The sequence below is a fragment of the Sulfitobacter sp. 1A12157 genome, assembly GCF_043557345.1.
Lineage (GTDB): Bacteria > Pseudomonadota > Alphaproteobacteria > Rhodobacterales > Rhodobacteraceae > Sulfitobacter.
On the sequence record NZ_JBIFFV010000009.1, the window covers coordinates 1 to 111,183 of the forward strand.

Below are 111,183 nucleotides of genomic sequence, written 5' to 3' on the forward strand. Positions count from 1 at the left end.
GGGAAGGTAAACGTGACGTCACTGGTGGAGCGCGTCAGCCGCTATGCCGTCGTGATGCGTAATGAAGATCGCCAATCCAAACCGATCATGGAGTCCCTGATAAACGGGCTGGTTCCCCTGCCCGCCGACGCGCGCCAGTCGATCACCTTCGACCGCTGCACCGAGTTCTCGGCCTGGAAATATCTCAAGGCCGAGATCGGAGCGGATGCCTGGTTCTGTGACCCGCAAGCGCCCTATCAGAAAGGCACTGTTGAAAATACGAACAATAGGCTGCGTCGATACCTGCCAAGATCAACCGCACCGACGGCGCTGACAAATCGATATTTGAAGTCGATTTGCCACCGCCTCAACGCAACGCCGCGCAAGTGCCTTGGCTACCGGACGCCCGCTGAGGTCTTTGAAAGCAACCTGATGGAAATACAGAACCGGTTGGAGTAAAGCGACATATCAGGAACTGCACTTCAGCGTGAGTTCACATTGACGCGCCCAACCGCCGCCCCCCTCTGGCCGCTCGCCCCAAAGCCGATTAGAAGCGAGGGCGAAACCGGGGGAGCGAACCGTTGCAAAAGATTACATTGCCCGAAAGACCCGACTGGCGCGCCCATGCGCAAGAGGTCGGCTTTACCTTTGCCGATATGCACGGCGAACCCTATTGGGACGAAACCTCGGCCTATGCGTTCTCGCTCACCCAGATCGAGGATGACATCGAAGACCCTTCGACCGAGCTTCACGCCATGTGCCGCGAGGCCGTGGCCGAGATCATCGCCAGCGAAGAGCTGATGACCCGGCTTGCCATTCCAGAGGCCCACCGTGACCGCGTGGCCGAAAGCTGGCGCCGGGGCGACCCTGAGATCTATGGCCGTTTCGATCTGGCCTATGACGGCACGCGCCCGGCCAAGCTGTTGGAATATAACGCCGACACACCGACCTCGCTCTACGAAAGCGCGGCCTTTCAGTGGCAGTGGCTTGAAGACCAGTTGAAAGCGGGCGTATTGCCTGCGGGCGCGGATCAGTTCAACGGCATCCATGAGGCGCTGGTCGCCCGTTTTGGCGATGTCTTCGAGCAGGACAGCGATCTGCATTTCACCGCCGTGGCCGACAATCCCGAAGACTACGGCACCGTCGAAGCCATGGGCTGGGCCGCACGCGAGGCGGGGCTGGGCGCGCATTACTGCGATCTCGACAAGATCGGGCTGAGCGACGATGGCCATTTCCTTGACGATCAGGACCGCCGCATTGCCGTCCTGTTCAAACTCTACCCTTGGGAAGACCTGCTGCGCGACGACTACGCCGCCCATATCCAAGGCTCGGGCTGCCTGTTTCTGGAGCCTGCGTGGAAAGCGCTTTTGTCAAACAAGGGCCTTCTGCCCGTGCTATGGCAGATGTTCGAAGGCCACCCCAATCTGCTGCCCGCGTTTTTCGAGGCCGATGTCGCCGAGGCACTTGCCGGGCGCGGCCCTGCCGCCCCCGCCTGCGCCGACGCCTTTGACCGGGCGGCGGCGGAACTGGCCGAGGCGCATGTGCGCAAGCCGATCCTCTCGCGCGAGGGGGCGTCGGTCACGATCCACCAGTCCGGCAAGGTGATCGAACAGTCGCAAAACGCCCACTACGCCGAACATCCGCGCATCCTGCAGGCCTATGCCCCGCTGCCCACCTTCGACGGCTTCCGCCCGGTGATCGGCTCTTGGATCGTGGGCGAGACCTGCGCGGGCATCGGCATCCGCGAAGACCGATCGCGCATCACGCAGGATTTGTCACGCTTCAAACCGCACTACATTCTGGCATAGCCCACCGCTCCGCCGCCTCTTGGCAGAAAGACGACCATCATGACCAAACGCTCGAAACGGGTTTCCATCGCCATCGTCGGCGCCGCCGCCTTCACCCTTGCTGGCTGCGAGGAGGAAAAGGTCGACGCCGCCGCCTTCCCCGACCTGCAAAGCTGTCTTGCCGATGCCGCCCGTGGCGGGATGTACAGCGAGCAGGAATGCGAAACCGCCTTTGACGCGGCGCAAACCCTCCATGTGGAATCCGCCCCGCGCTACGACAGTCTTGAGGTCTGCGAAGAGCAGCATGGCGCTGGCGCCTGCGGCTCGGAAGAGGCGGCGACCCAAGGCGGATCGGGTGGCATATTTATGCCCCTGCTGGCGGGCTATCTGATCGGCAATATGATGAGCAACCGCGCCGGCATGGCGGCGGCACAGCCGCTTTACAAAACCTCCGATGGACGCTTCACCAACGCCGCGCGCTCCAGCACCTATTCGACCAATCGCGGCGCGGCCAAGCTCAGCACCTCGCAATTCACCCGCCCCAGCACCACCATCGGCAAAACCCCGATGACCCGCGCCACCGCCGCGTCGCGCGGCGGCTTTGGCCGGGCGGGCGGATCGCGCGGCTTTGGTGGCTGATCGGCGCTGACGCCTTACTTGCGGCGCAGCACCGCCGCGGCAAGGATCACGATCGCCAGCGACAGCATCGCCACCGCCCAAAAGGGATCGGTGCCATGGGGATGCACATGCGCGCCCTCATGCGCCGCCAACGGTGCGGCAAAGGTGGCGAAGGCAACTGTCAGTTTCTTCATCTTAATCTCCTTAATCTATGACGGCGGCCCCGAGGCCGTTAGGCCAGCCCCAGGATCTCACGCGCCTGCTGCGGGGTGGCGACGGGGCGACCGGCTTGGGCGCAAATCTCGGCCGCGCGGGTCACGAGGGCGGCATTGGAGGGGGCGAGGGTCTGTTTGTCCAGCCGGATATTATCCTCCAGCCCCGTGCGCAGATGGCCCCCCGCGGCGGCGCACCACGCGTTCAGCTCGGCCTGATGCCGCCCGATCCCGGCGGCGCACCAAGGGATATCGCCGAACAGCCGTTTGACGGTTTTGATATAGAAATCAAAAACCTCCCGATCCGCTGGCATGGCGTTTTTCACGCCCATGACGAATTGGATATAGGGCCGTGCCGGGATCTTGCCCGCCTCGGCCATCGCCTTGGCCTGTAGAATGTGGCTGAGATCAAAGACCTCGATCTCGGGCAGCACGCTATAGGTCATCATCTCGCCTGCCAGCCAATCGACAAGCTCGGGCGGGTTCTCATAGACGCGGTTGGGAAAGTTGTTCGAGCCCACCGAAAGCGAGGCCATGTCGGGCCGCAGCGGCAGCATCCCGCCCCGGTTCCGCCCCGCGCCCGAACGCCCGCCGGTAGAGAATTGCACGATCATGCCGGGGCAGTGGTCACGCAGCCCCTCTTGCAGCCGCGCAAAACGGTCGGAGTCCGCCGTGGGGGTGCCATCGGCGGTGCGCACATGGGCATGGCAGATCGTCGCCCCGGCCTCAAAGGCGGCATGGGTGCTTTCGATCTGTTCGCTGATGTCGATCGGCACCACCGGGTTGTCGGCCTTGGTCGGCAGCGATCCGGTGATGGCCACGCAGATGATGGCTGGGTTATCGGTCATGGGTGTCCTCGGCTTTCTGGAAAATCAATCGGCGCTGTCGCGGGCAAGGGCGATGACATGGCGCAGCGCGGCTTCCGCCGCCGTGCTATCGCCTTCCTCGGGCCAGTCGTAGAAACCCTTGCCGCTGCGTTTGCCAAGATGCCCCCGCTCGACCAAAGCGGTGAGGCTGGGAGAGGGATCATGCCGGTCGCAAAGGTCCGGGTAGAGGTATTCGGCGATGCTCAGATGGGTGCCCAGCCCGTTCAGGTCGCGCTGGCGGAAGGGGCCGGAAAGCGCCATGCGCACGCCGACGGACCATTGCACGATCTCGTCGATCTCCGCCGGGCTGGCAACCCCTTGGTCCACCAGATGCAGGCATTCGCGCATGATGGCATGTTGAATGCGATTGGCCACGAAACCGGGCGGCGCGTGATCCAGCCGCACGGGCCGCCGGTCCAACCCGCGCAGCAGGGTCATGACCTCGGCGCAAAGCCCCTCGGGCGCGTCCGGGCTGGCGACGACTTCGACGGCGGGGATCACATCGCCGGGGTTGAAGAAATGCGTGATCACGGCGCGTTCGGGCCGGGCCATATCCGCCGTCATCTCTTCCAACCTCAGGCCAGAGGTGTTCGACAAGATCGGCGCGCCCTCCGGCACGGCCCCCTCCAAAGCGGCAAGGACGTGGCGCTTGAGCGCGAGGTCTTCCGGCACGCATTCCAATGCGAGATCGGCCTGCCCTGCCTCCTCCAACGCGGCGCAGGCGGTCGCCCCCGGAACCGTGGCCAAAAATGCCTCCCGCGCGGCCTTGGTCGGGTCGACCGCTTGGACCGTCCAACCGTGCTGACCAAAGAGCCTGCCGATGGATTGGCCCATCGTGCCCGCCCCCACGATGATGATGCCTTTGGCCATATGATCCCCCTCCCGGATATCAGCTGTTTACTTATCACCAGTGCACGGTGATAAGTAAACAGCGAATAGAAAAAAGGATGCCGCCCCGTGACCCAAGACCTCTCTCCGCGCCATGCGCTCGTCACCGGCGGCGCGCGCAACATCGGCCTTGGCATCGCGCGCAGGCTGCGCGAGGACGGTTGGCGTGTTTTTGTGTTGGATATCGAAGAGCCCGAAGACCCCGCGCTTCGGGCGGATGCGGAGCGGGTGGATCTGACGGACATCGCGGCGACCACGGCGGCGCTCCAACAGATCCTCGCGCAAGGGCCGGTCACCTGTCTGGTCAATAACGTCGGCATCGTGAAACCCGCATCTTTCGACGCTGTCGCCCTCGACGATTTCGACCCCATCATGCATCTGAACCTGCGGCCCAGCATTCTGGCGGCGAAACTGGTCGTGCCGGGCATGCGCGCGGGGGGCGGTGGCCGGATCGTGATGAACACCAGCCGCGTGACCAAGGGCAAGATCGACCGTACGCTCTATTCCGCGACCAAGGGCGCGATCCAGTCGATGGCGCGGACTTGGGCGCTGGAACTGGCGCGTGACGGGATCACCGTGAACTGCGTCGCCCCCGGCCCCATCGCCACCACCGCCTTTTGGGAGAACAACCCCGAAGACGCGCCGGAAACCCGTGCCATCGTCGATGCGGTGCCGGTTGGCCGGATGGGAACGCCGCAAGATGTGGCGCAGGCGGTGTCCTTCTTTGCCGATCCGCGCAGCAGCTTTATCACCGGGCAGACGGTCTTTGTCTGTGGCGGCACGGCGGTCGGGTAATCAGCCCCCGGGCGCGAGGGCCGCAAGCAGCCGACGCAGGACCGGATTGCGCGCATCGCGCAGATAGGCCAGCCCGATCCGGCTTTGCACCTTGGCGTCGCGGATTGGCAGGAAGGACACGCCCGCATCCTTCATCCGCGCGGCGGAGGCGGGGACGAATGCCACCCCCAGACCCGCCGAGACGAAATTCACGATGGCGGTGAACTGCGGCGCACGATGGGCCACGCGGGGGGCGAAACCGGCATCGGCGCAGAGTTGATAGGCGCAGGCGGCAAAGCCCATGTCGGGGCCAAGGTGGCTGAAGATGAAACTCTCCTCGCGCAGCGCCGCCATGGCGACCGAAGGCACCTCGGCAAGGCGATGGTCAGGCGGCACGGCCAGCAGGATATCCTCGGTATGAACCGTGCGGGTGGCCAAATCCTCCGGCACGCCGGAAAGCGGCAGCCGCACGAAGCCCGCGTCGAGCCTGCCCGCCACGATCTCGGCGATTTGCAGGTCCATATCCAACTCCCGCAGGATCAGATCCACCTCTGCCGCGCCCGCGCGCAATTCGCGCAGGAGCCGCCCGAGAATCCCCGCGTAGGAGGCCGAGCCGACATAGGCCAATTCGATCCGCCCGCGCTGGCCGCTGCGCGCCGCTTCGGCCAGCGCTTCCACCCGGCGGGCCTGTTGCAGCAGCGCGCGGGCCTCGGGCAGCAGCGCCTTGCCGAAGTCGGTCAGCATCACCCGGCGGCGGTTGCGGTCAAAGAGAAGCTCACCGCCAAAGGCGGTTTCGAGATGTTTCAGCTGTTGCGTCAGCGCCGGTTGCGCCACGCCGAGCGCGGTTGCCGCTTGACCGAAATGCAGCGTTTCCGCGATGGCAACGAAGACCTCATATTGGCGCAGCGTGGCGGTGAGTGGCGTTTTCATGCGGCCCCCTGAACTGACGTCAGAGGGTTTTCACACGCGCGCCGGTGATAAGCAAGTTAGATCACCGACCCACCCTACCCCTCCGCCGCGCGGGCGCGGCTGCGGCGGGCGTGCAGGGTCTCGGCCTCGGCCAGATCGTCGCTTTCGACCTTGATCGTCTCATGCCCGGCCGGGCGCATCGCACGTTTGCGCCGAAGCGGGCCGCTGTCATCGTTTTCCCGGGGGAGGATCAACCGGTCGACCAAAGTGCGGCGGAGGCCGAGGGTCGAGGTCAGATCAAAGACCCGCGCCGCGACCGCCTCAGCCTCTTGCGGCTGCACCAGCAATTCCAGCCGCGTGACGGGGCGGGATTTCTTGCCCTGCCCGCTGAGCATCATGAGATCGACCACACCCACCATGGCGCGCAGCCGGTCCACCGCCGCGCCCAGTTCTTCGCCCGTCATGTCATCGATATCGCAGGCGAATTGCACAAGACTGTCCTGCGCGATGCCAGCCTTGGCGGTGTCAAAGACGCTGACCCGCAGGATATTCGGCAGCCCTTTCATCACCCGCATCCCCGCGCCCGAGCCAGTACAGCGCAGCCGCCCCGGTGGGCGGCTGGCGATGGGGCCACCGCCGGTGAGATGGGCAAGGATCGCGGCCCCCGTGGGTGTCACCCGCTCGCCCGGCACACCGTCGTCATGCCAGTCATAGCCTTGCAAGATCAGCGCCGTGGCGGGCGCGGGCACCGGCAGTTTGCCATGCGCCGTCTCGACCAGCCCGCCGCCAAGAGGCAGCGGCGCGAGCGAGACGGTCGCCCCCGCCAACGCGGCGCAGATGCTGCCCGCGGCGGTCACATCCATCAGCGCGTCCCAATCCGCGATCTCGTGAAAATGCACCCGGTCGATAGGGATGTCATGCACCTGCGCTTCGGCCTCGGCAATCCGGTGGAGGATCGCGCAGGCGGCCTCCGCCGTGCCCTCGTACAGCGGCGCGTTCTCTAGCAAGTCACGCATGGCGCGATAGGTCGTCTCGGCCCCGTGCCGCCTGCCGGCGTCGGGTGCTGTCAGCACCAGTTCAAACCGCCGCGAGGTAATGCCCGAGGCGACATGTTCGCTCAGTTCCGCATGGCCCACTTCGGCGGGGAGCACGGCGGCGACATCGGCCAAGGCGCGCTCGGCCAGATCGGGGAAGGCATGCAGCATTGCCGCGATGAACATATCCCCCGCCGCCCCGCCTACGGGGTCGAGGTGTAGATGAAGCCCCTGCCCCCGCATCAATGCCCCTCCGGCCAAGGGTTGCGCAGCAGGCCGTCGTCGAACTGCATTTCTTGCAGATCGCCCACCACCTCAAGCCCCGGACGGTCGCGCAGTTCTGGCAACAGCGCCTCGGAGGCATAAAGATACTCGAGTTTCAGCGTATTGGGGATGCGCAGCAGCCGAACCTTGGTGATACCCTCGGCCCCGCAGGTCTTGACCGCCGTCTGAATCGCGGTGCGGTCGCAGGGCATGACCATCGGGATTTTCGCTTGTTTCAAAACCTGCGAGGTGATGGCATTGGCATAGACCGCCTCGCGGTCGAAATCCTGCTCCAACCGCTGCGTGATCACATCCGCCCGGGCCGCGCCGTTGCCATTGCCGTTGCTGCGCGGTGAAAGGCCAAGCGCCACCAGCCGTGAGATATGCAGATGCACCTGCATCTTCTCGCTCGAAAAGCGATGGGTGATATTGGGGTCCATCCCGGTGCCGGAGAACTCCTTGCCGATCTCATCCACCACCAGCACGTCCAGATCGCCCGAAGCCGAAGGCGCATCCAGCGGCCCAAGCGGCAGGCGGGGCATGTTGCGCATCGCGTCTTGCAGATAGGGCGCTTCGGCCTCCAGCATCCCGTCACTGTCGAGCGCGACCACCTGCGAGAGTTCGTCATAGGCATTCTCAATCGTGCCGATGCCAAACAGCACCTTGCAGCGTGCCAGCTTCATCCGCGCCATTTTGGCCACGAAGATGCCGACGTTATCAATCCCGCGCGAATGGCAAGTCTCGGCCCCCGATTGCTTGCCCAACCCGATCGAGAGCATCTTGGCCAGCCCGCTTTCGTTCGGCGCGCGGAAAGAGGTATGCGGCTTGATCCGGTTGAACAGGATGATCCCATCGGCGGCATTGGCGTGGCGGTCCATCCTCACCGACATGCCGTTATCGAGCACGCCGATCTCATCGGTTTCCATCGAAGAGCGGATTTCGCAACCAAGGCTCTCTTCGGTCACGCCCAGTTTCGCCAGAAGCGCGGTCTGCCCCTCTGCGGTGGCGCCGCCGTGGCTGCCCATGGCGGGCACGACGAAGGGATGCGCCCCGCGCGCGCGGACCTCGGCCACGATGGCGGCCAGCAGTTCCGGCAGCTTCGCCAGCCCGCGGCTGCCTGCGGTGATCGCGATGGACATGCCCGGCTTGATCTTGCCCGCGCAATCGGCCTGCATCGCCTCTGCCACGGCGGCGCGCGGGTCGTCGATGCGGGTCGCGGCAAAGGTCTGACGGCAAAGCGCCATGCGCGGCAGCGGCGTATCCTCGACCAGTTTTACATAGTTCGGTTTCATCTGCGCTGTCCCCTTCGACATCGTTACCCCGTGACCCCAATCGGCCAAGGCGCGAATTCCTCTTCGCCCACGCCGAGCGCTTCGGATTTGCTCGGCTCCCCCGAGGCGATGGCGAGGATGCGCTCGAAGATCGCTTGGCCCAGTTCTTCTAGACTCTGCTCGCCGTCGATCACGGTGCCGCAGTTGATGTCCATGTCATCCTGCATCTTGGTGAACATCGGCGTGTTGGAGGCGAGTTTGATCGTCGGCGAGGGGTAGGAGCCAAAGCAAGACCCGCGCCCGGTGGTAAAGCAGATCAGGTTTGCACCCCCCGCGATCTGCCCGGTGGCCGAGACGGGATCGAAGCCGGGCGTATCCATGAAGACCAGCCCCTTTTGCGTCACGGGTTCGGCATAGCGGTAGACCTCCATCAGCCCCGTGCTGCCGCTTTTCTTGGCCCCGCCGAGCGATTTTTCCAGCACATTCGCCAGCCCACCCGCCTGATTGCCGGGGCTGACCACGCCGTTGATCTGCGTGTCGCGGCCCTTGGTATAGTCCAACCACCAATCCATGCGTTCGACCAGTTTGCGGCCCACCTCCTCGCTACGGGCGCGGCGGGTCAGCAGGTGTTCGACGCCAAAAATCTCGGGCGTTTCCGACAGGATCGCCGTACCGCCGTTGCGCACAAGGATATCCGCCGCCATGCCAAGGCCGGGGTTGGCCGAAAGCCCCGAAAGCCCGTCCGACCCGCCGCATTGCATCCCGATGGTGATATGTTCCGCCGAACAGGGCTCACGCTGCACGGCATTGGCCTGATCCAACATCTCGCGCACCGCCTCCTTGCCTTCGGCGATGGCGCGGGCCGTGCCGCCGACATGCTGCATGGTAACGCAGCGCAGCATCTTGCCTTCGGCCAGCCCCTCCTCTTCAAAGAACTGGGCGAGGTTGTTGCGCTCGCAACCCAGCGACAAGACCACGGCGCCGGCCAGATTGGGGTGGCGGATATAGCCCGAGAGCGTGCGGCGCAGCAAGTCCATCGGCTCACCCGTGAGCTCCATCCCGCAACCGGATTCGTGGATAAAGGGGATCACCCCGTCGACATTCTCCCATGCCTCCATCCGCTCTTCGTCAAAGTAATTGGCGATTTTGCGCGCCACGGTGGCCGAGCAATTCACCGTGACGAAAAGCCCGATATAGTTGCGCGTGCCCACCCGGCCATTCGCGCGGCGGATGCCCATGAACTGGGCGCGCTCTTGCGGTGGCAGCAACTCGGTGGGGGTGTAATCGCGGGCAAAGGCATAGTCTTTGTCGACCGCGTCGAACTTGATGTTATGGCTGTGCAACCAGTCGCCTGCGGCGATCTCTTCTGCCGCATAGCCGATCACCGTGTCGAATTTCAGGATCGGTGCGCCGCGCTGGATCGGGCGGATCGCGATCTTGTGACCTTGGGGCGTATCGTGGTTGGCACGCGACCCGTCTTGCGGCAATACCGCGCCACGGGGAACCGCCGCGGTTGCCACGACCACGTTATCCGTCGGTGACAGCAACATCACCTTTGCGTCTCTGTCCTCTTGCATGGTCTGGCTGTCCATCGGATGCTCCCCCTCCCTTGGGTGTCGAAAAAACCGCTTCGGTAAGATGTCATTAACTGATATATTAGATTTAACAGCTATGGAAGAGCCCGCATGACCTCATCGAAGAAACCCGCCGCGCAGAGCGCACAGACCCTTGCCAAAAGCATCCTTGGCGGTGGGGCCGACTTGGGACTGTTCGAGGGCGGGCCGACGGGGCGCGGGGTCTACGCCACGCTGCGCGATCAGATCGTGAGGCTCGACCTGCCGCCCGGCACGCCGCTTTTGCGCGCCGAACTGGCCGAAACCCATGGCGTCAGCCTGACGCCGCTGCGCGATGCGCTGCAACAGCTGGCGAAAGAGGGGCTGGTCAAGATCTACCCACAATCGCGCACGTTGGTCACGCCGATCGACATGTCGGCGATCCGAGAGGCGCAGTTCATGCGCATCGCGCTTGAGACCGAAGTCGTGCGCCGTTTGGCCGCCGAAATCGCGCCCGAGGCCCTGACCCGACTGCGCAGCATCGTCGCTTTGCAAAGCAGCATTTCGGACCAGCCCGGCGATGTGCCGACCTTTCAGGAGTTGGACGAAGTGTTTCACCAGACCCTCTTCGTGGCGGCGGGCCATGTGCAAAGCCAGCGCATCATGCGCAGCCATGCAGGCCATCTGGAACGCCTGCGCCGCCTGCATCTGGACGACATTGACGAGGCGGGGCACATTCTGAATAACAAGGACGTGATCGGCGGGCACAGTCGCATCCTCGACGGGATCGAAGCGGGCGATGCGCCTGCGGCGATGGAGGCGCTGCGCGTGCACCTGCAACGCACCGTCGACCGGATGACCGAGAAACGGGCGGCTTTCCCGGAGTATTTCACCCCGGAAAAGCCCTGACTCAGCGGTTGTTGGCCTTGCGCCACGCGTCGAACTTATCGAGGTTCTCTTGCTGGGTGCCGGGGTAGAGCCCGATGATCCCCGCGCCGTCCTTGACCTGCTCGATCACGAAATCCTCATAGGCGGTCATCTCGACGGCCTCTTCGGCCACCTCTTTGGCGATATCCGCGGGGATGATGATCACGCAGTCGTCGTCGCCCACCACGATATCTCCGGGAAAGACCGGGGCATCGCCGCAGCCCACGGGGCAGTTGATCTCGATCGCCTCATGCAGCGTCAGGTTTGTGGGGCTGGAGGGGCGCGCGTGATAGGCGGGGATTTCCAGAGCGCCGATGGTCGCCGCATCGCGCAAACCGCCATCAGTCACCACGCCCGCCGCGCCGCGCATCATCAGCCGGGTGATCAGGATGTCACCGGCGCTGGCGGCGCGGGCATCCTTGCGGCTGTCCATCACCAACACATGGCCCTCGGGGCAGGTCTCGATCGCGACGCGCTGCGGATGCTCGGGGTTGCGGAATTCGACCAGTTGGTTGCGGTCTTCGCGGGCGGGCATATAGCGCAGGGTAAAGGCGGGGCCGACCATGTTGCGCCCCTTCGCGGCCACCGGGCCGACGCCCTGTACCACCTGATTGCGCAGCCCGCGTTTGTACAGCGCCGTCGCCAGTGTCGCGACCGAGACCGCTTGCAGTTTCTCGCGTAGTTCGGGGCTCATGCGGCCTCTCCCTTCAGTTGGTTGTCTTTCACGAATTGATCCAGCACCGCCTGCTGTTTCTCCGTCAATGGCCATGCGGAAGGCGGGCGCGTGGGGCCGCAATCCTGTCCGATGGCCATGAGGGCGGCTTTGACGCCGGTGACATTGGTGCCATTTTGCTCTTCCGCGCGGATGTCCTCAAAGGCGCGCATCCCCGCGATGAGACGGTTCGCTTCGCCGTAGTCGCCCGCGTCGAGTGCCGCGTGGATGGCGACCGACCGCTCGGGCCAGACGTTGATAAGACCCGAGGTGAAGCCCCGCGCCCCCACGGCATAGAGCGGCGGCGCCCAGACCTCGGCCAGACCGCCGACCCAGACGATGTCTTTCGGCGCAGCTTCAATCGCGCGGGCAAGGTTCAAGGGGTTCGGCGTGGCCCATTTGACGCCCTTCACCCCCTCGACTTCGCACAGACGCGCGATGCCCTCGGGCCCCATCGCATCATTGCGCAGGTACAGCATCACCGGCAGCCCGCCCGAGGCATCCCGCACCGCGCGCACATAATCGACCGTGCCACGCGGCGAGACGAAGGGATCGGGCGGTTGGTGGATCATCAGCGCATCCGCCCCCGCCTCGGCGCTTGCCTTGGCCAGCGCGCAGGCATCGCGAATGCCGCGCCCGACACCCGCAAGCAAGGGCGCGCGCCCGTCGACCATCTGCGCCACCTCGCGCACCATGGTGCAGGCCTCATCATTGGTCAGCGCGTAATATTCGCCGGTATTGCCGTTCACCACCGGGATATGCACCCCGGCAGCGAGGGCGCGGTCAATGATCGGCGCCAGCTTGCCCGGCGCGATCTCTCCAGCCTCGTCATAGGGCGTCACGAGGATGCCCGAGATGCCAGTGAGCGCTTTGGATAGATTATGTGTCATTGCCCGCCCTCTCAAAAAATATCCGGTTCACCCGCCGCTTGGCCAAAGGCCGCGGTGAGATAGTCAAAGTCGCAACCCTGATTGGCCTGCCCCACATGGCGCTGGAACATGTAGCCCCAGCCCCGCTCGAACCGCGGCTCGGGCGCCTGCCACGCGGCGCGGCGGGCGGCGAGTTCGTCCTCATCCACCAGCATGTCGAGGGTCCGCGCCTCAAGATCCATCCGCACGATGTCGCCCGTCTTCAGCAACGCCAGCGGCCCGCCCACGAAAGATTCAGGTGCGACATGAAGGATGCAAGCGCCGTAAGAGGTGCCCGACATCCGCGCATCCGAGATCCGCAACATGTCGCGGTGCCCCTGTTTCAGCAGCGCCTTGGGCATCGGCAGCATCCCCCATTCCGGCATCCCCGGCCCGCCCTGCGGACCTGCGTTGCGCAGCACCAGCACATGGTCGGGCGTCACATCGAGGTTTTCGTCGTCGATGGCGGCCTTCATCTCGGGGTAGCTGTCAAAGACCAGCGCCGGGCCTTCGTGGTGGTGAAACTTCGGATCGCAGGCCGCCGGTTTGATCACCGCGCCATTGGGGCAAAGGTTGCCCTTGAGCACGGCAAGCGAGCCTTCCTTATAGACCGGGTTCGACAGGGGCCGGATCACGTCGTTATTATAGACAGGCGCATTCGCGATCCCCTCCTCCAGCGGTTTGCCGGTGCAGGTGATGGCCGACCGGTCGAGCTTGTCGCCCAACTGGTCCATCAGCGCCCGCAGCCCGCCCGCGAAATAGAAATCCTCCATCAGATATTCGCTGCTGCCCAAGGGGCGGATATTGGCGATCAGCGGCGTGCTGCGGCCCAGAGCGTCGAGATCGCTCAACTCCAGCGCCACCCCGGCGCGGCGTGCCATTGCAAGCAGGTGCACCACCGCATTGGTCGAACAGCCCGTCGCCATCGCCACGGTCGCCGCGTTCTGCACGGCGGCGGGGGTGATGATCTTGTCCGGCGTCAGGTCTTCCCAAACCATATCGACGATGCGCCGCCCACAAGAGGCGCTCATCCGTTTGTGCCCCGCATCCGCAGCGGGAATCGAGGTCGCCCCCGGCAGGGTCAGCCCCATCGCCTCGGCAATCGCGGTCATGGTGGAGGCGGTGCCCATCGTCATGCAATGGCCGTAGGACCGCGCGATGCCGCCTTCGACGCCGACCCATTCCTCGGCCGAGATCGTGCCCGCGCGGCGCTCGTCCCAGAACTTCCAGGCGTCCGAGCCAGAGCCAAGCGCCCGGCCCGCGTAATTGCCGCGCAGCATCGGGCCTGCGGGCAAGAAGATGAACGGCACGCCCGCGCTGATCGCGCCCATGGTCAGCCCCGGCGTGGATTTGTCACAGCCGCCCATGAGGACTACTCCGTCAAGCGGATGCGAGCGGATCGTCTCTTCGGTCTCCATCGCGATCATATTGCGGTAGAGCATCGAAGTCGGCTTGGTGAAACTCTCGTCGATCGAGATCGTCGGGATCTCAAGCCCCAGCCCCCCGGCCTGCGCGATTCCCTTCTTCACGTCCTCCGCGCGGTCGCGGAAATGAAGGTGGCAGGGGTTCATCTCGGACCAAGTGTTCAGGATGCCGATCACCGGGCGGCCCTCCCAATCCTCGGGGCCGAGCCCCATCTGCATCATACGCGACCGATGGCCAAAGCTGCGCAGATCGTCGGGGGCGAACCAGCGCGCGCTGCGCAGCTGATCGGCGGTTTTCTTGGTCTCGGTCATGGATTCCTCGCCAGCTAAAACATCATCGCAAAAAGGTTGGAAAACACATCTTGCCCGAACTGATATATTACCGTATCACCCCAATTGTCGATACCATTTGAGGGAGGAGCCGCGAAAATGTCGGGAAAACCACTGAAACACACGCTCCACCCCGGCAGCCGCCTGTCGGGCTTTTGGCTCTCGCTCTGCTCTCCCACAGTGACAGAGATTGCGGCAGGCAGCGGCATCGACTGGCTGCTGCTCGATATGGAGCATGCGCCCAACGACCTGAGCCAAATCACCGACCATCTGCGCGCGGCAGGCAGCGCCAATCCCGATGCGCAGATGATCGTGCGCATGCCATCCTCGGACCAGACGATGACCAAGCGGCTGCTGGATATCGGCGTGCGCAACCTGATGTTTCCGATGATCCAGACGGCCGAGGCCGCACGCCAAGCCGTATCATGGACCCGTTACCCGCCCGAAGGGCTGCGCGGCATCTCGGCCACGATCCGCGCCAATGACTACGCGCGGCAAACCGATTACCTGAGCACCTATGCAGAGGCGCAATGCGTGATCGTGCAGGTCGAAACCTCCGAAGCGGTGGCCGAAATCCCCGCCATCGCCGCCGTGCCGGGGGTCGATGCGATCTTTATCGGACCGGGGGATCTCTCCTCCGCGATGGGCCATACCGGCAACCCGATGCACCCCGATGTCCAAGAGAAAATCCGCGAAGCGGTCGCGGCGATCCATGCCGCCGGGCTGCCTGCGGGCATCCTCGGCTATGGTGCCGATCTTGCGCAACGGTATTTCGACGAGGGTATCGAATTCGTCGCCATCGCGGGCGACGCTTGGCTGCTCACGCGGCAGATGGATGCGCTGGTGCAGACCATGGCGCAGCCCTCCCCCACTTTGACACAGCAAACCCATAAGGATTGATCATGACCGCGGACAGCAAGAGATTTCACCCCCACGGCAAACATCTGATCGCCGGCGAATGGGTCGGCGGCGGAGAGACCTTCGCCAATTCCCCCGCCACCGGCGACAGCGACCAATTCCAAAGCGGCACCCCGGCGCATGTGGACCGCGCCTGCCGGGCGGCGGCGGAGGCCTTTTGGTCCTACGCCTATGCCAGCCGCGAGACCCGCGCCGCCTTCCTCGACACCATCGCGGATGAGATGGAGGCCCGGGCCGAGACCATCACCGAGATCGGCACCCGCGAATCCGGCCTGCCCGAAGCCCGCCTTCAGGGCGAGCGGGGGCGGACAACCGGGCAGTTGCGCCTCTTTGCCGATCATATCCGCGAAGGCGCGCATCTGGACCGCCGCGTTGACGGCGCCCTGCCCGAGCGCCAGCCGATGCCGCGCCCCGATATCCGCATGATCCAGCGCCCCATCGGGCCGGTCGCGGTCTTTGGCGCGTCGAACTTCCCGCTGGCCTTCTCCACCGCGGGCGGCGACACCGCCGCGGCGCTGGCGGCGGGCTGCCCGGTCGTGGTCAAGGGCCACTCCGCCCACCCCGGCACGGGTGAGATCGTCGCCGAAGCGATCCACGCGGCGATCCAGAAATGCGACATCCACCCCGGCGTCTTCTCTCTGATCCACGCCAACAGCCGCGAGGTGGGCCAGACGCTGGTGCAGCACCCGCTCATTAAGGCCGTGGGCTTTACCGGATCGCTCGGCGGGGGGCGCGCGCTCTTTGATCTTTGCGCCCAACGCCCCGAACCAATCCCCTTCTTTGGCGAGTTGGGGTCGGTGAACCCGATGTTCGTTCTGGCCGAGGCTGCCCGCAACCGCGGCGCTGAGATTGGCGCGGGCTGGGCCGGGTCGCTGACCATGGGCGCGGGGCAGTTCTGCACCAACCCCGGCATCGCAATCGTGGCCAAGGGGGCCGAAGGCGACGCATTCGTCGCCGCCGCGAAAGAGGCGCTTGAGCAGGTCGGCCCGCAGGTCATGCTGACCGATGGCATCGCCCAAGCCTACCGTGACGGCAAGGAACGTTTCACCGGGCGCAACGCCGTCCGCGCGCTGGTCAGCAATGACAGCGAAGGCCGGGTCGCCCAGCCGAACCTGTTTGAAACCGACGCCGATACCTACCTGCAAGACCACGCCCTTGGGGAAGAGGTTTTCGGCCCCTTGGGTCTGGTGCTGCGGGTGTCCTCGGGCGATGAGATGCAAGAGCTTGCCAAGGGGTTCGAGGGGCAATTGACCGCGACACTCCAGATGGACGAGGGCGACACCGACGCCGCCAAGGCGCTGATGCCGATCCTTGAGCGGAAAGCGGGCCGGGTACTTGTGAACGGTTTCCCCACCGGGGTCGAGGTTTGTGACGCCATGGTGCATGGCGGCCCCTACCCGGCATCCACCAACTTTGGCGCGACCTCCGTCGGCACCATGGCGATCCGCCGCTTCCTGCGGCCCGTGTCCTACCAGAACCTGCCCGAGGCGCTATTGCCCGAAGACCTGCGCGGAGCCTCGGCATGAGCTGCGCATTGATCGGCCCCGTCGCCGTGCTCGACGCGATGCCACAGGACATGCAAGACAAGGTGCGCGGCTATGCTGAAGGGCTCGACCTGCGCTTTGCGGCCTCCTTCTCGGAAGCGGACTTTGCCAAAGCGGTGAAGGGGGCGGCCTATATCGTCCCCCGCGGGCGGGGGCTTCCGGCTGAGGTCTTGCGGGGGGCCGATAGCGTGCGCCTCGTCCATCAATGGGGCACGGGGTACGATAAGATCCCCTTGGATGTCGCGCGCGAGATGGGTGTTCCGGTCGCGCGCAGCCCCGGGGTCAACGCGCCTACCATCGCCGATCTGACCATCGGCATGATGATCGCGGCGCTGCGCCGCATCCCGCTGCACTACAACAACACCCGCGCGGGCAAATGGATCGTGCCCGAGATCGTCCCCGGGGCGCGGGATCTCAGCAGTCAGAAGGTCGGGCTGATCGGCTTTGGTGCCATCGGGCAGCTTGTCGCGAAACGGCTGACGGGCTTTGACTGCGAGGTGCTCTACTACCGCCGCTCGGGGGAAGCTGAAGGCACCAGCGCACGCTATGCCGAACGCGATGAGATCCTTGAGACCTGCGATATCGTCAGCCTGCACATGCCGCTGACCGATGCGTCACACCACACCATCGGCGCGGAGGAACTGGCGCGGATGAAATCGGATGCCCTTTTGGTCAACACCGGGCGCGGCGGGCTGATCGACGAGGCGGCCCTGATCGACACGCTGACCCACAAACGCATCGCCGGGGCGGCATTGGATGTCTTTACCCAAGAACCAGTAGAGTCGGACAACCCCCTTCTACGCCTCGATAACGTCCTGCCCCTGCCCCATATCGGCGGCCATAGCGAGGACAACCTCAAGCGCATGGTCAGCCATTGGGCGGGCAACATCCGCGCCTTCCACGAAGGGCGCGGCATCGACGAGGCCTGCCTCGTGACCTGAAGGCAGCGCCCCGGCCTGACCCCTCAGGCCGGGGCGCTGCTCAACCCTCAAGCGGCACGGGCATCAGGATCTTGTTGGTCTGGCTCACCAAATACCCAGCCTCGGCGCTTTTCTTGAGATAGGCCTGCCACTCAGGGTCCGCTGCCATCTGCGCCCGACGGGCGGCACGGTCGGCGGCGTCCTTATAGGCCCAGATATGCACGAAGGAATTCACGTCGCCCGTTTCGACCTGCGCATAGATCACCGGCTCGCCCAGAATGCGGCGCTGCGCCGGGAAGCCGAATTCGGCATAGAGCGCGAGGTGTTTCTTGATCGTGCCGGGGCGGCAACAATAGGTCCGGTGGTCGTAGATCATGGGGTGGTCTTTCTGCTTGCTTGGGTCATGCGATACCGGCGTGGTCGGTGATCCGGGCCCGCGCCTGCAAAAGGTGATAGGCCATCGACACGCCCGCGACTTCGCTGTCGCCCGCGCGGATCGCTTCGAGGATTTGGCGGTGTTCGCTGATCACCACGTCGATCCGCGCTTGGGAGCCTTGGCGCGTCAGTTTTTGCGCCACGTCGATCCCCTGCTCGATCGACTCCCGCGCACAGTCGAGCATCTGCACGAAAACCTCATTGCCTGACGCCGCCGCGATGGCGCGGTGGAACTGGTAATCGGCGTCAAAGGACGGGTCGCGCGCCTGCATGGATGCCTCCAGCGTCTGCAAGGCTGCCTCAATCCGGGCGATATCCTTGGGGCTGGCGCGCTGCGCGGCCATGTGGGCGGTGGCCTTTTCGATCGTGATCCGCGCCTCCATCGCGCGCATCAGCCCGGCGACGGATCCCGCCGTGGCATATTCGATCAGCTTTTCCGAAGGCCGGCGCCGCACGAAAGTGCCCACGCCGCGCCGCGCCTCAACGAGACCATCCTCTTGCAGCTTGCGCAGCGCCTCACGCACCACGGGGCGCGACACGCCAAAGGCGGTGGCGATCTGGTTTTCCGAAGGCAGCTTTTCTCCCTGCACCAGCTTGTTGGACACGATTTGCTCAAGAACCTGCCCGTAAAGCTGGTCGGCCAAAGTCTGGCGTTTCTTGATCTTTAACTTCGGTGCTGTCACCGGCTACCCTCCCGCCGCGGCGCGGCGCATCATGTTGGCCAGCCGCAACGCCGATGTTGCAGCCCCATAGCCGTTGTCGATGTTCACCACCGTCACCCCCGGCGCGCAGCTGGCGAGTATCGAATCGAGCGCGACCCTCCCGCCGCGGGCCACACCATAGCCGACGGAGGTTGGCACACCAATGACCACCCCCGGCACCAGCCCGGCCACGACGGAAGGTAACGCCGCGTCCATCCCGGCAAAGACGATCACCACATCCATCTCGCGCAGCAACTCTTCCCGCGCGAGCAGCCGCCACAGCCCGGCGACGCCCACGTCCGAAACCTCGGTCGCTTCCATCCCGCCATAGGCCAGCGTGCGCCGCGCCTCGGCCATGGGGGCGTAATCAGAGGTGCCCGCACTGACGAGCGCGATGCGCGGGGTGCTGGCCAAAGGCCCGATCTCTCCCAGAATGGCGGTGCGCGAGGCGGTGCAGTAATTAACCCGTTGCGCAAGATCGGCGGGCAGCGCAGCGAACTGCTCTGCCGTCAGCCGGGTCAGCAACAGCCTGCGCCCCTCTGCCGCCGCATCGCCGATGATCGCGGCGATCTGCGCCACCGACTTATGCTCGCAAAGCACGGCCTCTTCGATGCCGATACGCCCCCCGCGGCCCCGGTCAAAGGTCACGTCTGGATGCCCGTCAGGGCCGGTCTTAGTGGTGGACAAATGCACTTCCTCTTGAGTAGGCGCGCAGATTGACCGCGCGCCCGTCATCCGTGGCCCGCCGAACCTGCGCCAATATCGCTGCACGTTTCTGGGCGGAGAGGTCTTCATAGACAAGCGGATCAAGCTCCACCACCCAGCCCCCGCGCAGGCGTCGGCAGCGCAGGGTGATATTGCCCAAGACCTCCCGCAGCAGGCTCTCCACCCGGTCGATCACCGCCAGGTCCGCAGGCTCCACCCGCAGACCGGTCTCGATCCGGCTGGCCAAACAGGGGGCGGCGGGCAGTTCCGCCAGGTCCCCCAGCCCGAGCGCGCGGGCCAAGGTGCGCACATCTGCTTTGGACATCTGCGCCTCGACGAAAGGGTGCAACACGCCATGTTCCGCCGCCGCTTGCAGCCCGGGCCGATAGTCCGTCAGGTCATCGGTATTGGTGCCCGCCGCGACCAGCGGCCCCATGCCCGCCAAGGTGCCATAGAGGTTCGACTTGCAGAAATAGCAGCGGTTGACCGGGTTGGCGCGATAGGCGGGATCGGCGAACTCCCCCGCGTCGACCAGCTTCAGCGCCAGGCCCCAAGTGGTGGCGAAATCCTTCACCCGCGCGGTGGCTGCCGCGGGAACGGCGGGTGAGACCGCATGGCAGAGCGTCACGCCCGCCGCCCCGCGCACCTTGGACGCGGCGGCCGAGAGCGTCAGGCTGTCGATCCCCCCGCTGAGCGCGATGGTCAGTGAGGTGGGCCGCGCGAGGGCGGCATGGAGGGCGGCAGGAACGGTCACTCCGCCAGCCCGTTCTCGGTCTTTAGCTGTGCCAAGAGCCGCCCGCTCGACATCTGGAGGTGGTCGCGCATCCGTTGGCGGGCGCGCTCTGCGTCCCCTTCGGCGATAGAGGCGGCGATGTCGTAATGCTCCTGTATCGCATCGCGGCTTTCGCCGCCGCGTTTCAGCGCCTGCAGCCGCCCGGCCAGCATCGTCTCGCGCAGGCTGGCGACAAGATAGTTGAACAGGCTGAGGTAATAGCTGTTGCCCGTCGCCTCGCACACCGCGCGGTGAAAGCCGAGGTCGGCAGCAACCCCCGCCGCGACCGCCGGGCCGCCGATCTTGTTGCTTTGATCATAGGCAGCGGCGGCACGCTTAATCTCTGCGCGGGCCTCGGGGGTGGCACGGGCGGCGGCGATGGCGGCGGCTTCGATCTCAAGCCCCATGCGCAGCTCCAGGATCTGTTCGAGCTTGCGCTGGCTTTCCATATCACGCTCAGGGATAGCAAAGCCCTGACGGGGCCGGTCGCTGGCGACAAAAGCCCCCCGGCCCTGACGGCTCGACAACATGCCTTCGGCCTTGAGGCGCGACACCGCCTCGCGGATCACCGTGCGGCTCACGTCGAAATCGCTGGCCAATGTGGTTTCGGAGGGCAGTACATCGCCCACGTTCCAGACACCGTTCACCACGTTGTGGCGCAGCACCTCGGTCACCTGATCGCTCAGCGTGGCACCATCGACAAGGGGCGCGGTCGCCTGAAGATTTGCAGCCATGATAACAACTTCCTTTCGCCGATTGGACCACCTGTATGACAAGCTGTCAATAATCAGAAGGTAGGGCCGGTCTCAGCATTACAACCAGAATACAACATTACAAGTAAGAGGAAATCCCCATAAATTTGTATTTTTAATTGACAGGCTAGAGATTCCCCCGCAGTCTGCGGATCACGGCAAGAGGATGTCAGGGGGGAGCCCGGAACCCATCCAGTAGCTGCCGACACACAGTTAAAACTCGGGAGGAGTTTCTATGTCACCGTTCTTCAAATCGATCCGCCGCACCACAGCGGCCACCATCCTTTTTGCCGTCGCAGGCGCCGCCGCCCATGCGCAGAGCTTTGTCATGGCGACCGGCCAGCAGGGCGGGTCGTGGTATCCTGTGGGCGGCGCGATCAAGGCGATTGTGGAGCGTGAGAACCCCGATATGGACATCACCGTCACCCCGGGTGCGGGCGTGTCGAATGTGGTTGGCGTGGACGCGGGCCGCTTTGGCATCGCCTTCGCCAACTCGATCTCGACCGTGGACAGCCTGTCGGGCAAAGAGCCGTTCCGCAAGGCGACGACCAATGTCTGTAACCTTGGCATTCTGTATCCGCAGTATTTCCAGATCGTCGCGCTTGAGGATTCGGGCATTAAGACAATCGCCGACATGAAGGGCAAACGCCTGACCACGCAACAGCTTGGCAACACAGGCGAATTCCTGACGCGTGAGCTTTTGTCGACCGCCGACATGACCTTCGATGACCTCGACAGCGTCGCCAACACGTCCTATTCCGACTCCGCCTCGCAGATGAAAGACGGTCAGGCCGATTTCTTCACGCTGGGGTCGTCGCTGCCCACGGGTTCGGTGATGGATCTGGCCTCTTCGCGCAAGATCCGCCTGGTCGACGTGGATGAAGAGACCTTCAAGTACTTCAAGGACAAGAACGCCGCCTTCCAGCGCCGCGAAGTCAAGGCAGGCGCCTACCCCGGTTTCGATGAGACCGTGCATGCGATCAGCTACGACACCCATATGGTCGCGCCCTGCGACTATGACGGTGAGATCGTCAAGTCAGTGCTCGCCGCCATTGCTGACAACAACGACAGCTTTGCCGCGATCAGCAAATCCATGGCGAACCTGACGGTCGAGGAAATGGCCACCGACATCGGCGTGCCCTTCCACCCCGCCGCGAAAGAGTTCTACGCAGAGCGTGGTGTCTCGGGGATGTAATTCCGCCCTGACGAGAAACGGGTCGGCCGGGGCCAAGCGCTCCGCCCGACCCACATCCCCATAGGCCCTGCCGCCCGCGCATCGCATGCGCCACCGCACAAGGGCCGCCTTCCACTCTAGACGCGAGAACCCCCATGCAACTGTCGATCTTTCTGGACAAGATGCCCCTGATTACCCGCATAGCAAGGCTGATCCTGATCGGCATGGCTGCCTGGCATCTCTATGTCGCCTTCGTCGGCCCGCCCAACCCCTATATCATGCGCGGCGTGCACGTCGCTTTGGCGCTTTTGCTGATCTTCCTGACCATCAACTGCAAGGGGCTGCGCAACGATGTGCCGCGCTGGTATGACGTGGTGCTGGGGCTGATCGCTTCGGGGGCGGCGCTTTATCCTTCGTTCAACCTTAATTACATCACGCAGCGCTTCCTCTACGTCGATCCGCTAATGCCGATGGACATCGTGGTGGGGATCACGCTTGTGGTTCTGCTATTGGAAGCCACACGCCGGATGCTGGGGCCGATGCTGCCGATCACGGCACTCTTGTTCCTCGGCTACGGCCTCGCCTTCACCTCGACCCTGCCGTCGGTGATTCTTGAGCAGTTGTTCATGACGCCCGAAGGCATCTTCGGCATCCCGATTGCGGTTTCGGCGACCTATATGGTGCTTTTCATCCTCTTCGGTTCTTTGGTCGAGCGGATGGGCGTGGGCCAGCTCTTCATGGATTTCGCGGTCGCCCTTACCGGGCGTCAGGTCGGCGGCCCGGCCAAAGTGGCCTGTGTGACCTCGGGCCTCTTCGGGTCGGTGTCCGGCTCTGCCGTGGCCAATGTGATGACGACCGGCACCTTTTCCATCCCGCTGATGAAACGCATGGGGTTCAAACCCGCCTTCTCCGGCGCGGTCGAAGCCGTGGCCTCGACCGGCGGGCAGATCATGCCGCCCGTCATGGGGGCTGCGGCCTTTGTCATGGCCGAATACCTCGGCGTGGGATATCTCACGGTCGCGAAATACGCGCTGGCGCCCGCGATCCTGTTCTATGTGGCCCTTTTCGCCGCGGTCCATTTCGAGGCCAAGCGCAAGGGCATCGGGTCGGTCCCGAAAGAGGATCAAGTGCCGCTGAAAACCGTCCTTGTCGAGCGGGGCCACCTGTTCCTGCCGCTGGCGATCATCGTGGGCGTGCTGATGCTGGGCTATTCGGCCCCCTATGCGGCGCTTTGCGGTATCGTCTCGGTCGTGCCCGTCGCGGCGCTGCGCAAGACGACACGGCACTACGTCACCGTCGACAACATCCTCGAAGCACTAGAAGGGGGCGCGCGGAACGTGCTGGCGATTGCCGCGGCCTGTGCCTGTGCGGGCATCGTCGTCGGCGTGATCGACATTACCGGCCTTGGCCTGACTTTCTCGAACTTCGTGATCGAAGCGGCCCAAGACACGCTGGTCATCGCGCTCTTCCTGTCGATGATCGCGGGCATCATCCTTGGCATGGGGATGCCGACCACACCGGCCTATATCGTGCAGGTCGCCCTGCTGGTGCCGGCACTGGTGAAACTTGGCGTGCAGGTCGAAGCGGCGCATCTCTTCGTGTTCTACTTCGCGATCCTGTCGGCCATCACCCCCCCCGTGGCCATGGCGGTCTATGCGGCCAACACCCTGTCACACGCCAAGATCGTCGAGGCGAGCTGGGCTGCGGTGAAACTCGGTGCCACCGGCTTTATCGTGCCCTTCATGTTCGTCTATGAACCGGCGATCCTGATGCAGGGCTCGGCCACGCAGATCACCTTGGTCCTGTTGCAGGCCACCATTGGCGTCATCCTGCTGGCCGCCGCCCTGCAACGCTACTACTTCGGCAGACTGTCCAACGTGCTGTCGGTGGTGCTGTTCGGGGCCTCGCTTTTGCTGATCTATCCCGATCTGCGGTTCACCGCCTCGGGGCTGGTCATCGCGGGCGTTATCCTGGCTTTCCAGAAGGTCAGGAACCCCGGCCCGAAAAGCCAAGCGGCCACACATACTTAAATCTCAGAACGAAACGGAGCCTTCTCCATGCTGCAAAAAACATCCCTCAGGGCGCGGACCGGCGGACAGGTCCTTGTGGATCAGCTGCTGATCCACGGCGCCGACACCGCCTATTGCGTGCCCGGCGAAAGCTACCTTGAGGTGCTGGATGCGCTGCATGACGTGCAGGACCGTTTCACCCTGATCAACGCGCGGCACGAAGCCGGGGCCGCCAATATGGCCGAAACCTATGGCAAGCTGACCGGCACCCCCGGCATCTGCATGGTTACCCGCGGCCCCGGGGCCTGCCACGCGGCCATCGGCGTGCATATCGCGCAGCAAGACAGCACGCCGATGATCCTGCTCGTGGGCCAGATCGCCCGCGACACCACCGACCGCGAAGCCTTTCAGGAAGTCGACTACCGCGCCATGTTCGGCCCCATCGCCAAATGGGCCACCCAGATCGACGACCCGGCGCGGGTGCCGGAATATATGGCCCGCGCCTTCCGCGTGGCGACCTCGGGCCGACCCGGCCCGGTGGTGATCTCCCTGCCCGAAGACATGCTGACCGAGGTGGTTTCCGTGGCCGATGCCCGGCCCTATACGGCCACCCATGCGGGGCTGTCGCCCGATAACCTCGATATGCTCAAGACCGAGATCGCGCAGGCCGAACGGCCCTTGCTGCTGCTCGGCGGCTCGGGCTGGTCGGATGAGAGTGCGGCGGCCATCACCCGCTTTGCCGAGGCCAACAAGATCCCTGTCACCACCTCTTTCCGGCGGCAGGACATCGTGAACAACCTCTCTCCGGTCTATGCAGGCGATTTCGGCACTTCCACCGCGCCCAGCCTTTATGCGCATCAACGCGAGGCGGATCTGCTTGTGGTGATCGGCGCACGATTGGGGGAGATGACGACAAAGACCTACACCACCATGCAATCGCCCAACCCTGACACCCGTCTGGTGCATCTCTACCCCGAGGCGGATGAGATCGGCCGCGTCTATTCGCCGGACCTGGGCATCGCGGCGGCGCCCGTCGCTGTGGCCGCCGCCTTGGACGGTGTCGATCTGGGCCGGGCAGAGGCGTGGGGCAATTGGTGCGACAAGCTGCACGCCGATTACCTCACCGATACCGAAGCGCCCAATGGCGGCGACTGGGATCTCGACATGGGGGTGGCCCTTGCGCAACTGCGCGATGAGCTGCCCGACGACGTGGTGATCACGCTCGACGCGGGCAACCACACCGGCTGGGCGCAGCGATTCCTGCGCTTTGGCCGCCCGGGCCGGATCGTCGGCTCCACCTGTGGTGCGATGGGCTATTCGGTGCCCGCCGCTGTCGCAGCCTCGATCGCAGACCCTGAACGGCTGACGCTGTCCTTCGTCGGCGATGGCGGCTTTATGATGAGCGGCAATGAACTTGCCACCGCCGCGCAATATGGCGGGCGGCCCATCGTGCTGCTGTTCAACAACGGCATCTACGGCACCATTCGCATGCATCAGGAACGCGACCACCCCGAACGCATCTCGGGCACCACCCTGCAGAACCAAGACTTTGTGAAGATGGCCGAAGGTCTGGGCGCCCATGCCGAACGGGTGACCAAGACCGAGGATTTCGCCGCCGCCTTCACCCGCGCCCGAGAGAGTGGACGTCCCGCGCTGATCGAACTGGTGACCGACCCCGAGCAGATCTCGACCCGCACCACGATCAGCAAGCTGCGCGCCGCGGCCCAGAAAAAAGTCGACGCCGACCAGCGCTGAAGGATAACCCAGATGACGACCCTGACCGCGCCACCCCGCGCAGATGATACGAAGGCGCAAGACCAGGCCGCTTTGCTTGATGCGCTGCGCGGTGCCATCGGCCCTGCCCATGTGGTGACCGACGCCAAGGATTTCGACGCGCGGCTGATCGAAGACCGCGGGCTCCGGCGCGGCACGGCGCTGGCGCTGGTCCGCCCCGGCTCGACCGAAGAGGTCGCCGCCTGCATGGGTCTGTGCCATGCCGCTGAGGTGCCGGTCACGCCGCAGGGCGGCAACACCGGCCTTGCGGGGGGCGGTGTGCCCGACGGCGGCATCATCCTCACGACCGACCGGCTGAACCGTATCCGCGCGGTCGATCCGACCAATGCCACGATGACGGTTGAAGCAGGCTGCATCCTTGCCAATATCCAAGCGGCGGCGGATGAGGTCGACGCGCTTTTCCCGCTCTCGCTTGCCTCCGAAGGCTCCTGCCAGATCGGCGGCAATCTTTCGACCAACGCAGGCGGCACGGCGGTGCTGCGCTATGGCAATACCCGCGACCTCGTGCTGGGGATCGAAGCGGTGCTGCCCGATGGCCGGGTGCTGAATGACCTGAACGGCCTGCGGAAAAACAACACCGGTTTTGACCTCAAACACCTCTTTATCGGCGCCGAAGGCACGCTTGGCATCATCACGGCGGCGGTGATCAAACTCTTTCCCAAACCCACCGCCCGTGCCACCGCGCTGGTGGCCTGCACCGGCCCCGACCCGGCGCTCGCGCTTTATGCGCGGATGCGCGGCCAGACCGCCGACACGCTTTCGACATTCGAGTATATCGACCGGCTAGGCCTGCAGATGGTGATGGACCACGCGCCCGGCTGTAGCGATCCGATGGCCGAGACGCATCCCGCCTATTGCCTGATCGAACTCACCGGCAATGGCGCGCAGACAGACCTCGACGCCCGGCTGGAAAACGCATTGGAAGCGGCTTTCGAGGCGGAGGAGATCATCGACGCCGTGATCGGCGCGTCGGAGGCGCAGAAAGACGCGCTTTGGGCGCTGCGCGAGAACCTGTCAGAGGCGCAGAAACCCGAAGGCGCGTCGATCAAACATGACGTTTCGGTCCCGGTGTCGCGCGTGGCGGATTTCATCCGCGAGGCAACCCAAGCCTGTATGGACCACATGCCCGGCCTGCGGCCCTGCCCCTTTGGCCATTTCGGCGACGGGAACCTGCATTTCAACCTGTCGCGCCCGGTGGATATGGCGGATGCGGCGTTCCTTGCCGAATACGGAGCTTTCAACCGGATCGTGCATGATATCGTGCACCAGATGGGCGGCTCTTTCTCGGCGGAACATGGCATCGGCACTTTCAAACGCGCCGAGCTGCGCCGGTATAAAGACCCGGTCGCGCTGGAGTTGATGGCGCAGATCAAGGCCACCCTCGACCCGGGCCAGTTGATGAACCCGGGCAAGGTGCTTTGACCGCTTAACCGCGCCCCGCGAAGGGCATTTTGGTTGCCATCACGGTGACGAACATGGCGTTGGAGTCGAGTGACAGCTTCGCCATATATGACAGCGTTTCGGCCACGTCGTTCACATCCATGCGCGGCTCGGACATGCGGCTGCCGTTGGGCTGCAGGATGCCATCTGCCATCCGCTCGGTCATCTCGCTGGCCGCATTGCCGATGTCGATCTGCCCGCAGGCAATGTCATGCGCCCGCCCGTCGAGCGACAGCGCGCGAGTCAACCCGGTGATCGCATGTTTCGTCGCCGTATAAGGCACCGACAGGGGGCGCGGCACATGGGCGCTGATCGAGCCGTTGTTGATGATCCGCCCGCCCCTTGGGCTCTGCCGTTTCATCAGGGCGAAAGCCGCACGGGCGCAGAGGAATGACCCGGTCAGATTGGTCGCGACGATGTCGTTCCACTCCGCCCCGCTTAAGCCGTCCACCTCAACCGCCGGGCCATTGCGCCCGGCATTGTTGAACAGCAGATCCAGCCGGCCAAAGGTCGTCTCCACCCGCTCGAAAAGCGCGCCGACCTCCGCCTCGATCCCAACATCGGCAGCCACGGCGATATGCCCCTGCCCATCAAGCGTCGCGCAGGCCGCGTCAATCTTATCCTGCCGCCGCCCGGTGAGAACGAGAGTGAAACCGTCCTTCGCCAAACGCTGCGCACAAGCAAGGCCCACTCCGCTTCCGGCCCCCGTGATCAGAGCAATCTTTTGATACATCTTACCATTCCATTCCTGTCATCGCCCTCCGGGCCGTTGTGTGGAAACTAATATATATGATTACGCAAGAATAGGTTTTTTCGTCGTTTTCCAGAATGATGCACTCTTGAATCCGCCCGCCTCACATTCGCGCGAGCGCGCTAGACGACCGGTCTATTATTTCTTAAATGCCCCGATATGACAGAGGCAAAGAAATCAGACCAGACGCGGCAACGCATTTTGGACAGCGGGCGCAGCCTCGTGCTGCGGCATGGGTTCTCTGGCGTTGGCCTGTCGCCATTCTAAGCGAAAGCGGCGTGCCCAAGGGCTCTTTCTACTATTATTTCGCGTCAAAAGAGGCTTTTGGCACCGCGATGTTGGCCGATTACGTCGAGGCCTATCTCGATCGCGTCGATGCGCTGATCGCGGCTTCGGGAACGGCGGGCGCTAAGCTCGACAGTTTCTGGGATGCATGGCTCAGCCAATCCAGCGCCCCGGGGATCGCCAGCGCCTGTTTGGTGGTGAAACTCGGATCCGAAGTCGCCGACCTGTCGGAGACGATGCGCGAAACGCTCGATCAGGGTGTCGATGCCTTAGTCGCCCGGATTGCCCAATTGCTGCGCCAAGGCGCAGAGGATGGGACCGTTCGTGCGCTCGAAGACCCCGAGACCACAGCCCGCATGCTCTATGCCAAATGGCTCGGCGCTGCGGTGCTGGCCAAACTGGCGCGCAGCGATGCGCCCCTGCGCATGGCGCGCGCTGAAACCTCTGCCCAACTCTCCCCCACCGGGGGCCAATTCCCAACCTGAAAGGAAACAGCATGTTCGCTGCCATCCACGACACATTCGGCGAGCCCGCCGAGGTTCTGACCACCCGCGAAACCGACAAGCCCGCGCCCGCCGCAGGCGAAGTGCTGCTGCGCATGGTGCTTTCGCCCATCCACAACCACGACCTTTGGACCGTGCGCGGCAACTATGGCTACAAGCCCGACCTGCCCGGCGCCATCGGCGGCTCCGAAGCGCTTGGCATCGTCGAGGCCGTGGGCGAAGGCGTTGATGAGGCGCTGATCGGCAAACGCGTCACCGCCGCTGGCTTCCACGGCGCATGGGCCGAATATTTCACCGCCCCCGCCGCGGGCCTGCTGCCCCTGCCCGAGGCAATCTCGGACGAAGCGGGCGCGCAGTTGATCGCCATGCCCTTCAGCGCCCTGTCCTTGTTGGAGACCCTCAAGGTCGGCGAAGGCGATTGGCTGATCCAAACCGCCGCCAATGGCGCGGTCGGCAAAATCATGGTCGGTCTGGCCAAGGCGCGCGGTGTCAAATTGCTGAACCTCGTCCGCCGCGAGGGCGCCGCCGAAGAGATGCGCGAAACCGGTGCGGAACATGTCCTGTCCACCGAAGATGCGGATTGGCAGAGCAAAGCGCGTGAGTTGATCGGCAAAGACGGTGCGGTTTCGGCCATCGATTCCGTCGGTGGCGAGTTGGGCGGCCAACTGGTCGAACTGCTGGGCAAGGACGGTGAGTTGATCGTCTTCGGCACGGCGACGGGCCAGCCGCTCTCCATGTCTTCGGGCGAATTGATCATGAAGCACATCACCGTCAAAGGCTTCTGGGGCTCGCGCGTGAGCGGCGAGATGGCGGCTGAGACGCGGGGCCGCCTGATTGGCGAATTGGTGCAACTGGCCGCGAAGGGCCAACTGCCCCTCGACACCGGCGGCATCTACCCGCTGGCCGAGGTGACCGAAGCGATGAAATCCGCGCTGACCACGGGCCGTGGCGGCAAGGTCATGCTGCGCCCGTGATCGGGATTTGACGACAGCGGCGGCCCTCCCTCCCCGGGGCCGCCGCCCCATGCGCGGAATGCCCAAGTTTCAGACAGCACCGCGATTTGTCGCCCATTTTTCAAGCAAACCCGCCGCGCAGGCGGCTCTGAACCGCCTCGGCGATGACTCTCCCCCATCTCTATGGTGATTAAAAAATCATCAGACTTTACCGGGCGGAGCGTTCCTCATTCTCATCGACAGCAGCATAAACAGCCCCCAAGCGACCCCGGTGCAACCGCGCGCCATCGGCGCTGCGATGGTCTCGGCCAAGGCTGCGCGGGGCGGGTCGACAATCGGCGAATTGCGCCAGTCGGGCGCGATGAAACTGCTCTTCCCCCGCCCCGATCCCGCGCTGTTGCAGGCCATCGTCATCAATATCGCAGGCGGCATCACGGGTGGCGATACTTTTGCCCTGAGCGCCCGCGCCGAGGCGCAAGCGGCGCTCAGCCTCACCACGCAGGCCGCCGAGCGCGCCTATCGCGCGCAACCGGGGCAAGTGGCGGCGCTGCGCAACACCCTCATCGTCGAGGCAGGCGCTGCGCTGCATTGGCTCCCGCAAGAGACCATTCTCTACGACGGATGCGCCCTGCGGCGGCATCTGACGGTCGATCTGGCGCAAGACGCCTCCCTCCTGCTGGTGGAACCGCTTGTCTTTGGCCGCGCCGCTATGGGCGAAACCCTTCGTCCTGCCTATTTCCGCGACCGGATCGAGGTTAACCGCGCGGGCCAGCCGCTTTTTCACGACGCGATGACGCTCAGCGGCGATGTCACCGCGCATCTGGCGGCCCCTCATATCGCGGCGGGCGCAGGTGCCCTTGCCACGTTGATCTATGTGGCCCCCGATGCCGAAGCGCGGCTGGCCCGCCTGCGTGGCCAACTGCCCGCCAGCGCCGGGGCCAGTCTGTTCGGCCCGGACCTGCTGGTCGCCCGAATTCTCGCCGCAGATAGTTTCGATCTTCGCCAATCGCTCGTCCCGATCTTGGGCGCGTTAAGCGGTGACACCCTTCCCCGATCATGGATGACCTGACGTGCAACTGACTCCGCGAGAAAAAGACAAACTGCTGATCTCCATGGCTGCCGAGGTCGCCCGCAAGCGCCTTGCGCGGGGGGTCAAGCTGAACCACCCCGAGGCCATCGCCCTGATCACCGACACCGTGGTCGAAGGCGCGCGGGATGGCCGCAGCGTGGCCGATATGATGCAGGCGGGTGCCCATGTCATCACCCGCGACGACTGTATGGAAGGGGTGGCCGAGATGATCCCCGAGGTGCAGGTCGAAGCCACTTTCCCCGACGGGACCAAATTGGTCACCGTGCACAACCCCATCAGATAGGATATCCCATGCCGCGTTTCGTCCCCCTTCTTGCCCTGCCGCTTATGTCGCTTGCCATGGCGGCCTTCGCCCATAGCGCGCCGCTCCCCCACAGCCACGGCGGAGAGGGGGACGGATCGCTCGCCGTCTACCTGATCGCCGCCGCGGCCTTTGCGCTCTCGGGGGTGATCCTCATCCTGCGGCGCTCGAAGTCCGCCAAAGCATGATCCCGGGAGAGATCATTCCGGCGGAGGGCCTGTTGACCCTCAATGCGGGCAGCACGGCGATCACCCTGATGGTCGCCAACACCGGCGACCGCCCGGTGCAGGTCGGCAGCCATTACCATTTCGCCGAGAGCAACCCCGCGCTTGAGTTCGACCGCGCCGCCGCGCGGGGTCTGCGCCTCGACATCGCGGCGGGGACTGCGGTGCGTTTCGAGCCCGGCCAGCGGCGCGAGGTCGCGCTCATCCCGATCGGCGGGGCGCGGCGGGTCTTTGGCTTTAACAGCGCGGTGATGGGAGACCTCTGATGCCTGCACAGATCAAACGCGGTGACTACGCCGCCATGTTCGGCCCCACGGTGGGCGACCGCGTGCGGCTGGCCGATACGGACCTTATCATCGAAGTCGAACGTGACCTGACCACCGGCGAGGGCCGAGCCTATGGCGAAGAGGTTAAATTCGGCGGCGGCAAGGTGATCCGCGACGGCATGGGCCAGTCGCAGGTCACCCGCGCAGGCGGAGCCGTGGACACGGTCATCACCAATGCGCTGATCGTTGACCATACCGGCATCTACAAGGCCGATGTCGGGCTGAAAGACGGGCGCATCGCCAAAATCGGCAAGGCAGGCAACCCCGATACGCAGCCGGGGGTCGATATCATCATCGGGCCGGGGACCGAGGTGATCGCGGGCGAGGGGCGCATCCTCACCGCCGGGGGCTTTGACAGCCATATCCATTTCATCTGCCCGCAACAGATAGAAGACGCGTTGCATTCGGGGCTGACCACCATGCTCGGCGGCGGCACTGGGCCTGCGCATGGTACTTTGGCCACCACCTGCACGCCGGGCGGCTGGCATATCGGGCGCATGATGCAAGCCGCCGATGCCTTTCCGATGAACCTTGCCTTCGCGGGGAAAGGCAATGCCTCGCGACCCGCCGCGCTGGAAGAGCAGATAAACGCAGGCGCCTGCGCGCTGAAACTGCATGAGGATTGGGGCACCACCCCTGCCGCGATTGACTGCTGCCTTGGCGTGGCCGATGCGATGGATGTGCAGGTGATGATCCACACCGACACGCTGAACGAAAGCGGCTTTGTCGAACATACCGTAAAGGCCATGAAAGGCCGCACGATCCATGCCTTCCACACCGAAGGCGCGGGCGGGGGCCATGCGCCGGATATCATCAAGATTTGCGGCGAAGAGCATGTGCTGCCCTCCTCCACCAACCCCACACGGCCCTTCACGGTCAACACGTTGGAAGAGCATCTGGATATGCTCATGGTTTGCCACCACCTTGATAAGTCGATCCCCGAGGATGTGGCCTTTGCCGAAAGCCGCATCCGGCGCGAGACCATCGCCGCCGAAGACATCCTGCATGACATGGGGGCGTTCTCGATTATCGCCTCCGACAGCCAGGCCATGGGCCGGGTCGGAGAGGTCTTGATCCGCACATGGCAGACCGCTGACAAGATGAAAAAGCAGCGCGGACGGCTGCCCGAAGAAACGGGCGAGAACGACAATTTCCGCGTCCGCCGCTACATCGCGAAATACACCATCAACCCCGCCATCGCGCATGGAATCTCAACCCATATCGGCAGCATCGAAGAGGGCAAGCGCGCCGATCTGGTGCTCTGGAACCCCGCTTTTTTCGGGGTGAAGCCCGAGATGGTCCTGCTCGGGGGCAGCATCGTTTGTGCGCAGATGGGCGACCCCAATGCTTCGATCCCCACGCCGCAGCCGGTCTATTCGCGGCCCATGTTCGGCGCCTATGGCCGGGCGGTGGAAAACTCCGCCGTGGTCTTTGTCAGCAAGGCGGCAGAGGCCGCGGGGGTGGGCGGCAGCCTCGGCCTTGCCAAACAGACGCTTGCGGTGCGCAACACCCGCGAGATCGGCAAGCGCGATCTGAAGTTGAACGACGCGCTGCCCGAGGTCGAGGTCAACCCCGAGACCTATGAGGTGCGCGCGGATGGTGAATTGCTCACCTGTGAACCCGCCTCCGTGCTGCCCATGGCGCAGCGCTATTTCCTGTTTTGAAGAGACCGAGATGACCCCAATCCTTTGCCAAGAGATGCGCCGCGCCGAAGCGTGGTCCGATGCCAGTGACCGGGTCGAGCTGAGCTATGACGGGCGCTTTCTGCGCCGCAAGGTGCTGACCACCGCAGGCGGGCTGGCGTTTCTGGTCGATCTGGCGCAGACCACCTCGCTCGACCATGGCGATGCTTTCGTTCTGGCGGACGGGCGTTTGGTCGAAGTTGTGGCCGCCGACGAAGACCTGCTGGAGGTGACCGGCCCAGACCTGCCCCGCATCGCCTGGCATATCGGCAACCGCCATACCCCCTGCCAGATCGACGCCGACCGGCTGGTGATTCAGCGCGACCATGTGATCGCCAAGATGCTCGGCCAGATCGGTGCCACCACGCGAGAGATCACCGCCCCCTTCCGCCCCGAGGGCGGCGCCTATGGCCATGGGCGCACCCATGGCCATGACCACGGCAATGTTCATCACGCTGTTCACAACCACGATCACCCGCATGACCATGCGCATGGCTGACACCCTACAGGCCGACGCGCTTCTGACCTTGGTGCAGATGCTGTCGCCCTCCTACCCGGTGGGGGCCTTTGCCTATAGCCATGGGTTGGAATGGGCGGTGCAGACCGGGGATGTGACGGGGCAAGACAGCCTGGCCGACTGGCTGAGCGGCGTGTTGCGGCACGGGGCGGGACAGGCGGATGCGCTGTTTCTTGCGGCGGCTTATCGCGCGAATGACCCATCGGAGATCGACGCGCAGGCCCGCGCCTTTGCCGCCTCTGCCGAGCGATTGAAAGAGACCGTGCTACAGGGCGAAGCCTTTGCCCGCGCCAGCGCCGCGATCTGGCAACAGGAGATGCCGCCGCTTTGCTATCCCGTGGCCGTCGGGCGTGCCGCGCGGCTGCAAGGGTTGCCGCTGCGCCAAACGCTTGAAATGTTCTTGCACGCCTTTACCGCCAGCCTCGCCACCGCGGGCATGCGCCTGATCCCCTTGGGGCAGACCGAGGGGCAGATCGTCATCCGCGACCTCACGCCGCTCTGTCTTGAGGTCGCCGCGGCGGCAGAGGCAGGCACGCTCGGCGATCTCTCCTCCACCGCCTTTCTCAGCGACATCGCCGCGATGAAACACGAAACCCAATATTCAAGGATTTTCCGCACATGAAACGCAACAATGGCCCCTTGCGCGTCGGCATCGGCGGCCCGGTGGGCGCGGGCAAGACCACTCTGACCGCCGCGCTCAGCCGCGCGCTGCGGGATCGGCTGTCGATCGGCGTGATCACCAATGACATCTACACCCAAGAGGACGCCGAGGCGCTGATGCGCATGCAGGTGCTGCCGCAAGACCGGATCATTGGGGTCGAGACCGGCGGCTGCCCGCATACGGCAATTCGCGAGGATGCCTCGATCAACCTTGCCGCCGTGGCGGAGATGGTGGCGCGGCATCCGGATGTGGAAGTGGTCTTGATCGAAAGCGGCGGCGACAACCTGTCGGCTACCTTCAGCCCCGAATTGGCGGATGTAACGCTCTATGTGATCGACGTGGCGGCGGGCGAGGAGATCCCCCGCAAGGGCGGCCCGGCGATCACCAAATCCGACATTCTGGTCATCAACAAGACCGACCTCGCCCCCCATGTCGGCGCCTCGCTCGAGGTCATGCAGCGCGATAGCGCGCGGATGCGCCCGGACCTGCCGACGGTCTTCTGTGCGTTAAGGTCCAGCGAAGGGATCGACGCGCTGCTGGCGCATCTGGCGCAGGTCGGGGGGCTCGACCTCTCCCCCATGAACCCGGTGAGCGCGGCTTAACCGCGGTAGACCTCTGCCATCCGGTCGCGAAAGGCGGCAGAACTGCCGTCACCCCGGTGCAAAGCCCCTCTGCGCGCAGGTCGTGACTGCCCACGCGCACCCCCGCGACATCGCAGATGGGGCTTCGCGGCCTCCTTGGCAGGGTCCACCAGTTCTTGCTGTCGATCGTATTGCGCGTTTTGCCTTTGAGAGTTTGGGGGGCCGCTGCGGCATCAATCCGCGCCGAACAGATCGCGGGTGAAGACTTTGTCGGGGACATCCGCCAGATCGGGGTGATTCCGGTTGGCCACGATCACATCCGCGCGCGCCTTGAACGCCTCCAGATCGCGGGTGACCTCGGAGCCGAAGAAGCGTTCCTCTTGCAACACTGGCTCATAAACGATCACCTCGATGCCCTTGGCCTTGAGCCGTTTCATGATCCCTTGGACCGAGCTTTGGCGGAAGTTGTCCGACCCGGCCTTCATCACCAGCCGGTAGATGCCCACCCGCTGAGGGCCAAGCGCCAGGATCTGCTCAGAGACGAAATCCTTGCGGGTGCGGTTCGCCTCGACCACGGCGTTAATCAGGTTTTGCGGCACGTCGGAGTAGTTGGCCAGTAACTGTTTGGAATCCTTAGGCAAACAATAGCCACCATATCCGAAGGACGGGTTGTTGTAGTGCCCACCAATGCGCGGGTCGAGGCAGACGCCGTCGATGATCTGCCGCGTGTCCAACCCATTGGTCAGCGCGTAGCTGTCCAATTCGTTGAAATAGGCCACACGCATGGCGAGGAAGGTATTAGCGAAGAGCTTGACCGCCTCTGCCTCGGACGGGCCTGTAAAGAGCATGGGAATGTCGTCGTCGATTGCCCCCTCCGCCAGCAGTTGCGCGAAGCGCCGGGCACGCGGGCTGTCTTCGCCGACGACGATGCGTGAGGGGTGCAGGTTGTCGTAGAGCGCGCGGCCCTCGCGCAGGAATTCCGGGCTGAAGATCACTTGGTCGCTGTTCAACGCGGCGCAGAGGCCCGCGGTATAGCCCACCGGGACGGTGGATTTGATAACGATGGTGGCCGTTTTCGTGACCGCCAAGACATCCCGCACCACCGCCTCGACACTGGAGGTATCGAAGACATTGGTGCGGGGGTCATAGTTGGTTGGCGTGGCGATAAGCACGTATTCGGCCTCGCGATATGCCGCCTCGGCGTCGGTCGTGGCCCGGAGGGTGAGGGGCTTGTCCGCGAGATATTGCTCGATCTCAGGATCGACGATCGGGGCGCGGCGGGCATTCACCTGCGCCACCCGTTCGGCGTTCAAATCGACCGCCGTCACGTCGTTATGCTGCGCCAAAAGCACCGCGTTCGAAAGCCCGACGTAGCCGATACCGACAACGGCGATCTTGGTCTTTGACATAAGCGTGGGCCTTTCTTGCGCGCCTTAGCTGTGATGTTAAACTGCGGCTTTCGTTTTGAAAAGGCACCGCCTGACAGGGAGTTAGGGCGCTTTGGCGAAAGTGAAAGCCGTGTCGCGCACCTTCCGCCCGCGCCGTGCGATGGGGCAGAACCGCCGCTTGTTGCGCGCGGCGCGAACGGTGGGTTGTCAGGCTGGCAAGACTTCCTTTTCACAGTCTCAGGCGACCCATAACGCGGAGAGCCCCGATGCCCGACACCTCTGAGCGCCTGTCCCTGCCCTATCTGATGCCCGCACAGGCGCAGAAACATGTGACCCATAACGAAGCCCTGCAACGGCTCGATCTTTTGGTGCAGCTTGCGGTCGAAGGGTTTGACGCCAACACCCCGCCCGCCCTGCCGCAGGCGGGGGAGATTTACGCCCTCGGTGACGCGCCGACAGAGGTTTGGGCAGGTCATCCCGGTGAATTGGCCGCGTGGGTCGGAGAGAACTGGCAGTTCACCGCACCGCAAGACGGCTGGATCGCCTTGGATAAATCGACCGGGATTCTGCACCGTTGGGGCGCAGGGGCTTGGGCCGAGGTCTCGCCCCCCGATCTGGCGAACCTTTCCGGGCTGGGGGTCAATACGGACTACGATAGTGGCAATCGCTTGTCGGTCTCCTCCCCCGCGAGCCTTTTCACCCACGAAGGGGCGGGGCACCAGCTGAAGCTCAACAAGGCCAGCGCCGCCGATACCGCGAGCCTGCTGTTTCAAACCGATTGGTCTGGCCGGGCTGAGATGGGCACGGCGGGGCAGGATGATTTTGCCATCAAGGTCAGCGCCGATGGCAGCAGTTGGACCACCGCGCTGGCCTTTGACGCGGGCAGCGGCATCGCCTCGGGCGCGGCGCTGACGCAGGCGGTGGATGATACGACCGTGGGGCGTTTGCTGCGGGTGGGGGATTTCGGCATCGGTGCTGACGCGGGGCCGCTGGTGACGGACCTCGACGCGCATGATCTTTCGGGCAGCTTTTCAAGCCATGGCGGCGCCCATGCGCAGGCGCCTGCCGGGGCCAACCCGTTCCCGGCGCTGGACGGGGTTTTCGGTCTGCTTTGCGGCAATAGCACCCTGGGCGGGCAGAGTGCCTATCTGTGGCAGATCGCAGTGGGGATCGACATGCCGGGTCTGGCCTTTCGTGCCCGGGCGACGGGGGCATGGGGCGCGTGGCAACCGCTGTGGTCCGGGGCGAATACGACTGTGGATGCCAATGGCTTCATCAAGGAAGCCAGCCCGATCGTGCGCCTGTTCCGCGATGGCCGTGAAGAGCCTGCGGTGCCTTTGGGTGCAGGGTTCGAACGGATCGGGCCGGGCCATTACCGATTGTCGAACGTGCCACCCCTCGCCAGTCGCGGCTGGCAGATCGAAGCGCCGCAGGATGCGAATGGCAACCGGCTGGTTCATGTCGCGTGCAGCTATGAGGCAGGGGCGCTCGATATCCGCACCCGCGAGGTGATCTGGCAGGACGGCTGGGCCGGCGGTGCGCCGCGGGACATTCCCGAGGGCCGTTGGGTCGACCTGCGGTTCGACATGCGCTGAGGGGGAAACGGACCCGGTCCGCAGGATCGAGCCGGGTGGCCGTTAGATGATCCTGCGTAATTGCTCGACCTCATAATTGCCTCCGCAAAGCAGAACGACAGAGGTCTGGCCCGCGTCGTTCTGCGGCCCTGCCAGATAGGCCGCCAGCGCCAAAGCGGCGGCCCCTTCGACCAGCATGTTCTCTTCCCAAGCCAACACCCTCAGCGCTTCGGCGATCTGATCCTCGTCGCAATGGACGATCTCATCAATCACCGCGCTTGCCATCGGCAGGGTGAGCGAGCCTTCATCCACCCCGCCCGCCACACCATCTGCCAGCGTATCGAGATGTTCCGTTTCGACGATCTCGCCCGCCTTGATCGAGGCGGCCAGCGCGCAGCTGTTGGCTGCACTCACACCGATCACGCGGGTCTGTGGTGAGAATTCCTTGATCACCGATCCCATGCCCGAGATCAGCCCGCCACCGCCCATCGAGATAAAGACATTGTCGACCCCTTCGATCTGGTCGAGCAGTTCCAGCGCGGCGGTGCCCTGCCCCGCGATCACCTCGGCATCGTTATAGGGCGAGATATAGGTGTAGCCCTCAGCCTCGGCCAAGCTCTGCGCGTGTCGCTCTGATAGCGAGGCATCGGCCCCATGGATCACGACCTTGGTGCCGTAGCTTTCGATGATCTTGCGTTTCTTGGCGACGACGGTTTCAGGCAGCACGACGATCAACTCATGCCCCGTGGTCTGGGCCGCACGCGAACAGGCGATGCCGTGGTTGCCGGAAGAGGCGGTGATGACAGGCCGGTCGAGCGGCACCGTCGTCAGTTTCGCACTGGCGCCGCGCAGTTTGAACGACCCGGTGTGCTGGAAGTTCTCGGTCTTGTAAAACAGCCGCGACCCCTCAGCCATTGGCAGGCGCGAGTCGATCACCGGGGTGCGGTAAACCGCGCCCGCGATTTTGCGATGGACCGCGCAGGAACGGGCGGCGCTTTGGGCGATCAGGTCTGAGGCGGGCGGCATGACGGGCTCCATCTAGCTTGGCTGTGCCGCGCCGTGACGCGCGAGGAAAGCCGAGACACGCGCCAATCCGTCGCGCAGGTCCGCCGTCGAATTGGCGAAACCGATGCGCAGCCAGCCCTCCATATCCATGGCGCTGCCGGGGGTGAAGAGAACGCCCTCCGCCTCCAGCAGTTGCGTGCAGAAATCGCGGGAGGGCAGCGGCAGGTCGTATTTGAGCAGCGCCGTGGTGCCCGCTTGCGGTTTCACCCATGAGATCAGCGGCTCGGCCTCGACCCAATCCGACAGGATCGCGAGGTTCTCGCGGGTGATCAGATGCGCGCGGTCGAGGATCTGGGCACGGTTTTCGAGGGCAAGGGCCGCGAAATACTCGTCAATCCGCCCGACAGAGATCGTATTGTAATCGCGGTGAATCATGATGTCTTCGAGCAGGGTCTTCGGCCCGGCGACCCAGCCCACGCGCAGCCCGGCCAGCGAATAGGCCTTGGACATCCCCGCAGTACTGATGCCGCGCTCGTAAAGGTCGCAGATCGAGGCGGTATAGCCGTTCCCGGTCTGATCGGTGCCGCGATAAACCTCGTCGCAGAGCACCCATGCGTCGCTGTCCCGCGCCATCTCGGCGATCTCCGTGAGCATTGCCCGGTCCATCAGCGCGCCGGTCGGGTTGTTGGGGTTGTTGGTGGCGATCATCCGCGTGTCGGGGCGCATCATCGTGCGCAACTCATTGAGGTCGGGCAGAAAGCCGTTCTCGGGGCGCAGGTGCAGCAGTTCGACCTCCGCACCGACGCTTTCGGGGATCGAATAGTGCTGCTGGTAGGTCGGCACGATGGCGATGACATGGTCGCCGCGCGACACCAGCGTCTGATGCACCAGCGCATTGGCCCCGATGGTGCCGTGGGTGGTCAGCACGTTCTCGCGCGACTGTTTCTCGTAGAGCCCCGCCACTGCATCGCGCAGCCGGTCCGAGCCTTCGATGGCACCATAGCCCATGCGCATGCCGCGCAACTCGCCCAGCACGGAATTGTCGACGCCCGCCATGTCGATCAACGCGCCCAAGGAGATCGAGTCGACGCAGGTCTCGGCGAGGTTGTAGCGGCAGTGGTTCTCGAATTCGTTCATCCACATTTCGACGCCGAAGGTCTTGATATGCATGGGGTTTCCTTTCGTATCAGCTCTCAGTCAACGCGGCGAAAAGCCGGCGGAGGAATTGTGGCGTGGCGGTCGGGGCGAGCCAGCGCATCACCGCGACGATTTGCTGCTCGGGCGCGATCCAGATCGTATGGCCGCCCGCGCCCTGCGCGCTGAAGGCGGTCGCGGGCAGTTTCGGATCGGCCTCGGTGCCGCGGTTCAGCCACCACAGGAAACCGTATTTGTCGAGCGTCGGCGTGGGGGTCAGGGAGCGCTGCATCCAGTCCTCGGGCAGGATCTGTTCGCCGTTCCACGCGCCGTGCTGGCAGATGAACTGGCCGAACTTGGCATGATCCTCGGCGCTGATGAAAAGCCCGCCGCCCCAATGCCCACCGCCGGTCACCGATTGCATCCGGGTGCCATTTATCTCGACCCAAGAGGTCGAATAGCCCTCCCACCGCCAGTCGCTTGATGCCCCGATAGGGTCCATGATCCGCGTGCGCAGCACCTCCGGCAGGGGCTGCCCAAAACGCATCATCAGGGCATAGGCCAACGCGTTCACGCGCACGTCGTTGTATTCGTAATAGCTCCCCGGCGCACCGACCTGCCGCAATTGACCCTTGCGGCTGTTGTCCGCCCCCGGCCCGATCTGGCGGTAGTGGTCGACCTGATCGTCCTTACCAAAAATCTCGCCGCGCCATTCGCTGTTCATCTGCAACAGATGCCGCCAGGTGATGCGCCCGTTGTGGTCGCCCGCGAAATACGGCCCCGGGACACTGTCGCCCACGGGCGCGTCGAGGTCCGCGATCAGACCGTCCTTCACTGCCAGCCCCGCCAGCACCGACAGGTAGCTCTTGGCGATGGAGAAGGTCATGTCGGCCCGCGTCGTTTCGCCCCAATCGGCCACCCGCTCACCGCGGCGCAGGATCACCCCGGCGGGGCCACCGCGCGGGCGCACCGGGCCGACGATCTCGGTCCAGGGGCCGCTTTCGTTCCACTCGCGGTTGCCGACGTAAGCGCCGTCGGCGTGGTACATCGAGCGCGGCCAATCGGTTTCATGCGCCAGCGCATGGTCGACGACGGTTTGCAGGGCGGGGGTGGCGGCGAAAGTCATGCGGTCTCCTCCGGGGGTTGGGCGCAGATTTCCCAAGGGGGGCGGGATTGTAAACCGGTTAAATGTCTCCGGTCGCTCAATTGCCGATGTCGGGGTAGACCTGAGAGCGTTTGACCACGCCGTAAACAAAGCTGGTGTCGATCGACCCGATACCGCCGATGGGATGCAGCCGCGCGCGCACGAAGCGCTCGTAGTCCTCAAGATCGCCCACCACGACCCGCAGCAGGTAGTCCGACAGGCCGCTCATTACGAAACATTCCAGCACCTCCGGGATCGCCCGGATCTGGTTCTCGAAGCGTTTCACCGTGCCCTCGTCGTGACCGTCCAGCGTCACGCGCACCATGACCGTCACCGGCAGCCCGTAGGCCTTGGCATCGACCTCCACGCTGTAGCCCCGGATCGCGCCACTTTTCTCCAGCGCGCGCAACCGACGCAGGCAGGGCGAGGGCGACAGGCCAACCTCCTCCGCCAGATCGAGGTTGGTCATCCGGCCGTTGCGTTGCAGGGCGCGGATGATGCGACGGTCAGTGGCGTCCAATCGGGGTATTTGGGGCATGATATGCCAAATCTCCTGCAATCTGAGCATACATTAGCAACCAAATGCCCCATGCGCCATCGGATCATGCCGCAAAATCAGACAGGGGCCAGCCATGACCGAGAACCACAAATCCTTTGCCACCCGCGCCATCCACCACGGCTATGACGCGCAGGACGAACAGGGCGCGTTGAACCCGCCGATCTACATGAGCTCGACCTTCGCCTTCGAGACCGCCGAGGCGGGCGGCGACATGTTCGCGGGCGAGCGCGCGGGGCATTTCTACACCCGCATCAGCAACCCAACGCTGGACCATCTGGAAAAGCGCATCGCCAACCTCGAGGGCGCCGAGGCCGGGCTCGCCACCGCCTCGGGCATGGGGGCGATCACTTCGACACTCTGGACCTTCCTGCAGGCGGGCGACGAGATCATCATCGACAAGACGCTCTACGGCTGCACCTTCGCCTTCATGACCCACGGCTTACCGCGCTTTGGCGTCAAGGTGACGCTGGTCGACATGACCGAGCCCCAGAACCTCGCCGAGGTAATCAGCGACCAGACCAAGGTGGTCTATTTCGAAACCCCCGCGAACCCGAACAACCGTCTGGTGGACATCGCCGCCATCTCCGCCATCGCGCATCGCGCGGGCGCCAAGGTGGTGGTCGACAACACCTATGCCACGCCGGTGATCACCCGCCCCATCGAACATGGCGCCGACATCGTGCTGCATTCGGCGACGAAGTTCCTCTCGGGCCATGGCGACGTGGTGGCGGGCCTGATCGTCGGCAGCGCCGAGGACATGATGCAGGTCCGGCTCGTGGGTCTGAAGGACATGACCGGGGCGGTGATGTCGCCGCTGACCGCCATGCTCCTTCTGCGCGGGATCAAGACGCTGGAGCTGCGGATGGAGCGCCACTGCGCCACCGCCGCCAAGGTGGCCGAGGCGCTGGAAGCGCATCCGGCGGTGCTGCATGTCGCCTACCCGGGGCTGGCAAGCTTCCCGCAGGCCGAGCTTGCGCGGCGGCAGATGGGCAACTTCGGCGGCATGATCCCCTTCGAGGTCAAGGGCGGCAAGGCCGGCGGCATCGCCTTCATGAACCGGCTGACCCTCATTCAGCGCGCGGTGAGCCTTGGCGACGCGGAAAGCCTGATCCAGCATCCCGCCAGCATGACCCATTCCACCTATTCCCCCGAGGAACGCGCCGAACACGGCATCGCCGAGGGGCTGGTGCGGCTCTCGGTCGGGCTGGAATCGGCGGAAGACATCATTGATGACCTTTACGCCGCGCTTGGGGCGCATAACATGCGCGCAGCCTGATCCGGCACGAACCGGACCAGTCGCGGGCGGTGTCGAGGAGGGCACCGCCCAAAGGATCCTCAGAATGAAAGACCTGCCATGACCGCTCTCGCCCCTGCCCAGCTCAAGACCGTCGAACAGCGTCTGCTGTGGCTGTCGCACTGGATGATCCACAACGCGAACCACATCCGGCCCAAGGTCGACGGCATCAAGGTGGGCGGGCATCAGGCGTCTTCGGCCTCGATGGTGTCGATCATGACGGCGCTTTATTTCAGCGCCCTGCGGCCCGAGGACCGGGTGGCGGTCAAACCCCATGCCTCGCCGATCTTCCACGCGATGCAATACCTGATGGGCAACCAGACCCGCGAGAAGATGGAGAATTTCCGCGGTTTCCAGGGGGTGCAGAGTTACCCCAGCCGGACCAAGGACGTGGACGACGTGGATTTCTCCACCGGCTCGGTCGGCCTTGGCGTGGCGATCACCTCCTTCGCCTCGCTGGTGCAGGACTATATCACCGCGAAGGCTTGGGGCGAGGATGTCGATCTGGGCCGCATGGTCGCCCTGGTGGGCGACGCAGAGTTGGACGAGGGCAACATCTACGAGGCCCTGCAGGAGGGCTGGAAGAACGACCTGCGCAACACATGGTGGATCATCGACTACAACCGCCAGTCGCTCGACGGGGTGGTGCGCGAGGGGCTGTTCAAGCGCATCGAGCAGATTTTCGACGCCTTCGGCTGGGACGTGGTCAAGGTGAAATACGGCGCCTTGCAGTGCGCCGCGTTCGAGGAGCCGGGCGGTGACAAGCTGCGCGACTGGATCGACAATTGCCCCAACCAGCTCTACTCGGCGCTGACCTATCAGGGCGGCGCGGTCTGGCGCGAACGGCTGATGGAGGCGCTTGGCGATCAGGGCGATGTCACGGCGCTGATCGACGCGCGCAGCGATGATGAACTGGCCGAACTGATGGAGAACCTCGGCGGCAATTGCGTGGAGACGATGGCCGAGACCTTCGCCGCCATCGACCACGACCGCCCGGTCTGTTTCCTTGCCTACACCATCAAGGGCTGGGGCACGCCGATCGCGGGACACAAGGACAACCACGGCGGTCTGATGACCAAGACCCAGATGGCCGATTGGCAGAAACACATGGGCGTGGCCGAGGGCGATGAGTGGGAGCCCTTCGCCACTGTCGCGGACCCGCAAGCGCTGCAAGACGCGCTTACCCGCGTGCCCTTCTTCGCCAAGGGCCGCCGCCGCTACAATGACGCCACACTGCCGGTGCCGCAGATCGAGCTTTCGAGCGACCGGGAGATCTCCACGCAGATGGCCTTCGGCAAGATCCTCGACGACCTGTCCAAAGGCGACAGCGATCTGGCGCAGCGCATCGTCACCATGTCGCCGGATGTGACCGGCACGACGAACCTCGGGCCTTGGGTAAACCGCCGCAAGCTTTTCGCCCGCAAGGAACAGGCCGATACGTTTATCAACGAGAAAATCCCCTCCACCGCGAAATGGGAATTCACGCCCGAGGGCCAGCATATCGAACTTGGCATCGCCGAGATGAACCTCTTCCTGCTTCTGGGCGCGGCGGGCCTGTCGCATTCGCTTTTCGGCAAGCGGGTCATTCCCATCGGCACGGTCTATGACCCCTTCGTCGCCCGCGGTTTGGATGCGCTGAACTACGCTTGTTATCAGGATGCGCGTTTCATGATCGTCGGCACCCCTTCGGGCGTGACGCTGGCCCCCGAGGGCGGCGCACACCAGTCTATCGGCTCGCCGCTCATCGGCATGAGTCAGGATGGGTTGGCGAGTTTCGAGCCCGCCTTTGCCGATGAGTTGGCCGTTATCATGAGCTGGGCCTTCGACTACCTGCAACGTGACGGCGAGGGCGACCCGGACGAGCGCACATGGCTGCGCGACGAGACCGGCGGATCGGTCTATCTGCGGCTGACCACCAACCCCATCGAACAGCCCGGCAAGCGCGTCGACGAGGACTTCCGTCAGGGCGCCATCGACGGCGCCTATTGGCTGCGCAAGCCGGGGCCGAACTGCGACGTGGTGATCGCCTATCAGGGTGCCGTGGCGCCCGAGGCGATCAAGGCCGCGGGCAGCATCGCCGAGGGCCGCCGCGACGTGGGCGTGCTGGCGGTGACCTCGGCCGACCGTCTGAACGCGGGCTGGACCGCCGCGCAGCGGGCACGCGCCCGTGGCAATCACGCCGCGCAGAGCCACATCGAAACGATGTTGGGAGGGTTGCCGCGCGACTGCAAGCTGGTGACGGTGATCGACGGCCACCCGGCGACGCTGTCGTGGCTGGGCGCGGTCGTCGGGCATCAGACGGTGCCCCTCGGCGTCGAGCATTTCGGCCAGACCGGCACCATAGGCGACCTTTACCGGCATTTCGGGATCGACGCGCGCTCGATCGTGGAAAAGGTGCAGGGGCTGACCCAGGGGCGCCAGATGCTGCATCGGGTGGGGTGATGGAAATGACCTATTCCCTTGCCATCCATGGCGGTGCCGGAACCATCCTCAAGGAAAACATGACACCTCAGAAGGAGGCCGCCTATCACGACGGCCTCGCCCGTGCCTTGGAGGCTGGGGAAGTGGTGCTGCGCGACGGCGGGAGTGCGATGGACGCGGTGGTGGCCGCGGTCTGCGCGCTGGAGGATGAACCGCTGTTCAACGCAGGACGCGGCGCGGTCTATACTTCGGAAGGCGTGCAGGAGATGGACGCCGCCGTGATGGATGGCAGCGATCGGCGCGCGGGATCAGTGGCCGGTGTCTTCGGGCCGAAGAACCCCATCAAGCTCGCCCGCGCCGTGATGGAGCGCACCGAGCATGTCACGCTGATCGGCCCCAACGCGCTGGAGATCGCGCGGCGGGCGGGCTTGGAGTTCGGCGACCGCGACTATTTCTTCACCCAGTCCCGCTGGGATGCGCTGCAAGAGACGCTTGAGATGCGGGCACGGGGCGAGGTTTCGGACGATCCGGCGCGGCGGCATGGCACCGTGGGAGCCGTAGCGCGCGACGCGGCGGGCAATCTTGCGGCGGCCACCTCCACGGGGGGCATGACCGCCAAGGCGCCGGGCCGGGTTGGCGACACGCCGATGATCGGCGCGGGCACCTTCGCCGACAACGCGACCTGCGCTGTCTCAGCCACCCGGCACGGCGAGATTTTCATCCGCTGGAACGCCGCCGGAGAGATCGCAGCGCGGATGCGCCATGCGGGCGAGGATCTGGCAACCGCCGCCGAACATGTGGTGATGCAGGATCTGGCAGCCAATGACGGCTCAGGCGGGGTCATCGCGGTGGATGCGGCGGGCAATATCGCCATGCCGTTCAACTCGCAGGGCATGTACCGCGGGATGGTGCGCGGGGGCAGCGCGCCCGAGATCAGTATCTATTGAGCGGCGCGGCCCTTCGGTTGCCTTCCTGCCACGGGAAGGCGACAAATGCCGCCGGGAAGAGCCGCCCGTCATCTAAATCTTGACATTTTGCCCCCTCCCTTTGATTGACGGTCAAACGAACTTGACGGGAGAGGGGACAAGGTGCGTTTTTTAGCAGCAATTGCCAGGGTGATCTGCGCGGTGAATTTGGTCATCGGCCATCTCTTCTCATGGCTCGCACTCGGCATCGTGTTGGTCTGTTTCACCGTGGTCGTGCAGCGCTATGTCTTCGCGATCAGCTTCGTTTGGATGCAAGACCTATATATCTGGCTGAACGGCGCGATGTTTACGGCGGTGGCCGGTTTTGCGCTGCTGCGCGATGACCATGTGCGCGTCGACATTTTCTACCGCCCCGCCACCATGGCCCGCCGCGCGCTGATCGACCTTATCGGCGTCATCGTCTTTCTGCTGCCCTTCTGCTGGATCGTCTACACCTATTCGATTCCCTTCGTGCAGCGCGCTTGGGGCTATCAGGAAGGATCGGCCAACGTCGGCGGCATGCCGGGGCTCTACATCCTCAAAGCCTTCATCATCGGCTTCGCATTTCTACTCGCAATTCAGGGGATTGCATGGATCATCCGCTCCATCCTCGTGCTCAGCGGCAATGCTGAGCTGGTGCCCAAATCCATGCAATACAGCCGGGACCAAATCCCCGCAGACCATCCGCAGGGAGCCGTTTGATGGATCCGATTTTCATTGGCGAGATGCTCGCCGCGCTCATGTTCTTTGGCGTGATCGGCTTTTTGCTGCTCGGCTTTCCGGTGGCTTTCACCCTTGCTGGCGTGTCGCTGCTCTTCGGGGCTGTGGGCATGGGGTTCGGCGTTTTCGATCCGTCGAACTTTGGCTCGCTGCCAAACCGCTATATCGGCTTCATGACCAACGAAGTTTTGGTCGCCGTGCCGCTCTTTATCTTCATGGGGGTGATGCTGGAACGCAGCCAGATCGCCGAACAGCTTTTGCTGACCATGGGCAAGCTTTTTGGCAATATGCGCGGCGGTCTGGGGATTTCGGTGGTGCTGGTGGGGGCGATGCTGGCTGCATCCACGGGCGTCGTGGGGGCCACGGTTGTCACCATGGGCCTGATCTCTCTGCCCGCGATGCTGCGGGCGGGCTATGACCCTAAGCTTGCCACCGGGGTAATCTGCGCCAGTGGCACCTTGGGGCAGATCATTCCGCCCTCTACCGTGTTGATCTTCATGGGCGATATGCTGTCGGGCATCAACTCTCAGGTCCAGATGGCCAAGGGCAACTTCGCCCCCACCCCCGTCTCTGTGGGGGATCTTTTCGCCGGGGCGCTGCTGCCGGGGATTTTGTTGGTCTCGCTTTATCTCAGCTACGTTCTGTTCAAAGCCGCGACCGCGCCCGCCTCCTGCCCCGCGACGCCGGTTCCGGCGGATGAGAAAAGCCAGTTGGTGCGGGATTTCTTTGTCGCCCTGATGCCGCCGCTTTTGCTGATCCTCGCCGTGCTGGGCTCGATCCTCGGCGGCATCGCGACCCCGACCGAGGCGGCCTCTGTCGGTGCCGTGGGGGCGATGGTGCTGGCGGCCCTGCGCTGGCGTCTGTCCTTCCGCATCCTGCGGGAGACGATGATTGCCACAGCCACGATCACCAGCATGGTTTTCATCATCCTGCTGGGCGCCTCGGTCTTTTCGATCGTGTTCCGCATGATGGGCGGCGACAATCTGGTGCATGAGTTCCTCAGCAACCTGCCCGGCGGCCCCTTGGCGGCGGTGGCGGTGGTGATGATCATCATGTTCTTCTTGGGCTTCATCCTCGATACCTTTGAGATCATCTTTATCGTGATCCCGATCACAGCGCCGGTGCTGTTGATGCTGGACATCGATCCGATCTGGCTGGGCGTCTTGGTCGGGGTGAACTTGCAGACATCCTTCCTGACGCCGCCCTTCGGCTTTGCGCTGTTCTATCTGCGCGGGGTGGCCCCGGCGGATCTGCCGACGAGCGCGATTTACAAGGGTATCCTGCCATTTGTGCTGTTGCAGGTGGTGGCGATTGCGATCCTCTTTGCCTTCCCGCAGATCGTGACTTGGTTGCCTAAGATGATCGCGGGGTGAGATAGCCCCCCTCGACGTTCAAAGGCCCGGCGTTGCTGCCGGGCCTTTTTGGTTGGGCGGTAAGGGCATCGCCCTCCCTGGTGGGCGATCGAGCCCGTGAAAGGGGCTGCGCGGGGGCCCATCTCGCCGACCGATCCGGCTCGGGCTACGTCGCAAAATCGCCCTCCGGGGGGAGGGAGGGCGATGCCCGGTGTGCCACCGGGCGGGACAGATCTCTTGGAGTTCGCCCATGAAGAAGGCCCGGCGTTCCCACCGGGCCTTTTCAATCTCATCTAACGCGAAGCTCAGTACTTCAGGAACTTCTGACGCGCCTGCACATAGGGGCTGTCGATGCTCTCGGTCCGGGTGCGGACGAGGTTCAGCGCTTCGACAAAGCTCTCGGCGGTTTTCTTGACCAGCGGGTCGTCGCTGTTGCGCAGTTCTTCAACCACTTCGACCGAGGCTTTGGCACCGGCCTCCATGATGTCATCGGGGAAGTTGCGCACGGTCACGCCATGCTCTTCCTGCAGGGTCTTCAGTGCACGCGGATCGTTGGCGTAGAAGTCAGCGGCGACTTGGTCGTATTCCGCTTGGCTCACATCGCGGATGATCGCCTGCAGGTTCTCGGGCAGTTCCTGATACTTCTTCTTGTCGACGACAAGCTCGGTCGCCAGACCCGATTCCACGAAGGACGGCATGTAGTAGTTCTTGGCCACCTGATGGAAGCCGAGCGCCAGATCGTTGTAGGGGCCGACGAATTCGGCCGCGTCGAGTGTGCCCGATTGCAGCGCCTGGAAGATTTCGCCCGCGGCCATGTTGGTCACGGTCGCGCCCAACTTCTCCCACACGCGGCCACCGAGGCCCGGCGTCCGGAAGCGCACGCCTTTGACATCGTCGAGGCTTTTCAGCTCATCCCGGAACCAGCCGCCGGTCTGCGTGCCGGTGTTGCCCGACAGGAAGCCCTGAACGCCGAACTGGTCGTAGATCTCGTCCCAGATTTCCTGACCGCCCATGTAGCGCATCCAAGCTGTCAGCTCGGGCGTGGTCATGCCGTAAGGAACGCCGGTGAAGAAGGACAGCGCGGGCGATTTGTTCTGCCAGTAGTAGGCGGCGCCATGGCTCATCTCGGCGGTGCCGTCGATCACGGCGTCGAGCGATTGCAGCGGCGGCACCATCTCACCGGCGGAGAAGACCTGAATGGTCAGCTCGCCACCCGAGGCGGCGGTGATCCGGTCGGCCAGACGCTGCGCGCCGACACCCAGACCGGGGAAGTTCTTGGGCCAAGTGGTGACCATGCGCCAGGTGATGTTACCCTGCGCAATAGCGGGCGCTGCAAGTGTCGTGGCGGCAGCACCTGCCCCCATCACACCGGCTTTGCGGATAAATGAACGACGATCCATGTTTTTCCTCCCAAACGGATATTTGCTTAGCCTCCCCCGACGTCGACGCGGAGGGCCATGCGCAGCAGATAATCGTCGCTTTTGGAAAATGTCCATGGCCTAGGCAAATTGAAATCTCAGCTTCTGGACAATCCCGCCCCAAGCCGCATACGTAGTGCTACTTAAAGCGGCATTATTAATGGTCTTGTGCCTTGTTTTCGGCAGAAAGGCCAATAATGTGCGAGCTGCCAGGGAGGGCTCAGATCGTGATAAAATTCATCGACCAGATGAACGAATTCGTCGGGCGTATCGTGTCGGTCGTCGCCGTCATTTTCGCCGCAATCATCATCTATGACGTCTTCATGCGCTATGCGCTGAATGACCCGACCCGCTGGGCTTTTGACGTTACGAAACAGTTATATGGCTTCTATTTCGTGATGCTGGGCGGCTATGCACTGCGCCATCAGGCCCATGTGCGGGTCGATCTGATCACCGAAACCCTTGGCCCCAGCCTGCGCCGTTGGGTCGAAGCGGCGGGCTATGTGATCTTCTTTTTTCCCTTCGCGTGGATCTTTACAACCCGCTCCTATGAATTCGCCATGCGCTCCTATGCCCAAGGTGAGACGACATATGGCTCAGTCCAACTGCCGGTCTATCCGCTGAAAATGGCCATGGCCCTCGCTGCCGGTCTGCTGCTGCTGCAAGGTGTGTCGGAATTTTTGAAACTCGTACTTAACCGTCAGGAACTGCCCCGTGACGCCTGAACTCATTGCACTCACCATGTTCGGCCTGCTTTTGCTGGGCCTTTTCATGGGCCACCCGCTGGCCTTCGTTTTGGGCGGCACCGCCGTTTTGGGCGCTGTCATCGCCGGCAAACCGATGGTGCTGGGCATCGTCATCAACCGGATTTTCGGCGATGTGCTGGACAACTTCACGCTGATCGCGATTCCCCTTTTCATCCTGATGGCAAGGTTCCTGTCCGATTCGGGCGTGACGGATAAGATGTTCGAATCACTGCGGCTTTTGATGTCAAACATCCGCGGCGGCCTAGCGCTGGCGGTGGTTTTCATCTCGATCCTTCTGGCCGCGACCACGGGTATCATCGGCGCGTCGATTACCGTGATGGGCGTGATGGCCCTGCGCCCCATGCTGCAATATGGCTATAGCCCGACGCTGACCACCGGGGTCATCGCCGCCTCTGGCTGTTTGGGCATTCTGATCCCGCCCTCGATCATGTTGATCCTCATGGCCTCCTACTCGCCGCTGTCGGTGGGGGAGCTTTTCGCGGGCGCGATGGTGCCGGGTGTGGTGCTGGGGCTGCTCTATGCGGTCTGGGTGTTCGTCGTCGCCGTGGTCCGGCCCGACATGGCCCCCGCCGTCGAGCCGGATGAAAAGATCTCGAAACCCGCCCTTGTGCGCATGTTGCTGATCGAAGCGGTGCCGCCGCTGGTGCTGATCCTCGGCATCTTGGGCTCGCTGCTCGCGGGCATCGCCACGGCGACCGAAGCCTCCGCCATTGGTGCCGCGCTGGCGCTGGTCATCGTGATCCTGCGCGGAAAGTTCAGCTGGGCTTCCTTCTACGGCGCGATGCTGGAAACCGGGCGCACCTCGGCGATGATCCTCTTCATCGTCATCGGCGCCACCGCCTTTACCGGGGTGTTCAACATCACCGGCGGCCTGCGCGCCACGCAGGAGATCATCCGCAACCTCGACATGGCGCCCTGGCTTTTGATCGCGATGATGATGTTCATCGTCTTCATCCTCGGCGCCTTCCTTGACTGGACCGGCATCGTGCTGCTGTCCTTCCCGATCTTCCTGCCCATCGTGCAGGAGATGGACGTGAGCCTGCTGTGGTTCGTCGTCCTGATGTCGGTGGTTCTGCAAACGTCCTTTTTGACCCCGCCCTTTGGATATGCGCTGTTCTACCTGCGCGCCATCGCCCCACGGGAGGTCAAGACCTCGCATATCATCGTCGGCGTGCTGCCTTTCATCGGTCTGATCCTGATGATGTGCGTGGCCATCGCCCTGTTCCCGCAGCTTGTCACCTGGCTGCCGGAAACGCTCTATACAAAATAATCAACGGAGGAGAGAGATTATGAAATTGAAATCAACCCTTGCTGGTCTGGCACTCTGCGCCGGCGTTGCCACGCAGGCCGCGGCCCAAGACAGCTGGACCATGACCACCACATGGCCCACGTCGCTGGAACTGATCGAGATCGACAAGCACTTCGTCGATCTGGCCAACAAGCTGACCGGCGATGACCTGACAATCGAATTCTTCGAAGGCGGCTCTCTCGTGCCTGCGGGCGAAGTGTTCGGGGCGGTTGAATCCAACACCGTGCAGGCTGGCGCCGACTGGCCCGGTTACTGGGCGGGCCGCAACTCTGCCTTCTCGCCGCTGGCAACCACGGCGAGCCTGTTCAACGCGGTCGACTACGTCAACTGGATCGAGCAATGGGGCGGCAAAGAGCTTTATAACGAGATCTACGGCAAGTTCGGCATGGTCTATCTGCCCTACGGCGTGACCAACAACGAATCCGGTTTCCGCACCAACGAGCAGATCGTCACGCTGGAAGACCTCAAGGGCAAGCGTCTGCGTCTGTCGGGTCTGGAGCAGGGCCGTCTGTTGGAAAAACTGGGCGGTTCGCAGGTCTCCATGGCCGGTGGCGAAATCTATCAGTCGCTTGAGCGCGGCGTGATTGATGGCGCGGAATTCTCGACCCCGAACGTCGATTTCTCGGGCGGTTTCCAGCAGGTCACCAAATACTGGGCAACACCGGGCTGGCACCAGTCCGCTTCGATCTTCGGTGTGATGATCAACAAAGGTGCGTGGGATGCGCTGTCGGACGAGACCCGCGAGGCGCTTGAGATCGCCGCGCAGGCCAACCTCGTCTGGTCGCTGTCCTTCACCGAGAAGCGCGCGACCGAAGCCTACCAACAGTTCCTCGACGCGGGCATCGAAATCAACCGCTATGATGACGAGACGCTGACCAAGGTTCAGGAGATGGCCAACGAGACCATCGAAGAGACCGCCTGCGAGAACCCCGATTCCGCCAAGGTTTATCTGAGCCAGCTGGAGTATCTGAACGACTACGCCAAATGGCGTGACGCTTCGGCTCCGTTCAACCTTGGCCGCACGCCGAACGGCCCGGACATCGAGAAAATCCGCGCCTGCGCGGAGTGATTTGAGCGTTTAGCTTTGATGGAAAGGCCCGCCATTGGCGGGCCTTTTTTTCATTCACGAGGGCCATCGCCTACCCGCGGGTTGGCGATCAAAAGTCGCTTCGTACCACTTTATAGCTTAACCGTGATGTGCGCTCGCGAGGTTGCACCCAGCCTTTCCAAATCGCCTCCCCGTCCGGGCGGGCAGGCGATGGCCCGGCGCCTGCGGCTTGCTTCCGGGCCGGGGTGGTATTTCCCCCTACCCCTCGACCCGTTTCAAGAACTTCTGCAAACGCGCATCCTTTGGCGCGCCAAAGATCTCTGACGGGGCACCGCTCTCAACAATCTTCCCGCCATCCATGAAAATCACCCGATCCGCGATCTCGCGCGCGAATTGCATCTCATGGGTCACGATCAGCATGGTCTGCTTGCGCTCCGCCACCGCGCGCATCAGGTCGAGCACCTCCCCCACCCACTCAGGGTCAAGCGCCGAGGTCGGCTCGTCGAACAACATCAGTTCCGCCCCGAGCGCCATGGCACGGCCGATACCAACGCGCTGCTGCTGCCCGCCGGACAACGCCGCGGGGAAACTGTCGGCCTTATCGGCCAGTCCGGTCTCGGCCAGAACCGAGAGCGCGCGTTTTTCGGCCTCGGCCTTCGGGCGTTTCTGCACCGTGACGAGCGCTTCCATGATGTTCTCTTTCGCCGTCTTATTGGCGAAAAGCGCGTAGTTCTGAAAGACCATCGCCGTCCGGCGGCGCAGCGCCAGAATATCAGCCTTGCGCGCCTTGGCGGCATCGACGGTCACATCGCCGATGCGAATGATCCCCTCTTGCGGCACGTCGAGAAAATTGAGGCAGCGCAGCAGGGTCGACTTGCCGGTGCCCGAGGGGCCGATCACGACCACCCGCTCGCCCTCGGCGATCTGCAGATCAATGCCGTTCAGAACCGGCGCGCCGCCGAAGTCTTTGGTCAGGCCAGTGATATTGATCATCGCACGAACGCCTTATTCAGATAGGTTTCAAGCCGCTTTTGCACTTGGCTCAGCGCTTCGACGATGACCCAATAGATCATGGCGACAACGAGATAGGCCTCGAAATAGAGGAAGCTCCCGGCGGCTTCTTTCTGTGCGGCGCCCATCATCTCGGTCACGCCGAGGGTGAAGGCCAGCGATGTGCCTTTGATCATGTCGATGAAGTAATTCACCAAGGTCGGCGCGGCGATCCGGGCGGCCTGTGGCAGGATGATCCGCCACATCATCTGACCCTGGGTCATGCCGATGGACTGGGCCGCCTCCCATTGGCTGCGGTCCACCCCCAGAATCGCGGCGCGGATGCTTTCGGCCATATAGGCCGCGAAATGCAGGGTCAGCCCCATGATGGCCGCGGTCACGCCGCTGATATTCGTCAAGAACGACAGAACCTGCGGCAGACCGAAGTAGAAAAGGAACAGTTGCACCAAGAGCGGCGTGCCGCGAAAGAAACTGATGAAAACGATCACCAGCCAATCGAGCACGGGCACCTTCACAACCCGTTCGACCGCCAATAGCGAAGCGAGGATGAGTGCGAACACCATCCCCGCCACCGCCATGAACAAAGTTAGCGGTACGTAGCCCAATATGACGGGCACCAGCCCCAGCATGTAGTCAAGGTCTAGCGCCCGCATGGGTTACTCCGCTTTGGTGATGTCTGTGCCGAACCACTTGTCCGAGATTTCGGCCAGTGTACCGTCTTCACGCAGGGTTTCCAGCGCGGTGTCGACACGGTCCCGCAGTGCGCGGCCTTCATCATTGTCTTGGAACGGCAGGGCGTTGCGGATTTCAGAGAACGGTTTGCCCGCCAGTTGCAGCGGCAGGGGGCTTTCCTGAATGAGCTGCGCCGAGGAAACCCGGTCCATCACGAATGCGTCTACCCGGCCAAGCGCGGTATCTTGGGCAATGTTGGACTCATAGGTCTTGATCTCGATCTCATCCGCGAAGGCGAGTTCGTTCAAAAGCTGCTCGAAGTTCGACCCGAGGTTCACCGCAACGGTTTTGCCCCGCAGGTCTTCGACGCCGCCGATCTCTTCGTTGCCCTCTTTGGTCACGACCTGCGCACCGTCAAAGACATAAGGCGCGGTAAAGGCGAACTTTTCCTGACGCTCGGGCGTGATGGTGATTTGGTTGGCAATCGTGTCGATGCGGCCTGCGTCGAGCGCGCCGATCAGGCCGGAGAAAGCCATGGTCTCGAACTCGACATCGAAACCCGCTTCTTCGCCGACGGCGTTCATCACATCGACTTCAAACCCCTGAAGCACGTCCTGCTTTACAAAGGTGAAGGGGAAATAGCCGCCCGACATGCCGACGCGGAGCGTGTCATTGTCTTGGGCAAAGGCTGCGGTGCCGGTGACCGCGGCGAGCGCGGTGGCGGTAACGATCTGTTTCAGCATTGAATTTACTCCTCTAACGCTTGCGCTTCAGATGTCACCGGGGGCCGCCCGCTTCAACACCATCGCTGAATCAGGAACGTTTGGCGGGTAGGAACGGTTCAGATGGAATAACGGGTCCAGGGGAGCGCCTGCAGCAGGATAATCTTTTGATGTCAGCACCCGAAACAGAATGATATTCCACGAAACCGAGCCAGATTCCCCACATGCGGAACAGATATGCGCGTTTCGCATAGCTTTATCCGGGTCAGAGCGCCTCGATATCCAACCCTTCGGCGGCCCAAGCGGCAAGCTTACGGTCGACGGTTTTGCGCGACACGCCCAAGCGACGCGCGGCCTCGGCGCGGTTGCCATTCGACAGATCAAGGATGTGCAACATATGCCGCTGCGTGACCAGTTCGAGGTCTTCGATCGCCCTTGGCCCATCGACGGTGCCATGGCCTGCAAAGGCTTCGGGCAGACTGCCGAGGATCACCGAGCGTTCGATCAGGTTGCGCAATTCGCGCACGTTGCCCGGCCAGTCGTAGCGCCGCAGCTTCAGCAAAGTCTCCGCATCCAACCGCAGCGCGGGCATGCCAAGCGCGGTCGAAAACTGCTGCATGAACATCGCCGCCAGTTCAACGATATCGTCCGAGCGGTCCTTGAGCGGAGGCATCGCGACCTCGACCACATTCATGCGGTGATAGAGATCGGCGCGGAAACGCCCCTCTTCCACCGCCTTGGGCAGGTCGGCGTTGGTGGCGAACAGGAACCGCAGGTTCAGGGGAATCTCCCGCTCCGCCCCCTCGGGCCGGATGCGCTGGTCTTCCAACACCCGCAAGAGCGCCGCCTGTAGCTGCTCAGGCATCTGCGCGACTTCGTCCAGAAACAACGTGCCACCGTCGGCCAAGAGGAACAGCCCCGGTTGCAGGGTCTCATTTCCCTCCACCGCGCCAAAGAGTTCGGGCACGATCCGGTCCGGCGTGATGGCGGCGCAGTTCACCGCGACGAAAGGATTGTCGGCGCGGTCAGACATCTGGTGCAACTGCCGCGCGGCCAGCTCCTTGCCCGTACCGCTGGGACCGGTGAACAGCACCGGCGTCGGCACCGGGGCAAGACGGTTGAGCATGCCACGCACCTTCGACAGCGCCTCGGATTTACCGAGCATCTGCACCGCGGCACCGCCCTGCAATTCACGCCTGAGCAAGGTGTTGTCGCGGCGAAGGTTCTTGCGGTCCAAAGTCCGCGACACCGCGCCGAGGATTTGGTTCGCCCGGAAGGGTTTCAACACGAAATCACTCACGCCCGCGCGCAGTGCGGCAATGGCGGTTTCAAGATCGGCATAGGCGGTGATCAGGACCGTGTCGGCGTAAAACCCCTTGCGGCGCTGTTCGACGACCCATTCCAACCCGGTTTTGCCGGGCATCACGTTGTCCAGAACGACCACATCGAAATGCGCCTCGTCCAAAAGCTTGGTGGCCTCCGCAGGAGAAGCCGCTTGGGCCACCCGTTTGACGCGCGGCTCCAAGATCTTGGTGAGGAAATGGCGCATCCCCGGCTCATCGTCGATCACAAGGATCGACGCGCCTTCGAGCGTGCCGCCGTATTCATCGCCTGCCGCCATGATATGCCTCTTTGGTGTCAGTCCAGCCGGACGTTTTCACCTGAATAGACCTCGGCGGAGGAAAAGCCTATCTCATGCAACCCGAAATAGGCCACGACGCCGATCACTGCGACGCCCAGAAACCCTGCCAACATGGCCTTCATCGCGCGACTCCTTTGATTTGAACGCCGCCGCCCGTCATTCTGCGGGGGTCCGTTTGTCTTGTTTGACCTCATCAAGCCAGAGCGAATGGTGCTGTTCGGCCCAACGCTCATCGACCTCGCCATTGCCCATGGCGTCAAAGGCGCCTTCCATGCCGAGAGTGCCGATGTAGATATGGCCCAAGATCACCGCCATCATCAGAAAGCCGATGATCGCGTGCCAAAGCTGGGCATATTGCATTTCCGCATGGGGCGTCAGATCGCCCTGAAGCGGACCAAAGCCTGCGGCCTCGGCCATGCCGATGTCATTGATGATGTTGAAGGTATGCCCGAAAAGCTGGATCTCGAAGGGGAAGAGCAACGACAGCCCCGAGAGCGAGACCGAGAAGCCCAGCAGGATCACGGCCCAGAAGACGATCTTTTGGCCGAAGTTAAACTTCTTGGCGGGCGGGTGTTTGTCACCAATGAAGCCGCCGCCCTGTTTGATCCAGACCCAATCGGTTTTGTTCGGGATATTGTGCCAAATCCACATGACAAAGACCATGACGAGCGCGATCATGAAGGCCCATGAGACATTGTTGTGGATGAACTTCGATCCGGTCAACAGGGTGGAATTAAACTCATGCCCGAGCAGAGGGATGATGACCTTGCGGCCAAAGAGCGTGGCCAAGCCCGTCAGCGCGAGCAGGATGAACGAGCCCGCCAGCATCCAATGTGCAAAACGCTCGATGGCTTTGAAACGGGTGACGGTGCGCCCGACCTTGCCGCCTTCGATGCGGATCCGGCCCCGCAGAAGGTAAAAGAGCAGCAGCACGGCCAGCGTCCCGGCGAGCAGCCAAGCGCCATAGGTCGCCAGTGGGCCTTGGCGGAATTGCTGCCACCACATCCCGTTGTCCTGGACAAGGACACGGCCCGTCTTGTTCATCGTGCTCACGCGCACGGGCAATTCGTTATAACGGATGCCGCGCCAGAGGTCGGGGTCGGAGCGCCCGCCAAGGGGGCCGAGGCTTGGCACCGTGGCCGCATCGCCGCCCAGATTGTTGCGCCTGAACCCATCGTCGATCTCTGCGCCGTTCTGACGCCGTTCGATATCGGCCAAGTTCTGCGCGCCGCCGGTGCTGGCGCGGTCGATGGCCGAGGGGGTCGCGTTCTCGGGCAGGCGCACGTCCTGCGCCGTGACGCTGACCGGCAGCGCGGCCAAGGCGAGAATGAAAAGAGCCATCAGGTGGCGCAGCATGGGAAATCCCCCGGCTAGACAGATATGGAGAAAAGGGACGGCCCGAGCAGGCCGCCCCCGAAAGCCGTTACTGGCCCTTTTGCTCGTAAGCCGTGCCCCAGCCCCAAGCGCCGGAGCCAAAGCCGCGTGCGACCACGCGCTCGCGGTAGATGTCCGAGACCATGTCCCCGTCACCGGCCAGAAGCGCCTTGGTCGAGCACATCTCGGCGCAGATCGGCAGTTTGCCTTCCGCGATCCGGTTGCGGCCGTACTTTTGGAACTCGGCCTGAGAGTGGTTTTCCTCGGGGCCACCGGCGCAGAAGGTGCATTTGTCCATCTTGCCGCGGCTGCCGAAGTTGCCAGCCTGCGGGTACTGCGGCGCGCCGAAGGGGCAGGCGTAGAAGCAGTAGCCGCAGCCAATGCAGAGGTCTTTGGAGTGCAGCACGATGCCATCATCGGTCTGGTAGAAACAGTCCACCGGGCAGACCGCCATGCAGGGCGCGTCCGAGCAGTGCATACAGGCGACCGAGATCGAGCGTTCGCCCGGCTGGCCGTCCTGAATGGTCACCACGCGGCGGCGGTTGATGCCCCAAGGCACCTCGTGTTCGTTCTTACAAGCCGTGACGCAGGCGTTGCATTCAATGCAGCGCTCGGCATCGCAGAGAAACTTTGCTCTTGCCATTCTCTTGTCTCCTTACGCTGGCATGATCTTGCAGAGAGTCGCTTTGGTCTCCTGCATTTGCGTGACTGAATCGTAGCCGTAGGTCTGCACGGTGTTGGTGCTTTCGCCCAGAACGATCGGATCGGCCCCATCGGGGTATTTATCCCGCAGGCTGACGCCTTCCATATGCCCGCCGAAGTGGAAGGGCATGAAGGCCACGCCCTCGCCCACCCGTTCGGTGACCATGGCCATCACCTTGATCTTGCCGCCTTCCGGGCCTTCGACCCAGACATCGGCCCCGTCGCGCACACCGAGGTTGTTGGCGTCACGGGTGTTGATCTCGATGAACATGTTCTGCTGCAGCTCGGCCAGCCATGGGTTCGACCGGGTCTCATCCCCGCCGCCCTCATATTCGACCAATCGGCCAGAGGTGAGGATGATCGGGAATTCCTGCGAGAAGTCGTTCTTTTGGATCGACGCATAGAGCGTCGGCACCCGCCAGAAGGTCTTGTCCTCGTAGGTCGGATAATCCGCCACCAGATCGCGCCGGTTGGAATAAAGCGGCTCGCGGTGTTTCGGCACCGGGTCGGGGAAGGTCCAGACCACGCAGCGGGCCTTGGCGTTTCCGAAGGGGGCGCAGCCATGCTCAATCGCCACCCGCTGGATGCCGCCCGACAGGTCGGTCTTCCAGTTGATGCCGCCGACTTGGGCCACGTAATCGGAATCGATTTCACCCTGTTGCGAGGTTTCACCGACTTCCGCCTGCCCGTCATCGGCGTTTTCCGGCGCTTCGTAACCGGCGACAGCTTCGATGACGCGGCGCTCATCCGCTGTCAGGTCGCCGTCCCAACCCAAATCCACCAGCATCTGCATGGTGAATTCGGGATAGCCGTCCTTGATCTCGGACCCTTTGGAATAGACGCCCTCGGCCAGCAGGTTCTCCCCATCACGCTCCACACCGAAACGGGCGCGGAAGGTCAGACCGCCTTGGGCCACCGGCAGCGACATGTCATAAAGGTTCGCCGTGCCGGGGTGGTTCATCTCGGGCGTGCCCCAGCAGGGCCACGGCATCCCGTAGTAATCGCCATCCGCCGGGCCGCCCACGGCACGCAGCGTGGTTTTGTCGAAAGTATGCTGGTTCTGCATGTGCATCTTCATCCGCTCGGGCGACTGCCCGGTATAGCCGATGGTCCACATGCCCTTGTTGAACTCGCGCGTCAGGTCTTCGATCAGCGGCTCTTCACCATTCACCTCGATGTTGCGGAACATGCGATCCTCAAAGCCGAATTTCTTGGCGAACTTATAGAGGATCGTGTGGTCCGGCAGGCTTTCGAACAGCGGCTCCACCACCTTCTCGCGCCATTGGAGCGAGCGGTTCGATGCGGTAACCGAGCCGGAGGTCTCGAACTGTGTGCAGGCCGGGAGCAGATAGGTGTTGTCGGTCCGATCGTGCAGAACGGCGGAAACGGTGGGGTATGGGTCGACCACGACCAAGAGGTCGAGCTTTTCCATCGCCGTTTTCATCTCGCCCTGACGGGTTTGCGAGTTCGGCGCGTGGCCCCAGAGCACCATCGCTTTCGTGTTGTCGGGCTGTTCAAGGTTCTCACGGTCTTCAAGCACGCCGTCGATCCAACGCGACACCGGGATCCCGGTCAGGTTGATCATGCGCTGTTCTTCGCCCGCGCCATCGGTCCAAGAAGCGAAACGGCTCTGGATCCACTCCAGATCCTCACCCCAGACCCGCGCCCAATGCGCCCAAGAGCCATCGGACAGACCGTAGTAGCCCGGCAGCGTGTCGGCCAGAACGCCGAGGTCCGTGGCACCCTGCACGTTGTCGTGGCCGCGGAAGATGTTGGTGCCGCCGCCCGCGGTGCCCATGTTGCCAAGGGCCAGCTGCAGGATGCAGTAGGCGCGGGTGTTGTTGTTGCCGTTGGTGTGCTGCGTGCCGCCCATGCACCAGATCACGGTGCCGGGACGGTGGTTGGCCAGGGTGCGCGCGACGCGCTCAAGCTGGGAGCCGGGCACGCCGGTGACGCGCTCGACCTCATCGGGCGTCCAGTTGGCGACTTCCTTGCGGATCTCGTCCATGCCCCAAACGCGGGTGCGGATGAATTCCTCATCCTCCCAGCCGTTCTCGAAGATGTGGTAGAGGATGCCCCAGACCAGCGCCACGTCCGAGCCGGGACGCATGCGCACATACTCGTCCGCATGGGCCGCGGTGCGGGTGAAACGCGGATCGCAGACGATCAGCGGGGCGTTGTTCTCTTCTTTCGCCTTCAAGACGTGCTGCAGCGAGACCGGGTGCGCCTCGGCGGGGTTGCCGCCGATGATGAAGATCGCACGCGACTTGTGGATGTCGTTGTAGCTGTTGGTCATGGCGCCGTAGCCCCATGTGTTCGCCACGCCCGCCACGGTTGTGGAGTGACAAATCCGCGCTTGGTGGTCGACGTTGTTGGTGCCCCAATAGGCTGCGAATTTGCGGAACAGATAGGCCTGTTCGTTGGAGTGCTTAGCCGAGCCGAGCCAATAGACCGAATCCGGTCCAGAGGTGTCACGGATCGACAGCATCTGATCGCCGATCTCGTTGATCGCCTGCTCCCAAGAGATCCGCTGCCATTCGCCGCCAACCTTCTTCATCGGGTACTTCAGGCGACGCTCGCCATGGGCGTGCTCACGGACCGAAGCGCCCTTGGCGCAATGCGCGCCGAGGTTGAAGGGGCTGTCCCAACCGGGTTCCTGACCCAGCCAAACACCGTCCGACACTTCGGCGATGACGGTACAACCGACCGAACAATGGGTGCAGACGGATTTCTTCACTTCCATCTTGCCACTGACAGCGGCGGTGGCGGCGCTGGCCTGTTGCACGCTGCCCGCGGTGCCTGCGATTGCGGCAAGCCCGCCGATGGCAAGGCCCGAGCCGCGCAGGAACGCGCGCCGGTCAATACCGCTGCGCGCCACATCGGACATGATGCCTGTCCGCTGCGCAGACCGCGCGACCCCATTGGTCTTTTTCCTCAACATATCTTCACTCCCTATGCGCGGGCTGGCCCCGCCTGAGGTGGCTATTGAACGGCGGGCGTTGTCGCCCTGCCAAGTGTCGGGGCCGCGCCCCTGTTATCTGGTCAGAACCGCGCGGCGGCGTAATAGGCGCGCGTGTGTTCGGTGTCTTGGATACGGTCCGAAGACAGGTCGGGCGCCTTGGCCGCTTCGGCCTCGGTCCCGGTGGTGGCCACGGCGACGGCGGCCAAAGGAGCGGCGCTGCCCGCGAATTTCAGGAAGTCGCGCCGATCCTTGCGAACGGCTGTGTCGGTGGATCCCTCTGGCTTGCGTGTCATCTTCTCTCTCCTGTTACGTCTTTGGTTCAGGGGCGCGTGGCCCCGCCTGTCTCATCACGGTGCGTCTAGTCGCCTTTGCTCAGCCGGAAGGCTTCGGCTTCGATCTGCATGAAGGCCCGGCCGATTTTGCCTACGGGGGCATAGAAGACCGAGTTCTTCGCGCCTTCGAGGTCGGCAAAGAAGTGCCCGGCCCAAGGGGCGATATGCCGGTTAAAGAATGTCTTTTGCTGCGCCACGGTGGCAGGCGCCGAGAACCGGCCTGCGATCATCGCGCCCATCATCTCCATCAATGAGGCGATGTTGTCTTCGGGCTCGAACACATTTGCTGCCCGCTCCAACCCGCGCGCGACCATGTCTTGGCGCAGTGCGGCCAGCGGCTTTTCGTTGAGAAAACCGGTGAGGTAGAAGCTGGCATAGGGCAAAAGCTCGCCCCGGCCCAGACCGATGAAGAGCCGGTTAAACTCGCTCTCCGCGCCCGAGGGTTTGGTCTTGCCCGCCAGTTTGGAGAGCGCTTTGAACCCCTGACCCAATTCGCTGTCGTCGCCCGAGAGGGCGGCACATTGATCCAGCAGGACCTGATCCGGCGGGCCGGAAAGGATAAGCCCCATGAAGTTGTAAAGGTCCGCGCGCAGGCGGTCTTCTTCGGGCAGGGGCGTTGCGGCCAATTGGGTCATGCGCTGCTACCTTCCATGTCCTGTGCCAGATCGCTGGCAAAGTGAAACCGCATGCGGCGGTGGGTCGGCGCAGGCTGCGCCTCCGCATCGTCTTCCGGGGCCGCGGTTTGCGCCGCATAGGTTGTGTCGTGAACCAGAGCCGTTTCGGTCCGGCGCGGGCCCGGCACGACGACATCATGGGTCGGTGCCAGCGCGGGCGCTTCTGCCTCAACCACCTCTTCCGGCGCGTCGGCCTCGGCGGTCAGCACCTCTTCGACCTTCGCGACCATGCCCCGGCCCACTTTGTAGATCGTGTTGACCGGCTTTCCAGCGGTGGCCGCCGCGGTGTAATCGTCGTCATAGTCGTTCAACCCGTCAAGGCAGGCCAGCACCGGGTTGGTTTTCCAAAAGCTCCGCAGCGCGCGGGTCTTGAGCCGTTGCGGCAGTTGCGCCTTGAGAAAGGCGCGCAGCTGTTCGCCGCTCACCAGATCCTCGGGCGCGGGCAGGTCGAACTCGGCCAAGAGGTCATCATCGCTGCGCTCGGCCAGCGCTGCCTCTTCGGCGGCGGCGGCGCGGGCTTCGTGCAGGCGCGCTTCGGCCTCCGCCTCGGCGGCGACGGCAGCGCGGCGCTTTTGCCAGAAACCGCTCATGCCAGACGCTTTCGTTTCAACGCGGGCGAGGCGTAGATGTCGGCGGGCTTTTCAATGCGCGGGTCGCCGATACCGTCTTGCTTGCGATCGGTGCGCAGACGATCCCGGCGGCGTTTGACGAAGGCTTCCTCTTGATGGAACTCTTCGACGAATTCCTGCACCCATGCGATCAACCCCGGTGTCATCGCGACCTTTTCCACGACCTCTTCGGCGCTGTCGCAATAGTCCTGCGCCTCATAGGGCGATGCGGTCACCAGGGCGAGCTTGAAGGGGCGGTCGGTCGCGCCGGGAATGGGGCGCATCACGACATAGACACATGGCACATCCGCGCCCAGCCCGTGCACATAAGCTTCGGTTTCGGCCCCATGAAGGTCCAGCTTGAGGGTCGCGGCATGGTATTCGACGGTTTCACCTTCGCGGCGCAGCTCACGCCAATCCGCCTTTTCTGCACCGGGCAGCACGGCGGTCGCTTTCCAGCTCCACTTCGCCCAACGGGTCACACCCGGCACGCGCCGCAGCACAATGCCCAAAGGCATCGTCCGATACATTGTCGGGTTGTGAATCAAGTCGCTCCTCCGTTTCCAAGACCTTCGCCGCAAAGCCCGGTCCGGGGGAAGCGCTAATCCGCGCCGAGGCCCGAAAAACACGGCTTTCGAGACAAGATGGCCCGGCTGTTTTGCCCGTCAATGGCGCCTCGGCCTATTTGTCTAACTTGAGTATTTTGATCGGAAAACCGGCGAATCGCCGATGTCGAATCACCCGCGCCGCATTGAGCCGCCGCGCACTGCCGATCGCCCCCATCGCGGCGCGGTCGCAGGGCGAATTTCGGTTGTAGGGGGTGGCAAATCCCGTCTAGCTTGGGGCCTCAGCCGCCGCCGACGAGGCCGCGGATTGACCGGCGAGATAAGGGAAAATTCATGGCCAAGACATTGATAACATGCGATTGCGCAGGGTCGCAGCGTATCGATTCCGATGCATTGGCCAAGCGTAGCGGTTTGGCGGTCTCCCCCCCCTGTTCGGCCCTTTGCACCACCCAGATCGACCGGGCGGCCAAGGCGCTTACCGCAGGCGATGCGATTTTATGCTGCACCCAGGAGGAGCGGGTCTTTACCGAATTGGCCGAGGAATTGGGCCTGCCCCCTGCCCCCCTCTTGGACCTGCGCGACCGGGCCGGATGGTCCGATGACCCCCGGGACAAACTACCCAAAATGTCCGCCCTCGCGACGGAAGCGTTGTTGGACGTTCCGGCTGAGAAAACCATCGACGTCGCCTCGGAAGGTCTTTGTCTGATCCTTGGCCGCGGTCCTGCGGCTCTGGAAGCGGCGGCGCAACTGAAGGACCACCTCAGCGTCACGCTGTTGATGGAGGACGCAGTCACGCAGGCCGACGACAACCTCCCCGAGGTCCGCGATTTCGATCTGATCTCCGGCAAGCTGCGCCGCGCCAAGGGCGCGCTTGGCCAGTTCGAAGTGGTGATCGACGCGCTGCGGCAAGTCGACCCACGGGGCCGTGGCCCGCTGCACTGGACCGCGCCGCGCGACGGCGCGCGCAGCCAATGCGACATCATCCTCGACCTGCGGGGGGACACGCCGCTCTTCCCCGCCCATGAGAAACGCGAGGGCTACCTGCGTGCCGATCCCGGCCGCCCGGCCGCCGTGGCCGCTGCCGTTCTGGCCGCCTCGCATCTCACCGGCACTTTCGAGCAACCGCTTTACGTGCGCACCGAGCCGCTGCTTTGCGCCCATTCCCGCGCCGGGCAGACCGGCTGTACCGCCTGCCTCGACCTCTGCCCCACCGGCGCGATCACCCCCGACGGCGACCATGTCACCGTCGATCCGATGATCTGCGCGGGCTGCGGCGCCTGTTCCTCGGCCTGCCCCTCGGGCGCGATCAGCTATGACGCACCACCCGTCGACTTCACCATGCGCCGCGTGCAGACGCTGGCGCAGGCCTATCTCAAAGCGGGCGGCGAAGCGCCGCGCCTGCTGGTCCACGACGGCCACGGCGCCGAAATGATCCGCCTCGCCGCGCGCCATGGCCGCGGGCTGCCCGCCGACGTGGTGCCGATGGAACTCGACGCGCTCGCCGCCTTCGGCCATGCCGAGGCGCTGGCCGCCCTCGCCGCCGGTTTTGCCCATGTCTCGCTGCTGCTCGGCCCCAAGGCCGACCGCGACGCGATCGAGACCCAGACCGCGCTGGCCCGCGCCATCGCCGGCGAGGCACGCATGGCGCTCATTGACACCCCCGACCCCGAGGCGCTGACCGATCTGCTTTACGGTGGCGCGGCCCCTGCCCCGGTCGCCCAGCCGGTGCGCCCCATGGGCAGCCGCCGCCAGATCGCCCGGCAATCCGCCCGCGCGCTGAACCCCGAGGCCGAGGTGCTGAACCTGCCCGCCGGCGCTCCCTATGGCGCCGTGCTGGTGGACAAGGACGCCTGCACGCTCTGCCTCTCCTGTGTCTCGCTCTGCCCCTCGGGGGCCTTAGGCGACAACCCGGACCTGCCGCAGCTCCGCTTCCAGGAGGACGCCTGCCTGCAATGTGGCCTCTGCGCCAATGTCTGCCCCGAGGATGCCATCGCACTGGAACCGCGTCTCGACCTCACCGAGGCGGCGCTGAGCCAGCGCGTGCTGAACGAGGAAGAACCCTTTGCCTGCGTGGAATGCGGCAGCCTCTTCGGGGTGAAATCCACCGTCGAGCGGATCACTGACAAGCTGCGCAGCCATTCGATGTTTGCCGACGAAGCCAAGCTGCGGATGATCCAGATGTGCGATGACTGTCGCATCAATGCGCAGTATCACAGCACCAACAACCCGATGACCGGCGCCGAACGCCCCCGGCCCCGCACCACCGACGATTACCTCTCCAAACGGCGCGACCACTAGGCCGCCCCCAAGCACAGGAGCCACCCATGAGCGAAGACTTCAACATGTCGATGCGCAAGTTTCTCAAGCAGGTCGGCGTGACCTCGCAGCAGGCCATCGAAAAGGCCATGCGCGAGCATGACACCGCCGGCAAAAATTTCCCGGTCAAGGCCGTGATCTCGATCCCGAAACTGGGTCTTGAACATACCATCGACGGCACCATCGCCGGCGCGGACAAGGGCGAGGCATAAGCGACGTGACTGCCAGCAGGGAAGCGGTCCTGACCGCCTTGAAGACCGTGACCGATCCGGCCACGGGCACCGATATCGTGGCCAGCGGCGTGATGCGTGCGCTCAACGTGGACGACGCGGGCGCCGTGCGTTTCGTGATGGAAATCCCGCCCGCGCAGGCCAAGGCCTACGAGGAGGCCAAGACGCAGGCCGAAGCGGCGCTGGCGCAGGTCGAGGGGGTTTCAAAAGTCTCCATCGTGCTGACCGGCCATAGCGAGAAGGCTCCGCCGCCGGACCTCAAACCGCAGCGCAAGGCCGAGCCCGCGGGCCCGCAGAAGATCCCCGGTGTTGACCGGATCATCGCCGTGGCCTCGGGCAAGGGCGGCGTCGGCAAATCCACCGTTTCGGCGAACCTCGCCTGTGCGCTGGCCTCGCAAGGCCGCCGCGTGGGCCTGCTCGACGCCGATGTCTACGGCCCCAGCCAGCCCCGGATGCTCGGCGTCTCGGGCCGCCCGGCCTCGCCCGACGGCAAGACCATCCTGCCGATGCGCAACCACGGCGTCACCATGATGTCGATTGGCCTGATGACCAACGAGGATCAGGCCGTGGTCTGGCGCGGGCCGATGCTGATGGGCGCGTTGCAGCAGATGATGACGCAGGTCCAATGGGGCGCGCTCGACGTGCTGATCGTGGACCTGCCGCCGGGCACCGGCGACGTGCAGATGACGCTGGCGCAAAAGGCGCAGGTCGACGGCGCGGTGATCGTCTCTACCCCGCAGGACGTGGCCCTGATCGACGCCCGCAAGGGCATTGACATGTTCAACCAGCTCAAGGTCCCGATCCTCGGCATGATCGAGAACATGTCGACCCATGTCTGCTCAAACTGCGGCCACGAAGAGCATGTCTTCGGCCATGGTGGCGTCGCCTCCGAGGCCGCGAAATGGGGCGTGCCGCTGCTCGCCGAAGTGCCGCTCGACCTGCAGATCCGCCTCGCCTCCGACGGCGGCGCGCCGATCGCCGTGAGCCAGCCCGACAGCAAGCAAGCCGCGGCCTTCCACGCCATAGCCAAGCAACTGGTCGAGGCCGGCGCGGCATGAGCGAAGACCTGTCCTTTCCGCCGCTGATGTCGGGCGAGGCGGTGGCGGGCGACGCCCTCGCCGCCGCCGTGGCCCGCGCGGCGCAGGGCTGCGACGCAGGGCAGATCTGCTACCGCTTGGGCGAGACGGAGGTCGAGGCCGCCCTGGTCTTTGCCCCCGAGGTGCCGCTGGCGCGCGCCGTGGCGATGCTGCCGCTCTGCGGTGTCGGCTTCCAGAACGCGCTTGGCGCGCTGTCACCGCCCGAAGTGGCTGTGCAACTCGGCTGGGACGGCGGCATCCGCCTCAACGGCGCCTCCTGCGGGGCCTTCCGCATGGTCGCCTCCACGACCGACCCCGAAGCCGTCCCCGACTGGCTTGTCGTCGGCTTCACCCTGCCGCTCTACCCCGCCGATGATCCCGACCTCAGCAACACCGGCGCCCATCCCGACCGCACCGCGCTCTATGCCGAAGGCTGCGCCGAGGTGCAGCCCCCTGCCCTCGTGGAATCCTGGGCCCGGCACACGCTGCATTGGATCAACCGTTGGGAAGACAACGGCCCGAAAGCGCTGCACAGTGAATGGCGCGGGCTGGTCTTCGACCTCGACGCGGAGGTGACCATCCAAGGCCAAAGCGGTACATTCATCGGTGTCGACGAGGACTTCGGCATGTTACTGCGCGACGGAGAGACCACCCGTCTCATTCCGCTCACCACCCTATTGGAGCCCGCCCCATGACCCTCAAACTCGCCCGCGCGATCCATTTCGACGAGAGCGACCGCAATGTCTTCGCCTCCCCCGCCCGCACCGGCGAATGGTGCATCTCGGGCGGCTTCGAGTTCTCCGACTGGACCGAGGGTGACCTGACCGGCAAGGCGCGCCAAGCCTTCGCCAACGGCTGGCTCGGGCTCGAGACCTTTGGCCGGGTCACCTTCGTCGCCGTCACCCAGATCGAAGAGGCCGAGGTCGAAGCGCTCTCGGCCCTGCTGGCGCAGCATTTCGTGACCTACTACGGCGCGCCCTCGGTCGATGCCGCCCTCCCCGTGGCGAAAGAGGAACTGGCGCAGATGGTCGACCTCTGCGCCGATCACGCGCCGAACTGCCTGCTCACCGTGGCGCGCGAACTGACTGAGGCGGGCGTGCGCGAAAGCTTCCGCATGATCCAGCCGCAGGACGCTGGCCTCGAGCAATTCGCCATCCACGGCGACCTGCCCGAATAAACCACCCGCGCCCCGACTGGCGCGGATGGTCTCTAACAAAGGCTATTCAGCCCCTGCCGCATTGAAGACAAAGAGCGTCTCACCGTTGATCTTGTAGTCATTGATCAAGGTCTTCGCGCGGTCTGATGTCAGCCACTCTTCCAGCTTCAAGGCCAGTTCGTTTTTCACATGGCCGTGCATTTCGGGGTTCACCGGCAGATAGGCATATTGGTTGAACAAGACTGGATCCCCCGCATAGAGCAGCGCCAGATCGCCCTTATTGCCGAAGTTCAGCCAGCTCGCGCGGTCCGACATGACATAGGCGGGCATCCCCGACGCGGTATTGAGCGCAGCACCCATGCCCGCGCCGACAGCGTTGTACCAATCCCCAAACGTCGCCGGATCAAGGCCCGCTTCGGCCCAGAGGGACAGTTCCTTCTTATGGGTGCCGCTGTCGTCCCCCCGGCTTACGAATGCGGCCTGCGCCTCGGCGATCGCGCTCAAGGCAGCCGTGGCTGCGTCTGACCCTTCAATGCCTGCCGGATCGTCTTTCGGCCCGATAAAGACGAAATCGTTATACATGATCTCGGTCCGGTGGCTGCCATAGCCGCCCTCGACAAAGGCTTCTTCCGCCTTGCGCGAATGCACGAGGATCGCATCCACATCGCCCGCCTCACCCAGTTTAATCGCCTGCCCGGTGCCGACGACCAGCAGTTGCACCTCCAGATCGAGGTTCGCGGCAATCTCGGGCAAGAGCACGTCGGCAAGGCCCGAGTTGTTGAACGAGGTGGTCACAGCCATCTTCATCACATCCGCCGCCTGCGCGGCGCTGCTCATCGCCAGCGCGGAAATTGCGCCGATCATCCAATGTTTCATTCTACGATATCTCCTCTTAGAAATGCCTGAGCCTCTGCGGTCTCAGGTCGGTTGAAAAACACATTTGCGGGACCGGCCTCGTGCAGACGGCCCCCCAGCAGAAACAAAACGTCATCGGCCAAGCGACGGGCTTGGCCAAGGTCATGTGTCGATAGGATCAGCCGCGTGCCCGTCGATTTCGCCGATTGCAAAATCGCCTCGATCTCGCGGGTCGCACGCCCGTCCAATGCGGCACAGGGCTCATCCAGAAACAGCAATTTAGGCTTGCAGATCAGCGCACGGGCAAGGGCCAGCTTTTGCTGCTCACCGCCCGAGAGCACCGGGGCCGCGCGGCCCAAAAGCGGCTCTAACCCGACGCGGGTGGCCCATTCTTCGGCTTGTTTTCGCGCCTCGGTCTTTGACACTCCGCGCAGGCGCAAGGGGTAGATAAGGTTTTCAAGCACCGTCCGCCGCAGCATGACGGGCCGCTGAAAGACGAAGGCTTGATGATGACGCGCCTCCTCGGTCGTACAACGCCATTTGATCTGCCCAGCCGAGAGCCGAGCGGTGCCGTGCAGCAGTTGCAACAACGTGGTCTTCCCCGCGCCATTCGGCCCCATCACAACCGTGGCACCCTGCCCGTCCAGCGTCAGATCAATCGGCCCTACCAGCCGCTGCCCACGCCTGCGGCTTTCGATCGCTTTGGCACGCATCGGGAGAAGTTGCGTCACCACCGGCCCTCCCGCTCCGTCCGACCCAGCCAATGGATGGCAAGGTTCACCGCCACCGCCAGCCCGATCAGCACAAACCCAAGGGCGAGCGCCAAGGCGAACTCCCCCTTCCCGGTCTCAAGCGCGATGGCCGTGGTCAACACGCGCGTTGCATGGTCGATGTTGCCGCCGACGATCATGATGGCCCCCACCTCGCCAATCGCGCGGCCAAACCCCGCGAGGGCCGCAGTCAGCAGCGCACGACGCGAGTCCCAGAGTAGGGTCCGTATCTTCTGGCCTTGGGTGACATTCATGGAAATCAAAAGGTCATGATATTCCTGCCAAAGCTCACGGATGGACTGATGCGCGATGGAAGCGATGAGCGGGACGATAATGATCACCTGTGCGATGATCATCGCCGTGGGGGTGAAGAGCAATCCGAACACGCCAAGTGGCCCGGAGCGGGAGAGAACCACATAGACGATCAGCCCCACCACGACCGGCGGCAGCCCCATGAGCGCGTTCAATATCGCAATGACCAACCGCCGTGCGCGAAACCGTTTGACGGCGACCAGGGCCGCGAGGGGCAAGGCGATCAGGCAGGCGACGGCCAAGGCGGAAAGGGTGACACGAAGCGACCGGCCGGCGATCTCCACCAGCTCGGCATCGAAGGTAAAGACAAGCCAAAAGGCCTGCGTGATACCGCTCCAAATATCGACCATCTCGCGGAGGCCTCCCCCGAATAGGAGCCCGCGGCCCCATCGCTCGCGCAGAGTGTCAGGACTATCCTTCGGACGCCAGAGCTTGGGGGCGTGAAAATACCCGGGGAGACAGGCTGGCTTAATTTTACCTCACTCAGAAGGGGATAAGGTCAAGATGACCCGGCCCGTGATTCCCGTGAAAGTAGGATGTGGCTCTAACTATGGGAAACGAACTCTCCCGTAGACCGAACTTATGGCTGGCACGGGAGCTCTTGCGGCAAGAATAGTTTTATCATTTATTTACAATAGTTTGAGCTGAATGAGACAATCTATCTTTGTGTCTGGTCCAGATAATTAATGGCGCCTTGCCCTCTTCTTCCGCAAGAATCTATTGCAAGCTTCGATCCAATCGCATTAAGTAACGGAAACAAAAGCGCTACCGAATAATAGCGTTACTGAGAGCGAGGGCAGATGTGACGGATACGGTACACATCAATACACGGATCCGCCGTAATGCGGAAACGCTTTCCGAGGCGTTGGAAAGTCACATGCTGAAGGTCTTTGCGCCTGACGCACGCAAGGAGTTGCGGCGCTTCTCCGCCGGGGAAGCAGCTGAATTGCTTGGTATTTCCACGAGCTTCCTCCGCAAGCTCCATTTCGACAACAAGATCGTCGATGTCCAGACCAGCCCAGGCGGGCGACGGCATTACAGTGCGGACGATCTGCTCTCGATCCGGCGTACATTGGAATCCACCGCCAAGACCCGCGGCGCCTATCAGCGTGGTCGGCGTGAAGGGGATAAGCTACAAGTATTGTCCTTTTTGAACTTCAAGGGCGGTAGCGGCAAAACCACGAGCGCGATCCATGCGGCGCAGCGCCTGGCCCTCAAAGGCTATCGCGTGCTCTGTGTCGATATCGACCCACAAGCGTCTCTAACAACGCTGTTTGGCTATCGGCCTGAGTATGATTTCCTGAACTCTGGCACCATTTACGATGCGATCCGCTATGATGATCCCGTGCCCTTGGCCGATGTGATCCAAGCCACTTTCTTTACTGGCATTGATCTGGCCCCCGGTGGGTTGATGCTACAGGAGTTCGAGCACGAAACCCCTCAAGCTCTGCTGAACAACACACAACCTCCGTTTTTCGCGCGTTTGGCTACGTCCTTGCAGGATGTAGAGCAGAATTACGACGTGGTGATCTTCGATTGTCCGCCGCAATTGGGCTATCTGACCATGTCCGCACTCTGCGCCTCAACGGGTGTGTTGATCACGGTTGTCCCGAACATGCTCGACGTCGCATCAATGTCGCAATTCCTACAGATGAGCGCCGATCTGCTTGATGTCGTCTCTAACGCAGGGGCGAGCATGGAGTTCGACTTCCTGCGTTTCCTTATAAACCGTTATGAGCCGAATGATGGGCCACAACAGCAGGTTCTATCCTTCTTACGGCAGCTTTTTGACGAGGAGGTCATGGTGGCCCCGATGTTGAAATCCACTGCGATTTCCGATGCTGGCCTCACTCATCAGACCATCTATGAGGTCGACCGGTCGCAGTTTCATCGCACGACCTATGACCGCGCGGTGGATTCACTCAATCTTGTGAATGATGAGATCGAAAGCATGATTCAGAAAGCATGGGGGCGGTAATGGCACGTAAAGGCATTCTATCATCCGCACCGGCGAAACCTCCAAAGGCAGAGCCGAAAGCGCCCGCGTTAGAGCCGAATAAGAGCCGGAGCAAGCCTAGCCTTATACCCCGCGGGGCAGTCGGGGCGCTTCAGTCGTCGTTGAACCGAATGCAAGAGAATGCGGTTCAAGAATTGGACGGCAACCTGATTGATATGGCCGGCGTCGAGGACCGTTTGGGGACTGATACGCAGGCTCAAAAGCAGCTTCACAACAGTCTGAAGACCTATGGCCAGCAGGTTCCGGTTCTGGTTCGGCCACATCCAAAAACCCCGGGACGGTTCGAAATCGTCTACGGGCGACGGCGCCTTCACGCTCTGAAAGCGCTTGGGATGCCGGTTAAAGCCATGGTCCGTCAGTTGGATGACCACGCTTTGGTGATGGCGCAGGGCCAAGAAAACACGGCCCGTCAGGATCTCTCTTTCATCGAAAAGGCCAGCTTTGCTGCGCAACTTGATGTGGGGGGCCATGACAGGCAAACAATCGCGGATGCGCTTTCGATCGACCTGCCGATGGTCAGTCGGATGCTCAAGGTTGGCCATGCGTTCGATCTGCCCTTTCTGCGGCAGATCGGGTCGGCGCCAGCCATCGGGCGGGATCGCTGGATGGCGCTGGTTAAGCTGTTTGAACATGCAGGCGCGAAAGAGCGGGCGGAAAAACGCATGGCGCGGCCCGATTGGGAAGGGTTCACCTCGGATGAACGGTTTGAGGCGATTTTCGCCGAGGCGTCGGCGGCCCCTGAGAAGTCCGCCGCCTCCCCTGCGCCATCGGCCAAGCCCCGCACGCTTAGGAGCCGCGATGGCAAGGCGCTGGCGGACATTCGCAGCGGCAAGCGTGGTGTCACGGTCACCGTTCCAGCCCGCGCCGCGGCAGGTTTTGATAAATGGCTCGATGCACATGCAGAAGAGCTTTTGCAGGAGATTCACGACCGCTGGCAGAAGACCCGCGCGTGAGTGATTGAGGAAGTAGCAACAGGAGGCACATCCAAGACCACAAAAGAAAAGCCCCCCAGGATAAATCCCGGAAGGCCCTTCTCAAACTTTGCACCTTCGAGATAGCCCCAAAGATTTATCGATGTCAACTCTACCCGATGGGATAGGGCCGGTAATTTGTTGTCTTTCGTGATTTTAGATGAAAAACACGTTCCGAACTGCGTTCGGGCGGCCGAAATCGGTTGCCCAAGTGGAATGCGAGAGGCCGGACAAATGGACTTTGCTCGACCGGCTGACAACCGCGGCAGAGACTTTTGAGCTGTCGCACCGCACTCTCACCGTAATGAAGGCATTGCTGAGTTTCCTGCCAAGCCGGCATATTCCGGATGGGGCGGCGGGCATCGTATTTGCTTCGAACGCCCGGCTCTCTGAACGGCTGCACGGCATGCCGGAAAGCACGCTGAGGCGGCATCTGGCACAGTTGGTTCGCGTAGGGCTGATTGCGCGGCACGATAGCCCCAACCGAAAGCGCTTTGCACGGAACAACGGGGGCGCGATTGCGCTGGCCTTTGGCTTTGACCTCGCCCCTCTCGTTGTTCAGGCAGGGATGATCGAAACCGCAGCTCAGACGGCCGAGGCAGAGCAGGAACGTTTGCAGGCATTGAGAGACCGCGTTCTCGTCCTCCGGCACGCGCTGGTCCGTGAGGGTTGCTGCGAGGGATTGACTGATGAGGCCGGTCGAGTTCTGCGGCGCAAACCAGACGAAATGGCGTTGGCTCAGCTTGAAAAGGCGCTGCGTGGGGCGCTTGAAAATGCCCGTGGCGAGGAACCTCTGGGCGAAACAGCGCCCGTCCCCCCTGCCCCGTTTGCGGGTCTAATGAGCGGCAGCGACGGCAAAAATGAGCGGCACATACAGGATTCAGATAAATCCTATTTTGACTCTGAAGAGCGCGGCCAAAACAGTAAAAGCCCGTGTACGGCTGACAAGGTCGAACCTGATCATTCGAAGAAAGAAGAAGGCGTCGCGTTTGCAGATGTCGTTAATGCCTGCACAGAGGCGCGCAGCTTTTTCCCGGATGCGATGCGAAATTGGGGGGACATTGTGCGTGTCGGTGACCGAATTGCCCCGATGCTAGGGATTGACCCGCCTGTGCTAAATGAGGCAAAACGAGACATGGGCGCGGAAAGTGCTGCGGTGACAATCCTGTGCTTGCTTGAGAAAGCCGCGACGATCCGTAGTCCGGGGGCCTATCTCAGGCGTTTGACGCAGATGGCCCGAAATGGCGCGTTTTCCCTTGGTCCGATGGTCTCTGCCTTGGCAAATAGGCGAAATTGTCAGCTGACAATTTGAAAAGTGTAAGATTTACAGTGGCTTAGGGTGGTTACCGCTTGGCAAATTGGGGGATTGGGCCTTCTATCGGGCAAATTCTCTCCAGATGCTTCACCCTTCTCGGCTCAACGGCTAACTTAAGTGAAGCTCTCCGGGAAAACCCATGACCTCTGTTCGCCTTCGCCTGCTTATCCTCGCGCTCACACCGCTCATCGTGTTGATGCCGCTTCTTTTGGTCTTGGGCATGTCACGCTGGACGGCGGATTATGACGAAGTCCTCATCGCCAATGTCGAAAGCGAGTTGAGGATCGCCAACCAATATCTCGCGCGGTTGCTGGCCCAGACGGGGAATGAGTTGGACGCCGTCGCGGGGTCCGTCGAATTCGCCCAGGAGCTGGACGCCCCGACCGCAGATCAAGGCGCGTTCTTCGCCGAGATACAGGACCGGCTGGGTCTGGATTTTCTGCAATTCCTCCCCATCGAGGCCGCCATTGAAGACGGAGAGGACTGGCCCGTGATCGCCCGTGCAGCGCGGGGCCAGAGCGGCGCGGAGATCGACGTGTTCAGCAACGCACGGCTGGCAAGATTGAACGACGCCCTCGCGGTCCGCGCGCAGGTTCCGGTGATCGATACGCCCGCCGCCGTGCCCACGGACAGAAAGATCGAAGACCGCGGCATGGTGGTCCACGCCGCGAGCCCGGTTGATTTGGAGGGCAGACAGGGGGTCTTGGTCGGCGGGATGCTGTTGAACCGCAATCTCGACTTTATCGATACGATCAATGACCTCGTCTATCTCAATGCGGTGACCGGTGGGGACAGGCAGGGCACGGCGACGCTGTTCCTCGATGATCTGCGCATCTCGACCAATGTGCGGCTTTTCGAAGATGTGCGCGCCCTCGGCACGCGCGTCTCGGCAGAGGTGCGGGAGGCCGTGTTGATCGATGGCCGCACCTGGCTCGACCGGGCCTTCGTGGTGAACGATTGGTACATCTCTGGCTATCAACCGATCACCGATAGTTTTGGCGAGCGGGTGGGGATGCTTTACGTCGGCTTCCTCGAAGCCCCCTTTGCGCAGGCAAAGCGGGAGGCGTTCTGGTGGATGTTGGCGGCTTTCTTTGCCGTGTTGGCGCTGTCGGCGCCGGTGTTCCTTTGGCTCGCCCGCGGTATTTTCTCGCCGCTTGAACGGATGACAAAAGTCATGCACCGGGTCGGCAAGGGGGAACTCTCGGCCCGGATCGGCGCAGTGCCCGCGCGGGATGAGATCGGGGCAGTGGCACATCACCTCGATTGGCTGCTTGAGCAGGTGCAGGAGCGCGACCGGCAGCTGCGCAGTTGGAACGACGCGCTGAACCAGCGGGTCGATCAGCGCACTGCCGAACTGCGCGAGGCAAACGAAAAGCTGGAGCAGACCTTCCGCCAATTGGTGATGAGCGAGAAGCTCGCCTCCATCGGGGAAATCACAGCGGGGGTGGCCCATGAGATCAACAACCCTGTCGCGGTCATCATGGGCAATGTCGATGTCATCCGGGAGACGCTTGGCCCGAATGCAGAGCCGGTGGCCACGGAACTCGGCTTGATCGACCGGCAGCTGTCACGGATCGAGGTCATCGTCGGCAAATTGCTCCAGTTCGCCGCGCCATCCGAATTCTCGGACTGTGAACATAATATCGCGCTGCGGCCCTTGGTGCAGGACTGCCTTGTGCTTGTCGATCACCTTATCAGTCGGGGCGGGATCGAGGTGCATTGTGATCTGGAAGAGGTGCCGCCAGTACGTGCGGACTCCGGTGAGATTCAGCAGGTCGTGGTGAACCTCGTGGTCAACGCCGTGCAAGCGATGCAGGGGGCAGGGCGGTTGGCATTGTACCTTAGCCCTGAGGAGCGGGACGGTATGGCCGGTGTGGCGCTATCGGTGCATGACAGCGGGCCGGGGGTGCCTGAGGCGCTGCTCGGCTCGCTTTTCGATCCCTTCTTTACCACCAAACCGGGGGAGGGGACGGGCTTGGGCCTGTCGATCTCTCAGACGCTGATTCAGCGGGCCGGGGGGATCATCACGGTCCGCAATCGGACGGAAGGGGGCGCGGCCTTTACCGTTTGGCTGCCGCAAGCCCCCAAGGATGCAAGCCCCCCTGAACACGCGTAACGCGTAAGGGCAGGGGGCTTCAGGCCGCCTTGCCGTCAAAGCCCTCAAGATAGGCCACGAGGATGTCCAGTGCGGCCTGTAGGTCACCTTTCGACACCATCTCGGTCACCGTGTGGATGTAGCGGGTGCCGACCACGATCCCCACAGCCCGCGCGCCAGCGGCGGCTTGCTGCGCTGCCGCGCCGTCTTGTCCGCCTGCGGCGAGCATGGTGCGTTGGTAGGGGATGTCGCGCGTCTCGGCCAGTGTTTCGATATCGCGCACGAGGTCCACATCGGCGATGAAGCTGCTGTCGCGCACGTGCAGGCCAAAGCCTTTGCCGAGCCGCGTGGTCGAGAGATGCTCCGGCACGCCGGGCGTGTCGCAGGCCAGCGTCGTGTCGATGCCAAGGCCGATGTCGGGCTGCACCTTATAGGCCGCCGTGCGCGCCCCGCGCAGACCGACTTCTTCCTGACAGGTGAAGGCCACGTGGATCTCCGCCCCGCGCCCCTTGTCGGCCAGCTTACGGATCGCCTCGATCCCCAGCCAACAGGCCACGCGGTTGTCGAGCGCTTTGGAGACGAACTGCTCACCCATTTCAAGGAAAGGCTCGTCCATGACCACGAAGTCACCGACCTTGACGATCTCCTTCGCCTTCTCGCCCAGCCCGAGGTCGACGAAGAATTCCGAGACTTCGGGGATCTTCTTGCGGTCTTCGGGGGAGGAGATGTGAATGGGTTTGCCGCCGGGGTTCATCACGCCCTTCAGATCGCCCTGATCGGTACAGACCAGCACCCGGCGCGAGAAGAGGTTGCGCGGATCGAAACCGCCGACGGGCTGGAGGTAGAGGAACCCGTCTTTCGACACATGGCTGACCAGAAAGCCGATCTCGTCCATATGGCAGAGCAGCATGACCTTGGGCGCCTTGCCGTCACCTACCGTCGCATCCCGGCGGCAGAGGAGGGAGCCCATCGCGTCGGTCTCCACATAATCGAACAGCCCTTCGATCTCACGGATGATCAAATCGCGCACGCGGTGCTCGCGCCCCGGAACGCCGGGGGTTTCGCAAAGGTCTTTAAGTAGGTCGATGTTCATGCTGGCCTCATCCTTGGTGATTTGGCCGCACTATCGCGCCGCGCCTGCCGAAGTGCAAACAGGCGCGGCGCGATGAGGCTGAGAGGGCAGGGGGCTACATCTGACCCGGCAGGAACAGCACCAGCGCGGGGAAGACGAGCAATAGGATCAGCCGTAGGATATCCACCAGCCAGAAGGGCGTGACCCCGCGAAAGATCGTGCCGGTGGAAACATCGCCGACCACGCCTTTGAGGACAAAGACATTGAGGCCGACAGGCGGGGTGATCAGGCTGATCTCGGTCACGACGACGACGATGATGCCGAACCACACCGGATCGAAGCCAAGGCTCGTGACCAGCGGGAAGAAGATCGGCACCGTCAGCAGCAGCATCGACATGCTCTCGAAAATGCAGCCGAGCGCGATGTAGATCAGAAGGATCAGACCCATCACCACCCAAGGCCCAAGGTCGAGCGCGGTAACGGTGGCCAGCAGCCCTTCGGGCAGCCCCGCGAGGTTCACGAAGTTGGAGAAGATCCACGCCCCGATCAGCACCGAGAAAAGCGAGGCGGAGGTCAGCGTCGTCTCCTCCAGCACTTCACGCAGACCGCGCCAGCTGAGCCCGCCGCGCGCCCAAGCGATAAGGAAGGCGCCCGCCGCCCCCATGCCTGCGGCCTCCGTCGGAGAGAAGGCGAGGTGGATCGGCCAGAAGTCCAAGACCCCGTAGAGCCCGCCGATGACCAGTGCGAAAAGCGCCAGCACCGACCAGACGTGATTGAGCGCGCGCAGCCGCTCGCCCCATGTGGCGCGGGGACCGGCGGGGCCGGCCTCGGGGTTCATGGCGACGGAAAAGCGCACCGCGCAGAGATAGAGCAGGATGCCCAATGCCCCCGGCACGATGCCCGCGATGAACAGCGCGCCGATCGAAGTCTCGGTCAGCAGGCCATAGATCACGAGGATCACCGAGGGCGGGATCAGGATGCCGAGCGTGCCCCCGGCGGCGATGGAGGCGGTTGAGAGGCTGTCGGAATAGCCGTATTTGCGCATTTCCGGCATGGCGACCTTGGACATCGTGGCGGCGGTGGCGAGCGATGAGCCGCAGATCGCCGCGAAGCCCCCGCAAGCGACGATGGTGGCCATGGCCAGACCGCCCCGGAAATGGCCCAAAAAGGCGTTGGAGACTTGGTAAAGCTCGCGGCTGATCCCGCCCTTGTTGACGAAAAGCCCCATCAGGATGAAGAGCGGGATCACCGACAACCCGTAGTCTTGGCTGGTGTCGATGATCAGCCGCGACACCATGGAGATCGATGCGCGGTAGCTGGTCTCATAGACCAGCCCGATCATCCCGACGAGGCCCATGGCAAAGGCAATCGGCAAGCGCAGCAAGACGAGGACGAAAACGGCGGCAAAGCCGATGGCAGATGCGATCATGTGGCAGGGTCCAGAAGTTGCGGCGCAAAGAGGCGCAAAAGCCCGCGTAGGATCAGCACGACAGCGGTGAGATAGGTCATCACCGCGATGAACATGCCGATGTAGAAGGTCGGGATTTCAAGATATTCGGTCACGTCGCCATAGCTGAGCGCGCGGTAGGCGAGGTCGACGACCCGCCCCGCCGGAAACCACAGCATCGCCCCGCAGCCCAGCGTCACCAGCCCGTCGCGCCAGCGTTGCAGCCCCCAGTTTTCAAAGGGGCGGTCCAAAAGATCGGCGGCGATATGCCCCTCGCGGCCCGACAGGACCGGCAGGGCAGAGAAAACGATCAGGGCGATGCCGATGCGGATCAACTCGGTTGCGGCTTCGATGGGTGCATTAAAGACCGACCGCATGATGACATCGGCAAAGGTCAGCACCATCAGCGCGAATAGCGCGAGTGAGGCCATCGTCATCGGCAGGGCCGAGAGGGCGGTGGTTAGGCGGATTAAACTGCGCATGGCGGTTCCCTGGCTGGGGGCCGACCGCCTGTGCGCCCGGCCCCTTTGGCGGTGGGGGTTATTGGTTGGCGTTCGCCATTTCCTCACGCATCATCTCATAGGCGGCCTGCCCATCGACACCGGCCGCGTCGAGCTCTGCGATCACCTTGTCGCGTACCTTGGCGGCCATCTCGGCAAAGCGGGCTTGATCTTCTTCCGAGGCGGTGACGATCTTGTTGTCGCCCGCGGCCTCGGTCGCCTCACGCGCGTCGACGTCGCTTTGATCCCAGACGGCGCCCATCATGCGGCTCGCCGTCTCGCCAAAGACTTCGCTGTCGAGCTTTTGCTGCACGTCTTCGGGCAGGCTGTCGAAGGTCTCTTGGCTCATGATGACCGAGAAGGAACCGCGGTAGAACCCGCCGGGCATTTCATAGACGTTCTTGGCCACTTCGTTGAGCTTGAAGCTGATCCGCTCGCCCATGTTCATGGCCACGGCATCGGCGGCCCCGGAATCGAGTGTTTCGTAAACCTTGGGCGCGGGCACCTGAATGCCGACAAGGCCAAGCTCCGCCCCCACATCCGCCGAGACACCACCGCCAAGGCGGGTTTTCAGCCCCTGCAGATCGTCGAGGGTGTTCACTTCCTTGTTGGAGTGGATTTGCCCCGGTCCGTGGGTTGTGAGCGCGATCACCTTCACGCCGCGGTGCTCGTCCAATTCAGACAGCATCGCCTCATGCACGCGCCAATGGGCAACCGATGCGGCCTCGGCATTGCCTTCGTAGCCGGGGATCTCGACCAGTTTCGTGCCGACGAAACGACCGGGCGTGTAGCCGTGGAACAGAATGGCGATATCGGCGGCCCCGTCCAGCAGCAGGTCCATCTGCGCGGGCGGCGGGGCGAGGCCGTTTTTCAACTCGGTCTCGATCAGCCCATCGCTGGCCTCGGCCATCATGTCGGTTAGTTGGGTGAACATGCCGGTGTTGACCGGGTGGCTTGGCGGCAGCCATGTGGAAATGGTCAGCGTCTCGGCGGCGAAAGCGCCGGTCGCGGTGCAGAGCGCAAGCGCACTCGTCGTGAGAAACTTGGTGAATTTGGTCATTTTGGGCTCCTCCCCATACCGTTCGATATGCCTTGGCGGGGTTCTCCCAAACCCGTATCGCCAAGTATATGCTTTTTCATGTATTCACATTTACAGCACGATTGGAACCATTTTTTGCGCCCGGGGCAAGGGCGCTGATCAGCCGCGAAGATCCCCCGTTTCGTCCAAGGCGGCGAGCAGCGATTTCAGCGCCGGTTTCAACTGCGCCCCCTCGTTGCCCTTCAGCATCTCCATCAAAGCCGCCTCATGGCGGCGCGCTTGCGGCACCAGCTTGGCGGCCAGCGCGCGGCCCGCGTCGGTCAGATAGACCCGCACGCGGCGGCCATCGGCAGGGTCGCTGCGGCGCATCAGCAGGCCGCGTTCCTCCATCTGGGCAATGATCCGCGTCAGGCGGGATTGTTCGGCCAGCGCCCGGCGCGCGAGCTGCGTGATCATCGCGCCATCGGTGTCCGACAGGCAGGCCAACACGCGCCATTCCGGCACCCGCAGCCCCGCCTTGCGCACCTGCGCGTGGAACTGCGCGCTCGCCACATCGCTGGCCGCCGCCAAGAGATACAGCAGGTAATCCGAGACGAATCCCCCCTCCTGACCCGTCTCCTCTTGGGCGGTTGCATCGGTCTTTTGCTGCGTCACACCAGTTAACCCTTTGATGGAAAGAGGGCTCCTTGCGCCTCGGCCTCCCTAAATGGCGGGCAAAGTCGCGCTTGGCAAGAAAACCCTTGACCGAAACTATATGAAAAATCATATTGTTTGGCAGGGGAGGACATCACATGTCGAAGATCAACGCCATCGTGCGCAGGGTCACAGCGCTGACCGATCGCATCAGCGAGTTCGAGTTTGCAGCCGCCGACGGCGGCCCGTTGCCGATCTGGGACGCGGGGGCGCATGTGCTTTTCGATCTGCCCGATGGCGACACCCGCGCCTATTCCCTGATCACCTTCGATCCGATCCCCGCGGCGCCTGAGAGCTACCGCATCGCCGTCCAGCGTGAGCCCGAGGGCAAGGGCGGCTCGACCCATATGCATGGGCTGACACCGGGGGCAGAGATCACATGCGGCGCGCCAAGGAACGATTTCCCCCTGTCCCCGGACGCGCCCGCCGTGCTGCTGGCGGGGGGGATTGGCATCACGCCGATGATCTCGATGGCGGCGACGCTCAAGGCCGCTGCGCAGGACTTCACTTTTCACTATACGGGCCGCAGCGCGCCCGTCATGGCCTACCGCGATGCCCTGCGCGACAGTTTCGGCGATGGGCTGCATTTGCATTGCGATGATGACGCCACGGCGCTGGACCTCGGCGCGGTGATCGCGAGCCTCGGAGCCCATGCGCATCTTTATGTCTGCGGCCCTAAAGGGTTGATCGACGCGACCAAGGCACAGGCCGAAGCCGCGGGCGTCGCCGCCGAGCGCATCCATTTCGAACTCTTCGACGCGCCGCAAGAGCAAGAGGGCGACAGCGCCTTCGAGGTCGAAGTCGCTTCAAGCGGAGAGGTTTTCACCATCCCCCCCGGCCAATCCATCATCGACGTGCTGGAAGCGGGCGGCGTCGATGTCATGTACGACTGCCAGCGCGGCGACTGTGGCATTTGCCAATGCGATGTGCTCAGCGGCACCCCCGACCACCGCGATGTGGTCCTGTCCGAGGCCGAACGCGCGGCGGGCAATGTCATGCAAATCTGCGTCAGCCGCGCAAAATCTCCGCGCCTTGTGCTCGACATCTGAGGGAGGAACTCATGGGACGTTACGACAGCCCGGCGGCCTTGGCCGCCCTCGTGCAACCACATCAGGTGCACCGCGATATCTACACCGACCCAGAGGTGTTCCAGCAAGAGATGAAGCATCTTTTCGCCAATGCCTGGGTCTTTGTCGGCCATGAAAGCCAGACCCCGAACAAGGGCGATTATTTCAGCACCCATATCGGCACCCAGCCCGTCATCCAGGTGCGCCATTCGACGGGCGACATCCATGTCCTGCTGAACCGCTGCCCTCATAAAGGCACCAAGATCGTGATCGACCGGCAAGGCAACACCGGCAAATTCTTCCGCTGCCCCTATCACGCATGGAGCTTCAAGACTGATGGCTGTCTCTTGGCGATCCCGCTCAAAAAGGGCTACCAGAACACCGGGCTGGAAGAGACCGACAGTGGCAAGGGGATGCGCAGCGTCGGCGATGTGAAAAACTACCGGGGCTTCATCTTTGCGCGGCTGGCCGACGAGGGCATGAGCTTCGAAGAGTTCTTTGGCGAAAGCCTGTCCTCGCTCGACAATATGGTTGACCGCTCCCCTGCGGGACGTCTCGAAGTCGTCGGCCCACCGCTGCGTTATATGCACCATTGCAACTGGAAGATGCTGGTCGAAAACCAGACCGACACCTGTCACCCGATGGTGGCGCATGAAAGCTCTGCCGGGACGGCGGTGAAGCTCTACGAAGAACTGGGCCTGCCCGAGGACGCACCCAAACCTCCCGCGATGGAGATCATCGCCCCCTTCATGTCGCCTTACGATTTCTTCGAAGGCATGGGCATCCGCACTTGGCCCAACGGGCATGGGCACACGGGGGTAAACCACTCTATCCACTCGGATTATTCCGCCATCCCCGGTTATTTTGAAGCGCTTTGCGACAGCTACGGGGAGGAAAAGGCCAAGGCGATCTTGGACGAGAACCGGCACAACACGGTCTATTTTCCCAACATCATGATCAAGGGGCCGATCCAGCAGTTGCGGGTCTTCATACCCATCGCCGCGGACCGGACCGTGGTGGAAAGCTACATCTACCGCCTTGTCGACGCGCCTGATGAGCTGACCGCCCGCACCGCGATGTACAACCGCATGATCAACGCGCCCACCTCCATCGTCGGCCATGACGATCTGGAGATGTACGAACGCGCGCAGGAAGGGCTGATGGTTGACGGGCTGGAATGGGTGAACATCCAACGCCTGATCGAGGAGGACGAGGATTTCGAGGTCGAGGCGGTCGAAAACGGCACCACCGAACGCCAGATGCGCAACCAATTCCACGCTTGGGTCAAGTTCATGACGATGGGCCAAAAGACGGAGGCGGCGGAATGACCGTGACGCGCGAAAGCCTGATCGACTTCATCTATGACGAAGTGCGCATGTTGGACGAGGGGCGCTATACCGAATGGCTCGACCTCTGGCTGCCGGATGGGCACTATTGGATGCCGTTGGACTATCAGCAGAAAGACCCGATCAACGAGACCTCGTTGATGTATGAAGATATGTTCATGCTCAAGCTGCGCGTCGAACGTCTGAACGGCGCGCGCACCTTTAGCCAAAAGCCCAAAAGCCGCTGTCACCATGTCATCCAACGGCCCTTTGTGGATGAGATGGATGCGGAGGCCGGGCGTTTCGTCACGACCACCTTCATGCATTACGTCGAGACGCGGCTGGACGAGCAGCAGTTGCTCGCCGTCACCGCGCGGCATGAGCTGGCGCGGGTCGAGGGGCGTCTGCGCATTGCCAACAAACGGGTCGATATCGTGAATTGCGACGCGGCCTTCCGCAACATCCAGTTGTTGCCATGATCGGGGCAGCGACTGAGACGGTCTGTGCGGCCTTTGAAGACACCGCCGCGCGGCACCCCGAACGGGGTTTCCTGAATGTCCTGCCGGAAACGGCGGACATCTACGGCATTCCGGCGGGGGAGGTGACTTATGCCGACGCCGCGCGCGAGGTTGCGGCCCTGCGCAAGCGCATCTCGGCGGCGGGCTATCTGCCCGGGCAGCGCGTGATGTTGCTGATGGAAAACCGCCCGGCCTTTTTCCTCTGGTGGCTGGCGCTGAACGGACTGGGCCTGTCGGTCGTGCCGGTGAACCCCGATCTGCGCGCGGCTGAGCTGAGCTATATGATCGACCATGCCGAACCGGTCTTGGCCGTGGCGATCCCCGCGCGCGGCGAGGACTTGCGCGCGGCGGCACGGCAAACCGGGCGCGACATGCCGGTAATCGCACCGGAGGATCCCTTGCCCGCCCCCGCGACGCGTGAGACCATCGCGGCACGGCAAGGCGGGGCGGAGGAGGCCGAGGCCGCGTTGCTCTACACCTCGGGCACCACCGGCCAGCCCAAGGGCTGCATCCTGACCAATACCTATTTCCTCGACGCCGGGCGGTGGTACGCTGACACCGGCGGGCTTTGCGCCCTTTCGCAAGACGGCGAGCGGATGATCACGCCGCTGCCGATCTTCCACATGAATGCGATGGCCTATTCCTTCATGGCGATGATCGCCGTGGGCGGCTCTCTCACTGCGCTCGATCGCTTCCACCCCCGTAGCTGGTGGGCCTCGGTCCGGGCCTCGGGGGCGACCTGTCTGCACTACCTTGGCGTGATGCCGTCAATGCTCATGGGGGCCGAGGCGAGCGAAGCCGACCGCGACCATGCCGTGCGCTTTGGCTTCGGCGCGGGGGTCGACCCGAAACTGCACGCCGCCTTCGAGGCGCGTTTCGGTTTTCCACTGGTCGAGGCTTGGGCCATGACCGAAACCGGCGCGGGGGCGGTGATCTGCGCCAACCGCGAACCGCGCCGCGTGGGGGAAAGCTGCCTCGGCGCGCCCGAAGGGGGGCTGGAGGTTCGGCTGCTCGACGATGCCGGGCAAGAGGCCGATCAAGGCGAGTTGCTGGTGCGCCGCGCCGGTGCCGACCCACGGCGCGGGTTCTTTGCGGGCTACTTCAAGAATGCCCAAGCCACGGATGAGGCTTGGGCGGAGGGTTGGTTCCACACCGGCGACATCGTGCGCCGTGCGCCGGATGGTGCGATGTATTTCGTCGACCGGAAGAAAAACGTGATCCGCCGCTCGGGCGAGAACATCGCGGCGGTTGAGGTGGAATCGACCCTGATGCGCCACCCCGCCGTGGCCAGCGCCGCCGTGGCCGCCGTGCCTGACGCGGTGCGGGGGGATGAGGTTTTCGCCTGTATCGTGCCGAAGGACGCAGGCGCTGACCCTGCCGTCCTGGCCCGTGAAATCACCGAATGGTGCCTGACCCAGCTTGCCTATTACAAAGCCCCCGGCTTTATCGCCTTTGTCGAGGCGCTGCCGCTGACGGCGACGCAGAAACTCCAACGCGGGGTGCTGAAAACGCTGGCCGCCGATCTGCTGGACGATCCCGCCACGCAAGACCTGCGCGGTATGAAGAAACGGAGGGCGGCATGAGGCGCAGGGGCTACGACGGCGTCGTCCTCGCGGCGCCCACCTCGGTGCCCTATGCACGCTATAGCAATGAGACCGCCCAATGGTGGATCGCCCGCGCCCTGCGCGCGATGCTGGGCAAGGCCGGGATCGCGCCGGGCGCGCTGGACGGGTTTTCGGTCTCCAGCTTTTCGCTCGCGCCGGACACGCCGGTCGGGCTGACCCAGCATTTGGGGCTCAGCCCGCGTTGGCTCGATACCGTGCCGACGGGTGGGGCCAGCGGGGTCATTGCGCTGCGCCGCGCGGCGCGGGCGGTGCAGGCGGGCGACGTGGATGTGGTGGCCTGCGTGGCAGGAGACGCGAACCGGATCGACAGCTTTCGCACCCTGCTCAGCGGCTTCTCGCGCTTTTCGATGGATGCGACCTTTCCCTATGGTTTCGGCGGCCCGAACGCGAGTTTCGCCCTGCTGATGGACCGCTACATGCAGGAATACGGCGCCACGCGAGAGGACTTTGGCCAGATCGCCGTCGCGCAACGCGCCAATGCGCTCTGCTATCCCGATGCGCTGATGAAAACCCCGCTGACCCTCGACCAATACCTCGATGCGCGCATGATCTCGGACCCCATTGCGCTATTCGACTGCGTGATGCCCTGCGCCGGGGCCGAGGCGTTTTTGGTCATGCGCGAGGATGAAGCCCTGCGGCGCGACCTGCCCTTCGCGCGGATCAGCGGCACCATCGAGCGGCATAACGCCTACCCCGACGACCCGATGCAACTGCGCGGCGGCTGGGGCGTGGATATCGCTGAGCTCTACGAGATGGCGGGCCATGGGCCGGAGGGGGTCGATCTGCTGCAAACCTATGACGACTACCCGGTGATCTCGATGATGCAGTTCGAAGACCTCGGGTTCTGCGCCAAGGGGGAGGGGGCCGCCTTTGTGCGGCGACGGGATCTGACGATCAACGGCGATTTCCCCCATAACACCTCGGGCGGGCAATTGTCGGTCGGCCAAGCCGGGGCCGCGGGCGGCTATCTGGGGCTGGTGGAAGCGATCCGGCAGGTGACCGGGCAGGCCGAGGGCACACAGGTGACTAACGCCCGGCGGGCCTTGGTCTCGGGCTTTGGCATGATCAACTATGACCGGGGCGTCTGCTCTGCCGCGGCGATCATCGAGGGGGGCGCGCCATGACCGATCCACTGACGCCGCCCCGAAAGAAAAACCCGCAAAAGCGCAGCAGGGTGCCGACGCTGCCGCCCGCGCAGCGCTCGCGCGCGGCCCTTGGCCTTGCGATTGCCGCCGGGCGCGGCACCTTTGCCTTGCAACACTGCACCGATTGCGGGGCGGTGCAATACCCCCCACGCGATGCCTGCTGCAAATGCCTCTCCGTCGCGCTGGTGTGGCGCGAGACAGACCGCGTGGGCGAGGTGCTGGCCGAAACCACGATCCGCGTCTCGCCCGACCCGTATTTCCGCGAGCGTCTGCCGTGGCGCATCGGCACGGTGCAACTGGCCGCGGGGCCGGTGGCGGTGTGCCATCTGCATGGCGACGTCGCGCGTGGCGATGCGGTGCGGCTGACGTTGAAACTGGACCGGGCCGGGCAGGGGGTCATGGTGGCCCTGCCGCGAGAGGGAAGCGAGTTTATGCAAGACGATTCCGTGCTGCGCGAAATGTCGAGCGATCCGAAACACCGGCGGGTCTTGATCACCGATGCCCGCTCTCCCTTGGCCCTGCCGCTGGCCCAAGCGCTATTAAGCGCAGGCGCGGCGGAGATATTCCTGGGTGAGCCGGAACATTGGCGCCGGTGGGAAGGCCGCGCGGCCTTCGAGGGGATGGAGAGTGTCAGCCTCATGCCGCTCGATGTCACCGATGGGGCTTCCGTCTCGCGCCTCGCCGCCGAAATCGGGGGCAAGGTCGATATCCTGATCAACACCGCTCAATTCATCCGCCCCGACGGGGTGCTGGGCAGTGACAAGGTCTTTGCCCGCGAGGGGATGGAGACCAACGTGCTGGGCTTGATGCGGTTGGCGCAGGGTTTTGGCCCCGCGATGGCCTCACGCACGGCGGATGGGGTCAATGCGGCGGTGGCTTGGGTCAATCTCCTGTCGGTGGGGGCCTTGGCGCCCGAGGCGGGGTTCGGCGGCTTCGATGCCTCCCAGGCGGCGGCGCGGTCGCTCAGCCAGACGATGCGGGCGGAGTTTGCCGGATCGGGGCTGCGGGTGATGAATGTCTACACCGGCCCCGTCGATGACGAATGGCGCCAACCCCTGCCACCGCCCAAAGTCGCCCCCCGCGCGCTGGCGCGGACAGTGGTGCGCGGGCTGGTCGATGGGTTGGAAGAGGTCGCCTGCGGTGACGTGGCCCAGGACGCGCTGGCCCGCTGGCTGCACGATCCGGCCTTGATGGAACGCGAAACGCGGGGGAGCGGCGCATGAGCGATGCAATCACGACACTGGCCGACGCACTGGCAAGCGGTGCAACAAAGGTCATCGACCTGACCCATAGGCTCGACCCGGACTTTCCGGTCATCGTCCTGCCGCCAGAGTTCGGCCAATGCGCGCGGTTTCGGATGGAGGAGGTCTCGGCCTATGATCATCGCGGCCCGGCGTGGAAGTGGCATAACCTCACGCTGAACGAACACACCGGCACCCATTTCGACGCGCCCATTCACTGGGTCTCGGGCAAGGACGTGGCCCATGGCGCGGTGGATGAAATCCCGCCCGAAGCCTTCATCGGCCCGGTCGTGGTGATCGACTGCTCGGCGGGGGCGGCGCAGAACGACGACTTTGAGCTGACGCCCGAGATCATCCGCGATTGGGAGGCCCAGCACGGGCCGATCCCCGCCGATGTTTGGGTGCTGATGCGCAGCGATTGGTCGAAACGCAGCGGGGCGGATTACCTCAACATGCGCGAGGACGGCGCCCATTCGCCCGGCCCCACGCCCGCCGCCATCGAACTGCTGCTAGAGCGCGGCATTCGCGGCTTTGGCACGGAAACGGTCGGCACCGACGCGGGGCAGGGGATGCATTACGACCCGCCTTTCCCCGCGCATTACCTGCTGCATGGGGCGGGGAAATACGGGCTGCAATGCCTGTGCAACCTCGACCAACTGCCGCCCACGGGGGCCATGCTGATCGCACCGCCGCTCAAGATCAAAGGCGGCACTGGCAGCCCATTGCGGGTGCTGGCGCTGATACCGGGAGAGAGAGTATGACCGAATACACCGCCGTCATCACCGGGGGCAGCAAGGGCATCGGCGCCGATCTGGCGCAGCGGCTGCTTGAGCGCGGCTATCGCGTGATCTCGATCGCCCGAGGCAAGCCGGAATGGAAGGCGGAGGGCTGCGAGCATATCGAAGCCGACCTGCTCGACCCCGCCTCCGTCGCCGCCGTTGCCGCTGACATCGCCGCGCGCCATGAGGTGACCCATCTGGTGCATAACGCCGGTTTGATCTGGCCCAATCTGGTTGAGGAGGCCAAGCCCGAAGACATCACCGGCCTTGCGCAACTGCACCTCGGCTCGGCCCTGACGCTGCTGCAAGCCTTCCTGCCTGCCATGAAGGAAGGCGGCTTTGGCCGGGTGATGTTCAACGCATCTCGTGCCGCCTTGGGCGCGCCCACGCGCACGGCCTATTCCGCCTCGAAAGCGGGGATGATCGGCATGGCGCGTACATGGGCGCTGGAGCTTGCGCCGCATGGCATCACCGTCAATGTCGTGGCCCCCGGCCCGGTGCAAACGGATAATTTCTGGGGCATCATCCCGAAAGAAAGCGAGCGCGAAGCCGCGCTTGCCAAGCGCATCCCCGTGGGGCGGTTGGGGCAGGTGGAGGACGTGACCAACGCCTTCCTCTTCTTCTGCGACCCGGCCAGTAGTTTCGTTACCGGCCAGACGCTTTTCGTCTGCGGCGGGTCGAGCATCGGGACGCTGACGCTCTGAACCCTCGGGCTTAACCCTTGCGGAAATGCTGCACCAATTCAGGGACATAGGCATCACCCGCGCCCTTTTCGACGACGTTGGAAAGGGCGCGATAGACCCCATCGGCAATCTCGACCTGCGCGCCCGCTTGGGCGGACATCTGGCGGTAATAGTCGAAGTCCTTCAGCGCGTTGCTGATCGCGAAGGGCAGCGCCTCGCGGTCGCCGCTGGTGATGAAGGGCGACAGCCGATCAAGCGCGACACTGGCACCGCCGCCGCCCGCCAAGACATCCACGAAACTCTGCGGATCGATCCCCGCATCCGCCGATTGCGCCGCGGCCTCGGCCAGCAGCGACATGAAGCCGACCGAGACATAGTTGTGCAGCAGCTTCAGCCGATGGCCCGCGCTGACCTCGCCCACATGTTTGACCTCCTCGGTGAAGGCGGCGAGCACCGGAGAGACCTTTTCGACCGTGTCCGCGTCACCGCCGACGAGCAGGTTCAACTTCCCCTCATGGGCAAACTGCGCGGTGCGGGTCATCGGCGCATCAATGAAATCGCCCCCCGCCGCCTTGACCGCTTCGGCCATTTTCAGCGTCGACGCGGGCAGGGAGGTTGAGCAATCGACGACCACAGCACCCGGCTTCAGCCCCGCGATGACGCCGCCCTCTCCGGTCAGGATCCCTTCGACCTGCGGCGAGCCGGTGACGCAAAGGATGATCACATCGGAGGCGGCGGCCAGATCGCTCAGGCTGTCGAAAGCCGTGGCGCCGAGCCCGTCCAATTCATCGGTCGGCTGGTTGCCGGGGTGGTCGAAATAGCCAAGCGCAAATCCCCCGCGCCGCATCACGTTGCGGGCAATTCCGTGGCCCATCAGGCCGACACCGATCATACCGATTTTCATGGATTTTCCTTCGCTTGCCACCGCCACCCCTGCGGCGGTTCCCTTGGGGAAAGTTCTAGCGGCCCGCCCGGCACGGTGCAACGCGGCAGGGCCGGATTTTCTTGGTCAAACAGGGCTTTGTATATTTGAAACCGACAGTTCGATTGATAGGAATGGCGCATTAATGGAATGAGGCTGAAATGACTTTGACCCGCGACCCCCACCAGATTGCCGAAACGCTTTACCATGGGCAGTTTTGCCCGATGTTCATCGACGGTCAGGACGTGCCCGCCCAATCCGGCGCGGTGATCGAGGTGAAAGATCCCGCCTCGGGCCGCAAGCTGGCGGAGGTGCCGCGCGGCGGGGCGGAGGACGTCGATCTCGCCGTCGCGGCCGCGCGCCGGGCCTTCGAGGGGGTCTGGTCCACCTTCACGCCCTACGACCGGCAGGAGGTGCTGTTGCGCATCGCCGATGTGATGGAGCGGGATTGGGAAAGGCTCTGCATCTCCGACACCGCCGACATGGGGCTGCCGCTGGCGCGGACATTGGGCAACAAGCGGCGGGTGATCGGGATGCTGCGCTTCTACGCCGGGCAAGCGGTGGCGCTGCATGGCGACGTGATCGAAAACTCGATCTCGCAGTCGATGCTGTCCTTCACCACGCGCGAGCCGGTCGGCGTGGTGGGCGCGATCATCCCGTGGAACGCGCCCACTGCCGCCTCTATCTGGAAGATCGCGCCCGCGCTGGCCACGGGCTGCACCGTGGTGCTGAAACCTTCGGAAGACGCGCCGCTGACGCCGCTGATGATCGCGCGGCTGATGCAGGAGGCGGGCGTGCCCGACGGCGTGGTCAACGTGGTAACCGGCACCGGGCGCGAGGCCGGTGCGCGGTTGGCGGAACATCCGGATGTTAACAAAGTGGTCTTCACCGGCTCGACCGCGACCGGCAAGACCATCGCGCGGGCGGGGGTGGAAAACCTCAAACGGATCACGCTGGAGCTTGGCGGCAAGTCGCCGCTGATCATCTGCAAGGATGCCGACCTCGACAAGGCGGTGCCGGTGGCGGCGATGGCGGTCTATGCGCATTCGGGGCAGATCTGCATCGCGGGCTCGCGGCTCTTCGTGGCGCGGGAGATTCAGGATGAGTTTATCGAGAAACTGGCCGCCTTCGCGCGGAGGCTGAGGATCGGCCATGGCCTCGACGAAGGCACCGATCTGGGGCCGCTGATCAACGCTGTGCAGACTGAAAAGGTCGAGGGCTATATCGCCAAGGGCAAGGCCGAGGGCGCGCGGCTGGTCACAGGCGGCGGCAGGCCCGAGGGGGCGGGCTACGCGGGCGGCAACTTTCTCGAGCCGGTGATCTTCGCCGATGTGACGGATGAGATGACCATCGCGCGGGAAGAAATTTTTGGCCCCGTGATCTCGGTCCTGCCCTTCGACACGATGGAAGAGGTGGTGACCCGGGCCAATGCCACGCCCTACGGGCTAGCGGCGGGAATCTTCACCCGCGATCTCGGCGTCGCGCATCGGACCGTGAAGAAGCTGAAGGCGGGTTCGGTTTGGGTGAACATGTACCACGCGATCGACCCGGCGGTGCCCTTTGGCGGTCTGAAGATGTCGGGCTACGGCAAGGAAGGCGGCGTGGAGCACCTGCAGGCGTATTTGGATACCAAGGCGGTTTGGATTCAGACCGAGTAAGGACAAGCTCAGCGCGGCGCCGCCCGGTCTGATGCCGGGCGGTAAATTGCTAAAAACCGCTGACCTTTGGCAGCCATGTCGAAATTGCTGGCACAAACGTCAGCAACATCAACACGACGAAATTCGCCAAAAAGAACGGCGGCATCTCACGGATTAAGGCAGCGGGCTTCAGGTTCACCGCCGAGGAGACCACGAAGATCAGGCTCCCCACCGGCGGCGTGGTCAGCCCCAGCGTCAGGTTCACGATCACCACGATAGCGAAATGATCCGGCGCGATGCCGAGCGCGTGGCTGATCGGCGCGAGGATCGGCACGAGGATCATCACCCCCGGCAGCGGGTCCATGAACAGGCCAAAGAGCAGCAACAGCACGTTCACCGCCAAGAGAAACAGGATCGGCGAAAGCTCCCAGGCGATGATCGTCTCGGCCAGAAACTGCGGCACGCCTTCGATCACCAAGACCCATGCGAAAGCCCGCGCGGCCCCGAGGATCAACAGCACCGCGGATGAGATCAGTGCCGCGCGCAGGATCAGCCGCGGCAGATCGCGCAGGCGCAGGGCGCGGTAGACAAAGAACCCGCAAAACAGCGCATAGAACACGGCGATGACCGACGCTTCGGTCGGGGTGAAAATGCCCCCCCGGATGCCGCCGACGATCAACACGATCAACCCAAGGGCGGGCAGCGCCATCAGGCTGTTGCGCCACATCTGCGCCCGGTCGGGCCGGGCCTCATCGCTGCGGTAATTGCGTTTCCAACTGACCCAACCATTGGCGGCAAGGCTTCCTGCGGCAAGCAACAGCCCCGGGATCACACCCGCCATGAACAGCGATCCGACCGAGACTTCCTGATCCTGCAAAGCGTAGATGATCATCACGATCGACGGCGGGATGATCGGCCCCACCACGGCGGAAGAGATCGTCAGCGCCCCGGCGTAGGAGCGGTCGTAGCCGCCTTTCTCCATCATGCGGATCATCATCGCCCCCGGCCCTGCCGCATCGGCCAGCGCCGAGCCGGAGATGCCTGCGAACATCGTCGAGGAGATCACATTGGCATAGCCCAACCCCCCGCGCAGATGGCCCACGAACTGTGCGGCAAAGCGCAAAAGCGTGTGGGTGATCGCCCCGCCGGTCATGATTTCGGCGGCGAGGATGAAGAAGGGCACGGCCAGCAACGGAAAACTGTCGAGGCCCGAGAACATCTCTTTCACCACCACGATCTGCGGGTAGGAACTGCCCAAACCGATGGCCGCGAAGACGGAAATGGCCATGGCAAAGGCGACGGGCAGCCCCAGCAGCATGAGCACGAAAAGCGAGACAAAGAGGATCTCAGCCATTGGCGGCTCCCGGCATGTTTTCGGTCTGACCTTCGGGCTGGTGATAGTGGCCGGCCATGATGAAGGGCCGCGCGATCAGCAACAGATGTACGATCAACAGCGTGAACCCGACCGGCATGGCGGCATAGACATAGCGAAACGACAGGCGCATCGCCGGGGTCATCTGATACTGTGCGCGCTGCATATAGTCCCAGCCGACTTTGACCATGAAGGCAAAGAAGAACAGCAAAATCAAAACGATGACCCCGCGCAGAATGCGTTGCATTCGGGTGTTCATCACATCATGCAGATTGGTGATGGCCACATGGCCGCCCTGCCGCAGGGCAAGGCCAGCCCCCAGAAAAGCCATCCAAATCATCAGGTAGCGGGCGGATTCATCGGACCACGACAGCGAATGGTTGGTGCTGAACCGCAGGGCGACATTCGCCCCCACGACCAAGACCATCCCCGTCAAACAGGCGATCACCACGGCGGCGTTCACCTTGACGAATAGCTGTTCCAATCTGCGCATGGTTTCCCTCCCGTGCAAAACGGCCGGAAGCACTGCTCCCGGCCGTCCGTCTTTACGTCGCGGCGCTTACTCGGTCGCGGCGATCTGGTCGATCAGCTCTTTGCCGTAGGTCTCGTAGTAACCCTCATAAGCGCTTTCGATGGAGGCGCGGAAGGCGGCCTTCTGGTCTTCGCTCAGTTCGTTCACTTCCATGCCGCGCTCTTTCAGCGTCTCGACACCGCTTTGCTCTACGTCATCGACGAAGGCACGCATGGCTGTGACAGCCTCGGTCGCGCCTTTCTCGAAGGCGGCCTTGTCCTCATCCGACAGACCTTCCCAGAAGGGTTTGGAGACCAGCAGCATGGCGGGCGAATAGACGTGGCCCGAAAGCGTCAGGTACTTCTGCACCTCGTCGAGCTTGACCGAAACGATCACCGACAGCGGGTTTTCCTGCCCGTCGATGGTGCCCTGCTGCAGCGAGCTGATCACCTCGGGCCAGGCCATCGGGGTGGGGGCGGCGCCAGCGGCGTTGAAGGCTTCGAGGTGCACCGGGTTTTCCATGGTGCGCAGCTTCATGCCCGCGATGTCTTCGGGTGTTTCGATGGCGTTGCGGTTATTGGTGATGTGGCGGAAACCCTGTTCGCCCCAGGCCAGGGCCACCAGGCCCGCGCCGTCGAATTCGGCCAAGATGTCCTGACCGATCGGCCCGTCGAGCACACGGCGCGCGTGGTCAAGGCTGCGGAACAGGAAGGGGATGTCGGTCACGCCGGTGGCGGGGACAAAGTTGCTCAGCGTGCCGGTGGAGACGATGGTCGCCTCGACTGTGCCCAGTTGTAGACCCTCGACAACCTCGCGCTCACCGCCCAAGCCCGAGGAGGGGAAATGGCGGAAGCTGAACTTGCCATCCGTCTCGGCCTCGACCACCTCTTCCCACTTCTGCGCCGCGACGCCGTAATGGCTGTCGGGAGCAAGGGCATAGCCGATCTTGACTTCGGTCTCCGCGCTCAGGGCTCCTCCGGTGAGCGCGGCCATAGTGGCGAAAATTGCCGTGGGCTTGGTGATTTTGAACATTTTGTATCCTCCAGCGATCTTATTAACAAGGTCATGAAAACTGCTAGCGGTGGACGTTCAGAATGGCAATGGGGAAGGGGCGCTTTGTGGACAATGAATCCACAGTAAAGCGCCGCTAAATTCCCGTGACGATATGATCGGGCGCGATGCCTGAGCCTTGGATCGCCGCGCCGACCTCCAACCCCAAGAGGGAGCCGTGGCCGGTGACCAGTGCCGTGGCGAAACCCGCCTGCGCCCCGCCGAGGATATCCGTGTGCAGCGTGTCGCCAACCATCAACACGCGCGCCGGATCGACGGGCTTTGCCCGCGCGAGGGCCAAGTCGAAGATATCGGGAAAGGGCTTGCCGCAGAAATGCACCGCCACGCCGATCGCGTCGATCAGGCGATGCGCGAACCAGCCGGGTTCGAGCGATAGACCATCCTCACGCGGGGCGACAAGATCGGGGTTGCCGACGAAGACGGGCCGGGGCTGGCGTTTCAGACTGGCCTCCAGCAGGGCTTGCCGCGCCTCTGTCCACCCATCCGCCCCGACGAGGAGGAACCCTTCGGCCCGGTCATAGACTGTCGGATCATCCGTCAGAACGGTCGCGCCGAGATCGGCGATCTCTCCCATGTCCTTGTCGGGGTTCAGCATCACGCCCCAGCGGCGCGGAGGTTCTTCCGCGACGCGGTGCAACAGCGCCTCGCGGCTGGTAACCACCTCGTCTACTGCGAAATCAAAGCCAAGTCGCGCGTAGCGGTCCATCATATGCGCCTTGGGATAGGCGGCGGAATTGCTGACGACCATGACCGATTTGCCCATCACGCGCAGGGCCGCGATGGTCTGCGCGGCCCCCTTGATCGCCGTTTCGCCGACGTTCAGCACGCCGTAGGCGTCGAACAGGATCAACTCATAGGGGGCGACGATATCGAGGAAACGGGCGGCCTGTGCCCCATGGCCGAGCTTGTCGCAAGCCGGCAGGCGGGGGCGCAGGCGCTGGTATTCGGCCAGCGCCTGCGCGGGGTCTATGGCGACACTCACAAGATGCGGCGGCGCAGGAAGGCCGAGATCACCTCGCCGATGATCACCAGAACGATGATCGCGATGAGGATCGTGGCGACCTCGGGCCAGTTGAAGGTGTCGATCGCGCCCTGCAGGATGATCCCGATGCCGCCCGCGCCAACAAGGCCCAAAACCGTGGATTCGCGCAGATTAATGTCCCAGCGAAGGATCGAGACCGCCCAGAAGGTCGGCATCACCTGCGGCACGATGGCATAGGCGATGACCTTGAAGCGCGAGGCGCCGGTGGCCTCCAATGCCTCGACGGGGCGGCGGTCGATCTCTTCGATCGCCTCGCCCAGAAGCTTGCCGATGAAGCCGATGGAGCGGAACATGATCGCGAGGATGCCCGCCACCACGCCGGGGCCGAAGATCGCCACGAAGAGCAGCGCCCAGATGATCGTGTTCACCGAGCGCGAGGTCACGAGGATCAGCCGCCCGAGCCAGAGCGTGGCCCGGTTGGGCGTGGTGTTCTGCGCCGCGATATAGGCCACCGGCAGCGACAGCAGCACCGCGAAGGTGGTGGCGAAAGTGGCGATGTTCACCGTGTCCCAGAGCACTTTGAGGATGGTCTCGAGGTTGCTGGGGTCGGGCGGATACATGCGGCCGAAAAGGTCGCCGATCTGCTCGGGCGCCCCCCAGACCCAGGCCCAGATGACCTCGATCGAGGTGAGCGCCCAGGCGATGGCGAGCGCGCAGCCAAGAAGCACGCCGTAGCGCGTCAAGCGCTGGCGCAGGGTGAAACGGGTCCAGTCGTCGCGGCCGAATTTCTCTGCAATCGTCGTCATTGGATGCGCTTTCTGATCACGCCGCTGACGGCTTCGGAAACAAGGATGACACCGACGATGACCATGGTGATCGCCAGCGCGAAGTCGTAGTCATAGCGGCCGAAGGCATTGGCGAGCGTCGCGCCGATGCCGCCCGCGCCGACGATGCCCACCACCGCAGAGGCCCGCAGGTTGCTGTCGAGCTGGTAGATCGTGAGGCCGATCTGGCGCGGCATGATCTGGGGAAAGATCGCGTAGATCAGGGTCGAGAAATAGGGCGCACCGGCGGCGCGCATCGCCTCGACTTGACCGAAGTCGATCTCCTCGATCCGTTCGGCCAGCATCTTGGCGACGAAGCCGATGGAATAGACGATCAGCGTCAGCACGCCTGCGAAGGGGCCGAAACCCACGGCCTTGACGAAGAGGATGGCGACGATGACCGGGTGAAAGCTGCGCGCGACGATGATAATGGCGCGACCGAGGTAGAAGATCGGCTTCGGCGCCACGTTGCGCGCCGCCATGAAGGCGATGGGGATCGACAGAAGCACGCCGCCCGCGGTGGCGAGAATGGCGATCTTGAGGCTTTCGAGGAAGCCGTCGATCAACAGGCCGGAGCGTTCGAAACTGGGCGGGAAGGCCCCGCCGAAAATGCGCCCGGCGCGGCCCAGCCCCTCGGCCACGCGGTTCCAGTCAATCGGCATGGTCAGACCGACCCAGCCGAAATAGGCCACCGCGCCCAAGATCACCGCCCACCGCAGCACCGGGTTGGCGATGAAGGGCGGCTTTTTCCAACTGTCCCGTGGCGCGCTCATGCCGCGGCCCCATCTTTGGCGCGGTCCGCATGGGGGCTGCCCGCGTAAATCTGGTCCATCGCCGCTTGGTCGAGCTTGGCGGGTTCGTCGTCAAAGATGATCCGGCCATAGCGCATGCCGACGATACGGTCGGTGTATTCTTTGGCCTCGGTCACGTTGTGGATGTTGATCAGCACCGGCAGTTTCAGCTCACCGGCCAGATCACGCAGAAGCCCCATGATCTGCTCCGAGGTCTTGGGGTCGAGCGAGGCGGTCGGCTCGTCGGCCAGCAGGATGTCGGGGTCCTGCATCAGGGCGCGGACCACGCCGACGCGCTGGCGTTCGCCGCCCGAAAGCTGGTCGGCGCGGGTGTTGGCATATTGCGCGATGCCGACGCGCTCCATCAGCTCATAGGCGCGGCGGATGTCGGCCTTGGGATAGCGGCGGGTCACGGCGGCCCATGTCGAGATATAGCCGAGGCGACCCGATTGGACGTTCTCCATCACCGTGAGACGGTCGACGAGGTTGAAGCCCTGAAACACCATGCCAATCTTGCGCCGCGCGGCGCGCAGGTTGCGGCCCCGCAGGTTGGTGAGTTCGGTGCCGTTGAGCATGATCGACCCCGAGGTCGGCTCCACCAGTCGGTTGATGCAGCGCAGCAGCGTCGATTTGCCCGCGCCGGAGGAACCGATGATCGAAACGACGCTTTCGCCCTCGATGGTCAGGTCGAGGTTCTTCAGCACCGGATCACCGCTGCCATAGCGTTTCACGAGGTCGGAAATTTTCAGCATGTATTGTACCTTGAACGTGGGGCCGGCGTCAGCGCCGGCCCCCGGTGTTGAACGATTATTCAGCCGCGAGGCCCTGCGGCGTGTACTCGACACCGTTCGCCTTCTGGATCTGACGGATCACCGCCCACTGGTCTTTGTAGGTGATCGGGATGAACTTGCTCACGCCCGCGAATTCCTCGCCCAAAGCAGTGCCTTCAAAGTCGAAGGAGAAGAAGGCTTCCTTGATCTTTTCCTTCAGTTCGGGCGCGAGGTCATGGGCCACGCCGTAGGAGGTTGTCGGGAAGGGATCGCTTTCCCAGACGATGCGCACGTCCTCGGGGTCGTAAAGACCGCGCTCGGCCATGCGGTCGACCACTTCGGAGGCCACCGGGGCCGCGTCATAGTCGCCCGCGACGACACCCAGCATGGATTGGTCGTGGCTGCCCGAATAGGTCACTTCGTAGTCCTGATCCGGCACCACGCCGAGATCGGGGAACAGCGCGCGCGGCGCCTGGTTGCCGGAGTTGGAGGTGGGTGAGGTATGCGCGACGCGCTTGCCGGCGAGATCCTTCATCTCCTTGATGTCGCTGTCGGCCTGCGTGTAGACCTGCAGCTTGTAGCCGAACTGGCCGTCATCCGCGCCCATGATGGCGAAGGGCTCGACCCCCGCGAGGTTCACCGCGAAGGGCGTGGGACCGGTGGAGAAACCGGCGATATGCAGGCGGCCCGAGCGCATCGCCTCGACCTCGGCGGAGTTCGACTGCACGGCGAAGAACTGCACGTCCTTGCCGGTCACATCCTCAAGATGCTCGATGAAGGGGGTCCAGATGTCTTCGTAGATCGCCGGGTCTTCGACGGGGGTATAGGCGAAAACCAGTGTCGACGGGTCTTTCAGCATATCGGGATCGGTCGGCGCATCGGCGACCAGATCGCCATCCGCGTCGCAGAACATTTTATCCAAGGCGCCGCGCTCGCAATCCTCTTGCGCGAAGGCAAGGCTGCCCGTCAGTGTGAAGGCCGCGGTAAGACCTGCGGCGAATAGGTATTTATGAGACATTGCGTTCTCCTCCCTGAGAATCCGCGCATCTGGCGCGAAATACAATAATGCGCAGATACGAACATCGAACAGTTTCGTTTGCAAGCTGTTCCGGCGCGTGGGCAGAGGAATTTGTCACAATGCTGTAACATATCCGGCCAGAAGGCGGTGACGGCCCGCGCGTGATTTAACCCGTCGAAACGGCGGCTTCAGAGATCGAGTTCGATCTTGCGCACCCGGTCGCGCAGCAGGGTCTTGGAAACGGTCAGCAGATGCTGCTCCATCGCGGCGGCAGCGCCGAGCGTGTCGCGCCGGGCGATGGCGTCGATCAGGGTCATGTGCTGCTCGCCCAGAACCTGCAGCGTTTCGGGGGCGTGATAGGTGCGGCGGCGCGAGGTCCATGCCACTTCGCGGCGCACCGCGCGGATGGACTCGTAGACCGTAAGGAACAGCGGATTTCGCGCCATCTCGGCGATCTTGTAGTGGAACATGTCGTCCGCCGCTTCATAGGCGTCGGGATCACTGAGGTTCAGCGTGGCGCGCATCAACTGGTCCAGCCGCTCGATCTCTTGCGGGCGGGCGCGGTCGGCGGCGAGGGCGGCAAGGGCCGGTTCGACCTCAAGCCGCACTTCCATCACGTCGCTTGGGGTGACCTGCCGTGCGAGGTGGCGCAGGCTGTCGGCATTGGTCGCGGGGGGCGGTGTGGCGAAAGTGCCTTGGCCGTGGCGGCGGTAGATCGTGCCGTCCTCTTGCAAAAGGCCAAGCGCCAGCCGCAGCCGCGCCCGGCTCACGCCGAAATGCTCGGCCAACGCGCGTTCGGGCGGCATCCGCCCGTCGTTCAGGATGTCCCCTTGGCGGATCGCTCCGCGCAGCCGCTCGGCCAATTCATCTTCACTTGGGGCGGACTGGGGGGGCTGTGTCATGAGTTGGAAAACGCTTCAAATAAATCAATGAACATACGCAGAGAGGTTATCATCAGGAAAATTCCAAAGGCAAACCGAAGCGCCCGGCGCGGGATGCTATGGGCCAGTTTCACACCCACATGGGCAAAGCTGGAAGTGAGCGGAATGATGATCGCCGCCGCCGCGAGGTTCACATAGCCAAGCGAGAAAGGCGGCAGCCCCTCGGCGCCGAGGCCCGTAAGCGCATAGACCACCGCACCCGGCAAGCCAATAATGAAACCGATCGCGGCAGAGGTGCCCACGGCGCGGCGGATGTCATAGCCCAGAAAGTTCAACAACGGCACCCCAATGGTGCCGCCCCCGATGCCCATCATCGCCGACAGCCCGCCGGTGACGACACCCAAGATCGCCCAGATCGGTTTGGCAAAGCCGCGCGGTGTGGGATCATCCTTGGTCTTGCGAAAGATCATGTCGAGCGCGACGATGGCGGCCACGGTGGCAAAGACGCCAACAAGGATCAGCCCCGAGACATAGCCCCCCAGAAGCGCACCGATTATGACGCCGATCAACAGCGACGGCGCCCAAAGTTTCAACAGGTCCATATCAATCGCGCCGCGTTTGAAGTGACCATAGCCCGAGGACAGCGAGGTAAAGACGATTGTCGCAAGCGAGGTGCCCACCGCCACCTGCATGGTGATCGCCGGATCCATCCCCGCCGTCGACAGCGCGAGATAAAGCGCGGGCACAATCACGATACCGCCGCCAACACCAAGCAGCCCCGCAAGGATGCCGCCAAAGACACCGGCGGATACCGCAATGGCAAGAAGGGGCAGAAGCTGGCCGAAATCGAGCGCGTTCATATGGTTACTCTTTCTTTGTCTCTGAATCTGTCGCCAGCGACCGGCTTGGCTTGCCCGCCGCCTTGCGGGCCTCTTCGGCGCGGGTGATCGCCGCATCAATCGGCGCGCGGTCGGAGGTGCCCGAAAAATTGTCGAGGCTCGGCATCGCTTCGGCCACATGGAGATAGCGCTCTCCGGCGACCTCGAGCAGCCGGTCAAGCTCACTCAACGGGTCGCCGTGGTCGTCGACGCGCAGGTCGAGATAGGCGTGGTCTTGACCGCGGTGGATCACCAGCCCCGCCGCTTGCCGCCCGCGCATGTCGCCGCCCGCCTCTTCGCCCGCGCGCATGGCAGCGAGCAGGCGTTCGGCCATCGGCAGATCCTGGCGCGCGGCGTAGGTCTCGAACGTGGCCTCCACCACCTCCGGCCCGGTCAGCATATTGCCCGCGACGGAGTGAATGGTCCCCAGACGGTGCCCGGCCCAATCGACACAGCCCGCGCCGGTATGCGCGGCGAAATTCCCTTGCGCGTCGAGCATGTGGCACTGGCGAATGTCCCGCCCCGCGTCGCGGGCGGCGAATTCCTTCAGCAGTGCCTCGGCCCGCTCCCCGCTTTCCAACATGCGCCGGCCTTCGGTCCCCCAGAGCGGGTTGACGAAAGCCTGCGTGGCCACGGCGACGCGCCGCCCGATGTAGGGCACGGCGGCACCGCAGGCGAAAAAGCGGCTGGCCACGGCGATGCCGATCTCTTGGCTGTCCGGATCACGGGCGATGATGGAATAGGTCATGGGTCAGCGTCCTACGGCATAGGCCTGCATCAGGCGGGGGGTCGCGGCGGCCTGAAGGCTGCCATCGGGATTGCGCAGCGCGGCGGTCATCCGCCCCACCGACCACGGCTCGGCCACGGTGACGATATGCCCCCGGGCGCGCAGCGCGTCGATCACCGCAGGGCCGACATTGGGCTCGATCATCATCTCACCGGGCAGGGCTTGGCGGGGGAAGAAACTGCTTTGGAAGTGCAGCGTGTGGAACAGCGGCGCGTCCATCCCCTCTTGCAGGTCGAGGCCGTGGTGCACGAAACGCAGGAACCAGATCAACTGCCATTGGTCCTGCTGGTCGCCACCCGGCGTGCCAAAGACCAGCTGCCGCCCATCGGCATGTTCGGCGAAAGAGGGGGTCAGCGTGGTGCGCGGACGCCGTCCGGGGGCGAGGGAGGTGGGCAGGCCCCGCTCAAGCCAGAACATCTGCGCGCGGGAGTTCAGTGGAAAGCCCAGGCCCGGCACCACCGGATTGCTCTGCAACCACCCGCCCGAGGGCGTGGCCGAGACCATATTCCCCCACCGGTCGATCACATCGAGATGCACGGTATCGCCGCGTTTCTCGGTCAGATGCGCCATCGTCGGCTCTTGCGGGGCGGCGTTCTGAACGCCGAAATCACGGGCCGCGCGTTCGATATAGCGCTCGGCCAGATGCTCCAACCCCGCGATCACGCCGGGGCGTTGCTCAAGCGATGCCTTGCCGTTGACCAGCTTCGCGCGTTCCGCGTTATAGGCGTCAGAGAGCAGTTCTTCCATCGGGATGATGCTCTGTTCGGGGTCGCCGTAATAGGCCTCGCGGTCGGCATAGGCGAGTTTCATCGCCTCGATCACCGTATGGGTAAAGGAAGCGCCCATCGGATCCATCGCGGCCAGATCGAAATGTTTGAGGATGGCGAGGGTCTGCAGGAACACCGGCCCCTGCGACCATGCGTGGGTCTTATGCACCGTCCAGCCGTGGTATTCGTAGGTCAGCGTGTCTTCGTAGCTGGCCTGCCACTTGGCCATGTCCTCGCGCGCCAGAAGGGCGCTGTTCTTTTGCTCGGACACATCATGCACGCAGGCGTCTTCGAGGTAGTCGAAAATCGCATCGGCCACGAAACCTTCGGACCAGATTTTCCGCGCCGCTTCGATCTGCGCGCTGCGGTCTTCGCCTGCGGCTTCGGCCTCGCTGACCAAACGCTCATAGGTCGCGGCCAGATCGGGGTTCTTGAAATTGGCGTTCGGCTCGGGCGCCGCGCCGCCGGGCGTCCAGACCGCGGCGGAACTCGGCCATTCGGCGGCGAAATATTCGGCCAGCCCCTTGATGGTGTTCGACACGCGCGGCAGCACCGGATGCCCGTCGCGGGCATAGTCGATCGCCGGTTGCATCACCTCGCGCAGACCCATGGTGCCATGATCGCGCAGCATCAGCATCCAGCCATCAAACGCACCGGGCACCACCGTCGACAAAAGACCCGAACCGGGGATCAGTTTCAGCCCGAGTCCCTCGAAATGCTCCAGTTTGGCGGCGGCGGGGCTGACCCCTTGGGCGCAGACAACTTTGGTTGCCTGTTTCTCCGCGTCGTGAAAGATGATCGGCAGGTCGCCCGCCGGGCCGTTCAAATGCGGCTCGACCACTTGCAGGACAAAGCCCGCGGCGACAGCGGCGTCAAAGGCGTTGCCGCCTTTTTCAAGGATGCCGAACCCCACGGTCGAGGCGATCCAATGGGTCGAGGTGGTGACACCAAAGGAGCCGCGGATCTCGGGGCGGGTGGTGAAGGGGGTCATGTCGTCTCCGGTCAGTGTTCGCGTGGGTCGAGCGCGTCGCGCAGCCCGTCGCCCAGAAGGTTGAAGCCAAGCACGACCATGAAGATCGCGATGCCGGGCCAAAGCGCCATCCAAGGCGCCTGATTGAGGAAGTTCTTCGCCGTGTTCAGCATCGACCCCCAAGAGGGCGCAGGCGGCTGCTGGCCAAGGCCGAGGAAAGAGAGCGACGCCTCGGCGATGATGGCGGTGGCGACGGTCAGCGTGGCCTGCACCAACACGGGCGGCAGCACATTGGGGAAGATATAGCGGCGCAGGATGCGCGGCGTGCTCAGGCCAATGGCGCGGGCGCTTTCGACGTAATCCTCGGCGGCGACGCTCAGCACCTGACCGCGGGTCAGGCGGATGAAGATCGGCGTGGCCGAGATGCCGATGGCGATCATCGCGTTGGTCAGGCTCGGCCCGAGGAAGGCGGCAAGCGCGATGGCGAGGATCAGGAAGGGTGCCGCAAGCAATGCTTCGGTGCAGCGTGAGATCACCGCGTCGGTCCAGCCTCCGAAATAGCCCGCAACGATGCCCAAAGGCACGCCGAGCCCAAGCGCGATGGCGACCGAGACGACCCCGGCCAGCAGGGAGGCCTGCGCCCCCCAGACCAGACGGCTCAGCACATCGCGGCCCAACTCATCGGTGCCCATCCAATGCGCCGCCGAAGGCCCTTTGCGCACCGCGCCCCAATCGGTGGCGGCGGGGTCGGGGATTGGCAGCAGCGGCGCCAAAATCGCAATGGCGCAGAAGAAGACCACCAGCACGCCGCCCAGCATGGCGCTGCGATGGGTGCGGAACTTCTTCCAAACCCGGTTTTCCGGGCGGGCAGAGAGGACCGGATCGGCGGCGCTTTCCGCGTCGATGGTAATAGGTGTGGCGGGTTGGGCCATTATTGCTTCCTCAGGCGGGGGTTCAGCAGCACATAGGCGACATCGGCGAGCAGGTTCATGAAGATGAAGCCGACGGCGGTGACGAGGACGATGCCTTGGACCACGGCGTAGTCGCGGTTGAACACGGCATCGACCACCAGCTTGCCAAAGCCGGGGATGGTGAAAATCTGTTCGGTCAGCACCGCGCCCGCGATCAACTCACCAAAGAGCAGGGCGGTGAGGGTCACGATCGGCGTCAGCGCGTTGCGAAAGGCGTGTTTCAGGATCACCCGCCGTTCGACCAGACCCTTGGCGCGGGCGGTGCGGACGTAGTCGCTGCTGAGCACGCTCAGCATGGCCGACCGGGTGTGGCGCATCAACGTCGCAGCGAGCGCCGTACCCAGCACGAAGGCGGGCATGATCATCACGGTGATGGAGCGGATGGGGTCTTCGCTCAGCGGCACATAGCCCGAGGCGGGCAGCAATTTCCATTTCACCGAGACCAGAAGGATCAGCATGATGCCGAGCCAGAAGTTCGGGATCGACAGGCCCGAAAGCGCTACCACATTGGCCACATAATCGGTCACGGTGCCCTTCTTCACGGCAGAGAAGATGCCCGAGGGCACGCCGATCAGCAGGGCAAAGATCATCGCCATCGTGGCCAGTTGGATGGTCACGGGCAGTTTCTCTCCGATCAGTTCCAGCACCGGCTGGTTGGTGCGCAGCGAAATGCCCAAGTCACCGGTCAACGCGTTGCCGATCCAAGTGAAATATTGCACCGGGATCGGGTCGTTCAGACGGTATTTCTCGCGCAGGAATTCCAGCACCTGCGGGTCGCGTTCTTCGCCGGCCATGGCCAGCACCGGGTCGCCCGGCAGCAGCTTTTGCAAGGTGAGGACAAAGACCGAGATCAGGATGATCGTCGGGATCGCGATCACCAGACGGCGCAGGATGAAGGACAGCATTTTGAAACGTCTCGCTCAGGGGTGGGGCACCGCCGGGACCGGCCCGGCGGTGCGGATGCAGAAGGGTTAGCCTTCTTCTTTTTTCATGCCCGCAAGGCGGATCATGCCGTCAGGATAGGGGGTGAAACCGGTGATGTCGGAATCCAGCGCCCAGATCCATGTCTGGTGGTAGAGGTACACGATCGGCATCTCTTCGTTCAGGATGGCGCGCGCTGCGGTATAGCTCTCGCGGCGCACGTCTTGGTCGTTGGACTTGCGCGCCTTGTCGAGCAGCGCATCCACTTCCGGGTTCGAGAACTTGGAATCGTTGATCCCGCCCTCGGTGGTCATGAACTGGTGGATGTTGCCATCGGGGTCCACACGGCCCGACCACCCGATCTGGCTTGCCTGATAGTCACCCGCCGATTGGTCGGCCAGCAGCGTCGCGAATTCCTTGGAGGTGATCGAGATGTTGATCCCTGCCTCGGCTGCCATGGATTGCACGACCTGCATCAGTTGCAGCGGGATCGTGGTGTTGGGCACCTGCACCTCAAGGTCGATGCCATCGGCAAAGCCTGCTTCGGCCAGTAGTTCCTTCGCCTTTTCCACGTCACGTTCAGGCACGGGATAGTCGGTGCTGTACCAAGGGGAGTTCGGCGGGAAGGGCTGGTTGCCCGCGGCGAAGGCACCGTTGAAGACGACCTGATTGATCGCCTCGCGGTCGATCGCATAGCTCAGCGCCTGACGCAGACGTTTGTCGTTGCCCCAAGGGTTGTCGCCCTTTTCGCCATTGGCGACGTTGATCGTGATGCCTTGATAGCCAAGCGACACGGCGCTTTCGACATTGATGCTGTCGTCACCTTCGGCCTGCGCGAGGTCGGTCGCGGCCAGACGCTCCAGCATGTCGATGTCACCTGATTGCAGGTTCGCCAGACGCACGGTGGTATCGGGGATCGGCAGATAGGTGACGGTGTCGAAGTGGTATTCCTCGGCGTCGTAATAGTCGGCGAATTTCTCAAGCACGATGCGGTCTTGGGCCACACGCTCTTTGAACTGGTAGGGGCCGGAGCAGACCGGGTTCAGGCCAAAGTCATCGCCCGCAGCCTCGGCGGCGGTGGGTGAGACCATCATGCCCGCGCGGTCGGCGAATTGCGCCATCAGCGTGGCATCGGCATCGGCGAGATCAAAGCGGATTTCATGGCTGCCCAGCACTTCGACGCCGGTGATGGAGGAAAGCTCGGACTTGCGGCGCGACGTTTCCATGTTTTGGCTGCGGTCGATGTTGGCGGCCACGGCCTCGGCATCGAAGGGCGTGCCATCGTGGAAGACCGCATCGTCGCGCAGTTTCATGGTCAGCTGTTTGCCATCTTCGGAAAAGGACCATTCGGTCGCCAACTGCGGGATGATTTCAAGATCTGGCGTGATGTCCACCAGCTTGTCGCAAAGCGAGGCATAGACGATGCGGCCGACGAAGGTGCGCGACTGGTCGGGGTCCAGCACATCCGCGTCCGATTGCAGCGCGATGCGCAGGTCAGCCGCCTGCGCGCCGAGGGTCGTGGCCCCAAGCAATGCAGCGGCAAGTGTCATTTTGGTCAGTGTCATGTCGAACTCTCCTGTCGTTTCAATGAGTCTGGTTCAGCCTGTTATTCTTGGTTTTGGCGGGGGCGGAGGGTGGTCCGGTCCCGCATGGCATCTTGGTAAAGCGCAAAGCGCGCGGCGGCCCCGGGGGCGCGTTCGGGCGCATCGGCAAGGCCGAGGTCCGGCGTGGCGGCGGCGATCTCTTCGAAGTAATGGCAGGCGGCGATATGGCCTTTGCCCGCGCGGGTCTCGCGCAATAAGGGCGCCTCGCTCGCGCAGCGTTCCTTGGCGAAGGGGCAGCGGGTGTGGAAGCGGCAACCTGCGGGCGGGTTCGCTGGGCTGGGCATTTCGCCCTCAAGCGCGGTTTGCGGCGTGCGCGCGCCATGGGCGGCCACCGGAATGGCCGACAAAAGCGCGCGGGTATAGGGGTGGCGCGGATGGTTATAGACCGTGTCAACATCGCCCTGTTCGACGATTTGCCCCAGATACATCACCGCCACGCGGTCGCTCATATGGCGGATCACGGCGAGATCGTGGGCGATGATGACCAATGTGAGCCCCAATTCATCGCGCAGATCGCCAAGCAGGTTAATCACCTGCGCCTGCACCGAAACATCAAGGGCCGAGACCGGTTCATCCCCGATCACCAGTTTCGGGGCCGAGGCCAGCGCCCGCGCGATCCCGATCCGCTGACGCTGACCGCCCGAAAATTCATGCGGGTAGCGTTCGGCATGTTCGGGGCGCAGCCCGACCTTGGCCAGCAGTTCAGCCACTTTGCCGCGCCGCTCGGTGGCGGACATCTTGGGGAAATGGGTCTCAAGCGGTTCGCCGACCAGCTTGCCGACGCTCATGCGCGGGTTGAGCGATGAGAAAGGGTCTTGAAAGATGAACTGCATGTCCCGGCGCAGCGCGGTCAGATCGCGCCCAGAAAGGCTGCGCACATCCGCGCCGTCGAACTGCACGTCGCCCTCGGTCGGGGTCAGCAAGCGCATCAGGAGCCGCGCGAGGGTGGATTTGCCGCAACCGGATTCGCCGACGATGGCAAAGGTCTCGCCCCGGCGCACGTCAAAGGAAACGTCATCGACCGCCTTGACCGTGGCCCCTTTGGCCAATCCGCCGCCCGAGGTTTTGAAGTTTTTCTTCAGCCCGCGCGCTGTCAGGATCGTGTCACTCATGCGGTCTGCTCCAGATGTGTCTCCAGCGGGGCGAAATGGCAGGCCACGGCATGGCCCCCCTCCAGCGGTGCAAGTGGCGGCTCCTGCGCGCAGAGGGGCTGGGCGAAGGGGCAGCGCGTGGCAAAACGGCAGCCCTCGGGCATGTTCTGCGTTGTGGGCACCATGCCCGGCACGGTCGCCAGCCGCCCCCGCGGACCGCTCAGCTGCGGGATCGAGGACATGAGGCCGATCGTGTAGGGATGCTGTGGGTCGTTAAAAATGCGTTCCGCAGGGCCGGTTTCGACAATGGTGCCCGCGTACATGACGGCCACGGTATCCGCGATTTCGGCCACCACGCCAAGGTCATGGGTGATCATGATCGTGCCCATGTCGGTCTCGGCCTGAAGGTCGCGGATCAATTCGAGGATCTGCGCCTGAATGGTCACGTCGAGGGCGGTCGTCGGTTCATCCGCGATCAAGAGCGCGGGGTCGTTGACCAAGGCCATGGCGATCATCACCCGCTGGCGCATGCCGCCGGAAAGTTGATGCGGGTAGTCGCGCATCCGCTTTTCTGCCGCCGGAATGCCGACCCGTTTAAGGATCGCCAGTGCCTTGTCCTCGGCCTCGGATTTGCTGGCATCGCTGTGTGCGCGTACGGCTTCGGTGATCTGCTCGCCAATGCGGAAGGCGGGGTTGAGCGAGGTCATCGGCTCTTGGAAAATCATCGTCATCCGACTGCCGCGCAGTTTGCGCATGGCGCTATGGTCGGCAAGGTCGAGCTTCTGGCCTTCGAAAACCATTTCGCCCGAGCGGATGGTCGCCGCACCGGGCGGCAGCAGCCCCATCATCGCCAGCGAGGTCACGCTTTTCCCGCAGCCGCTTTCCCCGACGACGCAGAGCGTCTTGCCCGGGTGGACCGTGAAATTCACATGATTGATCTGGTCGCTCGGCGCGCCGCGAAAGCGCAGGCTGAAGTCGCGCACTTCGAGCAAAACCTTGTCGGGACCGGTGTCGGGGATGGGCAATGGACCGCTTTCTTGAACCAATATCAGATTGGTCGAGTATGCGGTTGCAACTTTCTTGCTGTCAATCCGGCGATTGCAGTTTTTGGAAAAGCCTTTTTGGCTCAGTCCTTTGGCGGGATTTGCGCCTTATATTTCGGCGGTGGTGCCCGATTTTTGGGCGATGTGTTGCGGCGGTCGGGTGGGCGATTGGCGCGGGGTGGCGCTTGGGGAGAGTGCGGAAGGTATTTGTGAAAGGATGAAATGAGGGGGGAGGCGCGCACGGGGGGGTGACCGCGCTATTGTAGGG

The 111,183-nt window shown here is 63.6% G+C and carries 109 protein-coding genes and 1 pseudogene; 49 read left to right on the forward strand and 61 right to left on the reverse strand.

The window, feature by feature from the left end; all coding sequences use genetic code 11:
• The 3 genes from ACGYLC_RS14650 to ACGYLC_RS14660 all read left to right on the forward strand — a co-directional run.
• Positions 1–438, forward strand: a 438-nt coding sequence (locus ACGYLC_RS14650) for an IS30 family transposase (RefSeq protein ID WP_394423525.1), incomplete at its 5' end; no start/stop codon positions are given.
• A gap of 122 nt (positions 439–560) precedes the next feature.
• A complete protein-coding gene (locus tag ACGYLC_RS14655) occupies positions 561–1,787 on the forward strand; it encodes a glutathionylspermidine synthase family protein (protein WP_394423527.1) in 1,227 nt (408 codons plus the stop codon).
• Positions 1,788–1,826: 39 nt separating this feature from the next.
• Complete coding sequence (locus tag ACGYLC_RS14660) at positions 1,827–2,405, forward strand: DUF1190 domain-containing protein (RefSeq protein ID WP_394401306.1); 579 nt, start codon at positions 1,827–1,829, stop codon at positions 2,403–2,405.
• Between the two features lie 14 nt (positions 2,406–2,419).
• Here the strand turns inward: ACGYLC_RS14660 and ACGYLC_RS14665 are convergent, their stop codons facing one another.
• From ACGYLC_RS14665 to ACGYLC_RS14675, 3 genes are read right to left on the reverse strand one after another with little or no spacing between them, the layout of a single operon-like run.
• Positions 2,420–2,578: a peptidase M23 gene (locus tag ACGYLC_RS14665; protein ID WP_394423529.1), complete on the reverse strand. Its 159-nt coding sequence runs from the start codon at positions 2,576–2,578 to the stop codon at positions 2,420–2,422.
• A gap of 38 nt (positions 2,579–2,616) precedes the next feature.
• Entirely contained in the window at positions 2,617–3,444 is an 828-nt protein-coding gene (locus ACGYLC_RS14670; RefSeq protein ID WP_394423531.1) for a 3-keto-5-aminohexanoate cleavage protein, read from the reverse strand.
• A 24-nt stretch (positions 3,445–3,468) separates the two neighbouring features.
• On the reverse strand, positions 3,469–4,332 hold the full coding sequence (locus ACGYLC_RS14675; protein ID WP_394423532.1) for a 3-hydroxyacyl-CoA dehydrogenase NAD-binding domain-containing protein: 864 nt from the start codon (positions 4,330–4,332) through the stop codon (positions 3,469–3,471).
• An 87-nt stretch (positions 4,333–4,419) separates the two neighbouring features.
• Here ACGYLC_RS14675 and ACGYLC_RS14680 point away from each other — a divergent pair, with 87 nt between their 5' ends.
• On the forward strand, positions 4,420–5,145 hold the full coding sequence (locus ACGYLC_RS14680) for an SDR family NAD(P)-dependent oxidoreductase (protein WP_394423534.1): 726 nt from the start codon (positions 4,420–4,422) through the stop codon (positions 5,143–5,145).
• Here the strand turns inward: ACGYLC_RS14680 and ACGYLC_RS14685 are convergent, their stop codons facing one another.
• The 4 genes from ACGYLC_RS14685 to ACGYLC_RS14700 all read right to left on the reverse strand — a co-directional run bounded on the left by ACGYLC_RS14685 (position 5,146) and on the right by ACGYLC_RS14700 (position 10,194).
• Complete coding sequence (locus tag ACGYLC_RS14685; protein WP_394423535.1) at positions 5,146–6,054, reverse strand: LysR family transcriptional regulator; 909 nt, start codon at positions 6,052–6,054, stop codon at positions 5,146–5,148.
• Between the two features lie 74 nt (positions 6,055–6,128).
• Entirely contained in the window at positions 6,129–7,310 is a 1,182-nt protein-coding gene (locus ACGYLC_RS14690; protein WP_394423537.1) for a LarC family nickel insertion protein, read from the reverse strand.
• Positions 7,310–8,623: a lactate racemase domain-containing protein gene (locus tag ACGYLC_RS14695; protein ID WP_394423538.1), complete on the reverse strand. Its 1,314-nt coding sequence runs from the start codon at positions 8,621–8,623 to the stop codon at positions 7,310–7,312. The genes ACGYLC_RS14690 and ACGYLC_RS14695 overlap by 1 nt, the downstream gene beginning before the upstream one ends.
• A gap of 23 nt (positions 8,624–8,646) precedes the next feature.
• Positions 8,647–10,194: a UxaA family hydrolase gene (locus tag ACGYLC_RS14700; RefSeq protein WP_394423540.1), complete on the reverse strand. Its 1,548-nt coding sequence runs from the start codon at positions 10,192–10,194 to the stop codon at positions 8,647–8,649.
• 93 nt (positions 10,195–10,287) lie between these two features.
• Between ACGYLC_RS14700 and ACGYLC_RS14705 the strand changes: the two genes are divergently transcribed.
• A complete protein-coding gene (locus ACGYLC_RS14705; RefSeq protein WP_394423541.1) occupies positions 10,288–11,064 on the forward strand; it encodes a GntR family transcriptional regulator in 777 nt (258 codons plus the stop codon).
• 1 nt (position 11,065) lies between these two features.
• Here the strand turns inward: ACGYLC_RS14705 and ACGYLC_RS14710 are convergent, their stop codons facing one another.
• From ACGYLC_RS14710 to araD, 3 genes are read right to left on the reverse strand one after another with little or no spacing between them, the layout of a single operon-like run.
• Positions 11,066–11,776, reverse strand: coding sequence for a ribonuclease activity regulator RraA (locus ACGYLC_RS14710; RefSeq protein WP_394401283.1), 711 nt, complete (start codon positions 11,774–11,776; stop codon positions 11,066–11,068).
• Positions 11,773–12,684 carry a dihydrodipicolinate synthase family protein gene (locus ACGYLC_RS14715; protein WP_394423542.1) on the reverse strand — a complete coding sequence of 304 codons (912 nt, stop codon included), beginning with the start codon at positions 12,682–12,684 and terminating at the stop codon, positions 11,773–11,775. Before ACGYLC_RS14715 ends, ACGYLC_RS14710 begins: the two co-directional genes overlap by 4 nt.
• An 11-nt stretch (positions 12,685–12,695) precedes the next feature.
• On the reverse strand, positions 12,696–14,438 hold the full coding sequence (gene araD / locus ACGYLC_RS14720) for an L-arabinonate dehydratase (protein WP_394423543.1): 1,743 nt from the start codon (positions 14,436–14,438) through the stop codon (positions 12,696–12,698).
• 117 nt (positions 14,439–14,555) lie between these two features.
• Here araD and ACGYLC_RS14725 point away from each other — a divergent pair, with 117 nt between their 5' ends.
• From ACGYLC_RS14725 to ACGYLC_RS14735, 3 genes are read left to right on the forward strand one after another with little or no spacing between them, the layout of a single operon-like run.
• Positions 14,556–15,356: an HpcH/HpaI aldolase/citrate lyase family protein gene (locus tag ACGYLC_RS14725; RefSeq protein WP_394423544.1), complete on the forward strand. Its 801-nt coding sequence runs from the start codon at positions 14,556–14,558 to the stop codon at positions 15,354–15,356.
• Between the two features lie 2 nt (positions 15,357–15,358).
• A complete protein-coding gene (locus tag ACGYLC_RS14730) occupies positions 15,359–16,900 on the forward strand; it encodes an aldehyde dehydrogenase (NADP(+)) (protein WP_394423546.1) in 1,542 nt (513 codons plus the stop codon).
• The gene (locus ACGYLC_RS14735; protein WP_394423547.1) at positions 16,897–17,859 is read left to right on the forward strand and encodes a 2-hydroxyacid dehydrogenase; all 963 of its coding nucleotides are present in this window, start codon (positions 16,897–16,899) and stop codon (positions 17,857–17,859) included. Before ACGYLC_RS14730 ends, ACGYLC_RS14735 begins: the two co-directional genes overlap by 4 nt.
• A 40-nt stretch (positions 17,860–17,899) precedes the next feature.
• Here the strand turns inward: ACGYLC_RS14735 and ACGYLC_RS14740 are convergent, their stop codons facing one another.
• From ACGYLC_RS14740 to ACGYLC_RS14760, 5 genes are read right to left on the reverse strand one after another with little or no spacing between them, the layout of a single operon-like run.
• Positions 17,900–18,214: an NIPSNAP family protein gene (locus tag ACGYLC_RS14740; protein WP_271690331.1), complete on the reverse strand. Its 315-nt coding sequence runs from the start codon at positions 18,212–18,214 to the stop codon at positions 17,900–17,902.
• A gap of 25 nt (positions 18,215–18,239) precedes the next feature.
• On the reverse strand, positions 18,240–18,956 hold the full coding sequence (locus ACGYLC_RS14745; RefSeq protein WP_394401263.1) for a FadR/GntR family transcriptional regulator: 717 nt from the start codon (positions 18,954–18,956) through the stop codon (positions 18,240–18,242).
• Positions 18,957–18,959: 3 nt separating this feature from the next.
• Positions 18,960–19,661: a nickel pincer cofactor biosynthesis protein LarB gene (gene larB / locus ACGYLC_RS14750; protein ID WP_394423548.1), complete on the reverse strand. Its 702-nt coding sequence runs from the start codon at positions 19,659–19,661 to the stop codon at positions 18,960–18,962.
• Entirely contained in the window at positions 19,648–20,433 is a 786-nt protein-coding gene (locus tag ACGYLC_RS14755) for an adenine nucleotide alpha hydrolase (RefSeq protein ID WP_394423550.1), read from the reverse strand. Before ACGYLC_RS14755 ends, larB begins: the two co-directional genes overlap by 14 nt.
• Positions 20,430–21,185, reverse strand: a complete 756-nt coding sequence (locus ACGYLC_RS14760; RefSeq protein ID WP_394423551.1) for a FadR/GntR family transcriptional regulator — start codon at positions 21,183–21,185, stop codon at positions 20,430–20,432. The genes ACGYLC_RS14755 and ACGYLC_RS14760 overlap by 4 nt, the downstream gene beginning before the upstream one ends.
• Before the next feature lie 253 nt (positions 21,186–21,438).
• Between ACGYLC_RS14760 and ACGYLC_RS14765 the strand changes: the two genes are divergently transcribed.
• From ACGYLC_RS14765 to ACGYLC_RS14780, 4 genes are all read left to right on the forward strand, one after another.
• Positions 21,439–22,398: a TAXI family TRAP transporter solute-binding subunit gene (locus ACGYLC_RS14765; protein ID WP_394401253.1), complete on the forward strand. Its 960-nt coding sequence runs from the start codon at positions 21,439–21,441 to the stop codon at positions 22,396–22,398.
• A 134-nt stretch (positions 22,399–22,532) separates the two neighbouring features.
• On the forward strand, positions 22,533–24,407 hold the full coding sequence (locus ACGYLC_RS14770; RefSeq protein ID WP_394423553.1) for a TRAP transporter permease: 1,875 nt from the start codon (positions 22,533–22,535) through the stop codon (positions 24,405–24,407).
• A gap of 27 nt (positions 24,408–24,434) precedes the next feature.
• The gene (locus ACGYLC_RS14775; RefSeq protein ID WP_394423555.1) at positions 24,435–26,141 is read left to right on the forward strand and encodes a thiamine pyrophosphate-binding protein; all 1,707 of its coding nucleotides are present in this window, start codon (positions 24,435–24,437) and stop codon (positions 26,139–26,141) included.
• Positions 26,142–26,153: 12 nt separating this feature from the next.
• Positions 26,154–27,602, forward strand: a complete 1,449-nt coding sequence (locus ACGYLC_RS14780; RefSeq protein WP_394423556.1) for an FAD-binding oxidoreductase — start codon at positions 26,154–26,156, stop codon at positions 27,600–27,602.
• A 4-nt stretch (positions 27,603–27,606) separates the two neighbouring features.
• Here the strand turns inward: ACGYLC_RS14780 and ACGYLC_RS14785 are convergent, their stop codons facing one another.
• A complete protein-coding gene (locus tag ACGYLC_RS14785; protein ID WP_394423558.1) occupies positions 27,607–28,353 on the reverse strand; it encodes an SDR family oxidoreductase in 747 nt (248 codons plus the stop codon).
• A 296-nt stretch (positions 28,354–28,649) separates the two neighbouring features.
• On the opposite strand from ACGYLC_RS14785, the gene ACGYLC_RS14790 reads away from it, so the two are divergent.
• The 10 genes from ACGYLC_RS14790 (at position 28,650) to ureG (ending at position 35,515) form a co-directional block, all read left to right on the forward strand.
• Positions 28,650–29,141 carry a TetR family transcriptional regulator C-terminal domain-containing protein gene (locus ACGYLC_RS14790; RefSeq protein ID WP_394423559.1) on the forward strand — a complete coding sequence of 164 codons (492 nt, stop codon included), beginning with the start codon at positions 28,650–28,652 and terminating at the stop codon, positions 29,139–29,141.
• An 11-nt stretch (positions 29,142–29,152) separates the two neighbouring features.
• Positions 29,153–30,133, forward strand: coding sequence for a zinc-binding dehydrogenase (locus ACGYLC_RS14795; protein WP_394423561.1), 981 nt, complete (start codon positions 29,153–29,155; stop codon positions 30,131–30,133).
• A 250-nt stretch (positions 30,134–30,383) separates the two neighbouring features.
• Positions 30,384–31,181, forward strand: coding sequence for an urease accessory protein UreD (locus ACGYLC_RS14800; RefSeq protein WP_394423563.1), 798 nt, complete (start codon positions 30,384–30,386; stop codon positions 31,179–31,181).
• A gap of 1 nt (position 31,182) precedes the next feature.
• A complete protein-coding gene (locus ACGYLC_RS14805; RefSeq protein ID WP_067263701.1) occupies positions 31,183–31,485 on the forward strand; it encodes an urease subunit gamma in 303 nt (100 codons plus the stop codon).
• A gap of 8 nt (positions 31,486–31,493) precedes the next feature.
• Entirely contained in the window at positions 31,494–31,691 is a 198-nt protein-coding gene (locus ACGYLC_RS14810) for a hypothetical protein (protein ID WP_394423564.1), read from the forward strand.
• Positions 31,688–31,993, forward strand: coding sequence for an urease subunit beta (locus ACGYLC_RS14815; RefSeq protein WP_394423566.1), 306 nt, complete (start codon positions 31,688–31,690; stop codon positions 31,991–31,993). Before ACGYLC_RS14810 ends, ACGYLC_RS14815 begins: the two co-directional genes overlap by 4 nt.
• A complete protein-coding gene (gene ureC, locus ACGYLC_RS14820; protein ID WP_394423568.1) occupies positions 31,993–33,717 on the forward strand; it encodes an urease subunit alpha in 1,725 nt (574 codons plus the stop codon). The genes ACGYLC_RS14815 and ureC overlap by 1 nt, the downstream gene beginning before the upstream one ends.
• A gap of 10 nt (positions 33,718–33,727) precedes the next feature.
• Complete coding sequence (gene ureE, locus ACGYLC_RS14825; protein ID WP_394423570.1) at positions 33,728–34,234, forward strand: urease accessory protein UreE; 507 nt, start codon at positions 33,728–33,730, stop codon at positions 34,232–34,234.
• Positions 34,227–34,874 (forward strand): urease accessory protein UreF, encoded by a 648-nt coding sequence (locus tag ACGYLC_RS14830; RefSeq protein WP_394423738.1) that lies wholly within the window; start codon positions 34,227–34,229, stop codon positions 34,872–34,874. The genes ureE and ACGYLC_RS14830 overlap by 8 nt, the downstream gene beginning before the upstream one ends.
• Positions 34,871–35,515, forward strand: a complete 645-nt coding sequence (ureG, locus tag ACGYLC_RS14835; protein WP_394423571.1) for an urease accessory protein UreG — start codon at positions 34,871–34,873, stop codon at positions 35,513–35,515. Before ACGYLC_RS14830 ends, ureG begins: the two co-directional genes overlap by 4 nt.
• Positions 35,516–35,540: 25 nt before the next feature.
• Here ureG and ACGYLC_RS14840 read toward each other — a convergent pair.
• Both ACGYLC_RS14840 and ACGYLC_RS14845 read right to left on the reverse strand, forming a co-directional pair.
• Positions 35,541–35,774: pseudogene (locus tag ACGYLC_RS14840) on the reverse strand (P1 family peptidase); the annotation flags it as partial.
• Entirely contained in the window at positions 35,728–36,903 is a 1,176-nt protein-coding gene (locus ACGYLC_RS14845; protein ID WP_394423573.1) for a nucleotide sugar dehydrogenase, read from the reverse strand. The gene ACGYLC_RS14845 and the pseudogene ACGYLC_RS14840, both read right to left, overlap by 47 nt.
• A 245-nt stretch (positions 36,904–37,148) precedes the next feature.
• On the opposite strand from ACGYLC_RS14845, the gene ACGYLC_RS14850 reads away from it, so the two are divergent.
• On the forward strand, positions 37,149–38,477 hold the full coding sequence (locus tag ACGYLC_RS14850; RefSeq protein WP_394423575.1) for a DUF2793 domain-containing protein: 1,329 nt from the start codon (positions 37,149–37,151) through the stop codon (positions 38,475–38,477).
• A 42-nt stretch (positions 38,478–38,519) separates the two neighbouring features.
• Here the strand turns inward: ACGYLC_RS14850 and ACGYLC_RS14855 are convergent, their stop codons facing one another.
• From ACGYLC_RS14855 to ACGYLC_RS14870, 4 genes are all read right to left on the reverse strand, one after another.
• Positions 38,520–39,482: a threonine/serine dehydratase gene (locus tag ACGYLC_RS14855; protein ID WP_394423577.1), complete on the reverse strand. Its 963-nt coding sequence runs from the start codon at positions 39,480–39,482 to the stop codon at positions 38,520–38,522.
• Positions 39,483–39,494: 12 nt separating this feature from the next.
• Positions 39,495–40,631, reverse strand: coding sequence for an aminotransferase (locus ACGYLC_RS14860; RefSeq protein WP_394423578.1), 1,137 nt, complete (start codon positions 40,629–40,631; stop codon positions 39,495–39,497).
• 16 nt (positions 40,632–40,647) lie between these two features.
• Positions 40,648–41,721, reverse strand: coding sequence for a serine hydrolase domain-containing protein (locus ACGYLC_RS14865; protein WP_394423580.1), 1,074 nt, complete (start codon positions 41,719–41,721; stop codon positions 40,648–40,650).
• A gap of 76 nt (positions 41,722–41,797) precedes the next feature.
• On the reverse strand, positions 41,798–42,277 hold the full coding sequence (locus ACGYLC_RS14870; protein ID WP_394423581.1) for an Lrp/AsnC family transcriptional regulator: 480 nt from the start codon (positions 42,275–42,277) through the stop codon (positions 41,798–41,800).
• A gap of 94 nt (positions 42,278–42,371) precedes the next feature.
• Between ACGYLC_RS14870 and ACGYLC_RS14875 the strand changes: the two genes are divergently transcribed.
• The 5 genes from ACGYLC_RS14875 (at position 42,372) to ACGYLC_RS14895 (ending at position 49,071) form a co-directional block, all read left to right on the forward strand.
• Complete coding sequence (locus tag ACGYLC_RS14875; RefSeq protein ID WP_394423583.1) at positions 42,372–43,574, forward strand: methionine gamma-lyase; 1,203 nt, start codon at positions 42,372–42,374, stop codon at positions 43,572–43,574.
• A gap of 78 nt (positions 43,575–43,652) precedes the next feature.
• Positions 43,653–46,034: a transketolase-like TK C-terminal-containing protein gene (locus ACGYLC_RS14880; protein WP_394423584.1), complete on the forward strand. Its 2,382-nt coding sequence runs from the start codon at positions 43,653–43,655 to the stop codon at positions 46,032–46,034.
• A 5-nt stretch (positions 46,035–46,039) separates the two neighbouring features.
• Complete coding sequence (locus ACGYLC_RS14885; protein WP_394423586.1) at positions 46,040–46,960, forward strand: isoaspartyl peptidase/L-asparaginase family protein; 921 nt, start codon at positions 46,040–46,042, stop codon at positions 46,958–46,960.
• 141 nt (positions 46,961–47,101) lie between these two features.
• Positions 47,102–47,680 carry a TRAP transporter small permease subunit gene (locus ACGYLC_RS14890; RefSeq protein WP_394423588.1) on the forward strand — a complete coding sequence of 193 codons (579 nt, stop codon included), beginning with the start codon at positions 47,102–47,104 and terminating at the stop codon, positions 47,678–47,680.
• Complete coding sequence (locus ACGYLC_RS14895) at positions 47,680–49,071, forward strand: TRAP transporter large permease subunit (RefSeq protein WP_394423589.1); 1,392 nt, start codon at positions 47,680–47,682, stop codon at positions 49,069–49,071. The genes ACGYLC_RS14890 and ACGYLC_RS14895 overlap by 1 nt, the downstream gene beginning before the upstream one ends.
• A gap of 284 nt (positions 49,072–49,355) precedes the next feature.
• Here ACGYLC_RS14895 and ACGYLC_RS14900 read toward each other — a convergent pair whose 3' ends face one another.
• On the reverse strand, positions 49,356–50,450 hold the full coding sequence (locus ACGYLC_RS14900) for a TRAP transporter substrate-binding protein (protein WP_394401192.1): 1,095 nt from the start codon (positions 50,448–50,450) through the stop codon (positions 49,356–49,358).
• 242 nt (positions 50,451–50,692) lie between these two features.
• Between ACGYLC_RS14900 and ACGYLC_RS14905 the strand changes: the two genes are divergently transcribed.
• Genes ACGYLC_RS14905 through dctP form a run of 3 tightly spaced genes read left to right on the forward strand, consistent with a single transcriptional unit; the run spans position 50,693 to position 53,613 of the window.
• Positions 50,693–51,193, forward strand: a complete 501-nt coding sequence (locus ACGYLC_RS14905) for a TRAP transporter small permease subunit (RefSeq protein ID WP_394423739.1) — start codon at positions 50,693–50,695, stop codon at positions 51,191–51,193.
• A 16-nt stretch (positions 51,194–51,209) separates the two neighbouring features.
• Positions 51,210–52,505, forward strand: a complete 1,296-nt coding sequence (locus tag ACGYLC_RS14910) for a TRAP transporter large permease subunit (protein ID WP_394401318.1) — start codon at positions 51,210–51,212, stop codon at positions 52,503–52,505.
• A gap of 19 nt (positions 52,506–52,524) precedes the next feature.
• The gene (gene dctP, locus ACGYLC_RS14915; protein WP_067266589.1) at positions 52,525–53,613 is read left to right on the forward strand and encodes a TRAP transporter substrate-binding protein DctP; all 1,089 of its coding nucleotides are present in this window, start codon (positions 52,525–52,527) and stop codon (positions 53,611–53,613) included.
• Positions 53,614–53,850: 237 nt separating this feature from the next.
• Here the strand turns inward: dctP and ACGYLC_RS14920 are convergent, their stop codons facing one another.
• The 12 genes from ACGYLC_RS14920 to ACGYLC_RS14975 all read right to left on the reverse strand — a co-directional run bounded on the left by ACGYLC_RS14920 (position 53,851) and on the right by ACGYLC_RS14975 (position 64,809).
• Entirely contained in the window at positions 53,851–54,585 is a 735-nt protein-coding gene (locus tag ACGYLC_RS14920) for an amino acid ABC transporter ATP-binding protein (RefSeq protein ID WP_394423590.1), read from the reverse strand.
• On the reverse strand, positions 54,582–55,256 hold the full coding sequence (locus tag ACGYLC_RS14925) for an amino acid ABC transporter permease (RefSeq protein ID WP_394423592.1): 675 nt from the start codon (positions 55,254–55,256) through the stop codon (positions 54,582–54,584). Before ACGYLC_RS14925 ends, ACGYLC_RS14920 begins: the two co-directional genes overlap by 4 nt.
• 3 nt (positions 55,257–55,259) lie before the next feature.
• A complete protein-coding gene (locus ACGYLC_RS14930; protein WP_394423594.1) occupies positions 55,260–56,018 on the reverse strand; it encodes an amino acid ABC transporter substrate-binding protein in 759 nt (252 codons plus the stop codon).
• A gap of 244 nt (positions 56,019–56,262) precedes the next feature.
• The gene (locus ACGYLC_RS14935; protein ID WP_394423595.1) at positions 56,263–57,618 is read right to left on the reverse strand and encodes a sigma-54-dependent transcriptional regulator; all 1,356 of its coding nucleotides are present in this window, start codon (positions 57,616–57,618) and stop codon (positions 56,263–56,265) included.
• Between the two features lie 17 nt (positions 57,619–57,635).
• The gene (locus ACGYLC_RS14940; RefSeq protein WP_259950196.1) at positions 57,636–57,761 is read right to left on the reverse strand and encodes a hypothetical protein; all 126 of its coding nucleotides are present in this window, start codon (positions 57,759–57,761) and stop codon (positions 57,636–57,638) included.
• Between the two features lie 34 nt (positions 57,762–57,795).
• Positions 57,796–58,995 carry a formate dehydrogenase subunit gamma gene (locus ACGYLC_RS14945; RefSeq protein WP_394423597.1) on the reverse strand — a complete coding sequence of 400 codons (1,200 nt, stop codon included), beginning with the start codon at positions 58,993–58,995 and terminating at the stop codon, positions 57,796–57,798.
• Positions 58,996–59,062: 67 nt separating this feature from the next.
• Entirely contained in the window at positions 59,063–59,656 is a 594-nt protein-coding gene (gene fdh3B / locus ACGYLC_RS14950; protein ID WP_067266580.1) for a formate dehydrogenase FDH3 subunit beta, read from the reverse strand.
• Between the two features lie 12 nt (positions 59,657–59,668).
• Complete coding sequence (locus tag ACGYLC_RS14955; protein ID WP_394423598.1) at positions 59,669–62,656, reverse strand: formate dehydrogenase subunit alpha; 2,988 nt, start codon at positions 62,654–62,656, stop codon at positions 59,669–59,671.
• 101 nt (positions 62,657–62,757) lie between these two features.
• On the reverse strand, positions 62,758–62,970 hold the full coding sequence (locus tag ACGYLC_RS14960; protein WP_067266573.1) for a twin-arginine translocation pathway signal protein: 213 nt from the start codon (positions 62,968–62,970) through the stop codon (positions 62,758–62,760).
• Positions 62,971–63,035: 65 nt separating this feature from the next.
• The gene (locus ACGYLC_RS14965; protein WP_394423599.1) at positions 63,036–63,644 is read right to left on the reverse strand and encodes a molecular chaperone; all 609 of its coding nucleotides are present in this window, start codon (positions 63,642–63,644) and stop codon (positions 63,036–63,038) included.
• Positions 63,641–64,273: a DUF3306 domain-containing protein gene (locus ACGYLC_RS14970; RefSeq protein ID WP_394423600.1), complete on the reverse strand. Its 633-nt coding sequence runs from the start codon at positions 64,271–64,273 to the stop codon at positions 63,641–63,643. Before ACGYLC_RS14970 ends, ACGYLC_RS14965 begins: the two co-directional genes overlap by 4 nt.
• Entirely contained in the window at positions 64,270–64,809 is a 540-nt protein-coding gene (locus ACGYLC_RS14975) for a DUF3305 domain-containing protein (protein ID WP_394423601.1), read from the reverse strand. Before ACGYLC_RS14975 ends, ACGYLC_RS14970 begins: the two co-directional genes overlap by 4 nt.
• A gap of 381 nt (positions 64,810–65,190) precedes the next feature.
• Between ACGYLC_RS14975 and ACGYLC_RS14980 the strand changes: the two genes are divergently transcribed.
• The 5 genes from ACGYLC_RS14980 to ACGYLC_RS15000 are packed head-to-tail and all read left to right on the forward strand — an operon-like array spanning position 65,191 to position 69,656.
• Positions 65,191–67,155 (forward strand): 4Fe-4S binding protein, encoded by a 1,965-nt coding sequence (locus ACGYLC_RS14980; RefSeq protein WP_394423603.1) that lies wholly within the window; start codon positions 65,191–65,193, stop codon positions 67,153–67,155.
• A 26-nt stretch (positions 67,156–67,181) separates the two neighbouring features.
• On the forward strand, positions 67,182–67,385 hold the full coding sequence (locus ACGYLC_RS14985) for a DUF6494 family protein (protein WP_394423604.1): 204 nt from the start codon (positions 67,182–67,184) through the stop codon (positions 67,383–67,385).
• Between the two features lie 5 nt (positions 67,386–67,390).
• Positions 67,391–68,461, forward strand: coding sequence for an iron-sulfur cluster carrier protein ApbC (gene apbC, locus ACGYLC_RS14990; protein WP_394423606.1), 1,071 nt, complete (start codon positions 67,391–67,393; stop codon positions 68,459–68,461).
• Positions 68,458–69,174: a DUF4444 domain-containing protein gene (locus tag ACGYLC_RS14995; RefSeq protein WP_394423608.1), complete on the forward strand. Its 717-nt coding sequence runs from the start codon at positions 68,458–68,460 to the stop codon at positions 69,172–69,174. The genes apbC and ACGYLC_RS14995 overlap by 4 nt, the downstream gene beginning before the upstream one ends.
• Entirely contained in the window at positions 69,171–69,656 is a 486-nt protein-coding gene (locus tag ACGYLC_RS15000; protein ID WP_394423610.1) for a DUF6505 family protein, read from the forward strand. Before ACGYLC_RS14995 ends, ACGYLC_RS15000 begins: the two co-directional genes overlap by 4 nt.
• Positions 69,657–69,698: 42 nt before the next feature.
• Here the strand turns inward: ACGYLC_RS15000 and ACGYLC_RS15005 are convergent, their stop codons facing one another.
• The 3 genes from ACGYLC_RS15005 to ACGYLC_RS15015 are packed head-to-tail and all read right to left on the reverse strand — an operon-like array spanning position 69,699 to position 71,922.
• Positions 69,699–70,511 carry a substrate-binding domain-containing protein gene (locus ACGYLC_RS15005; RefSeq protein WP_394423611.1) on the reverse strand — a complete coding sequence of 271 codons (813 nt, stop codon included), beginning with the start codon at positions 70,509–70,511 and terminating at the stop codon, positions 69,699–69,701.
• The gene (locus tag ACGYLC_RS15010; RefSeq protein ID WP_394423613.1) at positions 70,508–71,221 is read right to left on the reverse strand and encodes an energy-coupling factor ABC transporter ATP-binding protein; all 714 of its coding nucleotides are present in this window, start codon (positions 71,219–71,221) and stop codon (positions 70,508–70,510) included. The genes ACGYLC_RS15005 and ACGYLC_RS15010 overlap by 4 nt, the downstream gene beginning before the upstream one ends.
• Positions 71,218–71,922 carry an ABC transporter permease gene (locus ACGYLC_RS15015; protein ID WP_271690280.1) on the reverse strand — a complete coding sequence of 235 codons (705 nt, stop codon included), beginning with the start codon at positions 71,920–71,922 and terminating at the stop codon, positions 71,218–71,220. The genes ACGYLC_RS15010 and ACGYLC_RS15015 overlap by 4 nt, the downstream gene beginning before the upstream one ends.
• 452 nt (positions 71,923–72,374) lie before the next feature.
• On the opposite strand from ACGYLC_RS15015, the gene repA reads away from it, so the two are divergent.
• The 4 genes from repA to ACGYLC_RS15035 all read left to right on the forward strand — a co-directional run bounded on the left by repA (position 72,375) and on the right by ACGYLC_RS15035 (position 77,991).
• Entirely contained in the window at positions 72,375–73,550 is a 1,176-nt protein-coding gene (gene repA, locus ACGYLC_RS15020; RefSeq protein WP_394401150.1) for a plasmid partitioning protein RepA, read from the forward strand.
• Positions 73,550–74,542: a plasmid partitioning protein RepB gene (gene repB, locus ACGYLC_RS15025; RefSeq protein ID WP_394423615.1), complete on the forward strand. Its 993-nt coding sequence runs from the start codon at positions 73,550–73,552 to the stop codon at positions 74,540–74,542. Before repA ends, repB begins: the two co-directional genes overlap by 1 nt.
• Before the next feature lie 178 nt (positions 74,543–74,720).
• A complete protein-coding gene (gene repC / locus ACGYLC_RS15030; protein ID WP_394423616.1) occupies positions 74,721–75,872 on the forward strand; it encodes a plasmid replication protein RepC in 1,152 nt (383 codons plus the stop codon).
• 142 nt (positions 75,873–76,014) lie between these two features.
• Positions 76,015–77,991 carry a cache domain-containing protein gene (locus tag ACGYLC_RS15035; protein WP_394423618.1) on the forward strand — a complete coding sequence of 659 codons (1,977 nt, stop codon included), beginning with the start codon at positions 76,015–76,017 and terminating at the stop codon, positions 77,989–77,991.
• A 19-nt stretch (positions 77,992–78,010) separates the two neighbouring features.
• Here ACGYLC_RS15035 and ACGYLC_RS15040 read toward each other — a convergent pair whose 3' ends face one another.
• The 5 genes from ACGYLC_RS15040 to ACGYLC_RS15060 all read right to left on the reverse strand — a co-directional run bounded on the left by ACGYLC_RS15040 (position 78,011) and on the right by ACGYLC_RS15060 (position 82,682).
• Positions 78,011–79,063 (reverse strand): M42 family metallopeptidase, encoded by a 1,053-nt coding sequence (locus tag ACGYLC_RS15040; RefSeq protein WP_394423619.1) that lies wholly within the window; start codon positions 79,061–79,063, stop codon positions 78,011–78,013.
• 94 nt (positions 79,064–79,157) lie between these two features.
• Complete coding sequence (locus ACGYLC_RS15045; protein WP_067266538.1) at positions 79,158–80,471, reverse strand: TRAP transporter large permease; 1,314 nt, start codon at positions 80,469–80,471, stop codon at positions 79,158–79,160.
• The gene (locus ACGYLC_RS15050) at positions 80,468–80,971 is read right to left on the reverse strand and encodes a TRAP transporter small permease (protein ID WP_394423621.1); all 504 of its coding nucleotides are present in this window, start codon (positions 80,969–80,971) and stop codon (positions 80,468–80,470) included. The genes ACGYLC_RS15045 and ACGYLC_RS15050 overlap by 4 nt, the downstream gene beginning before the upstream one ends.
• 58 nt (positions 80,972–81,029) lie before the next feature.
• Positions 81,030–82,049 (reverse strand): TRAP transporter substrate-binding protein, encoded by a 1,020-nt coding sequence (locus ACGYLC_RS15055; protein ID WP_394423622.1) that lies wholly within the window; start codon positions 82,047–82,049, stop codon positions 81,030–81,032.
• A 138-nt stretch (positions 82,050–82,187) separates the two neighbouring features.
• On the reverse strand, positions 82,188–82,682 hold the full coding sequence (locus tag ACGYLC_RS15060; RefSeq protein ID WP_394423624.1) for a MarR family winged helix-turn-helix transcriptional regulator: 495 nt from the start codon (positions 82,680–82,682) through the stop codon (positions 82,188–82,190).
• 137 nt (positions 82,683–82,819) lie between these two features.
• Here ACGYLC_RS15060 and ACGYLC_RS15065 point away from each other — a divergent pair, with 137 nt between their 5' ends.
• From ACGYLC_RS15065 to ACGYLC_RS15100, 8 genes are read left to right on the forward strand one after another with little or no spacing between them, the layout of a single operon-like run.
• Positions 82,820–83,770 (forward strand): PDR/VanB family oxidoreductase, encoded by a 951-nt coding sequence (locus ACGYLC_RS15065; RefSeq protein ID WP_394423626.1) that lies wholly within the window; start codon positions 82,820–82,822, stop codon positions 83,768–83,770.
• A gap of 11 nt (positions 83,771–83,781) precedes the next feature.
• Positions 83,782–85,116 carry a Rieske 2Fe-2S domain-containing protein gene (locus tag ACGYLC_RS15070; RefSeq protein WP_394401125.1) on the forward strand — a complete coding sequence of 445 codons (1,335 nt, stop codon included), beginning with the start codon at positions 83,782–83,784 and terminating at the stop codon, positions 85,114–85,116.
• Entirely contained in the window at positions 85,113–85,592 is a 480-nt protein-coding gene (locus tag ACGYLC_RS15075) for an aromatic-ring-hydroxylating dioxygenase subunit beta (RefSeq protein WP_394423628.1), read from the forward strand. Before ACGYLC_RS15070 ends, ACGYLC_RS15075 begins: the two co-directional genes overlap by 4 nt.
• The gene (locus ACGYLC_RS15080; RefSeq protein WP_394423630.1) at positions 85,589–87,214 is read left to right on the forward strand and encodes an AMP-binding protein; all 1,626 of its coding nucleotides are present in this window, start codon (positions 85,589–85,591) and stop codon (positions 87,212–87,214) included. Before ACGYLC_RS15075 ends, ACGYLC_RS15080 begins: the two co-directional genes overlap by 4 nt.
• Positions 87,211–88,380, forward strand: a complete 1,170-nt coding sequence (locus ACGYLC_RS15085) for a thiolase family protein (protein ID WP_394423632.1) — start codon at positions 87,211–87,213, stop codon at positions 88,378–88,380. Before ACGYLC_RS15080 ends, ACGYLC_RS15085 begins: the two co-directional genes overlap by 4 nt.
• Positions 88,377–89,624: an SDR family NAD(P)-dependent oxidoreductase gene (locus ACGYLC_RS15090; protein ID WP_394423633.1), complete on the forward strand. Its 1,248-nt coding sequence runs from the start codon at positions 88,377–88,379 to the stop codon at positions 89,622–89,624. Before ACGYLC_RS15085 ends, ACGYLC_RS15090 begins: the two co-directional genes overlap by 4 nt.
• The gene (locus tag ACGYLC_RS15095) at positions 89,621–90,403 is read left to right on the forward strand and encodes a cyclase family protein (RefSeq protein ID WP_394423635.1); all 783 of its coding nucleotides are present in this window, start codon (positions 89,621–89,623) and stop codon (positions 90,401–90,403) included. The genes ACGYLC_RS15090 and ACGYLC_RS15095 overlap by 4 nt, the downstream gene beginning before the upstream one ends.
• Entirely contained in the window at positions 90,400–91,125 is a 726-nt protein-coding gene (locus tag ACGYLC_RS15100; protein ID WP_394423637.1) for an SDR family NAD(P)-dependent oxidoreductase, read from the forward strand. Before ACGYLC_RS15095 ends, ACGYLC_RS15100 begins: the two co-directional genes overlap by 4 nt.
• Before the next feature lie 10 nt (positions 91,126–91,135).
• Here the strand turns inward: ACGYLC_RS15100 and ACGYLC_RS15105 are convergent, their stop codons facing one another.
• The gene (locus ACGYLC_RS15105; RefSeq protein WP_394423638.1) at positions 91,136–92,029 is read right to left on the reverse strand and encodes an NAD(P)-dependent oxidoreductase; all 894 of its coding nucleotides are present in this window, start codon (positions 92,027–92,029) and stop codon (positions 91,136–91,138) included.
• A gap of 158 nt (positions 92,030–92,187) precedes the next feature.
• Between ACGYLC_RS15105 and ACGYLC_RS15110 the strand changes: the two genes are divergently transcribed.
• Positions 92,188–93,684, forward strand: coding sequence for an aldehyde dehydrogenase family protein (locus ACGYLC_RS15110; RefSeq protein ID WP_394423639.1), 1,497 nt, complete (start codon positions 92,188–92,190; stop codon positions 93,682–93,684).
• A gap of 49 nt (positions 93,685–93,733) precedes the next feature.
• Here the strand turns inward: ACGYLC_RS15110 and ACGYLC_RS15115 are convergent, their stop codons facing one another.
• The 17 genes from ACGYLC_RS15115 to ACGYLC_RS15195 all read right to left on the reverse strand — a co-directional run bounded on the left by ACGYLC_RS15115 (position 93,734) and on the right by ACGYLC_RS15195 (position 110,897).
• Entirely contained in the window at positions 93,734–95,017 is a 1,284-nt protein-coding gene (locus ACGYLC_RS15115) for a TRAP transporter large permease (protein WP_394423640.1), read from the reverse strand.
• Positions 95,010–95,528 (reverse strand): TRAP transporter small permease, encoded by a 519-nt coding sequence (locus tag ACGYLC_RS15120; RefSeq protein ID WP_394401099.1) that lies wholly within the window; start codon positions 95,526–95,528, stop codon positions 95,010–95,012. Before ACGYLC_RS15120 ends, ACGYLC_RS15115 begins: the two co-directional genes overlap by 8 nt.
• 66 nt (positions 95,529–95,594) lie before the next feature.
• Positions 95,595–96,578 (reverse strand): TRAP transporter substrate-binding protein, encoded by a 984-nt coding sequence (locus tag ACGYLC_RS15125; RefSeq protein ID WP_394423642.1) that lies wholly within the window; start codon positions 96,576–96,578, stop codon positions 95,595–95,597.
• 115 nt (positions 96,579–96,693) lie between these two features.
• Positions 96,694–97,599, reverse strand: coding sequence for an HAD-IIA family hydrolase (locus ACGYLC_RS15130; RefSeq protein WP_394423644.1), 906 nt, complete (start codon positions 97,597–97,599; stop codon positions 96,694–96,696).
• Complete coding sequence (gene phnE / locus ACGYLC_RS15135; RefSeq protein ID WP_209219192.1) at positions 97,596–98,405, reverse strand: phosphonate ABC transporter, permease protein PhnE; 810 nt, start codon at positions 98,403–98,405, stop codon at positions 97,596–97,598. Before phnE (ACGYLC_RS15135) ends, ACGYLC_RS15130 begins: the two co-directional genes overlap by 4 nt.
• Positions 98,402–99,196 (reverse strand): phosphonate ABC transporter, permease protein PhnE, encoded by a 795-nt coding sequence (gene phnE, locus ACGYLC_RS15140; protein WP_394423646.1) that lies wholly within the window; start codon positions 99,194–99,196, stop codon positions 98,402–98,404. The genes phnE (ACGYLC_RS15135) and phnE (ACGYLC_RS15140) overlap by 4 nt, the downstream gene beginning before the upstream one ends.
• The gene (phnC, locus tag ACGYLC_RS15145; RefSeq protein WP_394401089.1) at positions 99,193–99,966 is read right to left on the reverse strand and encodes a phosphonate ABC transporter ATP-binding protein; all 774 of its coding nucleotides are present in this window, start codon (positions 99,964–99,966) and stop codon (positions 99,193–99,195) included. Before phnC ends, phnE (ACGYLC_RS15140) begins: the two co-directional genes overlap by 4 nt.
• Before the next feature lie 55 nt (positions 99,967–100,021).
• Positions 100,022–101,002 carry a phosphate/phosphite/phosphonate ABC transporter substrate-binding protein gene (phnD, locus tag ACGYLC_RS15150; RefSeq protein WP_394423648.1) on the reverse strand — a complete coding sequence of 327 codons (981 nt, stop codon included), beginning with the start codon at positions 101,000–101,002 and terminating at the stop codon, positions 100,022–100,024.
• 188 nt (positions 101,003–101,190) lie between these two features.
• Positions 101,191–101,904 carry a FadR/GntR family transcriptional regulator gene (locus tag ACGYLC_RS15155; protein ID WP_394401083.1) on the reverse strand — a complete coding sequence of 238 codons (714 nt, stop codon included), beginning with the start codon at positions 101,902–101,904 and terminating at the stop codon, positions 101,191–101,193.
• Entirely contained in the window at positions 101,901–102,743 is an 843-nt protein-coding gene (locus tag ACGYLC_RS15160; RefSeq protein ID WP_394423649.1) for a sulfite exporter TauE/SafE family protein, read from the reverse strand. Before ACGYLC_RS15160 ends, ACGYLC_RS15155 begins: the two co-directional genes overlap by 4 nt.
• 4 nt (positions 102,744–102,747) lie before the next feature.
• Positions 102,748–103,509 carry a DUF1028 domain-containing protein gene (locus ACGYLC_RS15165; RefSeq protein ID WP_394423650.1) on the reverse strand — a complete coding sequence of 254 codons (762 nt, stop codon included), beginning with the start codon at positions 103,507–103,509 and terminating at the stop codon, positions 102,748–102,750.
• Positions 103,510–103,512: 3 nt separating this feature from the next.
• Positions 103,513–105,306, reverse strand: coding sequence for a gamma-glutamyltransferase family protein (locus tag ACGYLC_RS15170; RefSeq protein WP_394423651.1), 1,794 nt, complete (start codon positions 105,304–105,306; stop codon positions 103,513–103,515).
• Between the two features lie 11 nt (positions 105,307–105,317).
• Positions 105,318–106,217 (reverse strand): ABC transporter permease, encoded by a 900-nt coding sequence (locus ACGYLC_RS15175; RefSeq protein ID WP_394401074.1) that lies wholly within the window; start codon positions 106,215–106,217, stop codon positions 105,318–105,320.
• Positions 106,217–107,161, reverse strand: a complete 945-nt coding sequence (locus tag ACGYLC_RS15180; protein WP_394423653.1) for an ABC transporter permease — start codon at positions 107,159–107,161, stop codon at positions 106,217–106,219. The genes ACGYLC_RS15175 and ACGYLC_RS15180 overlap by 1 nt, the downstream gene beginning before the upstream one ends.
• A gap of 66 nt (positions 107,162–107,227) precedes the next feature.
• Entirely contained in the window at positions 107,228–108,742 is a 1,515-nt protein-coding gene (locus ACGYLC_RS15185; protein ID WP_394401071.1) for an ABC transporter substrate-binding protein, read from the reverse strand.
• Positions 108,743–108,783: 41 nt separating this feature from the next.
• Positions 108,784–109,893 carry an ABC transporter ATP-binding protein gene (locus ACGYLC_RS15190; protein ID WP_394423655.1) on the reverse strand — a complete coding sequence of 370 codons (1,110 nt, stop codon included), beginning with the start codon at positions 109,891–109,893 and terminating at the stop codon, positions 108,784–108,786.
• On the reverse strand, positions 109,890–110,897 hold the full coding sequence (locus ACGYLC_RS15195; protein WP_394423657.1) for an ABC transporter ATP-binding protein: 1,008 nt from the start codon (positions 110,895–110,897) through the stop codon (positions 109,890–109,892). The genes ACGYLC_RS15190 and ACGYLC_RS15195 overlap by 4 nt, the downstream gene beginning before the upstream one ends.
• Positions 110,898–111,183 lie beyond the last annotated feature (286 nt).

What these genes read in the sequence shown, in the direction of transcription:
- ACGYLC_RS14660 (WP_394401306.1), top strand. Translation starts at nt 1,827, where the DNA reads ATGACCAAACGCTCGAAACGGGTTTCCATCGCCATCGTCGGCGCCGCC.
- ACGYLC_RS14665 (WP_394423529.1), bottom strand. Translation starts at nt 2,578, where the DNA reads ATGAAGAAACTGACAGTTGCCTTCGCCACCTTTGCCGCACCGTTGGCG.
- ACGYLC_RS14670 (WP_394423531.1), bottom strand. Translation starts at nt 3,444, where the DNA reads ATGACCGATAACCCAGCCATCATCTGCGTGGCCATCACCGGATCGCTG.
- ACGYLC_RS14675 (WP_394423532.1), bottom strand. Translation starts at nt 4,332, where the DNA reads ATGGCCAAAGGCATCATCATCGTGGGGGCGGGCACGATGGGCCAATCC.
- ACGYLC_RS14685 (WP_394423535.1), bottom strand. Translation starts at nt 6,054, where the DNA reads ATGAAAACGCCACTCACCGCCACGCTGCGCCAATATGAGGTCTTCGTT.
- ACGYLC_RS14690 (WP_394423537.1), bottom strand. Translation starts at nt 7,310, where the DNA reads ATGCGGGGGCAGGGGCTTCATCTACACCTCGACCCCGTAGGCGGGGCG.
- ACGYLC_RS14695 (WP_394423538.1), bottom strand. Translation starts at nt 8,623, where the DNA reads ATGAAACCGAACTATGTAAAACTGGTCGAGGATACGCCGCTGCCGCGC.
- ACGYLC_RS14700 (WP_394423540.1), bottom strand. Translation starts at nt 10,194, where the DNA reads ATGGACAGCCAGACCATGCAAGAGGACAGAGACGCAAAGGTGATGTTG.
- ACGYLC_RS14705 (WP_394423541.1), top strand. Translation starts at nt 10,288, where the DNA reads ATGACCTCATCGAAGAAACCCGCCGCGCAGAGCGCACAGACCCTTGCC.
- ACGYLC_RS14710 (WP_394401283.1), bottom strand. Translation starts at nt 11,776, where the DNA reads ATGAGCCCCGAACTACGCGAGAAACTGCAAGCGGTCTCGGTCGCGACA.
- ACGYLC_RS14715 (WP_394423542.1), bottom strand. Translation starts at nt 12,684, where the DNA reads ATGACACATAATCTATCCAAAGCGCTCACTGGCATCTCGGGCATCCTC.
- araD (WP_394423543.1), bottom strand. Translation starts at nt 14,438, where the DNA reads ATGACCGAGACCAAGAAAACCGCCGATCAGCTGCGCAGCGCGCGCTGG.
- ACGYLC_RS14725 (WP_394423544.1), top strand. Translation starts at nt 14,556, where the DNA reads ATGTCGGGAAAACCACTGAAACACACGCTCCACCCCGGCAGCCGCCTG.
- ACGYLC_RS14730 (WP_394423546.1), top strand. Translation starts at nt 15,359, where the DNA reads ATGACCGCGGACAGCAAGAGATTTCACCCCCACGGCAAACATCTGATC.
- ACGYLC_RS14735 (WP_394423547.1), top strand. Translation starts at nt 16,897, where the DNA reads ATGAGCTGCGCATTGATCGGCCCCGTCGCCGTGCTCGACGCGATGCCA.
- ACGYLC_RS14740 (WP_271690331.1), bottom strand. Translation starts at nt 18,214, where the DNA reads ATGATCTACGACCACCGGACCTATTGTTGCCGCCCCGGCACGATCAAG.
- ACGYLC_RS14760 (WP_394423551.1), bottom strand. Translation starts at nt 21,185, where the DNA reads ATGGCTGCAAATCTTCAGGCGACCGCGCCCCTTGTCGATGGTGCCACG.
- ACGYLC_RS14765 (WP_394401253.1), top strand. Translation starts at nt 21,439, where the DNA reads ATGTCACCGTTCTTCAAATCGATCCGCCGCACCACAGCGGCCACCATC.
- ACGYLC_RS14770 (WP_394423553.1), top strand. Translation starts at nt 22,533, where the DNA reads ATGCAACTGTCGATCTTTCTGGACAAGATGCCCCTGATTACCCGCATA.
- ACGYLC_RS14775 (WP_394423555.1), top strand. Translation starts at nt 24,435, where the DNA reads ATGCTGCAAAAAACATCCCTCAGGGCGCGGACCGGCGGACAGGTCCTT.
- ACGYLC_RS14780 (WP_394423556.1), top strand. Translation starts at nt 26,154, where the DNA reads ATGACGACCCTGACCGCGCCACCCCGCGCAGATGATACGAAGGCGCAA.
- ACGYLC_RS14785 (WP_394423558.1), bottom strand. Translation starts at nt 28,353, where the DNA reads ATGTATCAAAAGATTGCTCTGATCACGGGGGCCGGAAGCGGAGTGGGC.
- ACGYLC_RS14795 (WP_394423561.1), top strand. Translation starts at nt 29,153, where the DNA reads ATGTTCGCTGCCATCCACGACACATTCGGCGAGCCCGCCGAGGTTCTG.
- ACGYLC_RS14810 (WP_394423564.1), top strand. Translation starts at nt 31,494, where the DNA reads ATGCCGCGTTTCGTCCCCCTTCTTGCCCTGCCGCTTATGTCGCTTGCC.
- ACGYLC_RS14815 (WP_394423566.1), top strand. Translation starts at nt 31,688, where the DNA reads ATGATCCCGGGAGAGATCATTCCGGCGGAGGGCCTGTTGACCCTCAAT.
- ureC (WP_394423568.1), top strand. Translation starts at nt 31,993, where the DNA reads ATGCCTGCACAGATCAAACGCGGTGACTACGCCGCCATGTTCGGCCCC.
- ureE (WP_394423570.1), top strand. Translation starts at nt 33,728, where the DNA reads ATGACCCCAATCCTTTGCCAAGAGATGCGCCGCGCCGAAGCGTGGTCC.
- ACGYLC_RS14830 (WP_394423738.1), top strand. Translation starts at nt 34,227, where the DNA reads ATGGCTGACACCCTACAGGCCGACGCGCTTCTGACCTTGGTGCAGATG.
- ureG (WP_394423571.1), top strand. Translation starts at nt 34,871, where the DNA reads ATGAAACGCAACAATGGCCCCTTGCGCGTCGGCATCGGCGGCCCGGTG.
- ACGYLC_RS14845 (WP_394423573.1), bottom strand. Translation starts at nt 36,903, where the DNA reads ATGTCAAAGACCAAGATCGCCGTTGTCGGTATCGGCTACGTCGGGCTT.
- ACGYLC_RS14850 (WP_394423575.1), top strand. Translation starts at nt 37,149, where the DNA reads ATGCCCGACACCTCTGAGCGCCTGTCCCTGCCCTATCTGATGCCCGCA.
- ACGYLC_RS14855 (WP_394423577.1), bottom strand. Translation starts at nt 39,482, where the DNA reads ATGCCGCCCGCCTCAGACCTGATCGCCCAAAGCGCCGCCCGTTCCTGC.
- ACGYLC_RS14860 (WP_394423578.1), bottom strand. Translation starts at nt 40,631, where the DNA reads ATGCATATCAAGACCTTCGGCGTCGAAATGTGGATGAACGAATTCGAG.
- ACGYLC_RS14865 (WP_394423580.1), bottom strand. Translation starts at nt 41,721, where the DNA reads ATGACTTTCGCCGCCACCCCCGCCCTGCAAACCGTCGTCGACCATGCG.
- ACGYLC_RS14870 (WP_394423581.1), bottom strand. Translation starts at nt 42,277, where the DNA reads ATGCCCCAAATACCCCGATTGGACGCCACTGACCGTCGCATCATCCGC.
- ACGYLC_RS14875 (WP_394423583.1), top strand. Translation starts at nt 42,372, where the DNA reads ATGACCGAGAACCACAAATCCTTTGCCACCCGCGCCATCCACCACGGC.
- ACGYLC_RS14880 (WP_394423584.1), top strand. Translation starts at nt 43,653, where the DNA reads ATGACCGCTCTCGCCCCTGCCCAGCTCAAGACCGTCGAACAGCGTCTG.
- ACGYLC_RS14885 (WP_394423586.1), top strand. Translation starts at nt 46,040, where the DNA reads ATGACCTATTCCCTTGCCATCCATGGCGGTGCCGGAACCATCCTCAAG.
- ACGYLC_RS14895 (WP_394423589.1), top strand. Translation starts at nt 47,680, where the DNA reads ATGGATCCGATTTTCATTGGCGAGATGCTCGCCGCGCTCATGTTCTTT.
- ACGYLC_RS14900 (WP_394401192.1), bottom strand. Translation starts at nt 50,450, where the DNA reads ATGGATCGTCGTTCATTTATCCGCAAAGCCGGTGTGATGGGGGCAGGT.
- ACGYLC_RS14910 (WP_394401318.1), top strand. Translation starts at nt 51,210, where the DNA reads ATGTTCGGCCTGCTTTTGCTGGGCCTTTTCATGGGCCACCCGCTGGCC.
- dctP (WP_067266589.1), top strand. Translation starts at nt 52,525, where the DNA reads ATGAAATTGAAATCAACCCTTGCTGGTCTGGCACTCTGCGCCGGCGTT.
- ACGYLC_RS14920 (WP_394423590.1), bottom strand. Translation starts at nt 54,585, where the DNA reads ATGATCAATATCACTGGCCTGACCAAAGACTTCGGCGGCGCGCCGGTT.
- ACGYLC_RS14925 (WP_394423592.1), bottom strand. Translation starts at nt 55,256, where the DNA reads ATGCGGGCGCTAGACCTTGACTACATGCTGGGGCTGGTGCCCGTCATA.
- ACGYLC_RS14930 (WP_394423594.1), bottom strand. Translation starts at nt 56,018, where the DNA reads ATGCTGAAACAGATCGTTACCGCCACCGCGCTCGCCGCGGTCACCGGC.
- ACGYLC_RS14935 (WP_394423595.1), bottom strand. Translation starts at nt 57,618, where the DNA reads ATGGCGGCAGGCGATGAATACGGCGGCACGCTCGAAGGCGCGTCGATC.
- ACGYLC_RS14940 (WP_259950196.1), bottom strand. Translation starts at nt 57,761, where the DNA reads ATGAAGGCCATGTTGGCAGGGTTTCTGGGCGTCGCAGTGATCGGCGTC.
- ACGYLC_RS14945 (WP_394423597.1), bottom strand. Translation starts at nt 58,995, where the DNA reads ATGCTGCGCCACCTGATGGCTCTTTTCATTCTCGCCTTGGCCGCGCTG.
- fdh3B (WP_067266580.1), bottom strand. Translation starts at nt 59,656, where the DNA reads ATGGCAAGAGCAAAGTTTCTCTGCGATGCCGAGCGCTGCATTGAATGC.
- ACGYLC_RS14955 (WP_394423598.1), bottom strand. Translation starts at nt 62,656, where the DNA reads ATGTTGAGGAAAAAGACCAATGGGGTCGCGCGGTCTGCGCAGCGGACA.
- ACGYLC_RS14960 (WP_067266573.1), bottom strand. Translation starts at nt 62,970, where the DNA reads ATGACACGCAAGCCAGAGGGATCCACCGACACAGCCGTTCGCAAGGAT.
- ACGYLC_RS14965 (WP_394423599.1), bottom strand. Translation starts at nt 63,644, where the DNA reads ATGACCCAATTGGCCGCAACGCCCCTGCCCGAAGAAGACCGCCTGCGC.
- ACGYLC_RS14970 (WP_394423600.1), bottom strand. Translation starts at nt 64,273, where the DNA reads ATGAGCGGTTTCTGGCAAAAGCGCCGCGCTGCCGTCGCCGCCGAGGCG.
- ACGYLC_RS14975 (WP_394423601.1), bottom strand. Translation starts at nt 64,809, where the DNA reads ATGCCTTTGGGCATTGTGCTGCGGCGCGTGCCGGGTGTGACCCGTTGG.
- ACGYLC_RS14980 (WP_394423603.1), top strand. Translation starts at nt 65,191, where the DNA reads ATGGCCAAGACATTGATAACATGCGATTGCGCAGGGTCGCAGCGTATC.
- ACGYLC_RS14985 (WP_394423604.1), top strand. Translation starts at nt 67,182, where the DNA reads ATGAGCGAAGACTTCAACATGTCGATGCGCAAGTTTCTCAAGCAGGTC.
- ACGYLC_RS14995 (WP_394423608.1), top strand. Translation starts at nt 68,458, where the DNA reads ATGAGCGAAGACCTGTCCTTTCCGCCGCTGATGTCGGGCGAGGCGGTG.
- ACGYLC_RS15000 (WP_394423610.1), top strand. Translation starts at nt 69,171, where the DNA reads ATGACCCTCAAACTCGCCCGCGCGATCCATTTCGACGAGAGCGACCGC.
- ACGYLC_RS15005 (WP_394423611.1), bottom strand. Translation starts at nt 70,511, where the DNA reads ATGAAACATTGGATGATCGGCGCAATTTCCGCGCTGGCGATGAGCAGC.
- ACGYLC_RS15015 (WP_271690280.1), bottom strand. Translation starts at nt 71,922, where the DNA reads ATGGTCGATATTTGGAGCGGTATCACGCAGGCCTTTTGGCTTGTCTTT.
- repB (WP_394423615.1), top strand. Translation starts at nt 73,550, where the DNA reads ATGGCACGTAAAGGCATTCTATCATCCGCACCGGCGAAACCTCCAAAG.
- repC (WP_394423616.1), top strand. Translation starts at nt 74,721, where the DNA reads ATGAAAAACACGTTCCGAACTGCGTTCGGGCGGCCGAAATCGGTTGCC.
- ACGYLC_RS15035 (WP_394423618.1), top strand. Translation starts at nt 76,015, where the DNA reads ATGACCTCTGTTCGCCTTCGCCTGCTTATCCTCGCGCTCACACCGCTC.
- ACGYLC_RS15040 (WP_394423619.1), bottom strand. Translation starts at nt 79,063, where the DNA reads ATGAACATCGACCTACTTAAAGACCTTTGCGAAACCCCCGGCGTTCCG.
- ACGYLC_RS15045 (WP_067266538.1), bottom strand. Translation starts at nt 80,471, where the DNA reads ATGATCGCATCTGCCATCGGCTTTGCCGCCGTTTTCGTCCTCGTCTTG.
- ACGYLC_RS15050 (WP_394423621.1), bottom strand. Translation starts at nt 80,971, where the DNA reads ATGCGCAGTTTAATCCGCCTAACCACCGCCCTCTCGGCCCTGCCGATG.
- ACGYLC_RS15055 (WP_394423622.1), bottom strand. Translation starts at nt 82,049, where the DNA reads ATGACCAAATTCACCAAGTTTCTCACGACGAGTGCGCTTGCGCTCTGC.
- ACGYLC_RS15065 (WP_394423626.1), top strand. Translation starts at nt 82,820, where the DNA reads ATGTCGAAGATCAACGCCATCGTGCGCAGGGTCACAGCGCTGACCGAT.
- ACGYLC_RS15070 (WP_394401125.1), top strand. Translation starts at nt 83,782, where the DNA reads ATGGGACGTTACGACAGCCCGGCGGCCTTGGCCGCCCTCGTGCAACCA.
- ACGYLC_RS15075 (WP_394423628.1), top strand. Translation starts at nt 85,113, where the DNA reads ATGACCGTGACGCGCGAAAGCCTGATCGACTTCATCTATGACGAAGTG.
- ACGYLC_RS15080 (WP_394423630.1), top strand. Translation starts at nt 85,589, where the DNA reads ATGATCGGGGCAGCGACTGAGACGGTCTGTGCGGCCTTTGAAGACACC.
- ACGYLC_RS15085 (WP_394423632.1), top strand. Translation starts at nt 87,211, where the DNA reads ATGAGGCGCAGGGGCTACGACGGCGTCGTCCTCGCGGCGCCCACCTCG.
- ACGYLC_RS15090 (WP_394423633.1), top strand. Translation starts at nt 88,377, where the DNA reads ATGACCGATCCACTGACGCCGCCCCGAAAGAAAAACCCGCAAAAGCGC.
- ACGYLC_RS15095 (WP_394423635.1), top strand. Translation starts at nt 89,621, where the DNA reads ATGAGCGATGCAATCACGACACTGGCCGACGCACTGGCAAGCGGTGCA.
- ACGYLC_RS15100 (WP_394423637.1), top strand. Translation starts at nt 90,400, where the DNA reads ATGACCGAATACACCGCCGTCATCACCGGGGGCAGCAAGGGCATCGGC.
- ACGYLC_RS15110 (WP_394423639.1), top strand. Translation starts at nt 92,188, where the DNA reads ATGACTTTGACCCGCGACCCCCACCAGATTGCCGAAACGCTTTACCAT.
- ACGYLC_RS15115 (WP_394423640.1), bottom strand. Translation starts at nt 95,017, where the DNA reads ATGGCTGAGATCCTCTTTGTCTCGCTTTTCGTGCTCATGCTGCTGGGG.
- ACGYLC_RS15120 (WP_394401099.1), bottom strand. Translation starts at nt 95,528, where the DNA reads ATGCGCAGATTGGAACAGCTATTCGTCAAGGTGAACGCCGCCGTGGTG.
- ACGYLC_RS15125 (WP_394423642.1), bottom strand. Translation starts at nt 96,578, where the DNA reads ATGTTCAAAATCACCAAGCCCACGGCAATTTTCGCCACTATGGCCGCG.
- phnE (WP_209219192.1), bottom strand. Translation starts at nt 98,405, where the DNA reads ATGACGACGATTGCAGAGAAATTCGGCCGCGACGACTGGACCCGTTTC.
- phnE (WP_394423646.1), bottom strand. Translation starts at nt 99,196, where the DNA reads ATGAGCGCGCCACGGGACAGTTGGAAAAAGCCGCCCTTCATCGCCAAC.
- phnC (WP_394401089.1), bottom strand. Translation starts at nt 99,966, where the DNA reads ATGCTGAAAATTTCCGACCTCGTGAAACGCTATGGCAGCGGTGATCCG.
- phnD (WP_394423648.1), bottom strand. Translation starts at nt 101,002, where the DNA reads ATGTCTCATAAATACCTATTCGCCGCAGGTCTTACCGCGGCCTTCACA.
- ACGYLC_RS15155 (WP_394401083.1), bottom strand. Translation starts at nt 101,904, where the DNA reads ATGACACAGCCCCCCCAGTCCGCCCCAAGTGAAGATGAATTGGCCGAG.
- ACGYLC_RS15160 (WP_394423649.1), bottom strand. Translation starts at nt 102,743, where the DNA reads ATGAACGCGCTCGATTTCGGCCAGCTTCTGCCCCTTCTTGCCATTGCG.
- ACGYLC_RS15165 (WP_394423650.1), bottom strand. Translation starts at nt 103,509, where the DNA reads ATGACCTATTCCATCATCGCCCGTGATCCGGACAGCCAAGAGATCGGC.
- ACGYLC_RS15170 (WP_394423651.1), bottom strand. Translation starts at nt 105,306, where the DNA reads ATGACCCCCTTCACCACCCGCCCCGAGATCCGCGGCTCCTTTGGTGTC.
- ACGYLC_RS15175 (WP_394401074.1), bottom strand. Translation starts at nt 106,217, where the DNA reads ATGGCCCAACCCGCCACACCTATTACCATCGACGCGGAAAGCGCCGCC.
- ACGYLC_RS15180 (WP_394423653.1), bottom strand. Translation starts at nt 107,161, where the DNA reads ATGCTGTCCTTCATCCTGCGCCGTCTGGTGATCGCGATCCCGACGATC.
- ACGYLC_RS15185 (WP_394401071.1), bottom strand. Translation starts at nt 108,742, where the DNA reads ATGACACTGACCAAAATGACACTTGCCGCTGCATTGCTTGGGGCCACG.
- ACGYLC_RS15190 (WP_394423655.1), bottom strand. Translation starts at nt 109,893, where the DNA reads ATGAGTGACACGATCCTGACAGCGCGCGGGCTGAAGAAAAACTTCAAA.